Source organism: Nonomuraea sp. NPDC046570 (assembly GCF_040645915.1).
Taxonomy (GTDB): Bacteria; Actinomycetota; Actinomycetes; order Streptosporangiales; family Streptosporangiaceae; genus Nonomuraea.
In genome coordinates, this window is the sequence record NZ_JBEYZF010000007.1 from 225,144 (window position 1) to 337,378 (window position 112,235).

Consider the following 112,235-nt stretch of genomic DNA (forward strand, 5'->3'; position numbering starts at 1 on the left):
GTCGAAGGTCACCTGTGGGAGGGCCATACGGTCAGTCTCCCACCCGGCGGGGTCAGCTTCCGGCAGGCGGCTGGCCCTCGGGGCCGCCGAGGTCGTTCCACGACGGGTCCTCGACGACCTCGCACGGCTTGACCGGGCCCTGGATGAGGCGTCCGGAGAACTGCCAGAGCGCCCGCGGCTTCTCCGGGCCGGAGGTCTGGTCGTCGTTCTGGGTGATCTCCAGGACGAGCGTCTGCCCCGGCCCGATGTAGCGCGGCGTGATGATCACCGTGCCCTGGCTGGGACGGGCGGCCTTGAAGTGGACGGACTTCTCCCACTCGCCGACGTCCCCGGTCCTGGGGGGCAGCATGTCGCCCCGCTCGCCGCCGCAGCGGGTGCCCGGCTTGACGTAGGTCACGTCGGCGGTGACGCCGTACCCCTTCAGGTCCTTCTCGACCTGGTCCGGGTTCTTGAACTCGTTGATCTTCAGGGTGATCGAGCCGTCGCCGTTCGGGGTCAGCGCGTAGGCCGGGGCGGCGGTGCCGGTCAGCAGCGGTATGGCGATGGCCGCCGCCGCGGCGACCCCGGCCAGCCCCACTCCGGCGAGCAGGCGCCCCCGGGAGAAGCGGCGGCGCCCGGCCCGTGCGGCGATCTCGGTCTTCAGTTCCATCAGCAGGCGCTCCTCGAAGCTCATCCGATTCCTTCCATGACGAAGGGCACGTCCTGTAACGCGCGCCTGGCGCGGTGCAGCCTGACCCTGGCGGTGCCCTGCCTGATGCCCAGGGCGGCGGCGGCCTCGGTCACCGTGAGCTGGTCGAGTACTACCAGCTCCAGTACCGCGCGTTCGCCCTCGGGCAGTGCGGCCATGGCCTCGAAGGCCCGCCTGGCGGGATGCTCCGCGTCGATCCGCTCCTCCAACCTGGCGACGTCGTCGGAGTCGAGCAGCCGTCGGCCGCTCACCCGGTCGGCCAGCCTGGACTCCCGGAACGCGCGGCGCCGTTCGGCCGAGAGGGTGTTGCGCGCCACGCCGTACAGCCACGCGATCTCGCTGCCCAGCCCGGCCCGGTAGGTGTGAGCCGAGTCGAGGACCGCGACGAACACTTCGGCCACCAGGTCGGCGACCGTGTGCGGGTCGTCCACCCGGCGGGCGAGAAAGCGCGTGACCGCCTCGACGTGCCGCCGGTAGAAGGCCTCGAAGGCCACGGGATCCGTGGCGATCTCCGCCTGGTCACGACGCACAGGCCGTGCTCCCTTCGTCGGTTACATCCATGCTTGGACCGACCGACGACATGCGTTACTTGCAACGCTCCGTTGTACGGAGTACGTTCGCGACCATGGCAAGGGGAACATCTGAGGTCAGCGAGCCGATGTACTTCGTGCTCACCATCCTCCTCGACGGCCCGCTGCACGGACACGCGATCCTCAAGGGCATCGGCGAGCTGTCCGGCGGTCGCGTGCAGCCGTCGGTCGGCACGCTGTACGGCATCCTGGAGCGGCTCAGCGAGCGCGGGATGATCGCCGTGGACCGCGAGGAGACCGTCAACGGCCGTCCCCGCCGCTACTTCCGGATCACCGACAGCGGCCACTCGGTGGTGCTGGCCGAGGCCAGGCGCATGCAGGAGGTCGCCGCTCTGGTGATCGGCCGGGCGGCCCCGTCCGCATGAGCCCGCTCGAACGGCGGTACCGCAGGCTGCTGCTTGCCTACCCGCGTCCCTATCGCCAGGCGCACGGAGAGGAACTCCTCGACGTCCTGCTGGACTGCTCCGCCCCGGGCCGCACGGTGCCCGCGCTCAAGGAGGCGACCGGCCTGGTGGCGGGCGGTTTACGCCAGCGGCTGTCCGCCGCCACACGCGGCCCGGCCTGGGCCGACGGCCTGCACCTGGGCGTCACCGCCCTGTCGGTGCTGCACCTGGCCGCCTTGCTCCCCTACACCCGCGTCGTCCCCGTGTGGACGGCCCTGTCCGCGCTCGCCCTGCTCGCGGTCCTGCGCGGCCGGGTACGCCTCGCACTGCCGCTCATCCTGCTCACCGGCGCCAAGGCGGTGTCCCTCGCGTACGGCAGGCAGCTCTTCGAGCTCACCCTGCTCCCCGTCGACGCCGACCTGCTCACCGGGGAGGCGCTGTTCGAGATGACCGGCCCGGCCGCCGTCGCCACCGGTTACGCGCTGGCCCTGTCCGGGTTGCTCGCCTTGGCCGCGCACGGCGGCACGCCGCGCACCCGCTCATGGTGGTGGGTGGCCGCCGTGCCGCTCCTCGCGTGGGCGGGCCCCGAGTGGATGTCGGAGGAGAGCGGCTATCCGCTGAGCCTGAGCCGGATCGCGCTGGAGGTGGCCGTGCTCGGCCTGGCCGTGTGGGCGGGCCGACGGGCTCGCGACCTGCGCTGGGCGGTGGGCGCCGGCCTCTACCTGCTGGCCGCCTCCGCCACGCTGGCCCAGCACGCCGAACTCCTCACCCGGCAGCACCTGGCCTACTGGGGGCTGCTGGCGTTCCTCACCTTCGCGGCGGCCTTCGTGCCGCACGGGCTCAGGAGGCACGCCCTCGATTGACCATACTCCGTTGAACGGAGTATGGTCCGGGCCATGCTCAAGCGATCGACTCTGGCCGCGGCCGTACTCTCGCTGGCCGTGCTCACCGGATGCGCCGAGTCCGCCGGACAGGCCGCCCCAAGCGCCCCGGCGGACGACAAGAACCAGCAGCGACAGAAGCTGGAGGCCGTGAAGGCCGACTGCATGAAGCGCCTCGGCTTCAAGTACATCCCCTTCGTCATGCCGCCCTTTGGAGCCCTTGAAGGCGCGAAGGAGGTGGGCGCCGGGGACTACGAGGCGATGAAGACGATGCGCACGAAGTACGGTTTCGGCGTCTTCGCGATGATGGTCTACCCCAAGGAACTGGGCAGCCCGGCGGTCATGCCGGACAAACCCATCCACAACCCCAACATGGAGATCACCTCCAAGCTCTCCAAGTCCCAGCTGGCCGCCTACCGGGAGGCGGCGGACACCTGCGACATCGAGGCGATCAAGAAGATCACCGGCAAGACGGTGAGGTCGGTGATGGACCAGTACGAACAGGCCGACGCCAAGGCCACGCAGCTCGCGGCCCGGGAACTCGACGGGGACGCCCGGCTCGTGAGTGCGGCCGCCGCCATGGCCGACTGCCTCAAGGCCAAGGGCGAGCGGGTCACCGCGACCAACCCGGTGGCCATGGCCGATCGCGGCAGCGCGGTGTTCACCGCCCAGAAGAAGACCATCGCGCTCAACGACGACATACCCGACACCGGGCTGCGCGAGGGGCAGTTCTACGAGCCCGACCTCACGCCCGAGGAGGCCAGGCCGTACCTGGACAAGGAGATCAAGGCGGCGCTGGTGGACCTGGAGTGCGGCAGGGAGTTCTACGCCTCCTTCATGCCGCGGCAGACGGAGATCCGGCGCAAGGTCAGCGAGGAATTCGGGACCGGGATTTGACCATACTTCGAGCAGCGAAGTATTGTCCTCCGCATGCTCAAGCGATCATGCGTGACCGTGGCGGCGTTGCTCCTGACCGGATGCGGCACGACCACCACCCCGGTGGCCGAGGAAGCTCCGAAGAAGGCGGACATGAGCAAGCAACGACTCATGGAGTCCAGCATCGCCACCTGCATGAAACAGGCGGGATTCAAGTACGTCCCGAACGTGGGGCGGGATGAACAACCGTCGTCGACCGAGGCCGGACTGGCCGCGGGCGACTACGCGACCATGAAGGCCGACCGCGCGAAGTACGGCTTCCGCGTCTTCTCCGGGCTGGCCTACCCCGACGACCCGGGCTCCGGAGCGCTCGTCGCCGACTTCGGCGCCGACCCGAACTGGAAGATCACCCAGGCACTGTCCGACAAGCAGACCAAGGCCTACGAGAAGGCCACCGACCGCTGCCACGCCAAAGCCGCCAGGAAGGTGCTGGGCAAGGACGTCAAGGACTGGCGGGACCAGGCCAACCAGGCGGCGGAACTGGTCGACAAGCTCACCGCCCGCGAACTGGACGGCGACGCCAAGGTCATCGCCCTCGCCCAGACCATGGCCGGCTGCCTCAACGCCAAGGGGTACCGGATCCCGGCCGCCCGACCCTCGGCCGTGGCGGGGGCCATGGCCGCGACGTTCACGGCGGAGCGGGAAGCGCTCCTGGCGAAGCAGTACGGGGCCGAGACGGCCTCCAGCAAAGGGGTGACGCTCGTTCCCGACCTGCCCGCCGAGGAGGCCCAGGTCGTGCTCCGGCGGGAGATCAAGGCCGCGCTCGACGACCTGGAATGCGGCAAGGAGTTCTATCCCGTCTTCGCACCCCGGAAGCAGGACATCGAGCGACGGGTGAGCGAGGAGTTCGGCGGGGAGAGGAGGTACACACCGTGAGTCCCATCTTGACGATGCTTCGCCGGTCGAAGTACGTTTCTCGGCTATGAGCAGGGGATCTTCAGGGCTGAGCGAGCAGACCTACTTCGTACTCGCGGCGCTGCTCGACGGCCCGCTGCACGGACACGCCATCATCAAGCGGGTCGTGGACCTCTCCCAGGGCCGGATCACCCTGGCCGTGGGCACCCTCTACGGCGCCCTCGACCGGCTCGCCGCCAACGGCGTCATCGTCGTGGAGCGCGAGGAGGTCGTCAACGGCCGCAAGCGCCGCTACTTCAGGATCAGCGACGAGGGCGGGCAGCTCGTCCGGGCCGAGGCCGAGCGCATGCAGCAGGCCGCCTCCGTGGTGACCAGACGGGCGCTCGGGGCGACCTTCGGATGACCGAACTGGAGCGGCGCTACCGATGGCTGCTGCGCGCCTACCCCCCCGGCTACCGCGCCGACTACGAGGACGAACTCCTCGACGTCCTGCTGGCCACGGCGGGACCAGGTCAGGCACGGCCGCCGTTGCGGGAGGTCAGGGCGCTGCTGGTCGGCGGGATCAAGGCCCGCGTCATCGCGGCGGCACAGGGGCCCGCCTGGATGGACGGGCTGCATCTCACGGTCACGGTGCTGAGCGTGCTGCAGCTCGGCGTGCTCATCCCGTACGCGGGCACCATCCCGCTGTGGGTGGCGCTGTCCGCGCTCGCGCTTCTCGCCGTGCTGCGCGGCCGGATGTGGGCGGCGCTGCCACTCGTGGCGGCGACCGGGCTGAAGGTCGTCGGCGTGACCTACGGCGAGCCGTGGCTGGACGGGACCCTGCTGCCGGTCTTCCCCGACCGGCTCTGGCAGGCCCCCGCCCTGTACGGCACCGGCGGCCCGATCGCCCCGTCCATCTCCTACCTGGTGCTGTTCTTCTGTCTGGCGGTACTGGCCATCCGCGGGCGGCCATCACGACGGCGTTCGTGGTGGTGGCTGCTCGCGCTACCGCTGGTCGCGGGGGCGGACCCGGCCTGGCTCGACATCGCGGAGGGCACATCCTCCTCGATCACGCGAGTCGGGCTGGAAGCCGCCCTGCTGGCGGGGGCGGCCTACGCGGGTCACCTGACCGGTGACGCCCGCTGGGCCGTCGCCGCCGGCGTCTGCCTCGTCCCGGCCACGGCCGTGCTCGCCGAGAACGTCGAGCTGGCCTCACGGCAGGGGGTCGCCCACGCGGCCCTGCTGATCCTGCTGACCGCGACGGCCGCGGCCGTCCCGTTCCGCGCCAGGCGACGCATCCTGCTCTGACGCTCACCCGCCGTCCGTTCTCTTCGGCATGCCCTTTTGCAGATTGGGAGTCCCCTGATGAAGTCGCCGCGCAAGGTTCTCGCCGGCACGGTCGCCGGCGTGATCGCCGTCGCCGGCCTCGGCTGGGGCGTCAGCACCCGCCTCCGCTCGCCCGCCGACGAGGCGGCGCTGCGCAAAGCCCCCACCCCCTCACTGGTCACCGCGGCCGTCGAACGCCGCAAGCTGACCAGCAGCGTGGTGGTCAGCGGCACCCTGGAGTACGGCTCGCCGCGCCCGGTCGCCCTGGCCGGCGTGGTCGGCGGCACCGCCGAGGCGCAGCGCGCCACCCGCGCGCCCAGGGCCGGCAGGCTCCGCGAAGGGGCCGTGCTGATGGAGGTCAACGGCCGGCCGGTGTTCACGCTGAAGGGCTCGGTGCCGATGCACCGCACCATGGCCCCCGGCACCAAGGGCAAGGACGTCCTCCAACTGCAGCGGGCGCTGCGCAGGCTCGGCTTCGGCGGCGCCGTCACCGGCGTGTTCGACCAGACGACCGTCGCCGCCGTCCGGCGGTGGTACGACAAACGCGGCTACCAGGCACAGGAGCCCGACCTGACCGCCAGGCAGTCGCGCGACACGCTGCGCAAGGCGGTGCAGACGGCCGAGGAGACGCTGGCCCTTGAGGAGCGCACCCTCGAACAGGGGCTCGACGTCGCGCCGCTCAAGGTCAAGCTCGACAACGCCAGGGATGACCTCAAGGCGGCGGAGAGCGCGCTGGAGGAGGCCGAGGCGGTCGAGGTGCCGCCGGAGGACGCGCGGGCGCTGGAGGACCTGCGGCGGGCCGTACGGTCGGCGCAGGAGGAGCTGGCGAGTGCGGAGGCGGCGCTCGCCGCGGCCAAGCCCGAGGACGCCAAGGCCCCGCTGGAGCTGAAGGTCCGCAATGCGCGGGCCAACCTGTCGGGGGCGCAGGACGCGATCTCGGCCTTCCTCGAGGAAGCCAGGGTCAAGCGCGGCAAGAACCTGGAGGACCTGCGCAAGGCCGTGCGCACCGCGCAGGACACCGTGCTCACCGCCGACCAGGCGCTACGCCACGCCAAGCAGACCTCCCCGGTCAAGCTCAAGGTGAGCAACGCGAAGAAGGACGTGGCCGCCGCCAAGGCCCTGCTCGGCGAGTTCCTCCAGACGTACGGCACGACCATCCCGCCCGGCGAGATCGTCTTCCTCCCCCGGCTGCCCGCCCGCGTACAGAAGGTGAAGATCAAGGCGGGCGCCACGGTCGCCGACGAGGTCGCCACCGTGACCAGCTCGTCCTTCGTGGTGTCGGGCTCGGTCGAGGCGGCCGAGGCCGACCTGCTGCGCGCGGGGATGCCCGCGACGATCGAGACCACGGCGGGGAAGATCCACCCGGCCAGGCTCACCTCCGTCGGCGACGCCCTGCCCGGCTCCTCGGTGCCCTCGGGGTCCGAGGGGGTCCTGCTCACGCCCGTCTCGGACAAGGGGCTCAAGGGCATGGCGGGCGCGGCCGTCACCGTGAAGATCACCGTGGGGGCGACCAGCGGCGAGGTGCTGGTGGTGCCCGTGGCCGCCGTGGTGACCGCCGCCGACGGCAAGCCGCGGGTGAAGGTCGAGGTCGCTCCGGACAAGACCAAGGAGGTCGAGGTCCGCACCGGCCTGGCCGCCGACGGCGACGTCCAGGTGACCGGCGACCTGGAGGAAGGCGACAGGGTGGTGGTCGGCGGTGCCTGAGCCGGTCATCGCGCTGGAGGCGGTCTGCCGCCAGTTCCCCGCCGACCCGCCCGTCCACGCGCTGGCGAAGGTCGACCTGCGGGTCGAGCCGTCGGACTACCTGGCGATCGCCGGGCCCTCGGGATCCGGCAAGTCGACCCTGCTCAACATCCTCGGCCTGCTCGACACGCCCACGTCCGGCTCCTACCGGCTCGACGGCATCGAGACCACCACGCTCCGGGACGGCGGCCGGACCAAGCTGCGCGGCAGCCGTATCGGCTTCGTCTTCCAGTCCTTCCACCTGCTGTCCCACCGCAGCGTGGTGGAGAACGTCATGCTCGCCGAGGTCTACGGCCGGCACGAGCGCAGGACCCGCAAGGAGCGGGCGCTGCGGGCGCTGGACCAGGTCGGGATGAGCCACCGTGTCGACTTCCTGCCCGACCGGCTGTCCGGCGGCGAGCGGCAGCGCTGCGCCATCGCCCGCGCGCTCATGGGCACCCCCTCGCTGCTGCTGTGCGACGAGCCGACGGGCAACCTGGACAGCCGCAACACCGCCGCCGTCCTCGACCTGTTCGACGACCTGCGCGCGCAGGGCCTGACCATCGTGGTCATCACCCACGAGGACGAGGTGGGCGCCCGGGCTGACCGCCGCGTGCGGATCACCGACGGCCTCCTCACCGAGGAGTAACGCGTGCACCTCAGAGATCTCCTCAACGAGGCCCTGGCCGGCATGCTGGCCAGGCCGGTGAGATCGGCGCTCACCACGCTCGGCACCGTCCTCGGCATCACCACCCTGGTCATCACGCTCGGCATCGCCGCCACCGCGGGCAACCAGATCGTCGGCCGCTTCGACGAGCTCACCGCCACCTCCATCACGGTCGAGGTGCCCGAGACGAAGACTCCGCTGGTCGACTGGAACGCCTACACCGAGCTGACCAGGCTGCGCGGGGTCACCTCGGCGGCGGCCGTGGCCGAGAACAAGGCCAGCTCCAACCTGACCGTACGGTCCAACCGCATCGTCGACCCGACCCGGGTCACCGACCAGACCCTGACCGTGATCGCGGCCACTCCCGGCCTCCCCGAGGCGGCCAAGGGCCGGATGACGCAGGGCCGGTTCTTCGACGCGGGCCACGTGGAGCGCAAGGACCGGGTGGTCGTCCTCGGCGACCAGGCCGCCAAGCTGCTCGGCGTCACCCGCCTGGACGAGGCCCCCGCGGTCTTCATCGCCGGCCGCGCCTACACCGTGATCGGCGTCCTCGGCGAGCTGCGCCGCGACCGGAGCCTCGGCACCGCGGTCATCGTGCCGCCGAGCATCGGCAAGCTCTTCGGCCTGCGCGACGTGACCAGGGTGCTGATCAACACCAGCCTCGGCGCGGCCGAGCTGATCGCCGGGCAGGCGCCCACCGCCCTGAGCCCCGGCAACGGCGACATGCTGCAGGTCATCGCGCCGCCCAGCCCGACCAGGGCGCGCGACGGCGTACAGGACGACGTCAACGGGCTCTTCCTGATCCTCGGCCTGGTCTCCCTGGTCGTCGGCGCGGTCGGCATCGCCAACGTCACGCTCGTCACCGTCATGGAGCGCGTCGCCGAGATCGGCCTGCGCCGCTCGCTCGGCGCCGCCAGACGGCACATCGCCGCCCAGTTCCTCCTGGAGTCCACGCTGATCGGCCTGACCGGTGGGGTGATCGGCGCCTGTCTCGGCGTCGTCGCCGTCGTCGCCGTATCCGCGGCCAAGCAGTGGACCCCTGTCCTAGACGGCCAGCTCGCCCTCGCCGCCCCGGTCGCCGGTGCGGTGGTGGGCCTGCTGGCCGGTCTCTACCCGTCCCTCCGCGCCGCCCGGATGGAACCGGTCGACGCCCTGCGATGAAGGAGTGTCATGTCACGTTTAGTCACCATCCTGGCCGTCGCGTCAACGCTGACGCTCACCGCGTGTTCGGCCGACGCGCCTGTGGCCCCCTCCCCCTCGCCCGCCGCCAAGAGCAAGGACAACCGGCGTGCGCTGCAGAACGCCAAGGCCGCGTGCATGAAGAGCAAGGGCTTCAAGTACACCCCGTGGGTCCCGGAGTTCAAGCCGACCGCCGAGAGCCGGAAGTATGACCAGGGCGACTACGAGGCGATGAAGAAGAAGCGCTCGAAGTACGGCCTGACGGTGTTCTACCGCTACGTCTACACCGAAGCCGAGTCCGGCACGGGATCCGTGATCCCCGATCCCAATAACGAGTACACGATCGCGTTGTCCGAGGCCCAGAGCGTCGCCTACGAAAAGGCCAGCGACGCCTGCCACGTCAAGGCGGCCAAGCAGGTCCTCCATAGGGACATCAAGAACGTCGACGACCTCTACAAGCAGGCCGACGACATGTACAACGCCCGGGTGGGCCGCGAGCTCGACGGCGACCCGCAGCTCATCGACCTCGCCCAGACCTACGGCGACTGTCTCAAGGGCAAGGGCTACCGGGTTCCCTCGGTGCGGCCGAGCGCCCTGGACGTGCTGCTCTGGACCCAGTTCAACGACCAGATGATGGCCTTGGGCCGCGAGCAGCAGCCCGATGCCGAGCCCGGCGCGATGCCCATGCCCAGCCTCACCCCCGCCCAGGCCAGGCCGCTGCTGGACAAGGAGGTCAAGGCCGCGCTCGACGACCTGGAGTGCGGCAAGGCGTTCTTCCCCGTCTTCTACCCGAGGAAGTTCGCCCTCCAGGCGACCGTGTTCGGCGAGTGGGGGCAGTGAGGCGTCACCCGTTCCAGTAATGCTCCCCGGCCAGCAGCAGCGCGGCCGCGCCGACCAGGCCCGCGTCCTGCCCCAGGGCGGCGGGGACGACCGTGACGCGCCGCGCGAAGTCCATCCTGGCGTGCTCGCGCAGCGCCTCCTCCAGCGGCCCGAACAGCGGCTCGCCCGACTGGGAGAGCCCGCCGCCGACGGTGACGACGTCGAGGTCGCACAGGTTCGCCGCCGAGGCGATGGCGATCCCGAGCGCCCGGCCCGCCCGCCGCATCGCGGCCAGCGCGATCTCGTCCCCGGCCCTGGCGTCGGCCGCCAGCCGCCGCCCGGTCCCAGCACTCTCCTCGACGTACTGCTCCGCGGCTTCCCGAGCCTCGGCGTACGACCCAGCGGGTTCCCGGGCTTCCACGGACTCCCCGGATGCCCGGGCACGCTCCTGGGAGGCTCTGCCTGGTTCCCAGCCCTGTTCCAGGGCCCAGCGGGCCAGGGCGGGGCCTCGGGCGACGGCCTCCAGGCAGCCGTGGCCGCCGCAGCCGCACGGCGGCCCGTCCGGGTCGACGATGATGTGCCCGACGTGTCCCGCGTTGCCGGTGCCGCCGTCGACGAGCCGTCCGGCGAGGATCAGGCCGCCGCCGACGCCTGTCGACACGACCATGCCCAGCATGTTCGCGCTCCCCCAGCCCGCCCCGCGCCAGTGCTCGGCCGCCGCCAGGCAGATCGCGTCGTTGTGCACGCGTACCGGCACCCCGGGAACGAGCCCCGCCAGTGAGGCGCGCAGCGGGAACCCGCGCCAGCCGGGGATGTTGAGCGGGGAGACCACCCCCTCCGGCCAGGCCATCGGCCCGCCGCACCCGACGCCAACCCCCTCGACGCCCTCCGCCAGGGGTTCCACCAGCTTGGCCAGCGCCTTCCACAGTGTCCGCTCGTCCGCGCCCTGCGGTGTGGGCGCGCGGCGGGCCGACAGCACGTGCCCGTCGGCGGAAACGAGCCCGGCGGCCAGCTTCGTGCCGCCGACGTCGATCGCGAGTATCACGGGAGAAGCGTCACCGATCGGCGGGCGATCCGGAAGAGAAGACCAGCACCGAGGCGGTGAAACCGTGCACGTGGTTGTGCCCGCCCACCGGCCCCACCTCACCGGCGGCGAAGAACCCCGCCACCCCGATCGAGCCGAGCGTGTCCCGCAACGCCACCGCGTCGTGGTCGGGGGTGCCGAACATCGCCGACCCCCGGCCGTTGCACGAGAACAGCAGCGCGCCGTCGATCCTGCCCAGTTCCTCGCGGTGCGCGTCGAGCAGGTCGTACAGGTCCTCGTCCGCGGTCGCCGCGTCGCGGACCTGGAAGCGGACCGTCCTGCCGATGTCGACCACGTCGCCGATGGCCACGCCCTCGCGCTCCGGGTCGATGCCGATCACGCCCCTGATCAGGAAGTCGCCGCGCTCGTGCCGTTCGGCGTACTCGTTCATCACGATGCCGATCTGCAGGCCCGAGGCGACCAGTTCCCGGTCGTCCTCGTCGAGTTCGCTGACGATGTCCTCCAGGCGGGCGAGCGCGGGCTGTCCGGCGAGTTCCAGCAGCAGGTTCTCCTCCGAGCGGGTGACGACCATGGCCGGGCCGATCGGCCGGCAGCCCTGGCTGACCACCGTGGTGACGTTGACCGGGCCGCTGAGCAGGACGCCGATGGCGCCCTCGGTGTGCACGGCGCCGTCGGCGAACAGCCGGACCGAGCCGCGGCCCTGCAGGCCGTTGGCCAGGCCGCCGATCAGCGGCAGGTCGCCGAGGACCTCCACCGAGCGCTCCACGAACGCGTCGGCGGGGAAGGTGTAGGGGTCGGCCAGCAGGATCGCCACCCGGTCGTCGGGTTTGCGCTCGGGCAGGCCCATCACCACGAACCTGTCCTCGGCGGCGAGCGTGTCCAGCGCGAAGGTGGTCAGCCGGCCGCCGTCGAGGGTGGCCGCCCAGGCGCTCACCGCCGGGGAGAGCTCCACGCCCTGGCCGTCGCCGATCACGCCGGTCGCGCTGCAGCCGATCACCTTGGCACCGGGGGCCAGCGACATGGCGTGCCTGCCCGCCCGCGTCACGTCGTCCGGGTCTTCGCCGCAGATGAAGAAGCAGACCAGGTCGGCGCGTCCGCTGAGCCCGGCCAGCGCCTGCCGTACCGCCGTCTCCGCCGCCTGGACCAGGTCCGGGCCCACGGCGAGGCCGTCGGCGAAGCGACTCGTCATCAGGGCCACTCGTCTCGCCTCCCTTGCTTGTCGCCGGTGCCTTTGGCCCGATTCTCCCCACTCGTGGAACAAGCACGCGCGCGATTCGTCACGCAACAGTCAAATAACCGACGTAGTCTCGATCCCGTGCATCAGCCACGAATTCTCCGCGACTTGCGGGAGAGCGGTCACGTTCATCGCAGCGTGAAGGCCGAGGTCCGCGAGAACCTGCTGGCCAGGCTGCGAGCGGGCGAGCCTCGCTTCCCCGGCATCGTGGGCTTCGACGACTCGGTTCTACCCCATCTCGAACGCGCGCTGCTGGCCGGGCACGACCTGGTCCTGCTCGGTGAGCGAGGTCAGGGCAAGACCCGGCTCATCCGTACCGTCGCGGGCCTGCTCGACGAGTGGACCCCGGTCGTCGAGGGCTGCGAGATCAACGACCATCCGTACGCCCCGGTGTGCGCGCGCTGCCGCCGGCTGGCCGGTGAGCTGGGCGAGGAGCTGCCCGTCGGGTGGAAGCACCGCGAGGAGCGCTACGGCGAGAAGCTCGCCACGCCCGACACCTCGGTCGGCGACCTCATCGGCGACGTCGACCCGATCAAGATCGCGGAGGGGCGTACGCTGGGCGACCCCGAGACCGTCCACTACGGCCTGGTCCCGCGGACCAACCGGGGCGTCTTCTCCGTCAACGAGCTGCCCGACCTGGCCGAGCGGATCCAGGTGTCGCTGCTGAACGTGCTGGAGGAGCGCGACATCCAGGTGCGCGGCTACAACCTGCGCCTGCCGCTCGACATCCTGCTCATCGCCAGCGCCAACCCCGAGGACTACACCAACAGGGGCCGCATCATCACCCCGCTGAAGGACCGCTTCGGCGCGGAGATCCGCACCCACTACCCGCAGACGGTCGAGGACGAGCTGGCGCTGATCCGGCAGGAGGCCACCATCGAGTGGGCCGAGCTGGGCGCCGACCTGCCCGAGCACCTCGTCGAGGTGATCGCCAGGTTCACCCGGCTGGTCCGCGAGTCGACGGCGGTGGACGCCAGGTCGGGCGTGTCGGCCAGGTTCTCCATCGCCGCCGCCGAGACGGCCTCGGCCTCGGCCGTGCGCCGGGCCGCGATCAGCGGCGAGGAGCAGGCCGTGACCCGGGTCTGCGACCTGGCCACCGTCGTGCACAGCCTGCGCGGGAAGGTGGAGTTCGAGGTCAGCGAGGAGGGCAGGGAGACCGAGATCCTGGCCCACCTGCTGCGCCGGGCCACCGCCGAGACCTTCCGCGGCCGGCTGGGCGGCCTGGACCTCACGGCGCTGCTGGACAAGTTCTCCGCGGGCAGCCAGGTGGAGTCGGGCGAGCTGGTGCCCGCCGGAGAGCTCCTGCACCGGATCGGCCCCGTCGACGGGCTCGCGAAGATCATGTCCAAGCTGGGCATGGGCGCGGGCGACGAGTCGCCGGGCCACGCGGCCGCCGCGCTGGAGTTCGCCCTTGAGGGCCTCTACCTGATGCGCCGCCTGTCGAAGGACGATCTCGACGGAGTCACCGTCTACCGGACGTGAACCGCAGGGCGTTCTCGCGAGTCTACAGATCGGAAAGAATATCTGATTCGGGGGAGAACGCCCATGCGCTCATTTGTCGCCACCGCCGCGCTCGCCGTGTGCGCGACCGGCCTGATCGCCACACCCGCCTCAGCCGCCACGGTCGTGTACGGCTTCGCCTGGGCCGACGGCAAGGGCGCCCTGCGCGTCCTGCCGCGCACCGCCAAGCCGTACACCTCCCAGGGCTACAAACTCCACAAGATCACCGAGCTGCGCGGCGCCAAGGAGGTCAGGCTCGACTACACCGGGGCCGCCTACCGCCGGGTGACGACCGCCTGCGACCTGGTCGAGACCGAGGGCCGGGTGGCCGTCGACCGGAACGGCCTGGGCAAGACCGCCTGCCGGCCCGCCGACCTCACCACCTCCCTGCGGCGCGGCCCCGTCCTGGTCCGGATCTCCTACACCGGCGCCAAGGCCGCCACCGTCCACGAACTCCTCGGCGGCCAGGGCTCGCAGAAGACCGCGCGCGGCACGATCAAGCGGGTCAACGACACCACCATCACCTTCACCAGCGGGGGGAAGACGGTGAAGCTCGGCTACAGCCACACGATGGGCTTCAACCGGGTGACCGCCAGGTGCGGGGACGGCTGGCTGAGCGGCAGGCCGGTGAACGCCGACCGCGACGGCCTGGGCACCAAGCTCTGCGACCACAAGGCCTTCACCAAAGTGCTGAAGGGCGTCAGGTATCCCACGCTGGCCGTGGTCTACCACAGCCCGATTCGCGGCGAGGTCTTCGAGGTGACCGAAGTCTATGGCGACGCATAGCCGGGCATGTCGGGTTAGCGTGGGGCCGTGATGGCTTATCGGTATGGCGAGTATCAGGACGGCCCCGATCCGCTGGCTCCGCCGTACGACGTGCGGGCCGCCCTCGACGAGATGGGCGACGCCATCCTGTCCGGCTCCACCCCCGTCCACGCCCTGCGCGACCTGCTCAAGCGCGGCCTGCCGGGCGCCGAGCAGCGCAGGGGCCTGGACGACATGCTCCGCGAGGTACGGCGCCGCCGCCGCGAGCTGCGCGAGAGCGGCCGGCTCGACGGCACCCTGGAGCGCGCCAGGGCCCTGCTCGACAAGGCCATCGGCCAGGAGCGCGCCGAGCTGTTCCCGGACCCGTCCGACGAGGCCAGGCTGCGCGAGTCGGAGCTGGAGGGCCTGCCCGACGACACGGCGAGCGCGATCCAGGAGCTGAGCACCTACGAGTGGCGCTCCGCCGCCGCCCGGCGGACCTTCCAGGAACTGCGCGACCTGCTGCGCAGGGAGGTGCTGGACAGCCAGTTCAAGGGCATGCGGGACGCGCTGGCCAACCCCGACCCGGCCGCCATGGAGCGGGTCAGGCAGATGATGGCGGACCTGAACGACATGCTCGACAGGGACGCCCGCGGCGAGCACACCCAGGCCGACTTCGACGCCTTCATGGACCGGCACGGCGAGCTGTTCCCGGAGAACCCGCGCAACCTCGAAGAGCTCGTCGACATCCTGGCCCGCCGCGCCGCCGCCACCCAGCGCATGCTCGCCTCGCTCACCCCGCGCCAGCGCGAGGAGCTCAACAACCTGATCAACCAGACCCTCGACCAGGCCGCCCTGTCCGAGCAGATGCGCCGCCTCGGCGACGCCCTGCACGCCCGCCGCCCCGACCTGTCCTGGGGCACGCCCGAGCGGATGTCGGGCGAGCAGCCGATGGGCATGGGCGACGCGGTGACCGCGCTGGAGGAACTGGCCGACCTCACCGGCCTGGAGGCCGCGCTCCGGCAGGACTACCCGGGCGCGCGCATCGACGACATCGACGAGGCGGCCATCCGCCGCGCGCTCGGCCGCTCCGCGGTCGACGACCTCGAAGCGCTCCGGCGGATCGAGCGCGAACTGGAGGATCAGGGCTACCTGCTGCGCCGGCGCGGCAAGCTGGAGCTCACCCCCAAGGCGGTGCGGCGGCTCGGCGAGACCGCGCTGCGCCGCGTCTTCTCCTCCCTCGACGCGGGCCGCAGAGGCGACCACGACCAGCGGGACGCGGGCGCCGCGGGCGAGCTGACCGGCTCGTCCCGGCCATGGGCCTTCGGCGACGAGCAGCCCATCGACGTCGTACGCACCCTGGTCAACGGGGTACGGCGAAGCGCCCCCGGCAGGGGCCGCCAGGCCGTACGGCTGTCCGTGGACGACTTCGAGGTGGCCGAGACCGAGCGGCGCAGCGCGGCGGCGGTGTGCCTGCTGGTGGACCTGTCGTACTCGATGGCGTTGCGCGGCACCTGGGCCGCCGCCAAGCAGACCGCGCTCGCCCTGCAGGCGCTGGTGGCCTCCAAGTTCCCGCAGGACGCGGTGCAGATCGTCGGGTTCTCCAACTACGCGCGGGTGCTGCAGCCGGATGAGCTGGCCGGGCTCGACTGGGACATGGTGCAGGGCACCAACCTGCACCACGCGCTGCTGATCGCCGGCCGCCACCTCGACCGGCACCCCGACTTCGAGCCCGTGGTGCTGGTCGTCACCGACGGCGAGCCGACCGCGCACCTGATGCGCAGCGGGCGCTCGGCCTTCGAGTGGCCGCCGTCGCCGGAGACGCTTGAACTCACGCTGGCCGAGGTGGACAAGATGACCCGGCGCAGGGCCACCCTCAACGTGTTCATGCTGGCCGGGGACGACCGGCTGAAGGAGTTCGTGGACGAGGTCGCCAGGCGCAACGGCGGCCGGGTCTTCTCTCCCAGCCCCGACCGCCTCGGCGAGTACGTGGTCAGCGACTTCCTGCGCCTGCGCCGAGCCCGCTAGAGGACGGCGAGCGCCCGGTAGGCGGCCAGCCGCTCGTCGAACCCGTCCCCGAAGTCGCGATACGACCGGTAGACCACGCGCTCGGGGTCACCGCCCCGCGCCAGCAGCCCGGCCACCTCCCCGGGCTCGGGCAGCACCCCGCCGCCCAGGTAGCGCGGCGCGGCGAGCACCGTCCGCTCCCCCTGCTTCCCCGAGACGAACTCCCCGCGCCGCCAGCCGCTCTCCTCGTCCCACACCAGAGCGCTGCCGTCGCGCAGCCGGATCGTCGCGTCCCTGGGATCGAAAGGGTCGTCCCACCAGTCGACGACGGCGGGCACGACGGCCACCACCGCTCCGAGGTACCCGACGGGAAGCGACAACCATTCGGCCGTGTACGGATCCCACACAGCATGATCCCCTCGCTCTACGACATATGACATGAATGTAAACGAAAGGTCTCAACGAATGTAATGACCACAGAGCCGTCTTGGCGTATCGAGGGTCACGACCGCCTTCCGCTGGAACAACGCCGACGACGGGTAGTCGGGCAGCGGTGCCGTACCCACGGGCTCGAAACCCTCCCGCTGGTAGTACTTGTGCAGCCGCTCGTTCGTCCGCCACACGTCGATGCGCACCCAGTCCAGCCCCCGCCGCACGGCCTCGTTCGCCGCCCAGTCCAGGATCTCCGCACCGAGCCCCTGACCCGCGAAGTCCCGATGGACGACCAGCCGGTGCAGGTAGAGCGCGGGCGCGTCAGGCTCATGCCCGACCCACAACTCCCGGTACGGCCTGGCGGTGATCGTGACCGTCGCGACCGCCCGGCCCTGGTGCTCCACCAGCCAGGTGATCCCCTCGGTGAGGCCCGCCATCACCCGGGCGTCGCGCGACTCCAGGTCAGGCCACGGGCGCTGCCACTGGTCGGTGCGCATGTCGGCGAGCCAGGCGGCGGCGCCCTCGATCAGTTCGACGATCACGGAGAAGTCTCCGGGAACGGCTGGACGCATGCTGAACATCGTTCGGGTTCTCCATGGGTGACTTGTAGGCGCTCAGCCCAGGTCCCGAAACCCTGAGGGGATCTCCCCCAGGTGATAGATGAGCCTGTTGCGGTCGGCCGGGTAGACGGTCACGGTGAGCCGGATCGGACGGGTCCTGTCGTAGGCCGTCCGCCAGAGCACCTGCACCGAGACGCCCGCTCCGGTGACCCCGAAGAAGGCGCTCTCGTCGGCGTAGGACATCCGGGCGGTCAGCTCGTCGGTGTAGCCGACCTGCGGGTGCCCGAGTTCTTCGAGCAGCCGGATGGTGCCCTGTGTGACGTCTCCCGGCCGGATCAGGTCGGTGCCGTCGGCGATGTCCATCGGGTAGTAGGAGGTCTGGAGCGACCACGGGGTGCCGTCCACGTAGCGGAGCAGCCGACGGGTGACCACCTTGGAGCCGGTGGGGACGTTCAGCCGCGCGGCCACGTCGGCGCGCGCCTCCACGACGTCGACGTGCGGGCGGCCGACCTCCGGGCGGCGTCCGCGCAGCAGGACCGAGGACACGTAGGCGTCGCCGGGCAGGTCGGCAGCCCGCCTGCCCTCCTCGTCGGACAGCACCACGGGGAAGGTGTCGGGACGACGGCGGACGAACGTGCCCTCACCCTGCCGCTTCTCCAGCAGGCCCTGCTCCACGAGCTGCCTGATGGCCTCGCGCACGGTGTTGATCGAGTAGCCAGAGGTCTGCCTGAGTTCGAGCTCGGTCGGAATCTGGTCGCCGGGGCCCCACCGCCCATCCTCGATGGCTCTGCGCAGCCTGTCGGCCAGCTGCTGGTACTTGGGACCGGTCACCGGATCTGCTCCTCGTTGAGAGATACCAATGATAGGGATATTTCCAACATACCGATGTTTGGAACATCCTATTCATTGGTATGACTTGATTGACCCAACTGACAAGACCCAATAGTACGACCAGTAGGACGTCGGCGCACCCTGCCGATCAGGGAGAAACCGGGCCATCCCCGGACACTCCACCCGTGAGAACGGACGCGGCAACGAAGCCGCACGTCAGACCCCCAGACCGGCCCCACATCCCAGGGGAGGCCTCCATGTTCCAAGCTTTCATCGTGCTCGCGTTGGTCATCGCGGCCGGCGTGGCCGGAGCCTTCGTCGTGATGGTGCTCGGCATCCGTCACGAGGACACGCGCAACTCGGTCACCGGCCGCGCCCCCAACCCCGGCGCCGCCGGAACGCGGCGCATCCTCGGGCTCACCGTCGACCACACCGGCTGCCACTACGCCACGAACGAACGGCACACCGAGGCCAACTGCCCGGTGTGCCGTGAGAAGTCTGCGCCGTGAACGCGCGCCGCGGATCAGGCGGTGACGGTGCCCGCGTAGTAGTCCAGAGCCAGGTCGAAGCCGTCCCGGCAGTGGCGGTGCGAGCGGTAGCACGGCCGCCAGGCCGAACTCGCGCCCACCCCGGCCCTGGCGTCGGCCAGCGCCTCCGGCACCCGCTCCGGCCTGGGCAGCAGCCCGCCGCACAGGTAGCGCACGCCCGCCAGCTCGGAGTGCTCGCCAAGACCGCCGGAGACGAACCGGCCCAGCCGCCAGCCGCTCTCCTCGTCCCAGACCAGCGCGCCGTCGTCGCTCAGGCGCAGGGTGACGTCGCGGGGGTCACACGGACCCTCCCACCAGTCGGCCACCTCGGCGCCGAGCTGCTCGACCACGCGCTCGACATAGGAGAAAGGCTGTCGCAGCCACTCGTCGGTATACGGCTCGACGTGCCTGACGGCCACGACGGCACCTCCTTGTGCCTGGAAGTTCCAATTTTGACGGCGAAAGGTAACCCTACCTGGGCTGAACTTATTCCATTGCCAGAGCGTCTAGTCATTACGGACGATATTCACCAGGGAAGGGGGAAGCCGCTGTGATCGCGATGATTCTGCTCGTCGTTCTGATGGTCGTCGCCGTCGCCCTGTTCGAGCTGGTCATGACCTGCTCCCCCGCCCAGGAGGAGCAGGCCGAAGCGGCCGAGACGGCGAGCGCCGACTGAACACCAGGGTGTCAGCCTCCCGGTGAGATCACCGGGGGGCTAATGTCTCGGGCATGTCGAACCTGCTGCTCTGGTTGCACATCGCATTCGCGATCTTCGCCCTCGGTCCGCTCACCGCGGTGACGATGGCCGCGCCGCGCGCCATTCGCAACAAGAACGTGCCCGTAGTCGTCAATCTTCAGCGCATGACGCGCGTCTACAGCCTCGCCGCGCTGGGCGTGCTGATCTTCGGGGTGGCGCTCGGCGTCGCCGACGGCCAGGGCGTGCTCGGCAAGTGGTACATGACGGCCTCGATGACGCTGTTCATCGTCGCCCTCGTGCTGCTCGTCATGGTCGACCGCGACCTGCGCACCGCCGTCCGGGCCCTGTCGAGCGAGACCCCGGACGACGACGCGAAGGTGGAGATCGGGCGCATCGCCGCCCTGTCCGGCGTGATCGCGCTGATCTGGCTGGTGATCCTGTTCCTGATGATCTTCCCTAGCTGAGCGCCTGGGTGAGATCGGCGAGCAGGTCGTCGACGGTCTCGATGCCGACCGACAGGCGTACCAGGTCGGCGGGCACCTCCAGCGGCGAGCCCGCCGCGGAGGCGTGCGTCATGCGGCCGGGGTGCTCGATCAGGGACTCCACGCCGCCGAGCGACTCGCCCAGGGTGAACAGCCGCGCCTTGTCGCAGACCTCGACGGCCGCCGCCTCACCGCCGGCCACGCGGAACGACACCATGCCGCCGAACCGCTTCATCTGCTTGGCCGCCACCTCGTGCCCGGCGTGGCCGGGCAGCCCCGGGTAGAGCACCTCGGTCACCTTCGGGTGCGCGAGCAGCAGGTCGACCACGCGCTCGGCGTTGTCGCAGTGCCGGTCCATCCGCACACCGAGCGTCTTGAGCCCGCGCAGCGTCAGGAACGCGTCGAACGGCCCCGTCACCCCGCCCATCGCGTTCTGGTGGTAGGCGAGCTCCTCACCGATCCCCGCCTCCGCCGCCACCAGCGCACCGCCCACGACGTCGGAGTGCCCGCCGACGTACTTGGTGGTCGAGTGCACGACCACATCGGCGCCCAGCGCGATCGGCTGCTGCAGGTACGGCGACGCGAAGGTGTTGTCCACCACCAGCAGCGCCCCGCTGTCGTGCGCGATCTGCGCCAGCCCCGCGATGTCGGCGATGCCGAGCAGCGGATTCGTCGGCGTCTCCACCCAGATCAGCCGGGTCTTCTGGGTCATCGCCGCGGCCACCGCGCCCAGGCTGCCCAGCGGCACCGGGTCGTAGCGCAGCCCCCACCGCTCGTTGACCTTCGCGAACAGCCGGTAGGTGCCGCCGTAGGCGTCGTTGGGGATGATCACGTGGTCGTTCGGCTTGCAGAGCGCGCGCAGCACCGTGTCCTCGGCCGCCAGCCCCGAGGCGAAGGCCAGGCCGCGCACACCGCCCTCGACGGCCGCCAGCGCCGATTCCAGCGCCGTCCTGGTCGGGTTCGCCGACCGGCTGTACTCGTATCCCGACCGCAGGCCGCCCACGCCGTCCTGCTTGTAGGTGGACGTGGCATAGATGGGAGGCACGACCGCGCCGGTCAGCGGGTCAGGCTCCTGGCCTGCGTGGATGGCCAGAGTCTCGAAACCATTGCTCATGAACCCACGCTATCCCGGCCAACGGCCTCAAAGACGAATCGGCCCGTGCTCTCCGTTCCCCAACAGAGAGCACGGGCCGACCGGTGCGGCGGGCGCCGGGTCCCCCGACCCACGCCCGCGACGTCGGCACGCGCGCGTCCCATGCACACGCGGGCGCCGAGCCTGATCAGGCCGCGGTGGGCTCGTGCCGCTCGGTCCGGCGCGACAGCCGTACCACCTCGGCCCCGGGGACCTCGATGCGCGGCGCGTTGATGTGGCGGCCGCTCCCGCCGCCCTCGGCCTGCTCGCCGTTGATGCGCGAGAGCAGCACCGGGTCGGCGACGGCCAGCAGCACCCCGATGACCAGCCCGACGCCCAGAAGTACGAATCCGATGACGATCATGTCCCTTCCCCCTTCGATGAGTCGAGTCTCCGCGATCAGGGCGGGCCGCCACCTCGGTTGAAGGATTGGTCTGCAGCGGGATCACTCGGCCGAATGGCTGATATGGGCATTACGACTTCCGGCCTAGGCTCAGAGGCCGTGGGGGACACGCAGCGCTTCGTCTACTGGATCCGGCGGCTCAGCGAGATCGCGATGATCGGCTGGCTGGCCATGATGCTGGCCGTGGACCTGGCGATCGCGGTCGGCATCGGCGGCCCGCAGTTCCTCGTGCCGGTGTGCGGCGTGGTGGGCACCGCCGCAGTGATCCTGCGCAGGCGGTACCGCGTGCAGGGCTTCGCCGTCCTGCTGGCGCTGTCGTTCTGCACCTCGCTGCTGATCAGCGCCCTGCAGTACCCCGGCGTTCCCGGCACGGCCGAGACCGGGGCGCTGCTCCTGCTGACGATCGGCGTCCTGCGGCACGTCACGCCGATCCGCCGGGCCGCGCTGCTGACCGTCGTGGCCATGGTGGTGCTCATGGCCGAGGGGTCGGGCCGCGACGCCGGCAACTCGGGCCTGGCCTTCTCCTTCATCCTCTTCTTCGGCTGGGCGATGGCCACCGCCGTCGGCGCCTACCTGCGCTTCCAACAGGAACGCCGCACCGAGGCGGTCCATTCGGTACGGCGCGCCGAACGCCTCGAACTGGCCCGCGAGCTGCACGACCTGGTCGCCCACCACATCACCGGCATCGTCGTGCAGGCCCAGGCCGCCAAGACCGTCGCCGAGCTGAAGCCCGAGGCCGTCGTGCCCGCCCTCGACGCGATCGCCAACGCCGGCGCCGACGCGCTCACCTCGATGCGCCGCCTGGTCAGCGTGCTGCGCGCCGAGGACGAGGCGACCCGTACCCCCGGCACCTCGCTGGCCGACCTGCGCGTCCTGACCGAGCGCTTCGCCGCCAACGGCCCGAACGTGGCCTTCGAGATCGGCCAGGGCATCAGCGACGGCACGCTGCCGCCCGAGGTCATGACCACCCTGCACCGGGTGCTGCAGGAGTCGCTGACCAACGTGCGGCGGCACGCCCCCGGCACCGGCTGGGTCGAGGCCGACCTGCGGTTGCACACCGGCGGCGTACGGCTGCGGGTGCGCAACTACGGCTCGGCCCACGACCCCAGGATCTCCCGCCTCGGCGGCGGCTTCGGCCTGGTCGGCATGGCCGAGCGGGTCGAGGCCCTGGGCGGGCGCCTGCTCGCCGGGCCCACCCCCGAGGGGGCCTGGGAGGTCGTGGCGGAGTTCCCGCTCAGTGGTTGGCGAGGAAGGCCAGCAGGTCCTGGCGGGTGAGCAGGCCGGCCGGCTTGCCGTCCTCCAGCACCACGGCGGCGTCGGCCTTCTCCAGCGCCTCGACCGCGCGCGACACCGGCTCGCCGGCGCCGATCATCGGCAGCGGCTGCGACATGTGCTCGGCGATCGTGTCCTCCGAGGTCAGCCGCCCCCGGTAGAGGGCATCGAGCAGGTCGCGCTCCTGGATCGAGCCGATCACCTCGGCCGCCATGACCGGCGGCTCCTCCTTCATGACGGGAAGCTGGGAGACGGAGTACTCGCGCATGATGGCGATGGCGGTGCCGACCGACTCGTACGGGTGGGTGTGCACGAACTCCGGCATGCCGGGCCCCTTGCGCGACAGCACGTCCCGCACCAGGCCCTCCTCCGACGCCGTGGTCAGGAAGCCGTAGTCGGCCATCCACTCGTCGTTGAAGATCTTCGACAGGTAGCCCCGGCCGCCGTCGGGCAGCAGCACGACCACCACGTCGTCCGGCCCGGCCTGCGCGGCGACCTGCAGCGCGGCCACCACGGCCATCCCGCACGAGCCGCCGACCAGCAGCGCCTCCTCACGGGCCAGGCGCCGCGTCATGTTGAAGGAGTCCTTGTCCGACACCGCGATGATCTCGTCGCAGATCGTGGTGTCGTAGGTGGCCGGCCAGATGTCCTCCCCGACCCCCTCCACCAGGTACGGCCGGCCGCTGCCGCCCGAGTAGACCGAGCCCTCGGGGTCGGCCCCGATGACCTTGACCCGCCCCCCGGAGACCTCCTTGAGGTAGCGGCCGGTGCCGCTGATCGTGCCGCCGGTGCCGACCCCCGCGACGAAGTGCGTGATCCGCCCCTCGGTCTCCTCCCACAGCTCGGGTCCCGTGGAGAGGTAGTGCGACTCGGGGTTCTGCGGGTTGGAGTACTGGTCCGGCTTCCAGGCGTTCGGGATCTCCCGGGCCAGCCGGTCGGAGACGGAGTAGTAGGACTCGGGGTGGTCGGGCGAGACGGCGGTCGGGCAGACCACCACCTCGGCGCCGTAGGCCCGCAGCACCGAGACCTTGTCCTGGGCCACCTTGTCCGGCACCACGAAGACGCACCGGTAGCCCTTGCGCTGGGCCACGATCGCCAGGCCGACGCCGGTGTTGCCCGAGGTGGGCTCGACGATGACGCCGCCGGGCCGCAGCGCGCCCGAGGCCTCGGCGGCCTCGATCATGCGCACCGCGATGCGGTCCTTCACCGAGCCGCCCGGGTTGAAGTACTCGACTTTGGCGAGCACCTGGGCGGGCAGCCCTGCGGAGACCTTGTGCAACCGGACGAGTGGAGTGTTCCCCATGAGCTCGACCAGGGAATCGTATACGCGCACCGAGGTGTTCACCTTCTTTGCCGAAGCTTGATCAGCTTGCCGGAGGCCGAGGTCCCGAGGGGGTAGCCGGGACTCGGCTAGTTTTCCATCAAACGCTACCGTCGCGAGGAGACGAGAGGGGCCCGGTAGGTGTTCTGGACACCCGGGGTGGCGCGCGCGGCGCGCAGGATCGCGGCGGCGGCGGCCGTCGGAGGTGGCGGCCTCACCGCTCTGGGGGTGACGGCGTACGGCCTGCTGTTCGCCGAGAGCCTGGTCGCGCGGAAGATGATCGGCCGCCCGCACGGCCTGGAGGGACCGCCGTCGGAGGGCGTCTACGGCGCGTTCTCCGGCCCGCCGGTGTCGCTCGTCATGCTGGGCGACTCCCTGTCGGTGGGGCTGGGGATGACCGACCCCGCGAAGACGCCCGGGGTGCTCATCGCGTACGGCCTGGCGGCGGTCGCCGAGCGCCCGGTGCGGGTGAGCGTGGTCGGCAAGTCGGGGGCCCCGTCGGCAGAGCTGGCGCTCCAGGTCGACCGGGCGCTGAAGGCGAAGCCCGACGTGGCGGTCATCTTCGTCGGGGCCAACGACGTCACCACGCAGACGTCGCCGGCCACGGCGGTGCGCCATCTGGCCAAGGCGGTGCGGCGGCTGCGTGAGGCGGGCGCGGAGGTCATCGTGGGCACCTGCCCGGACCTGGGCACGGTGCGGCCCATCGGGCAGCCGCTGCGGTGGGTGACGCGGCGGTGGAGCCGCCAGCTCGCCGCCGCGCAGACGGTGGCGGTGGTCGAGGCGGGCGGCCGGACCGTGGCGTTCGCCGACCTGCTCGGGCCGGAATTCGCTACAAACCCGACAGAGATGTTCGGACCCGACCGTTTTCATCCATCTGACCGAGGTTACGCCCAAGCGGCTTACGCGGTGCTACCGTCTGTATGCGCTGCGTTGGGTTTGTGGCCTGAGCCACGACCCGTGCGCGGTGAAGGACTGCAACCGATTTACCTTGCGGCGGCTACGGCCGCGGAGGAACCCGGCGCCGAGGTCACCGCGACCAGGGTCGCGGGGCGGGCCACGGGTCCCCACGGCAGATGGGTGACGCTGTTCCGCCGGCGACTCGGGGAGATGCCTCACGACGCCTGACTCCGGTCACCCTCCGCGTCCGATCCGCCACTCCTCGCCCCTATTGGAGTGGAATGCGGCCTTACGCGAAACCGGCCCTCGCCCTCGCCGGGACCCTGGCCCTGGCCGGATGTTCCGGCAGCGACGCGGCCACGGCGGCGTTCCCGACGTGGCACAACGACCAGGTCAACGCGGTCAGCCGGACGGCGACCGCGAGCGGCGTCGCCGCCACCACCTCGATGAAGCCCGACGGCACTCTGGAGACGGTCGCCATCGACCTGGCCAGCGGCAGGAAGCTGTGGGGCACCCCGGCGACCATGGCCGGCCGGCTGCCGGGCATGGGCGTGTCCGCGCCCGCGATCGCCGACGGCGTCATCGCCTCCGTCGATCCCGCCAAGATGGGCCGCTGGAAGGCCATGCTGACCGCCCGCGACGCGCGCAGCGGGCGGGTCAGGTGGACGCGTCCCGTGCACTCCACCTTCGGCCCGCAGCGCTGCGGGCCCTACCTCTGCCTGTCCGAGCACACCGCCCTGGCCGCCGCCCGCGTCGTGGTGCTCGACCCGGCCACGGGCGGGCAGTTGTGGAAGCTGCCCGGCATCGCCGAGGTGCAGTGGTCCGACGCGAAGCGGGTGGTGCTGCTGCGCCTGGCCACCAACCCCGTGATCGAGTCCTACGAGTTGAAGACCGGCAAGCTGCACTGGCAGCAGCCGATCGAGCAGGCCCTCGGACCCGACATCGACCTGTCGGGCGGCTGGGCGTTCGGCGCGACCGGCGCGAACCTCATCGGCTACGTCGCCCCGTACACCAGCCCGCGGACGAAGCGGACCTCCGCCTTCGGGCTGTTCTCCGTCAAGCTGGACGACGGCACGATCAACTGGATGCGGCCCTCCGTGGTTCGCGTCTACCCCAGCGGCAGCCCCGGCTACGCGCCGATCGTCCGCCCGGTCGACCAGCAGGGCCTGTACGGCGGCTTCGCCAAGCTGGACGCCGACTCCGGCCGGGTCCTGGGGCAGATCACCGCCGCCCAGGTGCCCGGCTCCGGCTGGTGGCTGGCCTTCCCGGCCCGGATGGAGCGGCTCGGCTTCCTCAAGCACGACACCAAGGGCAGCGTCTACGACCTGGCCACCGGCCAGTCCGTCCCGGTCGAGGAGCAGCACGGCTGGTCCTTCTGCGTCACCGACCCCAAACCGCTGCCGCTGAAGGGCCAGGCGCCCGGCTTCTACTCGATCGCCTCCATCTGCGAGTACGACCTGTCCACGGGCAAGCGGGTGGCCGGTCAGGGCGCGCCGCCGTCGTGGTTCACCGGCAGCCAGGACGGGTGGCGGCTGTGGCGCGACGAGAAGGGCGGCCTGCACGGCGTCAACGACGGCGCCGCCACCGCACCCGGCATGTACGGCTGAGCCGTACCGGTCAGGCGCGCCGTACCTCGAACTGGAAGCAGCCGAACTCGACGGCCCGCACGTGCACCACGGCGACCTCCGGGTCGGCGAGCACCTCCTTCAGCGCGACCTCGGGGTCCGCGCCCGCCGCCAGGTAGTGGCCTTCGTGGATCCCCCCGGCCGCGTTGTAGGCGCGCAGGATCCGGTGCGCGGAGTGCGCGGCGGGCCAGCCGCCCGCGTGGCCCGCGCACGGCCCGGCGTGCACGAAGATCGGCCCCTGCTCGTCGTACGCCCCGGGGTCCACTCCGTTGGCCGCCGCCCAGCGGCGCAGCGGCGCGTACGACACCAGCGCGATCTCCTCCTCCGCCCGCGCCCTGGTGAGGCAGCAGCGCAACGGGCTGCCGCCCTCCCTGTCGGTCAGCAGGCGTGGCGGCCTGCCCGCGTCGTCGCGTTCCAGCAGGTCCCGTACCGTCTCGGGGGCTATGGCCCGGATCTCGATGTCCATGCGCACCATGTTCGTCCGGCCCGGCGGATCGCGCTGGCGGCAATCAGACCGCGCTTTTCCCGTCCGAAACAAAGTTCTGTTTTCTGGGGCCCGGGTCGTGGCATCTGGACTACCGCGGGGTAACCTCGCGAAAGAGTGCTGACACCAACCCAGGAGAGCCTGATGCCCGAGGCAGTCATCGTCGCAACCGCGCGCTCGCCCATCGGCCGCGCCTTCAAGGGGTCACTGAAGGACATCCGTCCCGACGACCTGACCGTCCAGATGATCCAGGCCGCGCTGGCCAAGGTGCCCCAGCTCGACCCCACCACGGTGGACGACCTGATGCTCGGCTGCGGCCTGCCCGGCGGCGAGCAGGGCTTCAACCTGGGACGCGTGGTCTCGGTGATGCTCGGTCTCGACAACGTGCCCGGCACCACGGTCACCCGCTACTGCTCCTCGTCCCTGCAGACCACCCGGATGGCCTTCCACGCCATCAAGGCCGGCGAGGGCGACGTGTTCATCTCCGCGGGCGTGGAGACCGTCTCCAGGTTCGTGAAGGGCAACTCCGACTCGCTGCCCGACACCATGAACCCCGCGTTCGAGGACGCCCGCGCCCGCACCCAGACCTTCACCGAGGGCGGCCACACCTGGCACGACCCGCGCGGCGACGGCGCCGTGCCGGACGTGTACATCGCGATGGGCCAGACCGCCGAGAACCTCGCCCAGCTCAAGGGCGTCACCCGCCAGGACCAGGACGAGTTCGGCGTGCGCTCGCAGAACCTCGCCGAGAAGGCGCTGGCCGACGGCTTCTGGCAGAAGGACATCACGCCGGTCACGCTGCCGGACGGCACCGTGGTGAGCAAGGACGACGGCCCCAGGGCGGGCACCACCTACGAGGCGGTCTCCCCGCTCAAGCCGGTCTTCCGCCCTGACGGCACGGTCACCGCCGGCAACTGCTGCCCGCTGAACGACGGCGCCGCCGCGGTCATCGTGATGAGCGACACCAAGGCCGCCGAACTCGGCATCACGCCGCTGGCCCGCATCGTGTCGACCGGCGTCACCGGCCTGTCGCCCGAGATCATGGGGCTCGGCCCGGTGGAGGCGTCCAAGCAGGCGCTGGCCCGCGCCGGGATGTCGATCGACGACGTGGACCTGGTCGAGATCAACGAGGCGTTCGCCGCGCAGGTCATCCCGTCCTACCGGGACCTGGGCATCGACCTGGACCGTCTCAACGTCAACGGCGGCGCGATCGCGGTCGGCCACCCGTTCGGTATGACCGGCGCCCGGATCACCTCCACCCTGATCAACAGCCTTCGCCACCACGACAGGACCATCGGCCTGGAGACCATGTGCGTCGGCGGCGGCCAGGGCATGGCCATGCTCCTCGAACGCCTCAGCTGATCACGAACCGCCGGGAGAGCGTGAGAACGCCCGGACCCGAGGGTCCGGGCGTAGGCGGTGGGCTAGATGTAGCCCATGCGGTTGCGGCGGTGCCGCTCGTGCTCGAGGACGATGGCGGCGGCGTAGCCATGAGTCAGCCCATGCTCGTCGGCGAGCCAGTTGGCCCGCTCGTCGCACCTGAGGAACGATGGGCCGTTGTCGATGGCTAGGAACCACTCTGGGAGTTCGCGCCCCGTAATAGTCGGGACCCTTGCGATCAGCTTTGTCTGCAACTCCGGTGAGTGGTTCAAGGACATGGGCACCTCCACGGATGGATTTTGCTCCTTTGCTCGACACTGCAACACCACACCGGGAATGGCAACCCCTCAGGCGACAGCTTTTGTCACCCGTCGTAGATCATTCGTCGCACAACGAGAAGGGCCCCGCCGTTCGGCGGGGCCCTTCCGGATGATTTTCCCGATCAGTCGTCGCCGGAGAAGTAGCTGATGAAGCGCAGCACCTCCAGGTAGATCCAGACCAGGCTCAGCGTGAGACCGAACGCGCACTGCCAGGCGAACTTGGCCGGCGCGCCCTGCTTGACGCCCTCTTCGACCGAGGCGAAGTCGAGCAGCAGGAAGAAGCAGCCAAGCAGGATCATCAGGGCGCTGAAGCCCCAGCCGAGCAGGTTGTCGCTGCGCAGACCGAGCCCACCCGGGACCCAGATGCTGACGAGCAGGTTGACCAGCACCAGGCCGACGGCGGCGATGGCGGCTGCCAAGACGAACTTGACCAGCTTCGGGGTGACCCGGATGATCCGCAACGAGTAGACGGTCAGCACTCCGGCGAAGGCGAAGGCCGTGCCGAGCACCGCCTGCAGGACGATGCCGTGGAAGAACGACTCGTACATGTAGCTGAGCGCGCCCACGAAAACGCCATAGAAGAGGGCGTAGCCGAGAATGAGCGGCGGGCTGGTGCTCTGCTTGAACGAGGCGATCAGACCCAGGACGACGCCGATGATGGCCGAGACGACCGCGACGCCCAGCGGCACCTGCAGCACCCAGGCGGCCGCGGCGGACACCACCAGCGTGCCCAGCGTCATGAAGCTGCGGACCACGACGTCGTCGATCGTCATCGTCCGCTCGGCGGGCGGCGCGTACGACGGCGAGTTGTACATGTCACGCAGTTGGTCCGGCGACGGGGGTGGCCCTGACCATCCCTGCTGCTGGTGGCCGTACGGGGCCCGGCTGAATACGGGGTTCTTGCTCTCCATCGCTGCCTCCACGCTGCGACCTGTGTGATCAGAGTATTGGATCTGGCGTCACACGGGATCGGTCACGCCGGGATCTATGTACATTCGAGACTTCCGCAGCGATGCCAACGAACGGCCGGTTCCCCAAGTTCCCGGGCTCCCGGCCCCCGGGCCCGGGAGGGGGCCGGAAGGGGGTCAGGGGGGCCATCCCGGAAATGCGGTACCGGAAAAGGGTGTCGCGGACATTTACCGGAGAAGAAAAGCGCAGGTCAGAGCCCTGAAATAGAAAGAAAGACTTCGGTGCCCCCGGCGGGATTCGAACCCGCACGTCAACCCTTTTAAGGGGTTTGCCTCTGCCATTGGGCTACGGGGGCGCCGCAATCATACGAAACGGACCATGCTTCCGAGGAGCACAACTTCGTATCAGGCGTCACAAGAGTGAGGTCTGTGGTGAAGTGTGAGGGCTCGGGAGACTCTGTCCAGGAACAGTAGGCCGTCCAGATGATCCAGTTGGTGCTGGATGCAGCGGGCCTCGAAGGCGTCGGCCTGGATCGTGACGGGGGCGCCGGTGCCCGGAAGGCTTCCGTGGACGACGATGCGGCCGGCGCGGGCGACCTCACCGGCCAGTCCGCCGACCGACACGCAGCTCTCCATGCCGCTCTCCCAGTGCGAGGCCTGGGCCAGCAGCGGATTGACCACCACCAGCTCTCCGGCGCTCGACCGGCTGCGGGGGTGCCGGCCCGCGTCGAAGGCTATCAGCCGCCAGCTCAGGCCGATCTGGGGCGCGGACAGGCCCGTCCGGGGGGCGGTCTCGCGCAGGGTGGCCAGCAGGTCGGCGGCGGCCTCGATCACGGCCGGGTCGGCGGGGTCCACGGGGTCGGCCGTGGTGGTGAGCACCGGGTGCGGCGCGATGAGCAGGTCGCGCGCCCTTCCCGTCACAGCAGCTCCGGTTCGCCGGGCCGGAAGGTGATCTCCGAGCCGAGCCCCGCCCCCACCTTGGCCAGGCTGCGCATCAGGTCGGCGACGTCCACCTGGGCCGGTAGGTCGACGTCGGCGATGAGTACGTAGAGGCGGTCGCTCAGCCGGGTGCTCAGGCCGGTGATGTTGCCCCCGACGGAGGCGAGCACGGCGCTGACGGCCGCGATGATGCCGGGCCGGTCGGGGCCGTGCACCGTGAGAACGTAGCCGAGGCCGGCGGGCCCGCGGCAGACGTCGTGCCGGGCGTCGACCGCCGCCGCGGTCACCACCAGCTCGGGAAGGCGGACCCGCCTGCCCAGTTCCTCGGCCGGCAGGTCGCCCGAGACCAGCAGCATCATCGCGACATGACCGCCCAGCAGGGTCATCGTCGAGTCCTGGACACTGGCGCCGCACTCGGCGAGCGATCCGGTCACATCGGCTATCAGGCCGGGCCGGTCGGCGCCCAGCACGGTCAAAGCGGAGAGTCCCATGCCTGGATCCCCTATCAGTAGGCTCCTGGGGCACCGAAACGCCCCGGCGGAAGCCGCCGGGGCGCGAGCCGTACCGTGACTATCGGCGGTTGCTGGCCACCGCGGCCCGGAAGCCGTCGCGCGGGTGTTCCATCTCGCCGAGGGAGATCGTCTCCCGCTTGAAGAACAGCGCCAGGGTCCAGTCCACGACGACGCGGACCTTGCGGTTCAGCGTCGGCACCCGCGACAGATGGTAGGTGCGGTGCATGAACCACGCAGGCAATCCGCGAAGCTTGACCCCGTAGACGTTGGCCACGCCCTGGTAGAGGCCCAGCCCGGCGACCGATCCGACGTACTTGTGGCGGTAGTCGACCAGTTCCTCCCCATGGAGTTGGTGGACGATGTTGTCGGCGAGCACCTTGGCCTGGCGGACCGCGTGCTGGGCGTTGGGCGCGCAGTACTGCCCGGGGTTGGTGACGTCGGGGACGCCCGCGACGTCGCCGGCCGAGTAGGCGTCGGCGGTGCCCGCCACGGTCAGCCTGGTGGTGGTCTTGATCCGGCCGCGCTCGTCGAGCGGCAGGTCGCCGGCGTTGGCGACGGGGCTCGGCTTGACGCCCGCGGTCCAGACGAGGGTCTCGGCGTCGAACTCCTCGCCGTCCGACAGCACGACGTGGCCGCCCACGCAGGACACCAGGCGGGTGTCGAGCCTGACGTCGATGTTGCGCTCGCGGAGCTGCTCCAGCGTCCACTGGCCCATCTCGGGGCCGACCTCGGGCAGCACCCGGTTGGTGGCCTCGACGAGCACCCAGCGCACGTCGGACGGCGTGATGTTGCGGTAGTAGCGGGTGGAGTCCTTGGCCATGTCCTCCAGCTCGGCCAGCGCCTCGACGCCCGCGAACCCGGCGCCGACGAAGACGAACGTGAGCGCCCGGCGGCGCACCTCGGGGTCCTGGGTCGACTCGGCGACGTCGAGCTGGTGCAGGACCCTGTTGCGCAGCGCGATGGCCTCGCCGACGGTCTTGAAGCCGATGCCGATGTCGGTGAGGCCGGGGATGGGCAGGGTTCTGGAGATCGACCCGGCTGCCATCACGATGATGTCGTAGGAGATCTTGCCGGGGTCGCCCTCGGCGGGCACGAAGTTGACGGTCTTGGCCACGTGGTCGACCTCGGTGACCACGCCGTTGAGGATCTCCGCCTGCGGCAGGACGCGGCGCAGCGGCACGACGACGTGGCGCGGCGACAGGTTGCCCGCCGCGGCCTCGGGCAGGAAGGGCTGGTAGGTCATGTAGGAGTTGGGGTCGATGAGGGTCATGCGCACGCGGCCGTCGCGCAGCTCCCTGCGGAGCTTGCGCTGGAGCCGCAGCGCCGTGTACATGCCGACGTATCCTCCGCCGACGATCAAGATGTGCTTCGACGTCCCGTTCACCTGAGGTCCCATCCCTCGATTGCTTGTGAAAGCATTCACAAGCTTACGCCTTCCGCTTTGCTTCGCGCCAACCCCCCTCCCTGTGTAACTCCCCACAATCTTCACAAACGGTTAAGCCGAAATGGGGGTATCAGGCCGGAAATTTAGCCGATCTTTCCGCTATCGCACGCCGCCGAGCTTGGCGGCCCTGGTGAAGACGTCGTCGAGCATCGCCGCGGTGACCCGGCCGGTGAAGGTGTTCTGCTGGCTGGGGTGGTAGCAGCCCATCAGGGTGACCCGCGTCTCGCCGTACGCCACGGGCACCTCCACGCCGTGCCCGAACGGCGGCCTGCTGCGCGGCAGCGCGTAGCCCGCGTCCTTCAGCGCCGGCCACACGGCCTGCCAGGCGAACCCACCCAGCGCCACGACCACCCGCGCGCTCGGGGCCGCCAGCGCGATCTCCCGGGCCAGCCAGGGGAAGCAGGCCGCCCGCTCCCCGGGCGTGGGCTTGTTCGCGGGCGGCGCGCACCGCACCGCCGCCATCACCCGGGCCCCGATCAGCCGCTGCCCGTCCCCGGCCCGCTCACTGGTCTCCTGTACGGCGAGCCCGGCCCGGTACAGCGAGGCGAACAGCCAGTCCCCGCTGCGGTCACCGGTGAAGATGCGCCCGGTCCTGTTGCCCCCGTGCGCGGCCGGAGCCAGGCCGACCAGGAGCACCCGCGGCTCCTCCGCCCCCCACCCGGGGACCGGCCTGCCCCAGTAGGTCTCCTCCGCGAAGGCCCTCCGCTTCACCGTCGCGACCTCCTCGCGCCACTCGACCAGCCGCGGGCAGGCCCGGCAGACCGACTGCCGCGCGGTGAGCTCACCCAGCGTCGGCGCGGCGCCCGCGAGCTCCCGCACCTCGGCCGGGTCGTGGGCCACGGGCGTGGCGGGTGTGGCGGGATCGTCGGGCCAGCCGCTGCCGGGAGGGACGTAGTTCATGACATCGATGGTGCCCGATGACAAACGAAAACCGGGCGGCGTCATGAGACGCCGCCCGGTTCCGGGGAGTCAGACCTGATCAGGCCTTGGCGTCCTCGGCGGGCGTGTCCTCGGTTGCGGGCTTGTCCTCAACCTTGGGGCAGTGGTCGCCGTAGGTGCGCAGGTCGCTGGAGGAAGCTCCGTTGGCCAGCGTCGCCTTGGCGTGGACACCATTGGTGCCCTTGGCCGGCAGGCTCCACGAGACCGTCTGGGTTCCCGCAGCGGCGAAGTCGACGGTGGCGTTGTGGCTGAAGCCACCCACCTCGCTCCAGAGCTGCACCACGACGCCCTTGGCGGCGCCGTCAGCGGTCACCGTGGCGGTGACCTTCATGGTCGCGCCGCTGCCGTTCTTGCAGGTGCTCTGGTCGGTTACGGCCTCGAGCGACACCTTGACCGACTTGGCGGGCGTCTCCTGCTTCTGGCACGCGGCGTAGGACTGCGACGCCGAGTCGTTGTTGTTCGGCCCGGTGACGTGGATCGAAACCGTGCCGCCCTTCGTGGCGTCGCCGCTCAGGGCCTGCTCGGGCAGCTCGACGAGCTTCCGGTCAGCGCCGCTGAAGTAGGTGTCGCCCTTGGCGACGGACTTGCCGTTGACCGACCAGACCCACTCGACGCGGCCACGGCCGGTCGCCGAGATGGTGGCGTTGGCGCCGACCGCACAGGTGTTGTGGTTGGTGCCGGTGGTCGGGGTCGAGACGGACACCCGGGTGGCCGGAGCCTCGGACTTGCACCACACCTTGTAGTAGGCGCGGTCGCCGGCCCAGTCGCCACGGGTGCCGACCTGGAGCTCGGCCCAGCCGCGGTGGCTCTCACGGGGAGAGAAGCCGAAGCCGACCTTGCGGGAGTTCCAGACCTTGATCCTGTCGCGCTCAACGACCTTGCCGTTGAGGACCCAGCGGTAGTAGACCCAGCGCGGGCTGCCGACCTTGATCACACCGTGGAAGTCGATCTTGTCACCAGGGGTGCAAGGACCGGCGTAGCTGTCAGGGTTCGCCCAGGCGTTGACACTGACCGACTTGTCGCCGGGACGACCGTAGTCGCCGTCCTTGTCGTGGTCCCTGCCACTGTCCTTGCCACAGTCGACCGAGAAGTAGCCCTTCTTGGAGGTCACCTTGCGCGGGCCGAGGACCTGGATGGCCTCCCACCCCTTGACCTCACCCTTGAAGGTGATCGACTGGCGGACGGTGAAGGACTTGGTGCCCTTGCCCGAGAGCTTGACCACCTTCACCTTGCTCTTGGACCCGTCGCCGTGGAGCCAGCGATAGGCGACCTCGGTCTTGCCCTTGAGCTTGACCTTGATCTTCGAGGAGAAGCTGATCTTTACCGGACAGGAGCCCGAGTAGTCACCGGGCGAGGCCTTCGGCGTCGTGAGCGACACCGAGGGCGAGAACCTGGGCTTGGGCTTCGCCGCGGTGGCCGTGGCGGCCTTCGCGGCGGTGGACGCGGTCGCCGCCTGGGACGGGGTGGCCATGAGACCCGTGACCATGGCGGCAAGCACGGCGGTGGAGGCGCCGAGCGCCGACCATCTCCGTACCAGTCCTGAGGACTTCATGTGAGAGTGCTCCATTCCGTGAGGGAAAAGACGCGCTCGGGAACGGTCGCCACGCCGGCACCATCTGTGCCGAACCGTATGGCAAAGCCCCCGTAAAGCTTCTTTACCTAATCACAGAACAGAATGCACTCTCAACACGCCCCTATGGGGCAAAATGTCCCAATTCGCGGAAATTTCATACCATCGACCAGGCGATTCCGTCGAGGATGTCGTGTTCACTCACCACGACCTGCGTAAACGTGTAACGCCTTACGATGCGGTCAAGAATCAACGCTCCAGCACCGATGACGTCAACGCGCCCCGGATGCATCACCGGCATCCGCTCCCGCTCACCATGGGTCATGGAAAGCAGCCGCCGCGTCACCTCGTGGACCTGCTCGGCGGAGATGACCGCGTGATGAATGCGCTCCGGATCGTAGGCGGGCAGATCCAGCGCGATCGCCGCCACCGTCGTCACCGACCCGGCCAGCCCGACCAGCGTGTGTGCCTCGCCCACCGGCACCGCCGCGCTCACCCGGTCGAGCGCCGCCTCGATGTCGGCCACCACCGCCTCCAGCGCCGGAACCGAAGGCGGGTCACCCGCGTCGCGCAGGTGGCGTTCGGTGAGCCGGACACAGCCGATGTCGACCGACAGCGCCCCGGTGACGTGCTCGGAGCCGAGCACGAACTCGGTGGAGCCGCCACCGATGTCGACGACCAGGAACGGCGGCAGCGGCCCCTCGGGCAGCATGGTCTCCGGCGAGAGCCGCAGCAGGCCCCTGGTCGCGCCGACGAAGGACAGCTCGGCCTCCTCCGCCCCCGTCACCACCTCGGGCTCGACGCCGAAGATCTCCCGGACGCCGTCGGCGAACTCCTGGCGGTTGGCCGCGTCACGGGTCGCGCTGGTGGCCACCACCCGCACCGCGCTCGCCCCGTGCCGGTCGATGAGGTCCCGGTAGCCGCGCATCGCGGCGAACGTGCGCTCCAGCGCCTCGGGCGCCAGCCTGCCCGTCCGGTCGACCCCCTCGCCCAGGCGCACGATCTCCATGCGCCGCTCCACCTCGGTCAACGTCTGACTGTCCGGCACGTCGGCGACCAGCAGGCGCACCGAGTTGGTGCCGCAGTCGATGGCCGCTACACGCATGGTCCCTCACTCCACCACTCGCCCAGCGCGTCGAGCGCCTGCCTGCCGAACGGGTTCGAGCCCGGCACCGCCAGCTCGTGCGCGACCAGCGCGTGCAGGCACTTCACCCGGTGCGGCATGCCTCCGGTGCTCTGCATGTCGCGCGGCAGCGGCGCCATGCCCTCCTCCTCGGCGGCCTTGTCCCGCCTGGCCACATAGTCCTCGTGGGCGGCCTGGTAGGCGGCGGCCAGCTCGGGGTCCTCGGCGAGCCGGTCCTGCATCTCCCGCATCAGCCCCGACCCTTCGAGCGTGCCCAGCGCCGAGTTCGCCCGGGGGCAGGTCAGGTAGTACAGCGTGGGGAAGGGCGTGCCGTCCTCCAGCCTCGGCGCGGTCTCCACCACGTCGGGCAGCCCGCACGGGCACCGGTGCGCCACGCCGCGCAGCCCCCTAGGCGGGCGGCCGAGCTGCCGCTCGACCGCGTCGATGTCAGCCCTGTCCATCGTTCTTCTTCTCCCCCGTGACGGCCTTCTGGCCCTTACCGGTGTCGGCGGCCTCGACGGACTCCCACAGCGTCTGGTACCACGGCGGCGCGGCGGGTGCCTGCTGCGGCTGCGCCTGCTGCCGCTTGGCCGCCTGCTCCTGGTCCATCACGATGTAGCACTTCTCCCCCACCTCGCAGTAGTGCAGCCTGCGCTTGAGCTCACGAGTGCGGTAGTCCGGATCCGCCAGTTGCCTGCGCCGGTCCTCCAGCTTGCGCTGGTTCTCCAGCTCGTGCTGCCTGGCGGCCTGCAACTGGGAGATCTGGCGGCGCTGCGAGATGTACTCGCGCACGGGATAGGCCAGGCTCATGGCGATCGCGCACACCACGACCGCGAGAATCGCGGCCCTGCCCGTCAGTTGCGGCCTCTTCGCCAAATGTCAGCCCTCCTGGTACGGCTTGCGCCGGAATATGGGGAGGCGCAAGCCGTACAAGAAGCTAGCGCTGGAAGCGCGGAAATGCCGTGCGACCCGCGTAGCGGGCGGCGTCGTCGAGCAGTTCCTCGATCCTGAGGAGCTGGTTGTACTTGGCCACGCGGTCCGAGCGGGCCGGGGCGCCGGTCTTGATCTGGCCGCAGTTGGTGGCCACGGCGAGGTCGGCGATCGTGGTGTCCTCGGTCTCGCCGGAGCGGTGGCTCATCATGCACCGGTAGCCGCTGCGGTGGGCCAGGTCGACCGCGTCGAGCGTCTCGGTCAGCGTGCCGATCTGGTTGACCTTCACCAGCAGCGCGTTGGCCGTGCCCTCGTCGATGCCGCGCTGCAGCCGCTCGGGGTTGGTGACGAACAGGTCGTCGCCGACGAGCTGGACCTTGTCGCCGAGCGCCTTGGTGATGGCGTTCCAGCCCGACCAGTCGCTCTCGTCCAGCGGGTCCTCGATGGAGACCAGCGGGTAGGAGGCGACCAGGTCCGCGTAGAAGGCGATGAGCTCCTGGGCGGACAGGCCCTTGCCGTCGATGGTGTAGACGCCGTCCTTGTGGAACTCGGAGGCGGCCACGTCGAGCGCCAGCGCGACGTCCTCGCCGGGCACGTACCCGGCCTTCTCGATGGCGACCAGGATCAGGTCGAGCGCGTCGCGGTTGGACGGCAGGTTGGGCGCGAAGCCGCCCTCGTCGCCCAGGCCGGTGGCGTAGCCCTTCTCCTTCAGCACGCCCTTGAGCGCGTGGTAGACCTCGGTGCCCATGCGCACGGCCTCGCGGAACGTCTCCGCCCCGATCGGCGCGATCATGAACTCCTGGATGTCCACGTTGGTGTCGGCGTGCGCGCCGCCGTTGAGGATGTTCATCATCGGCACCGGCAGCACGTGCGCGTTGGGGCCGCCCAGGTAGCGGAAGAGCGGCAGGTCGGCGCTGTCGGCGGCGGCCTTCGCCACGGCCAGCGAGACGCCGAGGATGGCGTTGGCGCCGAGCCTGGCCTTGTTGGCCGAGCCGTCCAGGTCGATCATGATCTGGTCGATGATGCGCTGCTCGTCGGCGTCGATGCCGAGAATCTCGTCGGCGATCTCGTCGGTGACGCCGAGGACGGCCTTCTCCACGCCCTTGCCGCCGTAGCGCTCGTCGCCGTCGCGCAGCTCCACGGCCTCGAACTGGCCGGTGGAGGCGCCGCTGGGGACCGCTGCGCGGCCGGTGCTGCTGTCGTCGAGAAGGACCTCGACCTCGACGGTCGGGTTGCCCCGGGAGTCGAGGATCTCGCGGGCGGAAACGGCCTCGATGGAAGCCACGTCAAGAGCTCCTAGAGTCGAAGGGCAGATGCTCCCCGAGCCTATCGACCCCTACTCCCTGGTACTGCTACCGGCTCACGAGTCGCGCGTTTCCCACGCCTCGACGCGGGCGCGGTAGGCGCGGGCGGCGGCGCGCAGTTCGGCCTCAGGGTCGAGACCGGCCGCCTGCGCGCGGCGTACCAGATCGAACAACTCCCTGGCCACGCCCTGGCCGACCGCGTGCGCCAGCCCCTCGGGCGCGCCCGAACTCTCGGCCCTGCGGACCAGTTGGGCGGCCAGCGACAGGGCGGGCTGCCCCATCGGCACGCCCTCGAACGGCGAGTCCTGCCCCTTGGCCGCCCGCTCGGCCGCCTTGATGGCGTCCCAGTTGGCGTTGACCTCCTCGGCGTTCTCCACCCGCACCGAGCCGAACACGTGCGGGTGCCGCCGCACCAGCTTCTCCACGATGCCCTCGGCCACGTCGTCGACGTCGAACCCCTCGGCCACCCGCGCGTGGAATACCACCTGGAGCAGCACGTCGCCGAGCTCCTCGCGGAGCGCCGCGTAGTCGCCCTGCTCGACCGTCTCCTGAACTTCGTAGGCCTCTTCCAGCAGGTACGGCACCAGCGTCTCGTGCGTCTGCTTGCGGTCCCACGGGCACTCGGTCCGCAGCCGCTCCATCACCGCGACCAGGTCGAGCACCCGGGCGCCCGGCAGGTCGTAGGAACCGGGCACGACCTCGATCACCGGCGGGTCCTCCAGCGCCATCGCCGCCATCCCGACGCCGCGCATGAACTCCTCGTCGTCGGCCCCGGCCAGCCAGACCACGGTGCCGCCGACCGCCTCACGGGCCAGCGCCCGATGGTCGGGCGTGACCACCGCCACCTCCACCCCGGCCTCGGCCAGGTACGGAAGCTGCGGGTGGTCCTCGGAGCCGGTCAGCACCCGCCCGGAGCGCAGCGCCTGCCAGGCGTGGTGGCTCAGCATGCCGGGGGCGACCCTGGGCGAGGTGGTGACGACGATGAGCGGCATCGGACCTACTGCTGCGGGGCCGCGGGCAGCGCGGGCGCCTTGCCGAAGCGGTTGTTGGCGACGAAGGTGCCCTGGTTGGCGTCGAAGGTGCCGTAGCGCGGGTTGTAGGTGACCTTGACGGTCGCCGCCTCGTCGAACAGCTTCTGCTGACCGGCCTGCTGGGCGGCCTGGTCGGTGCCGCCGCCGAACTGCTGCATCAGCTTGGTCACCGCGATCGAGGTGCGCAGCCAGTCCCGGACGAAGGCCGGGGGCACGCCCTGCTGCAGCATCTTCGGCTCCACCGTCGCCGCGCCGCCCTGGGCGTTGATGATCTGGTCGATCTCCCCTTCGGTCACCTTGGTGCCCGCCTTGTCGGCGATCTGGCTGAACTGCGAGATGTTGACCATCTGGAACAGGACGTACTGCACCGGCGGCATCGGCAGCTGATTCGCGGGGATCTTCGCCTTCTCCAGCGCGGCCTCGAACTCGTCCACGTTCTTGTTCAGCTCGCTCGCCGAGATGCGCTCACTACCGACGACGGCCGCGGCCCCCGCCTCCACAGGCGACGAACAGGCGGACAGGCCGACGGCCACCGCGAGCGCGGCCACAGCCACTCGAATCGACTTCACCTTGCATCCCTTCACGACAAACGTGGCTTACTTTACCCTCGCGGGCTCTAGGAACATGGCCTCGACCAGATCGCCGCACCATTTGAGCAGATCCAGGTCACGCAGCGGTTGCCCGCCCAGGGGTTTCGTCTTGGGCACCGGCACCAGCAGGGTCTCCGCCGCCTGCTTGTAGATCGCGTTGCGGTACAGGCGGTCGAGCCTGACCTGCTGCGACTCCTTGAGCCTGGCCGGGCCGAACTTGATGTTCTGGCCCTGCAGGGTGACGTCGGTGAGCCCGGCCTGGCGGGCCCTGAGCCGGAAGCGGGCCACCTCGAAGAGGTTCTCCACCTCGGTGGGCGGCCTGCCGTACCGGTCGGTGAGCTCCTCGCGCACCTCGCCGATGTGGAGGTCGGCGGAGATGGCCGCGATCCGCTTGTACGCCTCCAAGCGCAGCCGCTCGGAGGTGACGTAGTCGTGCGGGATGTGCGCGTTGATCGGCAGCTCCACCTTGACGTCCGCCTGCTCCTCGGCGACGGCCACCCCCGACAGCTTCGCCTTCTGCTCCTGTACGGCCTCGCCCATCAGCCGGACGTACAGGTCGAAGCCCACCCCGGCGATGAAGCCCGACTGCTCGGCGCCCAGGACGTTGCCCGCGCCGCGGATCTCCAGGTCCTTCATCGCCACGTACATGCCGGCGCCCATCTCGGTGTGCTGGGCGATCGTCGCCAGCCGCTCGTGCGCGGTCTCGGTGAGCGGCTTCTCCGGCGGATACAGGAAGTAGGCGTAGCCGCGCTCGCGCCCCCGGCCCACCCGGCCGCGAAGCTGGTGCAGCTGCGACAGGCCGTAGTTGTCGGCCCGGTCCACGATCAGCGTGTTCGCGTTGGGCACGTCCAGGCCCGACTCGACGATGGTCGTGCACACCAGCAGGTCGAAGTCGCGCTCCCAGAAGCCCACCATGATCTTTTCGAGCTGGTGCTCGTTCATCTGGCCGTGCGCGACCGCGATGCGCGCCTCGGGGATGAGCTCGCGCAGCCGCGCGGCGACCCGGTTGATCGAGGCCACCCGGTTGTGCACGAAGAAGATCTGCCCGTCCCGCATCAGCTCGCGCCTGATCGCCGCGGTGAGCTGCTTCTCGTCATACGGCCCGACGAAGGTGAGGATCGGGTGCCGCTCCTCTGGCGGGGTGAGGATGGTGGACATCTCGCGGATGCCGGTCAGGCCCATCTCCAGCGTGCGCGGGATCGGCGTGGCGGACATCGCCAGCACGTCGACCTGGGTGCGCAGGTGCTTCATGGCCTCCTTGTGCTCGACGCCGAACCGCTGCTCCTCGTCCACGATGATCAGGCCCAGGTCCTTGAACCTGACCTCGGGGCTGAGCAGCCGGTGCGTGCCGATGACCACGTCGACGCCGCCCCCGCGCAGCTCCTCCAGCGTGGACTTGACCTCGCCGTCGGTCTGGAAGCGGGAGACCGGCTTGACGTTGATCGGGAAGCTGGAGAAGCGCTCGGCGAACGTCGACAGGTGCTGCTGCACCAGTAGCGTCGTCGGCACCAGGACCGCGACCTGCTTGCCGTCCTGGACCGCCTTGAACGCGGCCCGCACGGCGATCTCGGTCTTGCCGTAGCCGACGTCGCCGCAGATCAGCCGGTCCATCGGCACCGCGCGCTCCATGTCGCGCTTGACCTCGTCGATGGCCTCAAGCTGGTCGCCGGTCTCGACGTAGGGGAAGGCGTCCTCCATCTCGCGCTGCCAGGGCGAGTCGGCGGCGAAGGCGTGTCCGGGGGAGGCCATCCGGGCGGAGTACAGGCGGATCAGCTCACCGGCGATCTCCTTGACCGCCTTCTTCGCCCGGGTCTTGGCCTTGGCCCAGTCGGCGCCGCCCATCCGGTTGAGCGTGGGGGCCTCGCCGCCGACGTAGCGGGTGACCTCGTCGAGCTGGTCGGTGGGGACGTAGAGGCGGTCGCCCTTGGCGTACTCGATCACCAGGTACTCGCGGGTGGCGCCCTGCACGGTGCGCTGGACCATCTCGACGTAGCGGCCCACGCCGTGCTGCTCGTGTACGACGTGGTCGCCGACCCTGAGCTGCAGCGGGTCGACCATGTTGCGCCGGCGGCTGGGCAGCTTGCGCATGTCCTTGGTCGAGGCCTTCTGGCCGACCAGGTCGAGGTGGGTGAGCACGGCGAGGTCGGGCGCGATGAAGCCGTGCTCGATCAGGCCGGTGGTGACCTGCACGACCCTGGGCTCGGGGCGGCGGTTCAGCGCGGCCTCCAGCCTGGCGGGCACGTCGACGCCCTTGAGCAGCTCGACCATGCGCTCGGCGGGGCCGTGGCCCTCGCTGAGCAGGACGACGGCCTTGCCCTCGCCGAGCCAGCCCTTGATGTCGGCCAGCGCCTTCTGCGTGTCGCCGCGGTAGGCCTCGCTGTCGGCGGCGTCGAGCTCGACGCCGGTGCCGAACGGCGCCATCGTCCACCACGGCTGGCCCAGCGCGTCGGCGTGGTCGCGGATCTCCTCCAGCGACCGGAACGCCGCCGCGTCCAGGTCGATCGGCGCCTCGCCGCCCGCGGCCGCGTTGATCCAGGAGGCCTCCAGGAACTCCTGCGAGGTACGCACCAGCTCCTCGGCCCTGCCCCTGATCCGCTCGGGGTCGCAGACGAACACCGCCGACCCGGCGGGCAGGTGGTCGACCAGCAGGTCCATCTCGCCGGCCAGCACGGGCGCGAACGCCTCCATGCCCTCGACCGGTATGCCTTCGGCGAGCTGCTCAAGGACCTCGGCCAGCGCCGGGTGCTCGACCGCCAGTTCGGCGGCGCGCTCGCGCACCTCGGGCGTCAGCAGCAGTTCGCGGCAGGGCGCGGCGAACAGGCCGCTCTCGGCCACTTCGAGCGAGCGCTGGTCGGCGACCTTGAACCAGCGGATCTCCTCGACCGTGTCGCCCCAGAACTCCAGCCGCAGCGGGTGCTCCTCGGTCGGCGGGAACACGTCCAGCAGGCCGCCGCGGACGGCCACCTCGCCGCGCTTCTCCACCATGTCGACCCGGGCGTAGCCGTTGTCGATCAGCCGGTCGACGACGTCCTGGAGTTCGGCGTCGTCGCCGGCGCGCAGCCGGATCGGGCGCCGGTCGCCGAGCCCCTTGACGATCGGCTGCAGCAGCGCGCGCACCGGGGCGACGATCACACTGAGCGGGCCGGCCGCCTCGTCGCCCTCGACCGGGTGCGCCAGGCGGCGCAGGACGGCCAACCGCTGTCCCACGGTGTCGCCGCGCGGGGAGAGCCGCTCGTGCGGCAGCGTCTCCCAGGCGGGGAAGACCGCGACGGAGGCGGGCTCGATGAGGCTGGTCAGCGCCGACGCCAGGTCCTCGGCCTCGCGGCCGGTCGCGGTCACGGCCAGTACGGCGCGCGGCCCGTGCGCCGACAGCGCGGCCACGCCGAACGGCCGCAGCGCCTGCGGCGCGATCAGCGACACGTCGCCGCCCTGACGCAGGGCGGTGTTCAGTTTCGGATCGGCGGCAACGAGGTCAAGCAGTCCGGAAAGACTCATCAGATACGCCCACAGCCCCACGACGGCAACACGATTACCCCCGGCCGAGTCTGGTCGCGGGGGTGTCGCCACCAGACTACTGGCCTCCTTCACTGTGCCGATCCCGGAAATCACTCACGAATGGCAGTTGATTGACTACTGTGAGCGACATGTCTGAGGTGCGGTCAGTCGCCCTGAGTGGCGATCTTTTTGGTCAGCGGATCCGCGAGCAGTGGACCGAGCAGCTCGGCCGGCGGCTGGATGTGCTGCACGCCGGGTGTGCCTACCAGGTGCCCGGCCTGGAGCGCGTCGAGACCAGGAACACGGGTGTCGACGAGGATCTGGCGCCGATCAGGGCCCGGCTGGAGACGCGCGCCGACCTGGACGCGTGGATGCTCGGCGACCTGCGTTCGGTGCCGCTCCCGCCCAGGTCGTTCGACGTGATCCACATCGCCTTCCTGCTGGAGCGGATCCAGCACACCGAGCTGGTCCTCGACCGCATGCTCAACGCCCTGCGTCCCGGCGGCCTGATGCTGGTGCGCATGCGCGACCGCGAGTCGGCCTACGGCGTGTGCGCCCGGATCACGCCTTCGTGGCTGCGCCGCCTGCTGTGGCCGCGCCTGGTCGCCGAGGGCGCGGTGGGCCCGCTGCCCGCGGTCTACGAGCCGATCACCTCACGCGACGGCATGCAGGCCTACTGCCTGATGCGCGGGCTTATGATCACCGATGACGAGAGCGCGACCAGCGGCCCGGCCAGAGGCAGGATCGGCGGCGCGGCCGTGACCCTGGTGGACCGGCTGACCCGCGGGCGTTTCCCGTCCGGCCACGACGAGGTGACGATGGTCATCAGAAAACCGCAGAACCATTTCGCCCGGCTGATCTGACCGGGTACGGTATATCCGACTAAGTCGATCGGAAATATGGAGCGATGACGGCGAACCACGAGTGGACCCCTGACGCCCGCGAGCTCGCCGACCTCGAGCTGCTGCTCTCCGGCGCCTTCCACCCGCTGACCGGCTTCCTCGGCCACGACGACCTGCACGCGGTCCACGAGCGCGGCACCCTGGCCGACGGCACGCCCTGGCCCGCGCCGGTCACGCTCCACCTGCCCGAGGAGCACGCCGCCCGCGCGGGCGACACGGTCACGCTGCTCGACCCCGAGGGCGCCGCGCTGGCCGTCCTGACCGTCACCGAGCGCGGTCTCGACGGCCTGGTCGCGGGTCCCGTCGAGGGCCTCGGCCCGGCCGAGCACGGCCCGTTCGCCAGGCTCCGGCTAGGGCCCGCCGACGTGCGCAAGGAGCTGGCCGACCGTCCCGCGCTCGCGGTCACCATGCGCGGGCCGCTCGACGACCTCACTCTGTCGGAGATCCTCGCCACGGCCGAGGAGCTGGAGGCGGTGACGGTCCTGCTCCCCCTGGCGTACGGCGAGACGGGGCCCTCGGTGGTCAGGGCCGCGCTCAAGGCCAGGGACAAACTGCCCGTCGGCACGATGGTGGTGTCCGTCCCGCTCGCCCCCCGCGAGGACCCGGCCATCGACCTGGAGCTGCGCGAGCACGTCGCCGACACCTACGGCGCCACCGAGCACCTGGCCGGTCCCGAGCCGATCACGCTGCCGGGCCCGCCGCACCGGCGCGGCCTGGTCGTCTTCTTCACCGGCCTGTCCGGCTCGGGCAAGTCGACGATCGCCCGCGCGCTGCGCGACTCGCTGCTGGAGCTGGGCACCCGCACGATCACCTACCTCGACGGCGACGTGGTGCGCCATCTGCTGTCCAAGGGCCTGACCTTCGCCAAGGCCGACCGCGACCTGAACATCAGGCGCATCGGCTTCGTCGCCGCCGAGGCCGCCCGGCACGGCGGTCTGGCCATCTGCGCCCCGATCGCGCCGTACGCGGCCACCCGCGAGGAGGTGCGCCACATGGTCGAGTCCGTGGGCGCCGACTTCCTGCTCGTGCACATCGCCACCCCGCTCGCGGAGTGCGAGCGCCGAGACCGCAAGGGCCTGTACGCCAAGGCCCGCGCCGGTCTCATCCCCGAGTTCACCGGCATCTCCGACCCCTACGAGGAGCCCGACGACGCCGACCTGGTGATCGACACCACGCACCTGTCGATCGAGGCGGCCACCTCCAGGGTCCTCGACACCCTCAGGAGCGGCGGATGGATACGCTGATCGATCTCCCCCTGGTCGCCGGATCCTTCTTCGTGGCGATCGTGGTGGGCCTGACCGGCATGGGCGGCGGCGCGCTGATGACGCCGATGATGATGCTGTTCTTCAATGTGCCGCCGCTGGCCGCCGTCTCCAGCGACCTGGTCGCCTCGGCGGTCATGAAGCCCATCGGCGGCGCGGTCCACCTGCGCCGGGGCACCGTCAACCTGCGCCTGGTCGGCTGGCTCTGCGCGGGTTCGGTGCCGGCCGCGTTCTGCGGCGTGTTCGTGGCGCGGGCCTTCGGCGAGGGCGAGGCCGTCCAGCAGGCCGTGAAGATCGCTCTGGGCGTGGCGCTGCTGCTGGCGGTCGCGGGCCTGGCCGCCAAGGCCGTCATCGGCGACAGGGGCGGCTCGGCGAGCGCCAAGGACATCGTCGTGCGCCCATTCCCGACCGTACTGGTCGGTACGGTAGGCGGTCTGGTCGTCGGCATCTCCTCGGTCGGGTCCGGGTCGTTGATCATCGTGGCGCTGCTCGGCCTCTACCCCGCGCTCAAGGCCAACGAGCTGGTCGGCACCGACCTCGTGCAGGCCGTCCCGCTGGTCGCCTCGGCCGCGCTCGGCCACCTGCTGTACGGCGACTTCCAGCTCGACCTCACGCTCTCCCTGCTGGCCGGCTCCATCCCGGGCGTCTACCTGGGCGCCAGGATCTCGGCCAAGGCGCCGGGCGGGATCATCAGGGCGCTGCTGGCGATCGTGCTGCTCGCCTCGGCGCTCAAGCTGCTCGGCGTCGGCAACGGCACGACCCTGTGGGTCCTGGCGGCGGCGACCCTGGCCGGCGCGACCGCCTGGCGGCTGCTGCCTAGGGCCGCGGCACGGCGGTCGCCCGAAAGTGCGGATCGCGAGCCAGCTCACTGAAGGCCCGGCCCGCCGCCGTGTCGGTGTCGAAGCGCGTGTCGCCCCTCGGCGCGCGCGGCGAGTCGAAGTAGACCAGCGCCTTGATCTGCGGGTAGTGCCTGATCTGCTTGCGCACCGAGAGGTAGAAGTCGCGCTTGGCCGCCCGGTCGAACACCCCCCACTCGGCGACCATGACCGGCTTGCCGGGGAAGCGCCACTGCATCCAGCGGTAGAAGCCGGGCCAGCGGGTGTTCTCCTTGCGCACCTTGTTGATCAGCCCGTCGAAGTCGCGGACCCGGTCGTCGACGTAGGGGTCCATCGCCACCCAGTCGACCACGTCGTCGCCCGGGTAGAGCTGCTCGAACCACGGCTCGGCGGCCCAGTTGGGCGCGCCCATGTAGGTCATCACCATCACCGCGTTCTTCACGCCCCGCTCGCGCAGCCGCAGCACCACGTGGCGGTACATCGCCGCGTAGTCGGCGGCCGTCATCCCCGATCTGGGCCCGGCCTTGACGTCGTTCTCCGGCTCGTGGTGCACGGTGAGGAAGAACCGCTCCGGAAAGGTCTGCCTGATGTGGTCGGCCAGGCGGTCGATCCGCTTGTCGAGCGCGCCCGCGGCGATCTCGGCCCAGGTCCTGTCGAAGGACGGCTTCCAGTTGATCAGCAGCAGCCTGGGCGCGGACGGGTCGCGGGCGAGCGCTACCTCCTTGGCGTTCGGGAAAAGCTCGGAGCCCCGGTGGTAGACGTGCATGATGTCGGCGGTACGGCGCATCCGCCGCTCGGCGTTCTGCAGGGCCTGCACCGGGCCGAGACCGGTGAAGATCTCCGGTGCGACGCCCCACCACGCCCCGCAGGCGGGGATGAGCTTGGCGGTCACCTGGCAGGCGGGTGATTCGGCGAGACCCAGCAGCCCGTCGACCTTGGCCGCTTCGGGGGCCTCGGCGCGGGGCGCGGCGGTGCCCGCGGCCTTGGAGCAGGCGGGCAGTCCGGTGAGCACGCCGAGCGCGAGAATCGCCACCGCCATTCGCCGGATTCTTACGCTCTTTGCGGCATAGTTCATCAATTCTCCCCGTCGATGCAAGGCCGTCCAACTCCCCTCGAACCCATTCTTTGACCGCCTGCTTGCCTGGCCCCCGCCACGGCAATCTCCCACCATGCCATCCCCGCAGCCTGCACGGTCTCGAACTCCATGACCTTTTCCCGCATTTCCCGGCGAGGGCTCGACGGATATTTCTGCTTAATTCGGACTATTGCTGGGTGATTGGTGGAGCCGTACCGGAGAAAATCTGTTGTATTCAGTCGGTGAAATCTCTGCCGCCCCTATAGTGGGCGAGCGCATCGCAGCGCCGGTCGGCCGTCGCCGATTACTCTGAGTCCCTTCACGGCTACCCGCAGCAGCACCGGCCCCAGGGAGATCCCACCTTCATGAGCCTGTCGCCGGATACTCCGATCCGCCGCTCCGGCACGGAGCTGGCCGAGCACGTCTCGCTGCTCCGGCGGCGCAGGGTGCTGTTCCTCGGCTGCCTGCTCCTCGGGCTCACCGCCGGGCTCGCGCTGATGCGGGTCACCCCACCGGCCTACACCGCGACCACCCAGGTGCTGGTCGCCTCCACGGGCGTGCAGGAGCAGCCCAACCAGGTCACCAACCGGCAGCGTGAGTCGCTCAACCTGGACACCGAGGCGCAGATCGCCCAGTCCGCCGTCGTCGCCGGCAAGGCCGCCGCGCTGCTGCGCACGGCCACGCCCGAACCGGCCGAGGTGTCGGTGCCGCCCAACTCCTCGGTGCTGTGGATCTCCGTCACCGCCGCCGACCCCGCCACCGCCGCCGCGCAGTCCACCGCCTACGCCAAGGCCTACCTCGACCATCGCGCCGAGACCGCGCGGACGGCCGTGACGGTCCAGCTCAGGGCGCTGCTCGCCAAGCTCAAGCAAGTCAACGCGTCCCTCGGCAAGGTGGTCGTGGAGATGGCCGCGCTGCGCAGGGGCAGCGCCGAGCACACCATGGCCGCCGAGCGGCAGAAGGTGCTGAGCCGCCAGGTCTACACCCTCACGATGAAGTTCGACGCGCTGAAGACCGTCGCGGTCACCCCGGGCTCGGTGATCAGCGAGGCCGCCGCGCCGGACGAGCCCAGCTCACCCAGCCTGCCGCTGTACCTCGGCAGCGGGCTCATGCTCGGCCTGCTGGCCGGGGCCGGAGCGGCCTACACGCGCGACCGGCTGGACCTCAGGCTGCGGAGCGCCGCCGACGTCGAGCGGCTGAGCGGGCTGCCGGTGCTGGCCGACCTGGCCGGCCCGCTCGACCGCCACACGCTGCACGACCTGGCCTCCTCCGTGACGGCGGCCTGCCCCGGCGAGCGGCTGCTGGTCAGGACCGTGCCCGCCGAGCTGGGCTGCTCGCCGGTGGCCGAGCCGCTGTCGGCGAGCGTGCGGCTGGCGGTGCTCGACGGGACCGACGTCGGGGACCTGGCCAGGGCCGACGCGGCCCTGCTGCTGGTCGGTCTGCGCCGGGCCACCGCGGCGGACGTGGCGGCGGCCGTACGGCACCTGCGCGGGCAAGGCGTGCCGGTCGTCGGCGTGGTCACCACCACCAACCCGCTGCCGCCCGCGCCCGAGCGCACCGTGCCGCCCGCCTACGGCAAGGCGGTGCTGGAGAAGCTGGTCTACCCGACCAACGGCGCCCCGAGGCCCATCGTGCCCGACGCGCCCGAGACGTTCCCCATGCCGCAGGTGTCCAAGGCCCCTGGCAAGCCGGCGTGACACGGGAGGGCAGGGCGGCCTGGCCGATCGGCGCGCTGCTGATCGGCTACCCGCTCTGGTGGGCCCTCGGCTTCGGCGGCCTCGCGGTGATCGTCGTGGCCGTGCCGATGACCGTCGTGCTGTGGCGGCGCAGGCCGATCAGGGTGCCGCACGGGTTCGGGCTGTGGCTGCTGCTGCTGGCCGGATACCTGCTGAGCGCGTTCATGCTGGCCGAGACCCCGGCCGGCACCTACGGCGAGCTCGGCGCGGGCCGCCTGGCCGGCTACGCCATGCGGCTGGCCCTCTACGTCTCGCTGCTGGTCATGGTCCTCTACCTGGGCAACCTGACCGAGCGGGAGTTGCCCCAGCTCAGGCTCGTCCGCATGCTCGGCGTGCTGTTCGTGACCACGGTGGCGGGCGGCCTGCTCGGCGTGTTCTTCCCGTCGTTCGCCTTCACCGCGCCGCTGGAGCGGGTGCTGCCCGACTGGATCGGCGGCAACTCCTTCGTGCAGAACCTCATCCACCCGACCGCCGCCCAGATGCAGAAGGTCCTCGGCCACGCCTCCCCGCGCCCCGAGGCGCCCTTCGAGTGGGCCAACGCGTGGGGCAGCAACCTGTCGATCCTGCTCATCTGGTTCGTCGTCGGCTGGTGGGTGTACGGCGACGCCCGGCGCAGGGCCGCCGCGGTGGTGCTGATCGCGCTGGCCGCCATCCCGGTCGTGTACTCGCTCAACCGCGGCCTCTGGATCGGCCTGGGCCTGGCCGCGGTGTACCTGATGGCGCGGGTCGCGGGCCGTACCCGGCTGACGATCTGCCTGGCCGGGGCGGCCGGCGCGCTCGCGTTCACGCTCAGCCCGCTGGCCGGTCTGGTCGGCCAGCGGATCGACAGCCCGCACAGCAACGACATCAGGGCGTTCACCGTGACGGCCACCGTCCAGGCGGCGACCGAGTCGCCGTTCATCGGCTTCGGCAACACCCGCAACGCCATGGGCAACCATCGCACGGTCACCACCGGCAAGACCCAGTGGTGCGGCGAGTGCGGCCATCCCCCGCTGGGCAGCGACGGGCAGCTGTGGCTGCTGGTCATCACCCAGGGCTTCGTCGGCGCGGTGCTGTACGTCGCGTTCTTCGCGGGGGCGGTGCGCCGCCACTGGGCCGACCGCAGCCCGATCGGGCTGGCGGGCGTGCTGGTGATGATCCTCGTGCTGTTCTACATGTTCGTCTACGACGGCCTGGTCACGCCGCTCAGCCTCTACCTCATCTCGTTCGCCCTGCTGTGGAGGAACCATGCCTAGAGACGCTCGTCTGCGTCTGCGCTATCTGGGCCAGACCGTCCGGCTGCTCTATCCGCGGCCGGTCACGCCGCGGGCCTACAGCCTGCTCCCGCACGCCGTGCTGCCGCGCAGGCTGGCGCCCAGGCGGTGGTGGCACGGCCTGCTCGGGCGCAAGATCATGCTCGGCGTGGAAGGGTCGGTGGAGAGCCATCTCAGCGAGGTGTTCGGCTCGCCGATCCGGGCCGTCCTGCACGTGCGCCCGGCCCGGCGGGGCAACCGCAAGCCGATCCTGGAGGCGCACGACGCCGCCGGGCTGGTCGCGTTCGTCAAGATCGGCGACACGGACCGGGCCCGCGAACTCGTCACCGCCGAGGCGGCGACCCTGCGGAAGCTCGCCGACCTGCCGCTGAAGACGGTCGTGCCGCCCGCCGTACTCCACCACGGGGTCTGGGACGACCTGGCGGTGCTGGCGCTGTCGCCGCTGCCCGTGCGCCGCCGGGCCCGCGTGCCCGCCGCGCTGCTGACCGACGCGATCAGCGAGATCGCCGCCACCGGCGGGCGCGACGGGCACGCCTGGCACGGCGACCTGGCGCCGTGGAACATGTCCGCCTCCGCCGACGGACGGCTGCTCGTCTGGGACTGGGAACGGTACGAGACCGGGGTGCCGCTCGGCTTCGACGCCCTGCACCACCTGTTCCAGCGCCTGCTGCGGCGGATGGACCCGCCGCTCGCCGCCCGCGCCTGCCTCTCCCAGGCGCTGCCCGCGCTGGCCCCGCTGGGCCTGTCGGCGGCGCAGGCGCGGACGACCGCCCTGCACTACCTCATCGCGATGGCCGACCGGCACGCCTCGGACGGCCACGAGCCGCTCGGCCCCGCGCGGCACTGGCTCAACCCGCTCGTCGATCACCAGGAGCTCCTCGCGTGAACGCCTTGAAGCACTCGATCCTGTCGGTCTCGCGCACCGCCGGGCGGCTGACCTGCGGCGGCCGGATGCTGCCGGGCTTCCTCATCGTGGGCGCGCAGCGCTGCGGCACCACCTCGCTGTACCGGGCGCTGGCCCAGCATCCGCTGCTCACCAAGTCCGTCCTGCACAAGGGCGTCCACTTCTTCGACGTCGGCTACGAGCGCGGCCTCGACTGGTACCGCGGCCACTTCCCGCTCAAGGTCGGCGCATCCCTGCTCAAGCGCCGGTACGGCACCGCGCCGCTGGCCTTCGAGTCCTCCCCCTACTACCTGTTCCACCCGCTGGCCCCCGAGCGCATCGCCCGCGACCTCCCCGGGGTGAAGCTGATCGTGCTCGTCCGCGACCCCGTCGAGCGGGCCTTCTCCGCGCACTCCCACGAGCTGGCCAGGGGCTTCGAGACCGAGTCGCACTTCGAGTACGCGGTCGAGCTGGAGGCCAGGCGGCTGGCCGGGGCCGAGGAGAGCCTGCGGTCCCAGCCGTACTCCGTCCACCACTCCCACCGCCACCACGCCTACCTGGCCAGGGGGCGGTACGCGGAGCAGCTCGACCGGCTGGAGCCGCTGTTCGGGCGCGACCGCATCCTGGTGGTGGACAGCCACCGGTTCTTCGCGGAGCCGGAGCGGGTGTACGACCGGGTGCTGGAGTTCCTGGGGGTGCCGCACCTGCAGGACCCGGTGTTCGAGCGCCACAACGGGAGGGCTCGTCCCAAGCCGATGCCGATCTCGGTCCGCCAGACGCTCACCGACCATTTCGAGGTGTACGACACGCAGCTCGTCCCCTGGCTGGGCGGCGACCCCTCATGGCGGCGGTGACCCCGCCGGCCGCTGGGCTTGGCCGGGTGGCTCGTGGGGGGCTGGCTGGGATCGCCGGGGCCGGGGTGACCGCTTCGGCGCAGTTCCTGCTGGTCGTGGTGGTGACCCGGGCGTTCAGCGCGGAGCAGGCGGGAGCGTTCTTCACCGCCACCGCGCTGGCGTTGATGGTCGCCGGGATCGCGAAACTGGACGCGGGCAACGGGCTGATCTACTTCATCGCCCGCGCCAGGACCTACGACTACCGGGGCGTGTCCGGGTATGTCAGGGCGGCGGTGGTGCCGGGCGTGGTCGTCTCCTCGGTGGCCGCGCTGCTGCTGTATCCGCGGCTCGGGCCGATGGTCCTGGTCCTGCCGTGCATGGTCTGCGCCGACATCCTGCTCGCGGCCACCCGGGGCTTCGGCTCGATGCGACCGACGGTGCTGCTCGACGGCCTCACCCTCCCGGTGGCCCAGCTCGCCCTGGTGACCCTCGTCGCCCTCGTCGCGGACGCTTCGTGGCTTCTTCCGCTGGCGTGGGGGATGCCGTATGTGCTCGTGCCGCCGCTGGTCCTGTTCTGGCTGCGTCGGCGGGTGCCGCGGACGCCGTACCTGCCGGGGACCGGGCGCGATCTGTGGCGGTACACCGCGCCGCGGTCGGTGGCGGCGGCGATTCAGGCCGTGTTCCAGCGGCTCGACATCGTGATCGTGGCCGTGCTCGCCGGGCCCGCGCAGGCGGCCGTGTACACCGCGGCGACCCGGTTCAAGGTGGTCGGGCAGCTCGCCAACCAGGGGTTGGCGCAGGCCGTACAGCCGCGGCTGGTGCGGGCGCTCGCCGACGGGGACCTGCCGCGGGCGCGGGAGCTGTACCAGGCGGCCACAGTCTGGCTCGTGGTCCTGACCTGGCCGGTCTGGGTGGTGTACGCGGCGCTGGCCCCGTGGCTGCTGGACCTCTTCGGCGCCGGGTACGACCGGGCGGCGCCCGTGGCGCTGGTGCTGGCGGGGACCATGATGCTGGCCACGGCGTGCGGCATGGTGGACGTCGTCCTCACCGCCGCCGGGCACACCACCGGCAGCCTGGCCAACCTGGTGGCGGCGGTCGGCTGCACCGTGCTGCTCGACCTGGCGCTCGTCCCCGGCCACGGCGCTCTGGGGGCGGCACTCGGCTGGGCGGGCGGCGTGATCGTCAAGAACCTGCTGCCCCTGTGGCAGCTCCACCGGCGTTACGGGCTGCACCCGTTCGGCAGGCACAGCGCCGCCGCGCTCAGATTCCGCTCATGGGCGACGGCATGACGGCCCCCCCTGTCCTGGTCACCGGGCTGCCCCGCAGCGGGACCAGTTGGACGGGCAGGATGCTGGCCGCCGGCGGCGACCTCGTGTACGTCAACGAGCCGCTGAACCCGGAGCACCCTCCAGGCCGCTGCCCCGGCGTGCTGCGGGCCTCGGTGACCCACAGATTCCAGTACATCTGCGATGACAACGCCGACCAGTGGCTGCCGGCGTTCCGGGACACGACGGCCCTGCGCTACCGGTTCCTGGCCGAACTGCGCCGCAACCGCTCGCCGTACGACCTGGCGCGGCTCGTCCGCTACGGCACGTCCTTCACCTACGGACGGCTCACCGGCCGCCGGGCGCTGCTGGACGACCCGTTCGCGGTGCTGTCAGCCGCCTGGTTCGCCAAGTCCCTCGGCTGCCGGGTGATCGCGCTGGTCCGCGACCCGGTGTCGTTCGTGGGCAGTTGGACGCGGCTCGGCTGGACCGTCTACTTCCACGAACTCCTGGAGCAGCCGCTGCTGCTGCGCGACCACCCGGAGATCGAGGAACTGCGCCCGCTGATCGGCTCCCAGGACCGCCTGGCCAAGGCCGCCGCCCTCTGGCGGGTGACCCACACGATCCTCGCCCGGCTCGACGGCGTCCACCTCGTCTCCTACGACGACCTGGCCGCCTCCCCGGTGCCGGAGTTCAGACGCCTGTACGACTACGCCGGGCTCACCTGGTCGCCGACGGCGGAACGCCGCATCGTGGGAGCCTGCTCCGCGGGGCCCGCCCGGGAGGGAGGGTTCTCCTGGTCGGGCCTGTCCCGCACCGCCTTCACGCCCATGGACTCCCGCCGGTCCCTGACCTCCTACCGCACCCGCCTGACCGCCCCCGAGATCGCCAGAGTCCGGGCCCTCACGGGTAGTGGCGCAGAAGACGGTGGGTCAGGGCGCGGGTGAGCAGGCGGGCGGCGAAGGGGAGGTCGTCGATCAGGTAGCGGCCGGCCAGCCTGCCGGGCTCGCCGAGCAGGCGGAACATCCACTCCAGGCCGGACGCCCGCATCCACTCGGGCGCGCGCCGTGCCGTGCCCGCCGCGAAGGCGATCGCCGAGCCGCAGCCGACGAACCAGGTGTCGGGGAGGTCGTCGCGCAGGCTCGCGATGAGCCGATCCTGCTTGGGGAAGCCCAGGCCGACGAAGGCGATGCGGGGCTCCGCCTCGATGACGGCCCGCCTGACCAGGTCGCGCCCCTCACGCGTCTCCGCGAAGTCGTACGGCGGCGCGTCGACACCGCACACCTCCAGCCCGGGGTGGTAGGCGCCGAGCTCGTCGGCCGCCTGTTCGGCCACGCCGGGTGGCCCGCCGAGCAGGTAGACGGGGAAGCCGTGGCGGGCGGCGGCCTTGCTGAGGGACCAGATGAGGTCAGCGCCGGTGACGCGTTCGGGAAGGGGCGTCCCCCGGAGCTTCGACGCCCAGACCAGGGGCATGCCGTCGGCCACGACCACTTCGGCCTGCCGCAGCAGCCGCCGGGAGACGGGGTCCTTGGCGACGGAGGCGCAGATGTCGATGTTCGGGGTGATGATGTGCCCGCCCCTGCCCGAGTTCAGTTCGGCGACCACATGGGCGATCACGTCCTGCTCGGTGAACGGATCGATGTCGACCCCCGCCAGCCGCACTCGCGGCGGGCGGGGGAAGGGCGCGGGGTTCGGGGTGGACGGGATCAAATTCCGTGGCCTCGGCTGTGCAGGAGGGCGAGGACGGCCGCTGCGGGGATGAGACCCAGGGCGACGGCCAGGGCGATGGGGGCGCGGGGTTCGCCGAGTCTGGCGGCGAAGGTGCGGGCCGCCCAGTGGCCGGCCTCGCGGCGGTGGCCGAGCGCCGCGTGGTGGAAGGCCAGCTGACCGTAGATCCGCGCCGCGCCGCGCGGATCCACGGCCAGTTCGGGGTGCCGGGCGAGCATCCATTCGAGCCCGGCGATGCGGTCGGCCCAGCGGGTGGCGTACTGGGAGGCGCCCCACGAGACGCGGACGAGCGGGCGGTCCACGTGGGCGATCGGGTGGCGTTTGGCCGCGCGCAGGGCCAGGTCCCAGTCCTCGTTCTGGCCCGCCGGGGCGCTCTCGTCGACCCACAGCGTGCCGCGCCGGAACAGGAAGGTCGAGGAGTGCACCATCACCATGCGGGAGCGGACCAGGTCAGCCTGGGTGACCGTGTCGGTGCCGGCCAGCCGGGGGACGCGGCGGGAGCCGTACTCGACCTCGATGGCGCAGCTCGCGAACTCGGCGCCGCCGGTGAGGGCCGCGGCCTGGGCGGTGAGCTTGCCGGGGAGCCACACGTCGTCGTCGTCGCAGAAGGCGACCAGGTCGGCGGCGGAGGCGGCGATGCCGGTGTTGCGGGCACCGGGGAGGCCGGGGGTGAGCGTGTTGGGCAGCACGCGGGCCCGCTGGTGGTCGGCGCCCGGCCTGCGGGGCGCGATCACGTCGGCCACCTGCTCGGCGACGGCCGCCGGGTCGCCGCCGTCGACGACGATGACCAGTTCGAGGGGGCCTGCGTAGTTCTGGGCGAGTACGGCGCGGGCCGCGGCTCGGAGTTGTTCGGGCCGGTCGCCCGTCGTGGGGATCACCACGGCGACGGAAGGCGTCATGCCGCCGCTCCGCGATAGCCGTATCGAGCCATGAGAGGGCCGGTGAGACCCGCGACCAGGGCGCGGCGGCCACGAGGTAGTCCTGAGCGCCAGGAGTCGTCACGGGCCAGCTCGACGGCACCGACGGTGAAGCGCATCGGATTCCCCGACGCGGTGTGCGCGATCCCCAGCCTGGCGGTGGCTCCCGTGAGGAAGCCGTCCGGCAGCGCACCCGTCGAGTGGGGGCCGGTCTGGTTGACGCCCAGAGTGGCGGTCAGGGTGTGCAGAGCGGGGCCGGGGGCGGCGAGGAGGTCCTCGTAGCGGATCCTGGTGACGGGGACGCCGCGCCGGGAGAGCAGGTCGAGGGCGAGGTTCTGGGCCGTCCAGTGGAGTGAGGTGCGGACGGGGCCCCAGCGGGTCATCGGGCGGCCGTCCTCGGGGCGTTCGACGGTCCGGTGCCAGGAGTGCGCGACCGCGCGCGGGTCCCTGACCACATGCACCACGTGCACGTCCACACCGCCCGCCGCCAGGCAGAACGCCAGGGAGGCGTGCTTGCTGGAGTCGATCACCACTTCGGCCCCGGCGACCTCGGCCGCCGCCTGGTAGACGCGGCTGTAGGCGGTGACGTACTCGTCGAGGTCGGGGTGGCCGAGGAACGGTATCCGGCGAGTACGGTCGACCCGCCGGCGCAGCGCGAGCACCCGCTCGGCCAGCCCCGCGGACCAGCCGCCGAACGCCCGCTCCCCCACCTCGCCCCAGAACGGGCACGCGGCGAACATCTCCCCGCACCCGCACGGCTCACCGCCCAGCACCCCCCGCCTCCACAGATGCACCACCTCGCCGAGCGGGACGACCCCCGGGATCTCGCCCAGAAGTCGCTCCAGCAGTGTCGTGCCGCTGCGGCCGAGCCCACCCAGGAAGATCACCCGGGCGGCGGGCGTACGGTCAGTCACGGGTGACCCCCACGTGGTGTGGATGCGGATCGTGGAGACGTTAGCGCGGAGAGTAATCGCGTGGTCACCAAACCCGCAAAGGATCTACCTAAGACCGCCAGGCGTCCGGGACTGCCCCCTCGTACCGGATCTCGCCCGCGCCGACGAACCGGGCGAGGTCGGCGACGGCCGCCGCCACGGCGGACGCCTCCCGCTCCCCCACGCCGGGCTCGGCGTACATCCCTTCGATCGTGAGCACGCCCGTGCGCCGGTCCAGCCGGGGTGCGATCCGCCCGATGAGCCGGTCGCCGTGCAGGATCGGCAGGATGTAGTAGCCGTACTGGCGCTTGGCCTTGGGCACGTACATCTCGGTGCGGAAGGCGAAGTTCCACAGCCGTTCGGTGCGCGCCCGATGGCAGATCAGGTTGTCGAAGGGGGAGAGCAGCGTGGTGCGCGGCTCCCACTGCCCGTTCGTGACGCGCTCCAGCGTGGGGAGCAGGTCGGCGTGCACGTACCACCGCTCGGTCGCGGGAGCCCCCTCGATCCCGGCCCGATGGACCCGCCCCTCGGCCTCCAGGCCGGCGAGCACCTCGGCGAGCCCCGGGTAGCGGCCTCGGATGAAGTGCTCCTCGATGTCGCCGGGACGCGCCACCCCCAGGGAGCGCAGCGCGTGCTCGGCCGCCCTGGCGACCACCTCGCGCTCGTCGAGCGGCTCGTACGCGGCCAGGGCTGGCAGGAAGCGCTCGGTCAAGTCCCATACCCGGGCCCTGCGGTGGCGTCCGGCGACCACCACGACGCCCTGGAAGCGCAGGATGTCGAGCATGCGCTCCACGCTGCGCCCGGTGGACCACCCGCTGGACTCCCACGGAACGACCGCCACGTCCTCGAACGCCTCGGCCGCCAGTGGCCCCTCGTCGCGGAGCCGGTCGAGGATGTGCGTCCTGAGCCGCTCGTTGACCTCCAGCCAGTCCCGTAACCGGTTCCCGTAGGCGCCGGCGGTCTTCGGGTAGCGGCGCATCATGAGCTGGTGCAGGGGGTAGTCCTCGGTCAGCACGATCGAGGCGGCATGCGCCCAGTACTCGAACAGGCGCCGCTCGTCCCAGCGCAGCGCGTCGAGCTCTCCCGCGTCGAACGCCCCGAGGCGGCTCCACAGCACCAGTTCATGGCTTCGGGCGACGACGTTGATCGGGTCCAGTTGCAGGCACCGCAGCCTCTGGAGCACCTGCCAGAGACCCTCGGGCCGCCGCCCGTCCAGCAGCTGGCTGGAGACGGCCAGCCTGCGGGCGTCCCGCTCGCTTATCGTCAGTGTGTTCGACATGGGGACTAGAGAACCCCCAAGCCGGTGGGCGCGCAACCGATACGGCGTAACGGGGGGACGACGCGCGCCCGAGTGGCGTCAACGGACGGGCGCGCGCACGGCGGCGGGCGGTAGCCGTACAGGAAGGGCGGAGCTACGCGCGGGCGTCGACGACCATCCCCGCGGCGACGGTGTTGTTGGTGGCCTCGTCGATCAGGACGAAGCCGCCGGTCAGGCGGTTTCGTGCGTAGTCGTCCACGAACAGCGGCTGGGTGACCCGCAGGGAGACCCGGCCGATCTCGTTGAGGCCCAGCCCGGTCGCGGACTCGTCGCGGTGCAGCGTGTTGACGTCGAGCCGGTACTGCAGGTCGCGGACCAGGGCGCGGGCGGTGCGGGTGGTGTGCTTGATGGTCAGTTTGGAGCGCGGCGTCAGCTTCACCCCGTCGGCCATCCAGCAGACCATCGCGTCGATCTCCTGGGCGGCCTGCGGCTGGTTGTTCGGCCGGCAGATCATGTCGCCGCGGGAGATGTCGATGTCGTCCTCCAGCCGGATCGTCACCGACATGGGCGGGAACGCCTCTTCGACGGGCCCGTCGAAGGTGTCGATCGCGGCGATCCTGGTGGTCAGGCCCGACGGCAGGTGCAGGACCTCGTCGCCCGGCTTGAGCACGCCGCCCGCGACCTGGCCCGCGTAGCCGCGGTAGTCGTGGAAGGCGTGGTCGGTGGCGCGCTGCGGCCGGATGACGTACTGCACGGGGAAGCGCACGTCGACCAGGTTGCGGTCGGAGGCGATGTGCACGTTCTCCAGGTGGTGCAGCAGCGAGGAGCCGTTGTACCAGGGCATGTTCTCCGAGCGGGAGACGACGTTGTCGCCGTTGAGCGCGGAGATCGGGATGAAGGTCAGGTCGGCGACGTTCAGCTTGGAGGCGAACGCGGTGAACTCCTCGCGGATCTCCTCGAAACGCTCCTCGGCGTAGTCGACCAGGTCCATCTTGTTGACCGCGAGCACCAGGTGCGGCACCCGCAGCAGCGAGGTCAGGAACGCGTGGCGGCGGGACTGCTCCAGCACGCCCTTGCGCGCGTCGATCAGGATGATCGCCAGGTCGGCGGTGGAGGCGCCGGTGACCATGTTGCGGGTGTACTGGATGTGGCCGGGGGTGTCGGCGATGATGAACTTGCGCCGCGGCGTGGCGAAGTAGCGGTAGGCCACGTCGATGGTGATGCCCTGCTCCCGCTCGGCGCGCAGGCCGTCGGTGAGCAGCGACAGGTCGGTGTACTCGGTGCCGCGGTCGCGGGAGGTGCGCTCGACGGCCTCGAGCTGGTCCTCGAAGATCGCCTTGGAGTCGAAGAGCAGGCGTCCGATGAGGGTCGACTTACCGTCGTCGACGGATCCGGCGGTGGCGAAACGAAGAATGTCCATTGTTAGAAGTAACCCTCACGCTTGCGGTCTTCCATGGCGGCTTCGGAAGCCCGGTCGTCGGCCCGGGTCGCGCCCCGCTCCGTGAGCCGCGTCGCCGCGATCTCCTCGATGATCTCCTCGACCGTCACGGCCGTGGACTGCACGGCGCCGGTGATGGTGAGGTCTCCGACGGTGCGGTAGCGGACGACAGCCTCGAAGGTCGGCTCGTCGTCGCCGCGGGTGATCCACTCGCTGTCGGCGAGCAGCATGCCGTCGCGCTCGAAGACCGTGCGGGTGTGCGCGAAGTAGATCGACGGGATCTCGATGCCCTCGCGGCGGATGTAGTCCCAGATGTCGAGCTCGGTCCAGTTGGACAGCGGGAACACCCGGATGTGCTCACCCTGCCGGATCCGCCCGTTGTAGATGTTCCACAGCTCGGGGCGCTGGTTCTTCGGATCCCACTGGCCGAAGTCGTCGCGGAAGGAGAAGACCCGCTCCTTGGCGCGGGCCTTCTCCTCGTCGCGGCGGGCGCCGCCGAAGACGGCGTCGTAGCGGTTCTCCTCGATGGCGTCGAGCAGGGTGGTCGTCTGGAGCCGGTTGCGGGAGGCTCGACGCCCCTTCTCCTCGGTGACCCGGCCCTGGTCGATGCTGTCCTGGACCGAGGCCACGACGAGCTTGGCGCCCAGCTCCGCCACCCTGCGGTCGCGGAACTCGATGACCTCGTCGAAGTTGTGGCCGGTGTCGACGTGCATGAGCGGGAACGGGATCGCGGCCGGCCAGAACGCCTTCTCCGCCACGCGGAGCATGACGATGGAGTCCTTGCCGCCGGAGAAGAGCAGACACGGGCGCTCGAACTCCGCCGCCACCTCACGCATGATGTGAATGGCCTCGGCCTCAAGGACGTCGAGCTGCGACGTCGTGTAGTCGCGCTGGAGCATGCGGGCTTCCTCCGGCATTAGCGGTGCAGGTCGCGGATCCCGGCGAGCAACGTTGGCGCCAGTTCCGGTAGGGAAACAAGGATATCCGGAAGTGAGGGGTCCTTCTGGTTGTAGGCCAGCTCGGAGCCGTCGATTCGGCTCGCGTGGGCCCCCGCCGCCTGTGCCACGGCCACCGGAGCGGCGGAATCCCACTCGTACTGGCCGCCGGCGTGCACATACGCCTCGACCTCGCCGGTGAGCACCGCGGAGATCTTCGCCCCCGCCGAGCCGATCGGCACCAGGTCCGCGCCCACCAGGTAGGCGAGGTTCTGCACGAAGGCCGGAGGCCGCGAGCGGCTGACCGCGATCCGGATCCGGCCCTTCTCCGCGGTCGCCAGCTTCGGCGGCGCGGCCGTCGTGAGAGTACGGCCCTGCGCGGGCAGCGCCACCGCGCCGGCGACGAGCTCACCCCGCTCCCAGAGCGCCACGTGCACCGCCCAGTCGGCGCGCCCCTCCTCGGCGAACTCGCGGGTGCCGTCGAGCGGATCGACGATCCACACCCGGTCCGCCGTCTGCCTGCGCGGGTCGAGGCGTTCCTGCTGGGTCGCCTCCTCCGACAGCACGCAGTCGCTCGGCCGCAGCCGCGCCAGCGCCTCCATCAGGTACAGGTGCGCGGCCTGGTCACCCTGGGCGCGCAGCTCCGGCGGCTCACCGAAGCCCACCCGCTCGCGCAGCTCCAGCAACCGCTCGCCCGCCTGGGTGGCCAGATCGGCCGCCAAGGCGTGGTCGTCGCGAATCGTCATCAATATGCTCCTTGCCCGCGGGCGACGGCCGACCAAGTCTTCCACAGGATCTGCAGGTCCAGCATGAGGGACCAGTTCTCCACGTAACGCAGGTCCAGGCGGACCGATTCCTCCCACGACAGATCCGACCTGCCGCTGACCTGCCAGAGCCCGGTCAGCCCCGGGCGTACCAGGAGCCGGCGGCGCACGTCGTCGCCGTAACGGGCCACCTCCTCCGGCAGCGGGGGCCGGGGACCCACCAGGGACATGTCCCCGAGCAGGACGTTGACGAGCTGCGGCAGCTCGTCGAGCGAGTGCCGCCGCATGAGCGCGCCCAGCGGGGTCACCCGCGGGTCCTTGCGCACCTTGAACAGCAGGCCGTCGGCGTCGCTGGACAGCTCCACCTTCAGCCGCTCGGCGTCCTGCCGCATCGTCCTGAACTTCACGATCGTGAACAGCCTGCCGTCCCTGCCCACCCGCGTCTGCCGGAAGAACGCGGGACCCGGACTCGATGTTCGCACGGCGAAGGCCAGCCCTGCCAGCAGCGGCGCGAGCGTGACCAGCAGGAATCCGGCGATGAGCCGGTCGAAGACGTTCTTCACCAGTTGCCTGACGCCGGTCAGCTCGGGGTGCTCCACATGCAGCAGCGGCAGTCCGGCCGCGGGCCTGATCGTGGTGCGCGGTCCCGCGACCTCCATCAGGGCGGGGGCCACGACCAGCTCGGTGTGCGTCCGCTCCAGGCGCCAGGCCAGGCGGCGCAGGGCCAGGCCGTCCATCTCGGGGCAGGCGAGCACGGCCACCGTGTCGGCGCCGAGCTGGCTCACCACCAGCGGCACGTCGGAGAAGCCGCCCGCCACGGGGACTCCGCCGACCACACCGCCGGGCGTGTCGTCCGGCAGGCAGGCGGCCACGATCTCCATGCCGTGGTAGCGCTCCCGGCGGAACCGGTCGACCAGCTCGGCGACGCCCGCCCGGTGGCCGACCGCGACGACCCGGCGCATGCACCGGCCGCCTGCCCGGCGGGCGTGCAGGGAGCGGCGCAGGCCGTACCTGAAGAGCAGGGTCAGCAGGGTGGTGAGGGGGAGGGCGACGATGACGTAGCCGCGGGCGACGTCGGTCTTGGTGAGGTAGGAGCAGATGGCGGTCGCGGCGGTCAGTGCCAGGCCGCACCGGACGATCCGGCGGAACTCCTCGGAGCCGACGCCGATCAGGCGGGGCTCGTAGGCCTTGTTCAGCGCCACCGCGCCCACCCAGAGCAGCGGGAGCGCGGCGCTGAGCAGGGCGTACGGCGTGACGTAGGGGGTCAGCTCGCCGAACCTGGCGGAGAAGGCCAGCGCGGCGCTCGCCGCGGCGCAGCCCAGGTCGCTCACGAGCGCCTGCAGGCGGTAGGAGCGCACCCAGCCCGGCATGCGAGAGCGGGCCCGCCAGGGTCCGGCCTCCACGACGGTCACCAGCCGCTCCACGCAGCGCCTCCCCCCGTGACTGATCAACAGACAGTCATGGAATGGTAGCCGCGCGCTACGGTACGCCCAGTGCGAACGTCCCTATGTGGTGATCAGCGAGGAGGGCCCGAAATGTTCAGGTCGACGCTGTGGAAGGCGTTCTGGGTAGCCTCCAGACCCTTCTCCATCAGCGACTCGACCACGTCGGCGGCGCGGTCGACCAGGAAGGCCAGATCCTTGCGCTCGGCGGTGCCGAAGTCCTTGAGCACGTAGGCCGCGGGGTCCATGCGGCCGGGCGGGCGGCCGATGCCGAAGCGTACGCGCAGGTAGTCGCGGGTGCCGAGGACCTTGGTGATCGACTTGAGCCCGTTGTGCCCGTTGTCGCCGCCGCCCAGCTTGGCCCTGAGCGCGCCGTACGGGATGTCCAGTTCGTCGTGGACGACGATGAGGCGGTCGGGGGTGATCTTGTAGAAGTCGGCCAGCGCCTTCACCGGGCCGCCCGACAGGTTCATGAACGACAGCGGCTTGGCCAGCACCGCGCCCCGGGTCTCCAGCACCTCGGCGCGGCTCCGGTGCGCCTTGAAGCGCCCGCCCGCCCTGGCGGCCAGCTCGTCCAGCACCATGAAACCGGCGTTGTGCCGGTGGCCTGCGTACTCGGCGCCGGGATTGCCCAGCCCGGCGATCAACCAGCGGTCCATACGCCTTTCCCACTCCTCCGGATGAACAGGAACGGGGCAGCCGCCCGGCTACCCCGTCCATGGTCGTGCGGTGACGCCTTACTCGGCGGCCTCGGTGCTCTCGCCCGCGGCGGCCTCGCCCTCGGCGGCCTCGCCCTCCTCCTCGGCGACCTCGACCTGCTTGGCGCTGACCTGCAGCACCAGCAGCTCGGGGTCGGCGGCCAGGACGGCGCCCTTGGGCAGTTTCAGGTCGCCGGCGGTGATCGAGGTGCCGACCTCCATGCCCTCGACGTCGACCTCGACACCGGTCGGGATGTGGGTGGCCTCGGCCTCGACGGCGATCGAGACGAGCTGCTGGTCGAGCAGGCCCTCGGAGTTGACGTCGCCGACGGTGGTGACCGGGATCTCGACCGTGACCTTCTCGCCGCGCTTGACCAGGAGCAGGTCGAGGTGCTCGATGAAGCCCCTGATCGGGTCGCGCTGCACGCCCTTCGGCAGGGCCAGCTCGTCGACGCCGTCACCCTTGAGGTGGATCAGCACGTTGGCCGTGCGCAGCGCGAGGAGGACCTCGTGGCCGGGCAGGGTGAGGTGCTTGGGGTCGATGCCGTGGCCGTACAGAACGGCGGGCACCTTGTCCTGGCGGCGGATCTTGCGCGCGGCGCCCTTGCCGAACTCGCTGCGCGGCTCGGCGGCGATACGGACTTCAGACATGACATCTCCTAGGGATGCTGGAAGATCTTGGGATGTGCGCTCCCCCTCACCCGCCCTAGCGGAAGGCGTTACGAACGCAACCTCACTAGGTTACCCGGTCAGGAGTCGCCCTCGAACATGCTCGTCACCGAGCCGTCGCTGAACACCTCGGTGATGGCCCGCGCGATCAGCGGCGCGATCGACAGCACGGTCAGCTTGTCGAAGCGCTGCTCCTCGGGCAGCGGCAGGGTGTTGGTGACGATGACCTCGGAGATGTTGGAGTTCTTCAGCCGGTCGACCGCGGGGTCGGAGAAGACCGCGTGCGTCGCGGCCACGATCACGTCGGAGGCGCCCTGCTCGAACAGCGCGTCGGCGGCCTTGCAGATCGTCCCGGCGGTGTCGATCATGTCGTCGATCAGCACACAGGTACGGCCGCGCACCCGGCCGACGACCTCGCTCACCTTCACCGAGTTGGCCACGTCGAGGTCGCGCCGCTTGTGGATGAAGGCCATCGGCGTGCCCAGCGTGTCCGCCCAGCGCTCCGACAGCCGCACGCGGCCCGTGTCGGGCGAGACGATCGTGGTGTTGGCGAGGTCGAGCTTGTTCTTGAGGTAGTTCTCCAGGACCGGCATGGCGAACAGGTGGTCGACCGGGCCGTCGAAGAAGCCCTGGATCTGCGAGGTGTGCAGGTCGATCGACATCAGCCGGTCGGCGCCCGCGGTCTTGAACAGGTCGGCCATCAGCCTGGCGGTGATCGGCTCGCGCCCGCGGCCCTTCTTGTCCTGCCGGGCGTAGCCGAAGAACGGCATGACCACGGTGATGCGCTTGGCGGAGGCCCGCTTCAGCGCGTCGACCATGATGAGCTGCTCCATGATCCACTTGTTGATCGGGCCGGTGTGGCTCTGGATCACGAAGGCGTCGCAGCCGCGGACGGATTCGAGGTAGCGGGCGTAGATCTCGCCGTTGGCGAAGTCGATCAGTTTGGTCGGCGTCAGGGAGACCCCGAGGTTCTCCGCCACCTCCTGGGCCAGCTCCGGATAGGCCCGGCCGGAGAAGAACATCAGCTCTTTCTCGCCCGGCTGCTTGATGCTGGTCACGTGCCACTCTCCCGCTGTTCTTGCTCGGCCAGCGCCCTTTCGGCCGCCGCAGCCGACTTCGTGCCCGCGCGCCTGCGCAAGACCCATTTCTCGATGTTGCGCTGCCGCGCCCTGGCCACGCCGATCGCCCCTGGCGGAACGTCGTCGATGATCGCCGATCCGGCGGCCGTGTAGGCTCCGTCACCGACTGTCACCGGAGCGACCAGCATGGTGTCACACCCCACGAAGGCGCCATCGCCCACGGTGGTGTGATGCTTGTTGACGCCGTCGTAGTTGACGAAGATGGCCGACGCGCCGATGTTGGCGTTCCTGCCGATCGTCGCGTCGCCGACATAGGTCAGGTGCGGCACCTTGGCGCCCTCACCGACGTTGGCGTTCTTCATCTCGACGAACGTTCCGGCCTTCGCGCCGCGCGCGAGGACCGTACCGGGCCGGAGGTAGGCGAAGGGGCCCACGGACACCTGGGGGCCGATGACCGCGCCGTCGCAGACCGCGTTGCGCACCACCGCGCCCGCGCCGACCTCGGTGTCGGTGAGCGTGCTGGCCGGCCCCACCTCGGCACCCGACTCGACGCGGGTACGGCCGTGCAGTTGCGTGCCGGGGTGGATCACCGCGTCGGCCTCGACCGTGACGCCGACGTCGATCCAGGTGCTCGACGGGTCGACGATCGTCACACCGGCGCGCATGTGGGCCTCCAGGACGCGCCGGTTGAGCACCCCGCGCGCGAAGGAGAGCTGGACGCGGTCGTTGACGCCCTCGACCTCGACGTAGTCGGCCGCGAGGTGCGCGCCGACCCGGTGGCCGTCCTCGCGCAGGATCGACAGCACGTCGGTGAGGTACTCCTCGCCCTGGACGTTGTCGGTGGAGACCCGCTTGACCGCGTCGGCCAGGAGCAGGCCGTCGAAGGCGTAGACGCCGGAGTTCATCTCGTTGATGGCCCGCTGCTCCGGGGTGGCGTCCTTCTCCTCGACGATGCCGAGGACGGCGCCGCCTCCGTCGCGGACGATCCGCCCGTAGCCGGTCGGGTCGGGCACCTCGGCGGTCAGTACGGTGACCGCGTTGCCCTGCCGTTCGTGGCCGGCGAGCAGTTCGCCGAGCGTCTGGGCGCGCAGCAGCGGCGTGTCGCCGTAGGTGACGAGGACCGTCCCGGCGATCGGGCCGACCTCCTCCAGGACCGTGCGGACGGCGTGGCCGGTGCCGCGCTGTTCGGTCTGGACGATGGAGCGCGCGTCGGGGCTGGTCTCGGCGAGGTGGCCGCCGACGCGTTCGCGGGCGTGCCCGATGACGACGATGAGCCGTTCGGGCGAAAGGTCTCTGGCGGCGGCGAGCATGTGGTCGACCAGGGCGCGGCCGCACAGCTCGTGAAGAACTTTGGGGGTCTGGCTCTTCATCCGGGTGCCCTCGCCTGCGGCGAGGACGATGACGGCGGCCGGGCGCGGCACACTCACGGACTGAGGCTCCCTGTGGCTGGACGGTTCAGGGTTCAGGTACGGCTACCGCACCGAAACCCCCCCGACACCGTGAGGATACCTTCCCTTTCGGACCCCGCTCCTAGCCGGGTCCGAGCTCACCACCAGCTCCGGCGCCAGGGCTCGAACCTGGACAACGGACTCCAAAGGACCGCGAGCTGCCAATTACTCAACGCCGGAAAAACGGACATCCTGCCGGGCGCCCGCGGCACCTAGCCTACCGGCGTTCGATCCCTCGCGCTGATCCGGAATCGAAGTGAGCCGCCACGAGAGATCTACCGAACCCATAACAGACCCTCTCGAGGCCCGCAAGCCACGAACCACACGCACGACACGACACGCCGCGTCAGCTTCACGACATTAACCGTTGAGACATTCCTAACTTACGATGGCGTAGGTTACGGTTGCGTAGCCCGGACATACTTCCCCATACATGTCGTGAGAGGTAGCCCATGACCGTTCTCGCCGAGCGACCCGCACCAGGCCCGAAGCCCGATGTGGAGCCGGAGCCGAAGAGCCGGGCCGAGATCATCACCTTCGGCCTCGTCATCAGCCTGCCCCTGATCGCGGTCGCCACCGCCGTACCGTTCGCCTGGGGCTGGGGACTCGGCTGGACCGACATCGCCATCGCCTTCGTCTTCTATGTGGTCTCGGGTCTCGGCGTCACGGTCGGCCTGCACCGGTACTTCACGCACGGCTCGTTCAAGGCCGGGCGCGCCATGAAGATCGCGCTGGGCATCGCCGGCAGCCTCTCGCTGGAGATGTCGGTGCTCGACTGGGTGGCCACCCACCGCAAGCACCACAAGTTCTCCGACAAGGACGGTGACCCGCACTCTCCGTGGCGCTTCGGGCCGGGGTTCAAGTCGATGTCCAAGGGCCTGCTGTACGCGCACATGGGCTGGCTGTTCGAGAGCGAGCGGACCAACAGGGAGAAGTACGCCCCGGATCTGGTCAAGGATCCCGACATCGTCAAGCTGCACAAGTGGTTCCCCATGCTGGCGCTGACCTCGCTGGTGCTTCCCGCCATCCTGGGCGGGCTGCTCACCTGGTCCTGGCAGGGTGCGGTGACCGCCTTCTTCTGGGGCACGCTGATCCGCATCGGCCTGCTGCACCACGTCACCTGGTCGATCAACTCGATCTGCCACGTCTTCGGCGACGAGGCTTTCGAGGTCCGCGACAAGTCGCGCAACGTGTGGTGGCTGGCCATCCCGTCCTTCGGCGAGTCGTGGCACAACCTGCACCACTCCGACCCGACCTGCGCCCGGCACGGCGCGCTCAAGGGGCAGATCGACCTGAGCGCGGGTCTCATCCGGATCTTCGAGAAGCTCGGTTGGGTTCACGACGTGCGCTGGCCGACCCCGGAGCGGCTGGCGGCGAAGCGCATTGGCCAGCATTGATACCACGGTGCCCGGTAATCAGCCGGGCACCGTCATGATGGAGCCTGTGACCGAACCCCGATCCCGCAAGCGCATGACCGGAAAAGAGCGAAGAGAACAGCTGATACAGATCAGCCGCGCGTTGTTCGCCGAGAAGGGGTTCGACGGGACCTCGATCGAGGAGATCGCCGCCACGGCGCAGGTCTCCAAGCCGGTGGTGTACGAACACTTCGGCGGCAAGGAGGGCGTCTACGCGGTGGTGGTCGACCGCGAGATGCAGAAGCTGCTCGGCATGATCACCGAGGCGCTGGCCGCCTCGCACTCGCTGATCAAGCTGGAGCGGGCCGCGCTGGCCCTGCTCCGCTACATCGAGGAGAGCAGCGAGGGCTTCCGCATCCTGGTGCGCGACTCGCACGCCGCCTCGGGCACCGGCACGTTCGCCAGCCTGATCAGCGAGATCGCCAGACAGGTCGAGGACGTGATGGCCGACGAGTTCGCCGGGCGCGGCTACGACCCGAAACTGGCCCCGATGTACGCGCAGATGCTCGTCGGCATGGTCGCGCTGACCGGGCAGTGGTGGCTCGACGTGCGCAAGCCCGGCCGCGAGGAGGTCGCGGCGCACCTGGTCAACCTGGCCTGGAACGGGCTGACCGGCCTGAACCCCACGCCCGGCATCACCGCGGCGACCCGGACGCACCCCGCCGCGACCAGGCCGCTGCCGCCCCGCCCCTCCGACAAGGAGCTGCGCGAGCTGGAGCGGGCCCGCGAGAAGGAGCTCAAGGAAGCGGAGAAGGCGCGGGCCCGCGAGCTCAAAGAGGCGGAGAAGGCCCGGGAGCGGGAGCTGAAGGAGCGCGAGCGGCAGGTGCGCGAGGCGGAGAAGGTGCGTGAGCGGGAGGAGCGACTCCGCCAGCGCGAGGCCAAGCTCGCCGAACGAGCCGCGAAACTGGCCGATCAGGACCAGTCAGAATAAGTCGTTGAGATGAAATTAACGTTCCGTTCAACCTGAGTGGGCATATTAGCCAATATGTCCGCCGAGCTCCTGCATCCTGGAAACAACGATCTGCCCCTGCCTCAGGAGCGGTTCCTCAACCGTGAGGAAAGCTGGCTCCAGTTCAACGAACGGGTTTTGGCGCTGGCCGAGGACTCCTCGCTGCCACTTCTCGAGCGGGTACGGTTCCTGGCGATCTTCGCGAGCAATCTCGACGAGTTCTTCCGGGTGCGGGTGGCGGGTCTGAAGCGGCGGATGGCGACCGGTCTGCTGCTGCGTACCAAGAGCGGGCTGAAGCCGCGCGAGGAGCTGGCGCGGATCGCGACCATCGCCGACGGCCTGGCCAGGCGGCACGCCGCCGCCTTCCACGAGCGGCTCGTCCCGCAGCTCGCGGCGGAGGGCATCGAGATCGTCCGGTGGGACGAGCTGGGCCGCGAGGAGCGCACCGAGCTGCGCAAGCTGTTCAGAGAGCGAATCCGTCCCGTCCTGACGCCACTGGCCGTCGACCCCGCCCACCCTTTTCCGTATATTTCCGGCCTCAGCCTCAATCTGGCGGTGGTCGTGCGCAATCCGGTGACCGACCACACCGTGTTCGCCAGGGTGAAGGTGCCCAGCCAGCTTCCCCGGTTCGTGACCGCCTCCAAGGACAGGTTCGTCCCGCTGGAGGACGTGATCGCCGCCCACCTCGGGCAGCTTTTCAAGGGCATGGAGATCGTCCAGCACCACGTGTTCCGGGTGACCCGCAACGAGGACCTGGACGTGGACGAGGACGTCACCGAGAATCTGATGCAGGCCCTGGAGCGGGAACTGCTCAAGCGCCGGTTCGGCCCTCCCGTCAGGCTGGAGGTCGAGGACACGATCACGCCCGAGGTGCTGGAGCTGCTGGTCGAGGAGCTCGACGTGGCGCCGCACGAGATCTACCGGCTGGCCGGGCCACTGGACCTGACCGGTCTGCACGCGATCGCCGACCTGGACCGGGGCGAACTGAGCTACCGGCCGTTCGTGCCGGCCGAGGCTGTACACGCCGACGACGACGTCTTCTCGGTGCTGCGTGAGCGGGACGTGCTGCTGCACCATCCGTACGACTCCTTCGCCACCAGCGTGCAGCGGTTCATCGAGGAGGCGGCGGCCGACCCCCGGGTGCTGGCGATCAAGCAGACGCTCTACCGGACCAGCGGCGAGTCGCCCATCGTGGACGCGCTGGTCGACGCGGCCGAGGCGGGCAAGCAGGTCGTGGTGGTGGTCGAGATCAAGGCGCGCTTCGACGAGCACGCGAACATCTCCTGGGCGCGCAAGCTGGAGCAGGCGGGCTGCCACGTCGTCTACGGCGTGGTCGGCCTGAAGACGCACTGCAAACTCGCCCTGGTGGTACGGCAGGAGCCGTCCGGCGAGCTGCGCCGCTACTGCCACATCGGCACCGGCAACTACAACCCCAAGACCGCCAGGGTCTACGAGGACTTCGGCCTGCTGACCGCCGACCCGCTGGTCGGTGAGGACGTCACGGACCTGTTCATCCACCTGACCGGCTACTCCAACCACTCGGCCTACCGCCGCCTGCTGGTCGCCCCGCACTCGCTGCGCGGCGGGCTGCTGGCCAGGGTCGAGCGGGAGATCGCCCACCAGCGGGCGGGCCGCCCGGCGCGGATCCGGATCAAGACGAACTCCCTGGTGGACGAGCCGCTGATCGACGCCCTCTACCGGGCCTCGCGCGCGGGCGTGCCGGTCGACCTGTGGGTGCGCGGCATCTGCATCCTGCGTCCCGGCGTCCCCGGCCTGTCGGAGAACATCCGGGTGCGCTCGATCCTGGGCCGCTTCCTGGAGCACTCGCGCGTCTACGAGTTCGGCCTCGGCCGGCGACCCGAGACCTGGATCGGCAGCGCGGACCTGATGCGCCGCAACCTGGACCGCCGGGTGGAGTCGCTGGTCAAGGTCACCGGGCAGCAGCACAGGGCGTACCTGATCCAGCTGATGGACCGCGCGATGGCCGACACGACCGGGAGCTGGTGGCTGAACTCCGACGGCACCTGGACCCGCCACCCGGGCGAGGACCTGCACACCCATCTGATCGCCACCCGCCGCTGGAGGACCGTTGACGACTGAGCCGCTGCGCGCCGCGGGTGCCGTGGTCTGGCGTGGCCCCGAGGAGCGCCCCGAAGTGGCGCTCGTGCACCGCCCCCGCTACGACGACTGGTCCTTCCCGAAAGGCAAGCCGCACAGCGGCGAGCACCTGATCGCCACGGCGGTGCGGGAGGTGGCCGAGGAGACCGGCCTCGGCGTGCTGCTGGGCCGGGCGCTGCCGCCGGTCCACTACCGCAAGGGTGACCGGGTCAAGCGTGTCGAATACTGGGTGGCGCGGGCGCTGGGCGGCGAGTTCGCGCCCAGCGACGAGGTCGACGAGCTGGAGTGGCTGCCGCCCGACGAGGCCAGGCGCCGCCTGACCTACGACTGGGACGCCGCCCTGCTCCGCTCCCTGGCCTCCGCCCCCCTCACCACCCAGCCCTTAGTCCTGGTACGGCACGGCAACGCCGGATCCCGGGAAGCCTGGACCGGCGCCGACGACCTCCGCCCCCTCGACCCCGAGGGCGTGGCGCAGGCCCGGACCCTGGCCCAGGTGCTGCCCGCCTACCGCCCCGCCCTGCTGGTCAGCTCCCCCAGCAAGCGCTGCGTGCAGACGCTCCTGCCGTACTCCGCCGACATCACCCTCGAACCGCTGCTGAGTGAACACGAGCACGATCCGGCCGATACCGCCGCGCTGGTCCGCGAGCTGACCCTGCCCGCCGTGGTGTGCTCGCACGGCCCGGTGCTGCCGGGGCTGATCGCCGACCTGAGCGGCGCGAGCGTGCACCTGCGCAAGGGCACGTTCGCGGTGCTGCACCGGTCCGGCGGGCGGGTCGTCCGCGTGGAGCGGTACAGCCTCTAGAGCAGTTCGCCGACCGCTTCGACCGTCTCGGCCCAGACCCGGGGGAACTCGGCGTGCGCGCGCTCCGCCGCACTCCTTTCGACGCCGATCAGCACGCCGTAGGTGAAGGTGTCCTCTCCCGCCCGCCGCGCGGCCTCCGCCTCCTCGACCAGGGTCTCCTGCGCGACGACCCCGTCCTGGTGCAGCCCGAGCACCTCCTGCACGGCCTCGGCGCGCCTGGCCAGCCTCGCCATGTCCTTGCCGAGCGCCGGTTCGAGCGCCTCGGCGGTGTAGCGCGCCCGCTTGGCCGCCTTGCGCACGTCGTGCATGGCGATCTCGCGCTGGTCGTGGTCGCGGATGGCCTGGGCGGTGTCGTAGGCCTTGACCACCCGCTGCCAGTTGCGCGCGGCGATGGCGGCGAGCTCCTGGGGCGCCTCCCTGTCCGCCGCCTTGCCCAGGTGCGGTTCGGCGACCAGGGCGTCGAGGGCGTTCAGCAGCGCGTAGTAGCGTTCGCCGCCGAGCGCCTCCCTGATCCGGCCGTACGCCTCCTGCTCGCGCCGGGTCAGGTCGTCGCCCAGCCGTACCTGGATCGGGCCCCAGATCAGCGCGGGGGCGAGGTCCTTGAGCCGCCCGGCGAACCTGGCCCTGATCACTTCGAGGTCGCGGGCCTCGCCGAGCAGCGTGCCGAGCCACTTGAGCTCGTCCTGCAGCGCCTCGGTCTCCGGGACGATCTTGCGGAACGCCTTGAGCGCGCTGCGCAGCCGGCGGGCGGCGACGCGCATCTGGTGGACGGCGTCCTCCTCGGCCCTGCGGGTGCGCGGGTCCTGCGCGAGCAGCGCGCCGACCTGCCCGCTCAGGTAGCCGACGACGACCTCGCCCGCGCTGCCGCTCACGGTCCGCGCTCCCGCCGCGGGCGGCAGGTCGAGCAGCTTCCCGAGCTTGCTCGCACTCTCCGACGGTACGGCTCCCGCCTTCCGCAGCCGCTTCCCCACCTTGGCCAGCAGTTTCTCGTCGCCGTCGAGCAGTTCGGCCTCGACCTCGCGCCAGCGCTCCACGCGGGGCCGCTCACCGAACACCGTGCCCTTGACCCGGTCGTCGGCGACCTCCAGCAGTCGGGTCTCGCCCTCCCGCAGGATCGTCACGGTCCGGCGGGTGTCCAGCTCGGCGACCGCGACCAAGGGGGCGCCCCTGGTGTAGGCCTGAACGAGCTCGGCGAGCTCGGACGGCACGACCTTGGTGCTGCGGGTGAGCGGAATCTGGATCTCCTGGCGCACGCCCTTGGCCTTCGGCAGCTTCAGGTGCCAGCCGGGGTCGTCGCCGCCGCGCCTGCGGCGCAGGGTGACGCCCCTGGCGGCCAGGCGCAGGTCGGCGGTGTCGTAGTAGAGCGCGACGAGCTGGTGGCTCTTGGGGCCGACGACCTCGGCCAGGCCACTCAGGTCGGGCACGGCGTAGTCCGGCGCGACGTCGAACTTGTCCTCGATCTCGATGCCCACAGCACCTCACAAGCGTTCGATTTCGGACAATCATCCCACCGCGCGGCGGACATCACACGACTTGCAGGAGCTCGATTCTGTTGCCCACCGGATCATCGACGTAGATCCTCCGATATCCGGGCAGCAATCCGTCGGGGATCGCGTCCGGCACTCTGGCGGCCAGCTCGTCGAGATCGTCCACGAGGAGTGCCGGGTGCGCCTTGCGCGCCGGTCTGAAGTCCTCCTCGATCCCGAGGTGAATCTCCAGGCCGGGGCCGCCGAACCAGACGCCGCCCCGCCCGGCCAGCTCCGGCGGCTTGGGGATCTCGGTGAGCCCGAGCACCCCCGCGTAGAACTCCCTCAGCCGTGCCTCGCTGCCCGGCGGGGCGGCGAGCAGGACGTGGTGCAGGCCGACGATCATTTCTGCGCCACCACGAAGATCCGGCGGAACGGGAAGGCCGTGCCGTACGGCCTGCGTGGGTAGGCCTCGTCCAGCAGGACGGCCAGGTCGGCCTTGAAGCGGGTCCGCTCGTCCTCCTCCAGGCGGTCGAGGATGGGGCGCAGGGCGGTGCCGGAGATCCACTTGAGCACGGCGTCCTCCCCCGGCAGGACGTGCACGTAGGTCGTCTCCCAGGTGTCGACCACGCACCCCGCCGCGCTGAGCTGGTCGAGGTAGGCGACGGGTTCGGCGACCGGCCACGGGCGGTCGAAGTCGCCCAGCCGGTCGGCCCATGTCGTCCGGCAGAGCTGCCTGACCAGCGTGTGGCTGGGGGCGTCGAAGTTGCCGGGCACCTGGAAGGCGAGCGTGCCGCCGTCGGCGAGCAGGTCGGCCCAGCGGTCGAGCAACTGCCGGTGCTCGGGCACCCACTGCAGTACCGCGTTGGAGACCAGCACGTCGATCGGCCGGTCCGGGTGCCAGAGCATGACGTCGGAGACGGAGAAGGTCACCCGGGTGTCGAGTTCCCGGGCCTTGGCGATCATGGCGGGCGAGGAGTCGAAGCCCTCGATCGTCGCCTTGGGCCAGCGGCCGGCCAGTCCGGCGGTGAGTTCGCCGGTGCCGCAGCCGGCGTCCACGACGTACTCGGGGCTGTCGGCTCGTATCCTGGCGATCAGGTCGAAGAAGGGCCGGGAACGCTCGTCGGCATACACTCCGTAGATCTCAGGGTTCCAGATATCTCTTGACATAGAGATAATTGATATCGAGGGAGTTATCTCGATGTCAAGATAGTAGACTTTGTCCCATGACGAATGGCTCTGAGGACGAGGTCGACCGGCTGGTCGCGGCGTGGCGGCAGGAGCGGCCCGACCTCGACGTCGAGCCGCTGGAGGTGTTGAGCCGCGTCTCCCGGCTGGCCAAGCACCTCGACCGGGCACGGCGGGCCGCTTTCGCCGAGGTCGGGCTCGAACCATGGGAGTTCGACGTGCTCACCGCCCTGCGGCGGTCCGGCAAGCCGTACGAGCTGAGCCCCGGCACCCTGCTCAAGGCGACGCTGGTCACCTCGGGCACCATGACCAACCGCATCGACCGGCTGGCCCAGGCCGACCTGGTGCGCCGCCGCCCCGACCCCGAGGACCGGCGCGGCGTGCTGGTGTCCCTCACCGAGGAGGGCAGGAAGCGGGTCGACGCCGCCTTCGCCGACCTGCTGCGGCGCGAACGGGAGCTGCTGGCCGGGCTGGGTGAGCAGGACCAGCGGGTGCTGGCCGGACTGCTGCGCACGCTGCTCACCCCGTTCGACAGCTAGCGGCTCACTCGCCGAGCCGCTCGGCGACCTCCAGCCACTCCGCCTCGGCCGCGTCCTTCTCCGCCAGCACGTCCCTGAGCTTGCCGTCCAGCGAGCCCAGCTTCTCGTAGTCGCTGGCCGCCTCGGCCATCTGCGTGTGCAGCTTCGCCTCCTGGCCCGCCAGCTTGTCCATCTGGCGCTCCAGGCGGTTGAGCTCCTTGCGCAGCTCCCGCTCCTCCTTGGCCGACAGCCCCGCCTGGACCTCCGGCTCCGCCGACCGCTCCTTATCCGACTTATCCGACTTGTCGAGGGCAACCCGCGCGGTCACGGCCGTGCCCGCCGCCCGTCGCGCCAGGTACTCGTCGACACCGCCCGGCAGCATCGACAGCCGCCCGTCGCCCAGCAGCGCCACACACCGGTCGGCCACCCGCTCCAGGAAGTAGCGGTCGTGGCTGACCAGGAGCAGCGTGCCCGGCCACCCGTCGAGCAGGTCCTCCAGCTCGTTCAGCGTCTCGATGTCGAGGTCGTTGGTCGGCTCGTCGAGCAGCAGCACGTTCGGGTCGTCCATCAGCAGCCTGAGCAGTTGCAGCCGCCGCCGCTCGCCGCCCGACAGGTCGCCGATCACCTTCCACTGCGCCTCGCCCTTGAAACCGAGCCGCTCCAGCAACTGCGAGGCCGTCCACTCCCGCTTGCCCACCTGGATGTACTTGCGGACCGCCTCGACCGTCTCCAGCACTCGGCGGGACGGGTCGAGCTCGGCCAGCTCCTGCGACAGGTGCGCCAGCCGTACCGTCCGGCCTCGGACCACGCGGCCCGAGTCGGGCTTGACCTGGTCGGCCAGCAGGCGCAGCACCGACGACTTGCCCGAGCCGTTGACGCCGATCAGCCCGATGCGGTCGCCGGGGCCGAACTGCCATGTGCACCGGTCGAGGACCAGCGGGCCCGCCTCCGGGCCGCCCGCGTGCAGCGTCACGTCCTCCAGGTCGTAGACCGTCTTGCCCAGCCGCGCGGTGGCGAACTTGACCAGCTCGACGCTCTCCCTCGGCGGCGGCTCGTCGGCGATCAGCGCCTGCGCGGCGTCGATACGGAACTTCGGCTTGGACGTACGCGCGGGCGGGCCGCGGCGCAGCCAGGCGATCTCCTTGCGCATCAGGTTCTGCCGCCGGTCCTCGGCCGCCTGCGCGATGCGCGCCCGCTCCGCCTTCGCCAGTACGTAGGCGGCATATCCGCCTTCGTAGCGTTCTACCCGGCCGTCGACGACCTCCCAGGTACGCGTCGACACCGCGTCCAGGAACCACCGGTCGTGGGTGATGACCAGCAGCGCGCTCTTGCGCCCCGCCAGGTGTCCCGCCAGCCAGGCGATCGCCTCGATGTCCAGGTGGTTGGTGGGCTCGTCGAGCATGATCAGGTCGTGCTCGTCGATGAGCAGCCTGGCCAGTGCCGTACGCCGCCGCTCGCCACCCGACAGGTCGCCGGACTTCGCGCGCAGGTCCAGATCGCCGATGAGGCTGGCCAGGATCTCCCTGACCGCCTGGTCACCCGCCCACTCGTGCTCGGCCCGGTCCCCGAGCACGAGCTCCTCGACGGTCCTTTCGGGGTCGAGCTCGTCATGCTGCGACAGCACACCGACCCGCAGGCCCCTGGTGTGCGTGACACGGCCGCTGTCGGGCTTCAAAGCCCCCGCGACGACCGACAGCAGGGTGGTCTTGCCACCACCGTTACGCCCGACCACGCCGACACGCTCACCGGCCTCGATGCCGAGCGAGACATCCCTAAGCAGCGGCTTCGGCCCGTAGGCATGAGAAACAGACTCAAGATTGACCAGGTTCATCGTCCCCCAAGGCTATCCACTCCCCCCACCTCACACGTCCACCCTTTCCTTACCAGCCCGACCTCCGCGCCGAGCCGCTCGTAGTCCTCATCAACCGTTCGGCGCATGCCGTCGTGATGGCAGCGGCTTTGTCGGGGGGGGTCAGATGATGGTGGCGCCCGGAACTGAGCCGTGGGCGGTGAGAGCGGAGCGGCAGACGCCCGCGCCGGTCAGGGCGACCGCCAGGTCACGGGCGTGCGCCTCGTCGGCGGCCAGGAACGCGCAGGTCGGGCCGGAGCCCGAGACGAGCGCCCCCAGAGCGCCGTGCTCACGGCCCGACTCAAGGGTGCGGGCGAGCTGCCTGCGGAGCATGAGCGCGGCGGGCTGCAGATCGTTGATCAGCTCGGCACCGAGTGCACGGGCGTCCCCGTTCCGGAGCGCCTCCATCAGCGCGTCGTTCACCTGCGGCCAGGCCACCTGCTCCCCAAGTGCCTCACGCAGGCGATCACACTCGGCGTACACCTTGGCCGTCGACAACCCCGCGTCCGCGATCGCGAAGACCCAGTGGAAACGCGCCCCCGTCGCCACCTCGGTCAGTTGCTCACCCCGCCCGGTACCGATCGCCGTCCCGCCGAGCAGCGCGAACGGCACGTCGCTACCGAGAGCACCCGCGATCTTCATGAGATCCCCGGCAGGCAGCCCGAGCCCCCACAGCTCGTTGCAGGCGACCAGCGCCCCCGCCGCATCCGCGCTACCACCGGCCATCCCACCCGCGACCGGGATGGCCTTACGGATGACAAGGTGCACGCCCTGGGCACGCCCGGCATGCTTGGCGAGGGCCCGAGCCGCCTGAACCGCCAGATTGCCGTCATCAACCGGAACCTGATCGGCCGACTCCCCCAGAACCTGCACGCTGACGTCTTCAGCCTCCTGCGCGACGACCTCATCGAAGATCGAAACGGCATGGAAGACATTCACCAGATCGTGGTAGCCGTCATCACGCAACGGCCCGACGGAAAGCTGAACGTTGACCTTGGCAGGCACCCGGACGGTCACGGAATTCATGGCTCTTCTATCACTCTCATCGCCGGCACGGTCAAGGCCCCGATGCTACCGGCCCCCACCCCACACCACCCCAACCTACGGCGCGCTCCGCGACGATCCCCTCCTTCGGCGGAGCCCGAGACCACCTGCGAGAGCGGGTGTCAGCTGGGGCGTACGGCTCCTCGGTAGAGCGGGCGGTAGTACGGGGAGTTGAGGAAGGAGGTCTTCTTGACGACGTCGCCGGTTTTGGGGGCGTGGATCATTACGCCGCCGCTCAGGTAGAGGCCGACGTGGGTGGGGTCGCCGGTGCCGCCGCCGAAGAAGACGAGGTCGCCTTTGCGTAGGTCGGAGAGTCGTATTCGGCGGCCCTGTTTGAACTGGGAGCCGGTGTAGTGGCCGAGTCTTATGCCTGCTCTGGACCAGGCGTAGAGGGTGAGACCTGAGCAGTCGAAGCCGACCATGGCGGCGCCTCTGCCTATGCCTGTGGTCGGTCCGACGCTGGAGCCTCCACCCCAGGAGAAGGGAGTCCCGAGCCATGCCATGGCGGCTGCGGCCGCGAGATCGCCCTTGCTCTTCCTGCCTCTGGACGCCTTCCTGATGGAGGAAGCCTTCTTGGTGGAGGAAGTCTTGCCGGTGGTAGTCATCCCAGGCGGAGCAGTCCTGCTGGACGAGGGAGCGAGGACGGGGCTGCGGGATGTCGTGGCGGGTGGATTCTCAGAGGAGGCATCGCCATTGGCGAAAGGCTGGCCCGCGTGCTCCCCGGCTGGACATTCCTGCAAGGGTGGCCGGGTTTCGACGGGTCGTCCGCTGAGCCAGGCGTCGAGGAGGTCGTACAAGGCATCAGGTAGGGCGATCTCCTCCACGCACGGGCGGGTGGAGGGCGCAGGCTGGGTGGGGAGCGCGCTGAGTGTGGCGAGGAAACCGGCGGTGAGCCACATCAGGCACCACCCAGAGCCGACCAAGGACAGAGCGCACGCACGGGAAGACCTCCTGAGCCGTAGACAGCGAGAGGCCCAGAATCACGCGAACGATCGTGGCGCCACGGAGCCGAACGGAGTTCTGTGGAGGAAAGCGCAAAGCGGCCAAGAGCCCTGTGGACAACCACCTGAGGAAGAGGATGCAGGAGGGCGAGGTAGCGCGGAACGGTCAGGTGGGGAGGAGGCGGCGGGGGCCGGGGCCGTGGGTGCCCAGGGTGTCGCGGGGGTTGGCCAGGGCGCAGTGGTCGAGGGAGAGGCAGCCGCAGCCGATGCAGTCCGTGAGGCTGTCCCGCAGCTTCTCCAGTTGTGAGATCCGCGTGTTCAGCTCCGCCTGCCAGCACAGCGAAACCCGAGCCCAGTCCTCCCGGGTGGGCGTCCGCCCTTCCGGCAGCAACGCCAGCACGTCCCGAATCATCGCCAGCGGAATCCCCACCCGCTGCGAGACCCGCACAAAGGCCACCCTCCGCAGCGTGTCCCGCCCGTACCGCCGCTGGTTCCCGGCAGTACGGCGACTGTGGATGAGCCCTTCCCGCTCATAGAACCGCAGAGCGGAAGCAGGCACCCCGCTCCGCTGCGCCAGTTCCCCCACCGTGAGCTCGAAGGCCTTCCAAGAAACCTGCGTCATTCCACCAACTTATGCTCAGCAATACGAGTAAAGGCCAGAATGTCCAACTGCTCCCCTCGCGCCGACGGATCCACCCCGGCGGCCCGCAACGCCCGCTCAGCCAGCGCCGGAGACCCCGCCCACGATCCCAACGCCGCCCGCAGGGTCTTGCGCCGCTGCGCGAAGGCCGCGTCGATCACCGCGAAGACCTCTTCGCGCGAGGCCGTGGTGGACGGCGGCTCGCGGCGGCTGAACGCGACCAGCCCCGAGTCCACGTTGGGCACCGGCCAGAACACGCTACGCCCCACGGGCCCGGCCCTGCGCACCGAGGCGTACCAGGCGGCCTTGACGGACGGCACGCCGTACACCTTGGAGCCCGGACCGGCGGCGAGCCGGTCGGCGACCTCGGACTGCACCATGACCAGGCCCTTGCGCAGCGTGGGCAGCACCTCCAGCAGGTGCAGCACCACGGGCACGGACACGTTGTACGGCAGGTTGGCCACCAGGGCGGTCGGCTGCTGCCCGGCCAGGTCGCCGGGGCCGATCCTGAGCGCGTCCGCGCCGACGACGCTCAACCGGGAGGCCAGCGAGGGGGCCTTGTCGGCCACGGTCAGCGGGAGCTGCCCGGCCAGGACGGGGTCGATCTCCACGGCCACCACCTGCCGCACTTCGGGCAGCAGGGCCAGGGTGAGCGAGCCGAGTCCGGGGCCGACCTCGATCACCACGTCGTCGGGCGCGAGGTCGGCGACGCGGACGATGCGCCGGACCGTACCGCCGTCGATGACGAAGTTCTGGCCGAACTTCTTGGTCGGACGGAGATCCAACCTGTCCGCCAAATTACGTATTTCTACGGGCCCCAACAGGCTCATACTGAACTCCCCCATGTCATCCACCAAGTCTCCCGCATCGAAGAACCAGAGATGGCGGCCGGGCCGTGATGCGGGGAGGATGGCGTGAACGAGGAAGGGACTGCCCTCATGGAGCCAACGGGCACCGCGCCGCTCCGCCCCAGGGACGCGCGCGAGATAGGCCCGTACCGCCTGCTCGGGCGGCTCGGCGAGGGCGGCATGGGCACGGTCTTCCTGGCCGCCTCCCCGGCTGGGCGTTCGGTGGCGGTCAAGGTGGTGAAGGCGGAGTTCGCGAACCAGCCGGGGTTCGCGGCGAGGTTCCACGCCGAGGTGGACAACGCGCGGCGGGTGGCCTCGTTCTGCACGGCTCAGGTGCTGGACAACGGCAACGGCGCCGACGGCCGGCCGTACATGGTGACCGAGTACATTCCGGGCACGCCGCTGTCGGAGCAGATCATCAGGTACGGCGCGCTGGAGCCCGCCGCGCTGCACGGGGTGGCGCTCGGGGTGGCCGCGGCGCTGGCCGCGATCCACGTGGCGGGGCTGGTGCACCGCGATCTCAAGCCCGCCAACGTGATCCTGTCGCTGTCGGGCCCCCGGGTGATCGACTTCGGGATCGCCCGCGCGCTGGACCGGGAGAGCAACTTCACCCTCTCGGGCGAGCTGCTGGGCAGTCCGGGCTGGTGGGCGCCGGAGCAGGTGCGCGGCCAGCGGGTCACCCCGGCCGCCGACATCTTCGCCTGGGGCTGCCTGGTCGCCTACGCGGGCAACGGCCGCCACCCGTTCGGCCGCGGCGACGCGATCACCATGGCCACCCGGGTGCTCAACGCGCCCCCCGACCTGGGCGCGCTGCCCGCCCCACTCAACGACCTGGTACGGCGCGCCACCTCGATGGACCCGCTCCAGCGCCCCACCGCCCAGGACCTGCTGATCGCCCTGGTCGGCGGCGCCCTCCCCGAACCCACCCTGGTCACCCCCACCGAACCGCCCACGCTGGCCGCCACGGAGCTGCTCAACGACACCGAACTGCTCAAGGAGTGGGTCCCGCCGCCGAACCTGGTCCCCGCCGCGCCACCGGAGAGGCCGAAGCCGCGCGGCCGGCGCTGGCTGCTGGCCGCCGCGGTCGCCGCGGTCGCGCTGCTGGTCACGATCGGCGTGCTGGTGCTGGCGAGCCCCAAAGGACAGCTACCGCAGGCCACCTCGAAACCGACGGCACCCACGGACGTCGGCCGCCGCTTCGACCTGGGCGAGTTCGACGGCCCCCAGTTCGTCATCACCGGCAGGCCCTCCTGCGGCCTGTCCGACGTCAACGGAGCCCGACCGGCGGCGGGCCGGTTCTGCCTGGTCCGCTGGAGCCTGGTGAACCCGGGCGGGCAGCAGCGCGCGGTCGGCATCTCGGCGGTCACGCTGGCCGACGACCGCGACGGCAGGCACGAGCTGTCCGCCGCCTCGACCGAGCTGCCCGCGACGCTTCCGGCGGGCACCCGGCTCGACGGCGTGTTCGTCTTCGACCTGGAACCCCAGCGCCTCCCCGCCCACCTGGAGCTCGTCCAGGGCGCGACGACGATCGAGGTACGGCTTTGATCCGCCCGCTACTCGCCGCGCTGGCGCTGCTCGGCAGCCTGCTGACCGCGCCGCACGCGGCCGCCGCCACCGCCTGCTCCACCCCGTCGGACTTCGACGGCGACGGCCTGGACGACGTCGCGATCGGCGACCCGTTCTCCGGCGGCGGCACGGTACACCTGCTCTCGGCGGGCCGGACGGTCGCGATGACGGCCCCCGCGCGGCAGGCGGGCGACGGGTTCGGCTGGTCGGTGACGCTGGCCAAGGTCGACGGCGACGCCTGCGCGGACGTGGTCGTGGGCGCGCCGTTCACGGACGTCGACGGGCTGTCCGACGCGGGCGCGGTCTACGTCCTGTACGGCGGAGGCGCGAAACCCCCACGCAGGATCGTCTCCCCCAGGCCACAGCGGGACGCGCACCTCGGCTGGTCACTCGCCGCGCGCGGGGACCTGCTGGCGGTCGGCGCGCCGTATGAGGACGCGCCCCTGCACGACGCGGGAGCCGTCTACGTGGCGAAGGGCGAGGGGGCGTTGCGCGGGATCAGCGCGGAGTCGCCGGGTGTGCAGGGGAACGGCGAGGTGGACGACCTGTTCGGCTGGTCGCTGACGTTCGCGGGCGGGCGGCGGCTGGTGGTGGGCGTGCCGTACGAGAACGACGACGGGGCGGGGCGGCAGGTCGGCACGGGGCAGGTGGACTCGGGCTCGGTGGTGGTGCTGGACGACGTCCTCGCCCCCACCCTCACCAGCGTGAAGTGGGACGCCCCGGGCGAGAAGGCCGACGGCCACCGGTACGGCTTCGCGGTGGCCTACGCCGACGGCGCGGGGCTGGCGGTGAGCGCTCCGCAGGCCCGCTACGTGCACCTGTTCGACGCGGACCTCAAGGCGGTGCGGATCGCCAGGTTCGAGCAGGGCGACGGCCCGGCGGGCGTGTCGCTGGCGGTGTCGGCGGACGGCCGGGTGGCGGTGGGGCTGCCGTACGCGGGGCAGGAGCGGACCGGCGCGGTCCAGGTGATCTCCATCCCGGCGGGCGGGCAGGACCGGCGGATCGCGCCCGACCGGCAGCCGGGGGCGCGGTTCGGCTGGTCGCTGGCGTTCACCGGCAACCGCGTGGTGGCCGGGTCCCCCGACGCCGGGAACACGGGGACGATCACCACGGTGGGCCGCAACGAGTCGACGGTCGTGCCGATCTCACCCGGCGAGGGCCTCGACTTCGGCACGTCTATGGCGGGCTAGGTGAACAGCCGGGCACCGCAGTGCGGCCACTGGTCCTGCCAGCGTCCCTGGACCCGCTGGTAGAGGAGCTGCGCCCGGTAGGTCTGCTCCTCGGCGGGCCACACGTCCGGTGTCCTGGCGCCGCCGACGGCCACCCACATCGGCAGGCTGATCTGGTACATCCCGTAGTAGGGCCCGGCCGGGTTGAGCGCGGCCGGGTTCCCGCGCGACTCGCAGTCCGCGAGCCCCGCCCAGTTCAGCCCGGCCACGGCGGCCGTGACGGGCTGGTGACGCGGCGGCGGGACCGGATCGGCCGGTACGACGGTGATGACGACGCCGTCGCCCGGATAGCTGCGCAGCGGCGGGCGCACCCGAGCTCCCCGGCCCACCGGAACGCGCTCCTCCCGCAGCACGTCACGGACCGTGACGGCGGTGGTCCGGGCGATCCGCCGCCGCCCACCGGCCACGATCGAGACCGTGCGCTCGGTGAGCGCGGCGACCGCCGTCCCCACGGGCGCGGCCACCGGCAGCGCGCCCCCGGGGTGGTCGGCGCCGGGCTCGCCGGGCTCCCTGGCCAGGGCGGTGACGAGCCCGGCGATCAGCAGCGCGGCGGTGCCGTACCCGAGGGCGGCCTGGGGCGAGCGCCAGGTGACGCGCGGGCGCGGGCGGCGCCTTCGTCCCCTCCGAGAGTTCACGGCCGCCGACGCTAGCGGCGGCGGCCCGCCCCGCTCAGCGACATGGGGAAACGATGGCTCACCACGCGCCGAACGCGGCCTCGCCGTTGGCGCTGACGGCCGCGCACAGCTCGTCGGGGTGGACGTCCTTGACCTCGGCCAGGCAGCGCACGATCAGCGGGATCAGGTAAGGCGCGTTGGGCATCCCCCGGTACGGCACCGGCGGTAGGTAGGGCGCGTCGGTCTCGACGAGGACGAGCTCCAGGGGCGCGACCCGGGCGGCCTCCCGCAGGTAGCCGGCGTTCTTGTAGGTGACCGGGCCGGAGAAGGACATGTAGTAGCCGGCCTCGACGCACTTCTTGGCCATCTCGGCGTCGCCGGAGAAGCTGTGGAAGACCACCACGTCGGGCGCGCCCTGCGCGGCCAGCGTCTTCAGCACGTCGTCGTGGGCGTCGCGGTCATGGATGACCAGCGCCTTGCCGGTGCGCTTGGCGATCTCGATGTGCGCCGCGAAGCTCGCGTGCTGGTCGTCCTTGGTCGCCCAGTCACGGTAGTAGTCGAGGCCGGTCTCGCCGACCGCCCTGACATTGCTCTCCCCGGCCAGCTCCTCGATCTCGGCGAGCACCTCGGGGGTGGCGGCGTGCGACTCGTTGGGATGGATGGCGACGCCCGCGTAGATCCCGTCGTGCACCCTGGCCGCGTCGGCGTTCCAGTGCGAGGAGGGCAGGTCGTAGCCGACCGTGAGCAGCCGGGTCACGCCGACCGCCCTGGCCTCGCCCAGGATGGACTCGACCGACGCGGCGGCGGCCTGCGCGGCCTGGGCGACCGGGTCGCCGGAGGACGCCTGCCGGTTCCCGACCATGATGTCGAGGTGACAGTGGCTGTCGAACACCTCGGCGGACAGCGGTTCTGGCGCGGCGGGAAGCTTACTCACGCACCAACGGTACCGGGGAGAATCGAGGGCATGCGCTTCGCCATCCTGGGCACGACCCGCGCGACCCGCGCGGACGGCCGCGACGTACCGCTCGGCGGCCCCGCCCGGCGCGCGCTGCTGGCACTGTTACTGGCCCGCGCGGGCGAGGTGGTCCCGGCGAGCGGCCTGATCGACGGCCTGTACGGCGAGCACCCGCCCGGCGACGCCGCCCACGCCCTGCAGTCCCAGGTGTCCAGGCTGCGCGCCGCGCTCCGGCCCGAGGCGACGATCGAGCTGCTCCCCGCCGGATACCGCCTCACCGTCGACCCCGCCGACGTCGACGCCCACCGCTTCCTCCGGCTGGCCGACGAGGGCCGCGCGGCGCTCGACGGCGACGACCCGGCGCTCGCCGCCGACCTGCTGCGGCAGGCGCTGGCGCTGTGGCGCGGCCCCGCGATGGCCGACGCGGGCGGCCCGGACGCGGTCCGCCTGGAGGAGCGCGGGCTGGCCGCCCTGGAGGACCGCTTCGAGGCCGACCTGCGCCGCGGCCACACCGGCATCACCGCGGAGCTCAGCGAGGCGGTCGGCCGTCACGCGCTGCGCGAGCGGCTGCGCGGCCTGCTGATGCGCGCCCTGCACGCCGAGGGCAGGCAGGCCGAGGCGCTGGTGCTGTACGAGCAGACCAGGCGGCTGCTGGCCGACGAGCTCGGCGCCGACCCGTCCGCGGAGCTGGCCGCGATCCACCGGGCGCTGCTGCGCGGCGAGCGGACGCCGGGCCCGGTCGCCCCGCCCGCCCAGCTCACCAGCTTCGTCGGCCGGGAGGACGACGTGGCCGGGGTGCGCGCGCTGCTCGCCGAAGCCCGGCTGATCACCCTGCTCGGCCCCGGCGGCGCGGGCAAGACCCGGCTGTCGATCGAGGTCGCGGCGGGCGGCCAGGACACCTGTTTCGCCGAACTCGCCGCGCTCCGCGCCGGCGCCGAGCTGCCGCAGGCGCTGCTCGGCGCGCTCGGCCTGCGCGAGAGCGGGCTGCTGGCCCCGGCGGGCGGCACCACCCCGGCCGACCGGCTGGTCGCGGCCCTCGCCGAACGCTCCCTGCTGCTCGTCCTCGACAACTGCGAGCACCTGGTCGGCCCGGTCGCCGCCCTGGCCGAGCGGCTGCTCGCGAGCTGCCCCGGCCTGCGCGTGCTGGCCACCAGCAGGGAGCCGCTGGGCATCACCGGCGAGCACCTGTGGCCGGTCAGCTCGCTCACGCCCGAGGCGGCGGCCCGCCTGTTCACCGACCGCGCCGCCGCCGTACGGCCGGGCTTCGGCGCGGCCGAGGGTGCCGTGCGGCGGGTCTGCGTGGCGCTCGACGGGCTGCCGCTGGCGATCGAGCTGGCCGCGGCGCGGACGCGCACCCACGAGGTGGCCGAGCTGGCCGACCGGCTGGACGACCGCTTCCGGCTGCTGTCCCGCGGCAGCCGTACGGCGCAGGCCAGGCACCAGACGCTGCGCGCGGTCGTGGCCTGGAGCTGGGATCTGCTGACCGAACCCGAGCGGGTGATGGCCAGGCGGCTCACCGTGTTCAGCGGCGCGGTGAGCGCGGGCGACGCGGGCGCGGTCTGCGGCCTGCCCGACCCCGACGAGTTGCTCGACTCGCTGGCCGACAAGTCCCTGCTGGAGGCGTCGGGCGGGCGCTACCGGATGCTGCAGACGATCCACGCCTTCTGCGCCGAACAGCTCGCCGAGGCGGGCGAGGAGCAGGCCGTACGGCAGGCGCACGCCCGCCACTTCCTCGACCTGGCCGAGCGCGCGGACCCGCACCTGCGCCGGGCCGGGCAGCTCGACTGGCTGGAGACCCTGGCCGCCGTGCACGACGACCTCATGGGCGCGCTGCGCTGGTCCGCCGAGAGCGGCCGGGCGGCGCAGGGCGTGCGGCTGGTGGCCGCGCTCTCGTCCTACCTGTGGGTGCGCGGCGTGCGCGCCTCGGCCACCGGCCACGCGATCGTCCTGCTCGACCTGCTCGGCGCCGACCCCGACCCGGCGTTGGGCGACGACTATGTGCTCTGCGCGCTCGCCGCGGCGAGCGACCCGGCGGCCTGGAGTCGCCACCGCGCCGCCGCCGAGGCGATGGCGCAGGCGCCGGACCGGCCGCGGCGCCATCCGCTGGTCACCATCCTCTGGCCGATGGTCACCGCCGGAGACGCCGACCCCCGCCTGGCACTGGCCATCATCGAGCGTGGCCGGGAGAGCGCCGACCCGTGGGAGCGGGCGATCGTGCACGCCGTGTGGGGCTACCCGAACCTGGCCACCGGTGACTTCGGCGCGGCCGAGCACGAGTTCACTCTCGCCCTGGAGGGCTTCAGGGCGCTCGGTGACGGCTGGGGCGCCGCGCTGGCCCTGGACGCGCTGTCCTGGCTGGCGGGCATGCGCGGCGACGGCGCCGAGGCCCGGGTGCTGATCGACGAGGCGCTGGAGCTGACCGGGCGGCTTGGCGCGCTGGAGGACCTGTCCGACCTGCTCTGCAACCGGGGCGACCACCGGCTCGGCGACGACCTCGACGGCGCGTGCGCCGACTACGAGCAGGCCGAGGCGGCGGCCCGCCGCTCCGGCTCGGCCACCTGCCTGGCCGCCGCGCTGCGCGGGCGCGGCGACGTCGCGCGGCTCCACGGCGACCTGGCCGGGGCCCGCCGCCTGTACGAGCAGGCGCTCGATCGGTTCGACCCGCAGTGGGTGCGCAGCGTGGGCAGCAGGTGCCGCGCGCTGATCGGGCTGGGCCTGATCGCCGAGGCGGAAGGCGACCTGGTGACCGCCGGGGAACTGCACCTGCGGGCGGCCGAGGCCGCCGTGAACACCGGCGCGCTGCCGGAGGCGGCCGGGGCGATCGAGGCGCTGGCCGGGATCGAGCTGGCCCGGGGTACGCTCGCCGCCGCGGCGAAGCTGCTCGGCGGGGCGGCCGTGCTGCGCGGCCTCACGCTGGCGAGCGAGGTCGGCGCGGCCGTCCGCGCCGCCCTGGGCGAGTCCGCCTACGCCGCCGCCCACGACGAAGGCGAGCGGCTCTCGTACGAGGAGGTGCTACGCCTGGCCGGCCTGTCCGAGGAGGTGATCAGCCGCTCGCCCATCATGACGGTGAGGCTGTGGTGAGCCCGCGGTGAGGGCATCCCGCCAGGCTCTGCGTCATGAACATTCTGATCTCCGGCGCGAGCGTCGCCGGTCCCGCCCTGGCGTACTGGCTGAACCGGTACGGCTACGCCACCACGATCGTCGAACGGGCTCCGGCCCTGCGCGACGGCGGCTACGCCGTCGACTTCCGCGGCGACGCCCACCTGACCGTGCTGCGCCGGATGGGCCTGCTGGAGGAGATCCAGCGGGCCAGGACCAACATGGGCGCGACGTCGTACGTCAACGAGGCCGGGAAGAAGCTCTCCAGCATGCCCGCCGACCTGTTCGCGGGCGACGTCGAGATCCTCCGCGGCGACCTGGCCGCCATCCTGTACCGGGCGACGAAGTCCCGGACCGAGTATCTCTTCGACGACTCGATCGCCGCCCTGGCCGAGGACGACCAGGGGATCCGGGTCACCTTCGAGCGGGCCGCGCCGCGCCGCTTCGATCTGGTGCTCGGCGCCGACGGGCTGCACTCCAACGTCAGAGCGCTCACCTTCGGCCCGGAGTCGGAGTACGTGACCGGGCTCGGCCTGCACTGCGCGATCTTCACCACCGACAACCACCTCGGCCTCGACCACAGCGGGCGGATCTACTCCACGCCCGGCAAGATCGTGTCGGTCTACAGCGCGCGGGGCAACAGCGAGGCGAAGGCGATGTTCTACTTCCCGTCTCCGGCCGTGTCCTACGACCGGCACGACACCGAGGGGCAGCGGAAGATCCTCGCCGAGGCGTACGCCGGGATCGGCTGGGAGACGCCGCGGCTGCTGGAGCGGATGTGGGAGGCGTCCGACTTCTACTTCGACTCGGTCGGCCAGGTGCGCATGGACCGCTGGTCGCGCGGCCGGGTGGCGCTGGTCGGCGACGCCGCGTACTGCGCCTCACCGCTGTCCGGCATGGGCACCGGACTGGCCGTGGTCGGCGCGTACGTGCTGGCCGGGGAGCTGAAGGCGGCCGGCGGCGACCACCGGATCGCCTTCCCCCGCTACGAGGAGCGGATGTGGGAGTACGCGCGCGGCTGCCAGAAGTCGGGCGAGGGCGTGAGCAAGTGGATGGTGCCGGAGAACCGGTTCATGAGCTGGTTCGTCAACCAGCAGTACAAGCTCATGCCCTACATGCCCGGCAAGGGGATGATCGCCAGGTCGGTACGGAAGACGGCCGAGGCCGTCTCCCTGCCGAACTACTAGCTCTCCAGGCGCGGGAAGAGGTTGTCGCCCTTCACGATACGCGCACCGGCCGGGAGGCGGCCCCAGGAGCTCGCCTCCGCGATCCGCTGGTCGGACAGCGCGCCCAGGTGCTCCTCGGCGCCGAGCGAGGCCCACAGCTTCTCGCTGGTGGCCGGCATGACCGGGTTGAGCAGCACCGCGACGGCGCGCAGCGACTCGGCGGCGGTGTAGAGGATGGTCGCCAGCTTCGCCTGACCCTCGGGCGAGGTGTCCTTGGCGACCTTCCACGGCTCCTGCTCGCTGAGGTAGCCATTGACCAGCTTCACGAAGTCGAAGACGGCGGCCAGGCCGCCCGCGAAGTCGAGGTCGTCGCCGATCGCCTTGTCGGCCCTGGCCACGGTGTCGGCCAGCGCGTCCGCGATGGCCTGCTCGGTGGTCGCCGCCTCGGGCAGGGCGCCGTCGAAGTACTTGCCGACCATGGCCGCCACCCGGGAGGCCAGGTTGCCGAAGTCGTTGGCCAGCTCCGAGGTGTAGCGGGCGGAGAAGTCCTCCCAGGAGAAGGAGCCGTCCTGCCCGAACGGGATCGCCCGCAGGAAGTAGTAGCGGTAGGCGTCGACGCCGAAGTGCTCGGTGAGCTGCTGCGGCGAGATGCCGGTCAGGTTGGACTTGCTCATCTTCTCGCCGCCGACCATCAGCCAGCCGTTGGCGAAGATCCGGCCGGGCAGCGGCAGGCCGTTGGCCATGAGCATGGCCGGCCAGATGACCGCGTGGAAGCGCAGGATGTCCTTGCCGACGAGGTGGACGTTGGCGGGCCAGGTGCCGTCGAACTTGGCCTGGTCGGCGCCGTAGCCCACGGCGGTGGCGTAGTTGAGCAGGGCGTCGACCCACACGTAGATGACGTGCTTGTCGTCCCACGGGATCGGGATGCCCCAGTCGAAGGTGGAGCGGGAGATCGACAGGTCCTGCAGGCCCTGGCGGACGAACTGGAGGACCTCGTTGCGCGCGGAGGCGGGCTGGATGAAGTCGGGGTGCTCGTCGTAGAAGTCGAGCAGGCGCTGGCCGTACTCGGAGAGTTTGAAGAAGTAGTTGTCCTCCTGCAGCCACTCGACGGGGCGCTTGTGGATCGGGCACAGTTTCGCGCCGTCCTCGCCGTCGAGCAGCTCGCCGGGGGTCTTGAACTCCTCGCAGCCCACGCAGTAGGGGCCCTCGTAGCCGCCCTTGTAGATCTCGCCCTTGTCGTAGAGGTCCTGGACGAACTCCTGGACCCGCTCGGTGTGGCGCTTCTCGGTGGTGCGGATGAAGTCGTCGTTGGCGATCTCCAGGTGCCGCCAGAGCGGCTTCCACGACTCCTCGACGAGCTTGTCGCACCACTCCTGCGGCGAGACGCCGTGCGCCTCGGCGGTACGCATGATCTTCTGGCCGTGCTCGTCGGTGCCGGTGAGATACCACACCCGCTCGCCGCGCTGACGGTGCCAGCGCGTGAGCACGTCACCCGCGACGGTCGTGTAGGCGTGGCCGAGATGGGGAGCGTCGTTGACGTAGTAGATCGGCGTCGAGACGTAGAAGGCCGACTCCCCGGATGTGTTCGCCATGCCCGGAATCCTATCGGCCGGTCAGCGGTGCCTTCGGCCGTATCAGGCGTTCGTCTCCTCGCGGCTGACCGCCTCGGCCGCCTCCTCCGCCGCCTTGGCCGCCACGTCGACCGGCGTCTCCTTGGTACGGCGGATGCCCAGGATGCTGATGAACAGCGCCGCGAAGATGGTCTGGAAGCTCATGATGAGCGCGGTCGCGGAGGGCACGACGATACGCAGCGACTCGCGCGGGTCAAGCTCGCCGAAGCTGCGCACTTGCCAGTGGACCAGCGACATGACCAGGCCGACCAGACCGGCCAGGGCCAGCAGGCCGCCGACGACCAGGCCCTTCTCCAGGGTGAAGATGTCGATGAGCCTGCGGATGCGTGGCGACTCCGGCAGGAAGCCCTCCTCGGCCGCGTACACCTTGGTGAACAGGGCGAACAGCACGGCCTGGAAGCCCAGCACGACCGCCGCCGAGGCGCCCACCAGGGTGTCCACGTCGAAGGCCAGCTCGCCGATCTCCACCGGGCCGAACGTCAGCGCGGTGCCGACGACGAGGCCGAGCACCATCAGCACGATGCCGGGGATGAAGAACAGCCAGCGCGGGCTGTAGAGCATCAGGAAGCGCAGATGGCGCCAGCCGTCGCGCCAGGAGCGCAGGTGCGGCGGGCGGGACCGGCCATCGGGCGACAGCGTGGTCGGCACCTCGCGCACGTCCAGGCCGGACAGTGTCGAGCGGACCACCATCTCGCTGGCGAACTCCATGCCGCCGGTCTGCAGGCCGAGGCGCAGGATCGAGTCCCGCCTGAAGCCGCGCAGGCCGCAGTGGAAGTCGCCGATCGCGCTCGGGAAGAACAGGCGGCCGATGAAGGAGAGCACCGGGTTGCCCAGGTAACGGTGCAGCGGCGGCATGGCGCCGGGCGCGATCCCGCCCTTGAAGCGGTTGCCCATGACCAGCTCGGCCCCGTCGCGGAGCTGCTCGACGAACGGCAGCAGCGCGGTGAAGTCGTAGGAGTCGTCGGCGTCGCCCATGATGATGTACTTGCCGCGCGCGGCCCTGATGCCGCCCATCAGCGCGTTGCCGTAGCCCTTCGCGTCGACGTGCACCACACGGGCGCCGGCGTCACGGGCGAGCTGCTGGGAGCCGTCCGTGCTGCCGTTGTCGGCGATCAGGACCTCGCCCTCGATGCCGTGCTCCTCCATGCACGCCACAGCCTTGCGTACACAGACTTCCACGGTCTCTGCCTCGTTGAGGCAGGGCATGACCACCGTCAGTTCCACGTCTCAACCCTTCGGTCACGACACTTCCAGCCAACCATCATGCCCTGTGCCCCGGACTGGTCGGGTCAAGTCCCCCAAACGGCTGGCATTCTTTAGAACATGGTGAGCGTTGCGGAGATGACCAAGGTGGACGGCACCTCCCCTGGCGTGAAAGCTCGGGTCGTGGGTTCTCTGCGTCGACATCGCGTGTTCGCCGCCGCCTTCGCCGTGGGCGCGTTGCTGCGGGTCATCACCATGCTGGGGTACGGCCCGGCGATGTGGTTCAACGACTCCTACGAGTACGTCTCGGTGGCGTTGCATCCCAGGCCGCACGCGATCAGGCCGGACGGTTACAGCTTCTGGCTGACGCTGCTCAAGCCCTTCCACAGTTTTACCCTGGTGGTGTTCACCCAGCACCTGATGGGCCTGACCACGGCCGTGCTGGTCTACGTGCTGCTGCGCAGGAAGTTCGGGCTGCCCGCCTGGGGGGCCACGCTGGCCGCCGCGCCGGTCCTGTTCGACGCCTACCAGATCCAGCTTGAGCAGCTGGTGATGTCGGACGCGATGTTCACCCTGCTGGTCGTGGGCGTCATCACGATCGTGCTGTGGAACCGGCGGATGTCGTGGAAGCTGGGCATCGTCGTCGGCCTGCTGCTCGCGCTCACCGCGCTGACCCGCTCGATCGGCCTGCCCATCCTGGCGCTGGTCGTGGTTTACCTGCTGGTCAAGCGCACCGGCTGGAAGCCGATCGCAGCCGTGGTGACGGCGTGCGCGATCCCAGTGCTGTCTTATATGGCATGGTTTGCCACGAATTTTGGTAACTTTGCGATGACGAACAGTGACGGCCTGATCCTGTACATGCGGGTGTCCGTCTTCGCCGACTGCGCCAAGATGAAGATCGACCCGCGCAAGGAGCTCGACCTGGCGCTGATGTGCATCACCGACCCCGTCGAGAAGCGGGAGAACTACTCCCAGTGGTTCCTCTGGGGCGAGGGCCGGGGCGAGACGCTGCACACCTGGGGCGGCAAGAAGTTCGACGAGTTCAAGAACACCACGGCCAGCCAGTTCGCCAAGCGGGCGATCATCTCCCAGCCGGGCGACTACCTGGGCGTGGTGGCGCGCGACTTCCTCCGCGCCTTCCACTGGGACCGGCCGGTCTTCCCCGACGCCAGGACCTACGACCTGTACGAGTTCAAGCCCTACTACGACCTGGACGAGAACGGCCAGATCAAGCGCCTGCCCAGGTGGCCGACGCTGGAGGGCCGCGCCGACACCGACGCCTTCGCCTACGAGCAGGGTCCGGCCGAGACCCGCATCGTGCACCCGTGGGCCGACATCATGAGCGCCTACCAGAACGTCTTCTACCTGCGCGGCATCATGCTCGGCGGCATCCTGCTGATCGGCCTGTACGGCGTCGCCGTGCGCTGGCGCAAGCTCGGCGGCCCGGTGGTCCTGCCGTGGCTGGGCGCGGTGGGGCTGATCCTGGCGCCCGCGGCGACGGCCGAGTTCGACTACCGCTACCTGCTGCCCGCCGTACCGCTGGCGTGCATGGCGGCCGGGATCGCGCTCAGGCACGGAATCAGGCGGGGCGGGATCACACCCACCTCCTCATCAGCATCCGAGCCCACCACTGTGCGTGCGTGATCGTCTCGGCGCTCAGCACCGGTGACAGCCACCAGAAGTTGATCAGCACGATCAGCGTCAGCGCCCCCACCACGGCCGCGCCCACGGCCCGCCGGACCGGGGGCGCGTCCTGCCGGCCCAGGATCAGCCCGGCCATCAGCACCACCGCCAGCACCATGAACGGCACCACGGGGATCATGTAGAACAGGTACATCGTGCGGTTGTCGGCCAGCGCGAAGTAGAACCAGGGCAGCCACCCCACCCCGTAGGCGAGCAGTACCGCCCCGGCCCGCCAGTCCCGGGTGGCGACGTACCAGGCGATGGTGCCGAGCAGTGCGAGCGCCGCGGCGTACCAGAGCACGGGCGTGCCGACCCCGAGCACGGCCTGCGAGCACTCCGGGGCCCCGCAGGCGGACGCGGGCAGGTCCTTGACGTAGTGGAAGGAGACCGGCCGCTGCAGCAGCGGCCACTCCCACGGCTCGGACTGGTAGGGATGCGGCGAGGCCAGGCCGACATGGAAGCCGAGGACCTGTTTCTGGTAGTTGACCCACGACCGCAGCGAGTCCACGACGAAGAAGACCGGCCCCGCGGAGGTGGCCTGCGCCCAGCCGCGCCCCCAGCCGAGCGGCGTGGCGAACCAGCCCGCCCAGCTCACCAGGTACACGGCCACCGGCGCCGCCGCCAGCGCACCGAGCGCGGCGGGCAGATCCCGCACCCACGTCCCCCGGAACGGCTGCCGCACCCCGAGCGCCCGCCTCGCCCCCAGGTCCCACATCAGGGACATGAGCGCGAACGCGGCCAGGAAGAACACCCCCGACCACTTGACCGCGACCGCCGCCCCGAGGCACACCCCGGCGGCGATCCGCCACGGCCGCACGCCGAGCCACGGCCCGAAGCCGGACACGGAGGAGGTCTGGTACCAGTCGACGAGCCGTTCCCTGGCCCTGTCCCGGTCGACGACCAGGCAGGCGAAGCCGGCCAGCACCCAGAACATCAGGAAGATGTCCAGCAGCGAGGTGCGCGACAGCACGAAGTGCAGCCCGTCCAGCGCGAGCAGCAGCCCGGCCAGGCAGCCGAGCAGCGTCGAGCGGGTCATCCGGCGGGCCACCCTGGCCAGGATCAGCACCGACAGCACGCCCACCAGGGCGGCGGCGAAGCGCCAGCCGAACGGGTTCATCCCGAACAGCCACTCGCCGCCCGCGATCATCCACTTGCCCAGCGGCGGGTGGGCGACATAGGAGGCGCAGTCGTCGCCGGGCGGGCAGGTCGTCTTCCAGAAGTCGAGGTCGCCGGCTATCAGCATCCGGTCGGCGATGGGGTTGTCGGTGTCGCCGAGCGTCTGGCGCTCCACGCCGTGGGTGAGCAGCGAGAAGGCGTCCTTGATGTAGAACGTTTCGTCGAAGACGACCGCGTGGGGCTCGCCGAGCCGGAAGAAACGCAGGAACGCCGCGAATGCCGTGACCAGCAGGGGGCCGAGCCACCCCCACAGCCTGTCGTCCGGCATGGGAGGAACCAAGCCGGAAACCCCCGATTTGTTCACGAGCGCACTTTATGGGGTGGGCGTTCTTCTGTGAACCGCGTCGTAGAGGTCACGCTTGGGTATGCCGGCCGCCTTGGCCACCTCCACGATGGCCGCCTTGCGCGGCTCACCGTCCGCCGCCCGGCGGTCCACCTCGGCGACCAGTTCGTCCAGGTCGGGCTCGCCCGCCTCGGCCACGTGCCCGGCGACCACGACGGTGATCTCGCCCTTCACGCCCTTGGCCGCCCACTCGGCCAGCTCGCCGAGACCGCCGCGGCGTACCTCCTCGTAGGTCTTGGTCAGCTCGCGGCAGACGGCGGCGGGCCGGTCCGCGCCGAAGGCGTCGGCCATCGCCGCCAGCGCGGTGGCCAGCCGGTGCGGCGCCTCGAAGAAGACCATCGTGCGCTCTTCGACGGCCAGCGCGCCCAGCCGCCTGGCGCGGTCGCCCGGCTTGCGGGGCGGGAAGCCCTCGAAGCAGAAGCGGTCGCTCGGCAGCCCCGACACGGCCAGCGCGGTGGTGACCGCGCTCGGCCCCGGCAACGCGGTCACCGTGACGCCCGCCTCCACGGCCAGATGGGTCAGGCGGTAGCCCGGGTCGGAGACGCCCGGCATGCCCGCGTCGGTGATGATCAGCACCGTGCGGCCGTCCTTCAACGCCTCCAGCAGCTCCACGGCACGGGCCGCCTCGTTCTGGTCGTAATAGGAGACCACCCGCCCGCCGATCTCGGCGCCGATATCGTTCGCCAGCCTGCGCAGGCGCCGGGTATCCTCGGCGGCGACCACATCGGCGCTCTCCAGCGCCGCGCGCAACCGAGGCGAGACGTCGCCCGCCTGCCCGATGGGCGCGCCCGCCAGCACCAACCTGCCCTGTTCTGTCACCCGGCCATTGTCCTCCCTCTTGACCGGGCACCCTAAATAGGCCGTGTTTTTCAGGTAAGCACCCGCATGGGGCCCGTACGATGTCCGGATGGCCGTGACCGATTTCCCGTACAAGGCCTTCCACGAGCAGCAGGAGGGCGAGCCTCCGGTGCCGACGGCACGATCCGTCCGCGACCGGCTGGTGCCCCCCATGCCGGGCAGTGTCCTGTGGGGATGGGTCGGCCCGCTGCTGGTGGCCGCGTTCGGCGCGGTGCTGCGTTTCTGGAACCTCGGCTCACCCAAGGCCGTCATCTTCGACGAGACCTACTACGCCAAGGACGCCTTCTCCCTGCTGACCTGGGGAGTCGAGCGGACCACGATCAAGGACGCGGACAAGCTGCTGCTCGGCGGCAAGACCGGCGTCTGGCAGTCGTGCGCCGCCGACGCGCTCGACAAGTGCGCCTCCTACGTCGTGCACCCGCCGCTCGGCAAGTGGATGATCGCGGCCGGCGAGTGGCTGTTCGGCATGACCCCGTTCGGCTGGCGCTTCGCCTCCGCCCTCTTCGGCACGCTGTCCATCCTGGTCATCGCCAGGCTCGCCAGGCGGATGACCCGCTCGACCATCCTGGGCTGCTTCGCCGGCCTGCTGCTCGCGCTCGACGGCCTGGCGTTCGTGCTCTCGCGCACCTCGCTGCTGGACGTCTTCCTGATGTTCTGGGTGCTGGCCGGCTTCGCCTGCCTGGTCGTCGACCGGGACAAGGCCAGGAGCCGGCTGGTCGACTGGTACGAGACCTCGCCGCTGACCGAGCAGGGCCCCTCGCTTGGCCTGCGGCCATGGCGGATCGCCGCCGGGGTCTGCCTCGGGGCGGCCTGCGCGGTCAAGTGGTCGGGCATCTTCTTCCTGATCGCGTTCGCGGTCATGTCGCTGCTGTGGGACGCGGGCGCGCGCAAGGCCGTGGGGATGCGGTCGCCGTACCTCGGCATGATGAACAGGGACCTGCCCAAGGGGATGCTGGCGCTCGCCGTCGCGCCCATGCTGACCTATGTGGCGAGCTGGACCGGCTGGTTCGCCAGCGCGTACGGCTACGGCCGCAACTGGGCCCAGGCCACCGCCGACGGCCCGCTGCGCTTCGTCACCGAGTCGGCGGCCTCCTGGTTCGACTACCACCTGCAGGTCCTGCGCTTCCACAGCGGCCTGACCAGCACCCACCCCTACCAGTCCGAGCCGTGGGAGTGGCCGCTGCTGCTGCGGCCGGTCGCCTTCCACTACGAGGGCCACCAGAACGTCTGCGGGCCCGGCGTCCGGGACTGCTCGCAGGCGGTGCTGGGCGTCGGCACCCCGGTCATCTGGTACGGCGCGGCGGTCGCCCTGATCGCGCTGATCGCCTGGTACGTCTCCTCCCGCGACTGGCGAGCCGGCGCCGTCCTGCTGGCCTACGCCGTGGGCTGGCTGCCCTGGTTCTACTGGGCCATCGCCGACAACCGGACCATGTTCCTGTTCTACGCGATCCCCATGGTGCCGTTCATGGTGCTGGCGATCACCCTGATGGCCGGGCTGATCATCGGACCCGCCCATGCCACCCCCCAGCGCCGGATGGTCGGCGCGGCCGTCACCGGCGCGTTCGCGCTGCTCGCGCTCATCAACTTCGGCTGGCTGTACCCCGTCCTGGCGGGCGAGGTGATCCCCTATGTGGACTGGAAGGCGCGCATGCTCCTGGACAGGCGCTGGATCTGAACATCCCGATCACACGCCGCTTAGCTGCGCATTCGTAGGGTAGGCACCGTGCAAGACCCAATACGCACAGGTTTCGGTCATCGTCAGGGCTGGGGTCCATACGGCAGACTTCGGGGCATGCCTGCACCGGACGTGGCCGCGCTCCTGATCGAACTGGAGCGCTCCGATCCTGGCCTCGCCGACGAGGCCAGAACCGCCGTGGAGTGGCTGACCGGCGGCGAGCCGCTGGAAACGGTCACTCAGCTCGACGTGTGCGAATTCCTCTGGTACACCCTGCCGGTCAAGGTTCAGGGCGACCACCTCCGGCTGGCGAAGGCCCTCGGGCGCCTGCTCCAGCTCGGCGGAATGGAACGATACGCCGCGTTCTGCGTCTCCCCCACCACCAGCCAGATCCTGCGCACCTACGCCCGCGACGGCGAGGACGCGGGCGGCGCCGCCTACCAGGAGGCGCTCGAAGCCACCGGCGTCCTCCCACCCGACGTCCCCGACCTGCGCTGGAGTATGATCATGGGCCCTGAGGAGCTGGGCGCGCACGTCGCCTGCTCCGCGGCCCTGGAACTGGCCATCGTCTCCGGCTCGCCGCCCGACCCCGTGGCACTGACCCGGCGCTGGCTCACCGAGCCGCGCACCGAGCTGGGCGGCGACAGCTGGCTGCACCGCGTGCACGGCGAGCGCCTCAACCGCTGGGTGCTCGGCCGCGGCCCCGCGCGGCGCGAACTGGCCCAGCCCTTCGAGGTACGGCTGCACGCGCCCGTCCCCGCCCGCCCGCTGCCCGCCCTGCAGGGCCTGCTCGCGCTGGCCGCCTCCGAGGGCGGCGTGCCCCTGCGGCTGCCACCCTCGCCGGAGGCGATCGCCCGGCGCGAACTGGCCGAGCACGAACTGGGAGCGCTCTATCGGGACGGCAGCCGGCTGCTGCTCACCGATGCCGGGCGGCGGCTGTTCGGCTCGCGTGAGCTGCTCTGGGAGTCGGTCACCTCGCTGCTGCTGGCGCGGGGCGAGCACGAGTTCGAGGCGTCGGCGCGGGAGGCCGCGCTGATGCTGCTGGCCGACGGCGACACCCTGCGCGTGCAGGCGCTGTCGGTCAGGGTGTCACAGGTGATCGGCGGCGAGGGCTGGCATCCGGTGACCGGTCTGGAGGACGTCACGCGCACACTCACCGCGCTGGTCCACCGCCTGTCAGCGCTCGACCTGCTCGCCCTGGACGACCACGACCCGGTACGGCTGTCGCCAACGGGCCAGGCGGCGGCGCTGGCGGCGCTGCGCGCTCACGCCCTGCGGCCTCGGCAGTACGTCAGCCTGAGTTAGGCCTAGGTCCGGAAATTTCGGGAAGTGGGGGCGGGTGTCCGACCCCCACTCCGCCTTAGAAAACCCCCGGCCCGACGCCACCCCCCGGCCCGACGCCAACCCCCAGCCGGACGCCGACGCCCGGCGGAAGTCCGGCGCCCAGCCGGATGACGACGATCGGGCGGGGTCGGAGCGGCTGCCGTTCGGGCGGCCCGGGCGTCCGCTGACCGGCAACCCGTTCGTGTTCGGGTTCGTCGGCGCGCTCGGCGTGCTCACCGCCTGGCTGCTGGTCCAGGCCATCTCCACGGCCAGCTCCATGCTGCTGCTCATCCTCGTCTCGCTCTTCCTCGCGCTCGGCCTGAACCCGGCGGTGGAGGCCCTGCAGCGCCGCAACCTGTCCCGCCCCTGGGCGATCACGGCGGTGTTCGCCGGGGTGATCCTGGTCTTCGTCGGCACCGGCGTCGCCCTGGTCCCGCCGCTCACCGAGCAGACCGCCGAGTTCGTCCAGCGCATCCCCGCCTACGTCCAGCAGCTCCAGAACAACCCCACCGTCCGCGACCTCGACCAGCGCTACCAGCTCCTGGAGCGCCTGGTGCAGTACGTCGGCAGCGGCGCGTTCGGCTCGCAGATGTTCGGCGGCATCCTCGGCCTCGGCCAGGTCGTCATCGGCGCGATCTTCAACGCGCTCACCGTGCTGGTGCTGACGCTGTACTTCCTCGGCTCGATGCGGTCCATGCGGCAGACCGGCTACCGGCTGATCCCCCGTACCCGGCGCGAGCGGGCCCAGCTTCTCGGGGACGCGATCGTCCAGCGGATCGGCGGCTACGTCGCGGGCAATCTGATCATCTCGCTGATCGCCGGGTTGAGCACGTTCTTCTTCCTGTCCATGCTGCGCGTGCCGTACGCGCTGGCGCTGGCGCTGATCGTGGCGTTGACCGATCTCATCCCGATGGTGGGGGCGTTCATCGGCGCGGTCATCGCCTCGGCGGTCGGGTTCTTCGTCTCGCCCGCCGTGGGTCTCGGGTGCGTGGTGTTCTTCGTCGTCTACCAGCAGGTCGAGAACTACCTGATCGCGCCGCGGGTGATGAAGAGCTCCGTCGACGTGCCGCCGATCGCGACGATCATCGGCGCGCTCATCGGCGGCGCGCTGCTCGGCGTGATCGGCGCGCTGCTGGCCATCCCGCTGGCCGCGGCGATCCTGCTCATCGTGCGCGAGGTGGTCTTCCCCCGGCAGGACGGGGCCTGAGCGCCCGTCTCACTCTCAGGAGGGAGCGGGCCTCGCCCGCAAGGAGCTGCGCCGGATGGCGGGCGGCGGCGCCTTCGCCACCGTCAGCGCCTCGCTCGGCATGGCTGGGATCGTCGCGCTCGTCGCCCAGTTCGGCATCGACATCGTGGTCGGCTTCCTGTCCGCCGACCACGCCGCGATGAGCGGGTACTTCGACCGGGTCCAGGCCGTGCCGGGGGTCTCGATCGTGGTGTACGACGCGGTCCCGCTGCTGTTCTTCGTCGCCCAGCTCGCTCTGATCGTTCAGCTCGCCGTACAGCGCCGGGTGAAGGTGTGGACGCCGTTCCTGGTGCTGGCCGACCTGATGATCCCGTTCGCCGCCCCGCCCACGCGCTCGTCTGACCACGTGCTCCCGCCCCCGCCGCCCGGCCAGCAGACCGGGCGGCTTCCGGCATATCACTGTTTGCTTGGCGAGAGGGCTTTCGCGGGTTTCAATCCGTTTATGGAGATGGACGCTGGAGACACTCAGTCGTTCAGGGAGACCCGGCTGCCCCCGCCCCCGCCCATCCCCGCCACCCGAGACCAGCTGACCGCGCTGCGCGCGACGGTGGCCAGGCTGGAGGAGGAGCTCGAGGTGCGCGGCCGGGAGATCGACACCCTCCAGGCGGCCGAGACCCGCAGGAACAAGCCGTGGTGGCGGGACACGACCACGCTGGTGTCGGTGGGCGCGCTCGCGCTGACCGTGCTGACCGTGTTCCTCTCCCGCGTCGACGCGGGCAGGACGGACGACGCCGCCAAGCGCGACCGGCTGACCAACATGATCCAGCGGATCACCGGGCTGCAGCGCGAGAACGCCGAGCTCCAGACCAAGTACCCGGCCAACTGGCAGACGGTCGCGAGCGTGCTCAACACCGACAGGGTGATCCTCACCCGCCAGGCCGGGGAGCTCATCAAGCAGATCCCGGACCTGGTCAACGCGACCGAGTACTACGCCGTGGGCCTGGAACTGTCACGCTCCGGCGAGACGGCACTCGGCCGCGAGATGCTGGACGAGGCCGTCAAACGCGCCCGCAACTACCTGGAGTACACCGCAGCCGTACGGCAGCAGGCCGAGATCCGTTACGGGCTGGACGACCTGGCGGCGGGCCGGGCGCTGATGGCCAGGGCGGGCAAGGTGTTCGAGGAGAAGCAGGAGTTCGCCGCCGGCACGAGCGCGTTCCTCCGGGCGAGTCACGCGGTGGACAACGAGGTGCGCTGGGCGCTGCTCGAACAGGCCGTCAGACAGTGCGTCCAGGCCCGCGAACACGCCGCCACCGCCAGGAGGCAGCTCTCACGACTGACCAACCCCGACTCCTACACCCAACTGGTGACCAACATGGAGAAGTCCGTCGCCAAAGCCTGCGATTGACATGCCCTACCCCCATATGATCACCACTCATGATCATGCGCAGCCTGGCCACCGTCGCAGGCTCTCCATCCTCCTCATCCCCGGTACGGCCACCGCCTCCGCCTACCCCGTCAAGGGCGCCCCCGAGCTGACCCACAACGCGCTGTACAAGACCGCCAAGGTCCCCGCGGCCAAGTGCGAACTGACCAAGGGCACCTCCAAGGCATCGACCACGAAGTACCTCACCAAGGTCGTCGGCTGCCTGAACGCCTCGTGGAGCAAGACCGTCAAGGACTTCGTCCCCGCCCGCGTCGACATCAAGTCCAAGCACGAGAACGGCCCCTGCGGCACCGGCATGGACATCGCCGGATCCTTCGCCACCTCCTGCCGCGAGACCATCCAGATCCAGCTCGCCGCCGACTGGATCAAGGCCAAGGACGACCTGGCCATCCTCGTCGAGGTCACCCGGGCGTACAGCGGGCTGATCCAGGGGCAGACCGGCATCAGCGAGGCCTGGTGGGCGATGCCGAACGACGCCGACGAAGCACAGTTGGACGAGCAGACCCACCGCTTCTACCTCCAGGCCGACTGCCTGGGCGCCGTCTCCATGAAGTCCCTGGGCCGCACCTCCAAGAACTGGAAGCCCGCCCTCACCGCCGAGACCCCTGGCGAATACAGCAGATTCAAGTGGCACGGCAAGCCCGCCAACCGCCTCCACTGGTTCACCCAGGGCTACAAGGCCGGCCGCCCCGGCGCCTGCAACACCTGGAAGGCCCCCTCCTCCAAGGTCGCCTGACGTTCCCGAGGCGGGCGGTGTTCGTCCTTACGGCCAGGGATCACCCCATGCCGTGTTTCGAGCGGCCCGGTAGGCGGCGCCGTGTCGTCATCCTCGAAGCCCAACTCCGCCGCCTTGAGCCTGCGGTGAAGCCCGGTACGGGGCAGCCGAGCCGAGAAGTGACACCAGTCCCCCGCCGTGACCGGGCAAGGACCAGCGTGCGGACAGGGCGCCGCGATGCGCAGTCCGAGACCGATCAGCCGGTCGCGGGCGGCGAGGACGCGGGCGTATCCCTCCGGTGTGCCCGGCTCGACGACGACGACCGTCGCGGCGCGTTCGGCCGACCACCGGACGACCGCCTCCTGGGCGGCCGACGGCATCTCTCCCAACACGTAGGAGAGCGTGACGAGATCCGCCGGTGGTGTGTCGAGGTCGGCTCAGCGGGAAGAGCGATCATCGTCTCCCCCGGACTCAGGCGGCGCGGAGCGGCCGCCAGGCGGCCACGGCGACGACGGTCATGGCGGCGGCGGCCACCCAGAACGGCGTGTTGATCGACGCGGCTTGCGCGATCAGACCGCCGAGCAGCGATCCGGCCGCGGCGCCGCTCACTTGAGTGAGCGCGTAGACGCTGCCGACCCGCCCCCGGAGCTCGTCCGGCACCGCCGTCTGGAACTGGGTGGCCACGATGATCCCCCAGTTCACGCTGTGCACGCCGAAGACGATGAGGATCGCCGCCGCGACCAGCGGCTCCGTCGTGGCCGCGAGTACGGCGTGCGTGATGATCTCGACGATCAGCCCACCGCGCAGCAGCGCCCTGGCCCCGAATCGTTTCCCCAGTCGCGGGGCGAGAAAGCTGCCCGCCAGCCCGCCGACGCCAAACGTGGTGAGCAGCATGCCGTACCCGACCTCGGTCAGCCCCAACCGCTGCCGCGCGTAGAGCGCGAAGATCGCGAACGCGGCGCAGAAGGCGACGTTGGCCACGCCCATGCTCACCGCGAGCGTGCGCAGCAGCCGGTGCCGCCACAGCCAGCGGATCCCGGCCGCGACGTCCTCCCGTACGCTGCCGCCCGCCGGCGGCTTGGCCGGGGTGATGCGGACGGCCGAGGTCAGCGCCGCCGCGACGAGGAAGGTCAGGGCGTCGGCCGCGAACGGGAGAGCCGCGCCGACGGCGAACAGCCAGCCGCCCAGCGGTTTGGCCAGGATCTGGTTGCCCAGGATGCTCGTGGCCACCATCCGGGAGTTGGCCGAGGTCAGTTGCCCGGGTGCGACGGTGGCGGGCACCATCGCGGAGAAAGCCGTGTCGGCGACGGTCTCACCGGCACCGAGCAGGAAGAACACGAGGTAGATGAGCGGTACGGAGGCGGTCGAGGTGGCGACCGCGACGGCCAGGACGGCCAGGGCCAGACCGCGCAGCACGTTGACGACGACGACGAGGCGGCGGCGGTCGAGCCGGTCCACGTAGACGCCACTGATCAGGGCGATGATCAGCCAGGGCAGTTGCTGGGTGAAGGCGGCTCCGGCGACGAGCGCCGGCTCACTGGTGAGGGAGGCGACGAGCAGGGGTCCCGCCACCATGGTGATGCCGTCGCCGACGTTGGACACCGCCGAGGCGGTCCACAGCTTGGAGAAGTCCGCGCCTAGACGGGCGGACTTGAGGGCACGCAAAACAGAGCTCCTCAGTGAAAGAAACGGTCATGAAGTCGGAGACCGCTTCGAGGCGAGGAGCGCCTGCCCGCTGTTTAGCTGCTGCGGCGCTCTCGCGTCGAACCGGTGGCCGTGACCTTGCTCTGCTGCATGAGTACCTCCGGGGAGTGACCAATATCACGGGCAGGCTAGTCCACCGTTCCGCCCGCGCACCACTCGATTCCGGCCCGACCGGTGAGCGCGCACAGGCGTGGGTGGCGGCGGCGCGGCTCACCCCGCCGGAGTGATACAGGCGCGATACACAGCCAAGCGGCGGCCGATGCGCCACCTCCACAGAGCGGACATCCGTACAGCCCATGGTGGCTGACATGCGCCGTTCCTGGCGTGACGGACCACCTGTGGAGGTGCCATTCCCATGCGCTTCGCCCGCCGTGACCTCCCCCGCGCACCACTGCGAGCCCGCGTCGCCGCCGTGGTCGCCGTCGTAGCCGTCGCCTGCGTGTCCGGTTGCCTCGGCTCAGCCCGCGGTGCCGACCGGCCCGCACCACCCCGACCGGTCATCAACCTGTCACTGCCGTGGCCCAGCGAAGGACAGGCCGCCATCGAAGTGGCCGGTCTGGGCAGCCTCGGCACGAGCGGCACGATGGAACCGGTGCCCATCGCCAGCGTCACCAAAGTCATGACGGCCTACGTGATCCTGAACAGTCATCCGCTCCAGCCCGGAGCGCCGGGCCCGCTCATCGAGGTCGACGCGGCCGCCGCACGGGAGTCACTGTCGCAGCGGGAGTCCACCGCGCCCGTCCGAGCGGGACAGAGGCTGTCGCAGCGCGAGTTGCTGGACCTGATGATGGTCCCCTCCGGCAACAACGTCGCCCGGCTGCTCGCCCGATGGGACGCCGGATCAGAGGAGGCGTTCGTGAGGAAGATGAACGCCGCCGCCGCCGACCTCGGCATGGCCGACACCGTCTACACCGGAGCCAGCGGCAACGAGGACTCCACCGTGAGTACGGCGACCGACCAGTTGACGCTGGCCCGGCAGGCGATGAAGAACAAGGTGTTCCGCCAGATCGTCGCCACGACCCAGACGACGGTGCCAGGCGATTCGCGCGTGATCCCCAACACCAACACCCTGCTGGACAAGCCTGGCGTGATCGGCATCGAGACCGGGTCAGGCACGGCGGCGGGCGGCAACCTGATGTGGGCCGCCAAGGCCCGAGTGGGCGGTAAAACGCGCCTGGTGCTCGGCGTGGTCCTCGCCCAGAGCGCCAACACCGACCCGACGACAGGCAAGCATGCGGCGCTGGATGCCAGCGACAAGCTGATCACCTCCGTGCAGCAGTCGCTGGCCTCCTCACGAATTTCCGTTGGATAGTCGCAGCATCAGACCGGTTCACCGGTGCGCTGATTCGGTGGTCAGCCGAACCGCCTCGACGCGCTGGACGAGGTTCGTGATCAGCGAGGTGATCTCCGGCCACAGGGCGCGCGGCAAGTCGTGGCCCATGCCGTCGAACACCACCAATTCAGCCCCAGGGACGGCAGCCGCGGTGGCCCGCCCACCGCTGACGTCGCACATCGGGTCGTCGGCCCCATGGATCACCAGGGTGGGCACGTCCAGCGACCGAAGCCGCTCCGTCCTGTCCCCCGAGGCGAGGGACGCCACCGCCTGACGGGCGATACCGAGCGGATCATGCGCCCGGTCGTAGGAGCGCCCGGCACGATCGGCGGCCGCGGCCTCGTCGGTCTCGAACTCAGGTGACCCGAGCGCCCGGACGGCCCTCACCATCTGGTCGATCACGTCCTGGCGGCTCACGGGCGGCGGCCCCGCCAGCGTACGCAGCGCCTCGGGCTTCGCCTGGCCTACGGCGAGGTCACCCGTGGTGGACATCATCGACGTCAACGACCGGACCCGGCCGGGATGCTCGATCGCCATCGTCTGCGCTATCGCACCGCCCATCGAGAGGCCGACGATGTGGGCGCTGTCCAGCCCGAGCACGTCGAGCAGCCCTACCGCGTCGGCCGCCATGTCGGACAGGGTGTAGGACGCCGAGGACCAGTCTCCGGCCAGCGCCGCCTGCACGTCGGGCGTCGGTGCGTCGGGGAAGTGCGACGACAGGCCGATGTCGCGGTTGTCGAAGCGGATCGCCTGCACGCCATTCGCGACCAACTCGGCGCAGAACCCCTCCGGCCAGCCGAGCATCTGCACGGCCATACCCATGATCAGCAGAACGGGCGGCGCTTGGGGGTCACCGAAGCGCTCGTATGCCACCTCGATACCCGACGGACCGACATTCACAGCCTTCTCTTCGCCCACCGTCACATCACTCCTCGCTTGAAAGACGACAGGAACATACATGAATTGCACGCGACAGCAAATGGGAAACTCGCGAAAATTTCCAAAATAGAGACATATACTGAGTACGGGACGGGGGACGGGAAATACGCTGGCCTCTGAATGTTGCCGCCTCGGCGCGAAGCGGCGCGGCGCGTGTGGAACACCTGGCCCGCATCGCTCATGACGGCCCACCGGTTCTTCCGGGCGGGCCGTTTCGGCTGCTTGGGTCGGTGCGGACGTGGCGGCGGCCAGGCTCGTCAGGCGACATGGTCACGATCCGCGCGCGACCAGCAGTGACACAGTTCGCTCTGTGACGAGTTCTCTCTTGTCCGCTTGGGTTTTTGGCGCTCACCGCCATGTTCCGGAAAGTCCACCGTTGCGGAGACCGCGCTTCAAATCCCGAAGGGCCTATCAGGATTTAAACCGCAAATCGCATTATTGATGCGTGCCGACCATACTCCTGCGGCGAAGGGGAAATAACCGGAATCGAAGGTGTGCCGCGGCATATCGACTCGCCATCGTGAGCCAAGGTTGCGGCACAGCCGTCGTGAACCGCTGATGACCGGGCACCGCACTCACCGGGGCGAGACCGCACATCCGGCACCGCTCAGAGCCCGCTCCGAGGAGATGGGCGCCCAGAAGTACCCGCCTGAACACACCACGCTCCTCGACCCGCAGGCGTACAGAAGGTTCCGCCATGAAATGATCGCGGGCCATGGAGATCATCGACAGCGGCCGGTTCGAACCCGCGGCGGACGGATCCGCCCACTACGCGGAGCACCTGCAGGTGCCCGCGCTCAGCTTCGGGACGTATTCCCTCCCGGCCGGCTCGGTGGACGGGCAGTCACCGCACAACGAAGACGAGATCTACGTTGTGACGAGCGGGCGCGGCTCCTTCACCTCAGGCGGCCGCACCATTGAGGTCGGCCCCGGCACCACGCTCTTCGTCCCGGCCCGCGAGGAGCACCGGTTCCACGACATCACCGAGGACCTGGTGGCGTTGGTGTTCTTCGCCCCCGCATACACCGGAATCCCCCAGTCCTAGCTCCCACCAGCCGGGTCCGGAGACAGGCGCTGCCGAGACCACATGACAGCAGCCGAGCCCAGCCAAACCAGGCCCGGAGACCCCCGAAGCGACAAGATCCCGCCTGATCTCGGTGATCAGACGGGATCCCGCCAACTTCAGGTGGAGGTGAGGGATTCGAACCCCTGCCCCCTTCATCACGACATCAGGCTCTTGGGAACGGCCATCACATACGGTAACCTTCCCCTCTGCGCCGTCTGACATTCCGAAGTCAGCCGTGGGTCGTCTTGGTCGCCATGTCGAGCACGAGCCGCGCTGTGGTGTCCAGGAGTTCCGGATCGGGCGGGCGGCCAACGACGAGCGCCTGGTAGTAGATCGGGCCGAGCAGGACGTTCAGCAGGACATCGGTGGTCTGTCTATCCACCGGGCGGCCGGTGTGGCGCTCTAGCACGGTGCGCAGTCCTGCCAGGTCTCGCTCCTGCTGCTCACGGAGGAATCCCTCTCGCAGCGCCTGGGCGGTGCTCTGGTTGGTCTGGGCGTGGCCGAGGAGCGCCTGCAGGACCTGGCCCGCCGGTTCCTGGAGGAAGCCGCTGATGCGCCGCAACTGCAGTTTCAGCTCTCCCTCGGCGGTGGCGGTGCCCAGGTGCCAGGCCAGGCCGTCCTGAGCGTCGCCGATCAGAGTGTCCAGGAGGATGTCGACCTTGGATTTCCACCAGCGGTAAAGGGTCTGCTTGGCGACCCCGGCCCGGGTGGCGATGCTCTCGATGGTCACACCGTCGAACCCGCGTTCCACCAGCAGGTCATCGGCGGCGTTGAGCACCGCGAGCCGGATGCTCTCGCTGCGTTTGGGGCCTGTCCGGCTCACCACTGTCGACTGGTCCGAGGTGGGCGCGGAGTTACGCTCGGCGGAGATGGTCATCCTCCTCTCAGTTTCTTCTGGCAGCCCCGATTCTGGCACGGGTCAAGGCGCATCGCCGCGCCCGGTCTTGGTGCCGATCAGGCTGAGCAGCACAGCGAGGGCCAGCACAGCGACCGCCGCGCTGAAGATCTCTCCTGCCGAGCGCAGGCTGGACGCGCGGATCAGCACGCCCACGCCGATGGCAGGCACCGCGAGCATCGTGTAGAGGATGGCGAAGAAGGTCGACACCGACGCGCCGCGATATCGGGGAGCGCCGCGGGAGGTGATGGTCGCGATGCCCTGCCCGAGGGCGACGCCGGTCGCCAGCCCGTTCACCGCAGCGCCGATCAGCAGCGGGATGAGCCAGGTCGTGGCCAGGGCGACGGCGATCAGCCCGGCGGCGACGATCAGGCCCACACAGGCGGCGGGCAAGGCGACGGCGGCGTTGAGGACGCGGAGCAGTAGCTGCCCCAGGGCCGTGCACGCGAACGCGATGAAGACCACCAACCCGGTGAGCGTGTGGCTCGACTGGTGCAGCAGCGTGCCAAGGAACAGGCCGGTCACCGCGGTCAGGACTCCCAGGACGGCGAAGCCCGCTCCCGCGGCCATGGCCGTACGCAGGAACACCGCTCGGATCTCGCCCGGGATGTGCAGCGGCTGCAACCGCAGGGTGAAGCCGGAGCGGTGTACGGCGCTCTCCTGGACGGTCGCCACGCCCAGCAGACCCAGCACCGCCAGGGCGCCGAGGACAGCCCATGGAGTGCGCAGCGGCTCGGGTACCAGGTCGGCCAGGATCCCGGCGAGCAGCGTGCCGCAGGCCAGACCGCCCATGTTGGCGAACAGCGCCACGGTGGCGGGACGGACCCGCGCGTTCGGCCCGATCAGCTCGGTGAGGGCGGCGGTGGCGGCGCCGGTGACCAGCGCCGCCGACAACCCCGACACCATGCGGGCGACGAGCAGTACCGCGACGTTCTGGGTGACCAGGAAGATCGCGGCCGCGGCCACCGACAGCACGGTTGCGGTCACCAGGGTGGGCCGTCGGCCGATCTGGTCCGACAGCCGTCCGAACAACAACAGCCCGGCCACGACCCCGATGGCGTACACGGCGAACACCACCGTGACGGTGAACGGAGAGAACCCGAAAGCCTCCCCGTAGAGGGGATACAACGGTGTCGGCGCGGTCGTGCCCGCCATTGTGATCCAGAAGGCGAAGGCCACCGCCGTCACGGCCAGGCCAGGGTGGCGCCTGCGCGCCGTGGCATCGCCCGCGGCGATGCCCATGGTGGAGTTCTGCATGAACCGTCCTCTTCGGAAATCGCTGACTCGAAGAGTAGACTCAACGTTGAGTCTAGTCAAGATCCAGCGAAACCACCCTCACAAAGAGTGACCTTCCGGTAGCGACGCCGAGTGGCAGGCCATCAAGCCGCTGATGCCCTGGCCCCGCTGGCTGGACGGCAACGGCGGACGCCCCGAGGAGTACTGCCGCCGCCAGATCGTCGACTCGATCCGCTACGTAGTCGACAACGGCTGCAAGTGGCGCAACCTGCCCGGCGACTTCCCGCCCTGGCGCACCGTCCACGCGATCTTCACCCGGTGGTGGCAGGACGGCGACCTGCTCGCCGTCCACAACGACCTGCGCGAACAGATCCGCCAGGCCGCAGGACGCGAAGCCGAGCCCAGCGCGGGGATCGTGGAACTCCCAGTCACTACGAGCGGCCGAGACCGTGGGCGCCGACACCCGCGGCTATGACGCGGGACCGCGACGGCGCCCGGCCAGTGCTGGAGCGCCTGCGGGACTGGCACGAGGGGGTCACGCTGATCTGGGCCGACGGCGGCTACGCGGGCAAGCTCGTGACCTGGGCGAAGGAGAAGCTCCAGTTCACGCTGGAGATCGTCAAACGTAGCGACGATGTCAGCGGCTTCGTCGTCCTCCCCGGCAGGTGGATGGTGGAGCGCGTTCACGAGTGAGGGAGATTCGATAGGGGTCAGAGATCGCTTCCCGCCAGTCGAATGATCGTTTCCCAGATTCGCGATGGTGTGCAGCGCGCCGCTGAGCCGTTGAACCTGTACCGATCAAACGGACCTGGCCAGGTGAGTGAGTACCTCTTCGGCGGCGTCCAGGTGGGGTCGCGCACGACGTAGCGGGTGATGCCCCAGCGACGTTGATGGGTTGCCATAGCGGCGGCGATCTCGTACGGGGTACCACACCTACGTCGCAGCGGGCACCTGATCAACCCCGGTGGTGAGGCGTGTAGCGATGTGAGCGGCGACAGATTCGGTGTGGTTAGTGATGTCTATGAGTTGGACCAGGGCTTCGCGGGCTGGTGGTGGTGATGTCCCCGGCCTGCCGCGCCTTGTTCGATGGGGTCGAGTTGCCGGTCGAAGTCGGCGCTGTGCCAGCGGACCTCGTGCCGGTGCCCGTCGGGCAGTGTCCGGCCTATGTGTCCTATGCCATAGATCATTATGCTTGTGACATCGAAGCTTGAGCGTCACCAAAGGTTGGGACGAGGTAACGCGGGATGCACGCAGAAGGCCGTATCGAGCAGGCCAGGCTGGCCTATGAGCGGGCTGTCTTCGCCGGTGACCACGGCGTGTTGTCTGAGGCAGAGCGAGAGTTGGACAAGGTCGAGGCTGATCTCGCGCTGGCTCGGGGTCGGATCTTGCATGCGCGGTTTCTGGAGGAACGTCGCGAGGATTCCCATGAGCTGGCCTTGATGGAGCGTGCGGCACACCTCTACCGGAGGCTCGGTGATGTAGCCGGAGAAGCCGAGGCGCTGTTCTGGGTGGGGTGCGTCCACCAAGTCATCCGGGGCGATGCTGATGCCGCGATCCCTCTGTTTGAGCAGTCTCTTGAGTTAGCGCTACAAGTCGGCGATCTGGGGATCCAATCCGAGGTGCTTCGTCACCTAGGCATCGCCGATCATTCCGCGGGCCGGTTGGATAGTGCACGGGAGAAGTTGGAGGAGTCGGTACGGCTGCGCCAGCGGATTGAGCTTTGGGCAGGAGTTGCAGCCGATCAGGTCGGCCTGATTTACATCGCTGCGGCACAGGGCCGCCGGGACGACGCGCTGGCGCTGGCAGAGGAAGCGTATGCAACCGCGGAGGCCTGCGGTGCCGCGCGCATCATGCGCCAGATTGATGAGGCAAGAGCGCAGCTTCAGACCCCTGGTAACCGATCTGAACGAGGCCCTGCAGAGGACACGTAGGGGTTTCACCCTCGCCTTGGTCGGCGTCGTTCGCTGGATTCGGGGTGGTCTTCGTGCATCTGGGCTTCGAGGTCGGTGATGGGGAGTCCCTGGCCGAGGTCTTGTCAGAAGGGGAAGGCCGCGATCAGCGTGATCGCCTCGTGGAGGTCGTCGGCCATGACGGTGGCTTGGCCCTCAGAGGAGGCATACAGCACAGGCCGCTCCTCATCGTCAGGATGACCGCAGAGGAAATAGGTACCGCCACCGCCGCATCCGGCGATGGGGCCAAGGGGGCCGCGGGGAGGCACAGTTCCTCTACGGAGTCGCGGCGGTCGCGGCCCCCAAACCAGGACGAACCCGATTCGGAAAGCCCCGAAACGACGAGATCCCGCCTGATCGCGATGATCAGACGGGATCCCGTCAACTGTCCTGCAGCCGTTTCAAGAACG

107 protein-coding genes, 2 tRNA genes and 1 pseudogene (1 of these 110 only partly in view) are annotated in these 112,235 nt (G+C 70.6%); 49 read left to right on the top strand and 61 right to left on the bottom strand.

The genetic code is table 11. The annotated features are described in order from the left end of the window. The 3 genes in view from ilvA to ABZ911_RS14600 are tightly spaced (at most 25 nt apart) and all read right to left on the bottom strand, a layout consistent with a single transcriptional unit that may run on beyond the window. A protein-coding gene (ilvA, locus tag ABZ911_RS14590) for a threonine ammonia-lyase (protein WP_358055129.1) crosses the window boundary here: on the bottom strand, positions 1–27 show its start. The gene continues 1,188 nt to the left of window position 1, outside the view; the window shows 27 of its 1,215 coding nt (coding positions 1–27); it begins with the start codon at positions 25–27; the stop codon falls past the left edge of the window. 25 nt (positions 28–52) lie between these two features. Then, entirely contained in the window at positions 53–673 is a 621-nt protein-coding gene (locus ABZ911_RS14595) for a hypothetical protein (RefSeq protein WP_358055131.1), read from the bottom strand. Continuing rightward, positions 670–1,218, bottom strand: a complete 549-nt coding sequence (locus ABZ911_RS14600) for a sigma-70 family RNA polymerase sigma factor (protein ID WP_358055133.1) — start codon at positions 1,216–1,218, stop codon at positions 670–672. Before ABZ911_RS14600 ends, ABZ911_RS14595 begins: the two co-directional genes overlap by 4 nt. 95 nt (positions 1,219–1,313) lie before the next feature. Here ABZ911_RS14600 and ABZ911_RS14605 point away from each other — a divergent pair, with 95 nt between their 5' ends. Genes ABZ911_RS14605 through ABZ911_RS14650 form a run of 10 tightly spaced genes read left to right on the top strand, consistent with a single transcriptional unit; the run spans position 1,314 to position 10,046 of the window. Beyond that, positions 1,314–1,643, top strand: coding sequence for a PadR family transcriptional regulator (locus tag ABZ911_RS14605; protein WP_358055135.1), 330 nt, complete (start codon positions 1,314–1,316; stop codon positions 1,641–1,643). Continuing rightward, positions 1,640–2,524 (top strand): hypothetical protein, encoded by an 885-nt coding sequence (locus tag ABZ911_RS14610; RefSeq protein ID WP_358055137.1) that lies wholly within the window; start codon positions 1,640–1,642, stop codon positions 2,522–2,524. Before ABZ911_RS14605 ends, ABZ911_RS14610 begins: the two co-directional genes overlap by 4 nt. A 33-nt stretch (positions 2,525–2,557) precedes the next feature. Next, positions 2,558–3,439, top strand: a complete 882-nt coding sequence (locus ABZ911_RS14615; protein ID WP_358055139.1) for a hypothetical protein — start codon at positions 2,558–2,560, stop codon at positions 3,437–3,439. 33 nt (positions 3,440–3,472) lie between these two features. Beyond that, positions 3,473–4,354 carry a hypothetical protein gene (locus ABZ911_RS14620; protein WP_358055141.1) on the top strand — a complete coding sequence of 294 codons (882 nt, stop codon included), beginning with the start codon at positions 3,473–3,475 and terminating at the stop codon, positions 4,352–4,354. Between the two features lie 46 nt (positions 4,355–4,400). Further along, positions 4,401–4,736 carry a PadR family transcriptional regulator gene (locus ABZ911_RS14625; RefSeq protein ID WP_358055143.1) on the top strand — a complete coding sequence of 112 codons (336 nt, stop codon included), beginning with the start codon at positions 4,401–4,403 and terminating at the stop codon, positions 4,734–4,736. Beyond that, positions 4,733–5,620 (top strand): hypothetical protein, encoded by an 888-nt coding sequence (locus tag ABZ911_RS14630; protein WP_358055145.1) that lies wholly within the window; start codon positions 4,733–4,735, stop codon positions 5,618–5,620. Before ABZ911_RS14625 ends, ABZ911_RS14630 begins: the two co-directional genes overlap by 4 nt. Positions 5,621–5,677: 57 nt before the next feature. Continuing rightward, positions 5,678–7,342 (top strand): peptidoglycan-binding domain-containing protein, encoded by a 1,665-nt coding sequence (locus ABZ911_RS14635; RefSeq protein WP_358055147.1) that lies wholly within the window; start codon positions 5,678–5,680, stop codon positions 7,340–7,342. Beyond that, entirely contained in the window at positions 7,335–8,009 is a 675-nt protein-coding gene (locus tag ABZ911_RS14640; RefSeq protein ID WP_358055149.1) for an ABC transporter ATP-binding protein, read from the top strand. The genes ABZ911_RS14635 and ABZ911_RS14640 overlap by 8 nt, the downstream gene beginning before the upstream one ends. Before the next feature lie 3 nt (positions 8,010–8,012). Next, complete coding sequence (locus ABZ911_RS14645) at positions 8,013–9,188, top strand: ABC transporter permease (RefSeq protein WP_358055151.1); 1,176 nt, start codon at positions 8,013–8,015, stop codon at positions 9,186–9,188. 9 nt (positions 9,189–9,197) lie between these two features. Beyond that, entirely contained in the window at positions 9,198–10,046 is an 849-nt protein-coding gene (locus ABZ911_RS14650; RefSeq protein ID WP_358055153.1) for a hypothetical protein, read from the top strand. A gap of 4 nt (positions 10,047–10,050) precedes the next feature. On the opposite strand, the gene ABZ911_RS14655 is transcribed toward ABZ911_RS14650, so the two are convergent. Both ABZ911_RS14655 and ABZ911_RS14660 read right to left on the bottom strand, forming a co-directional pair. After that, positions 10,051–11,070, bottom strand: coding sequence for an ROK family protein (locus ABZ911_RS14655; protein ID WP_358055155.1), 1,020 nt, complete (start codon positions 11,068–11,070; stop codon positions 10,051–10,053). Between the two features lie 10 nt (positions 11,071–11,080). Continuing rightward, on the bottom strand, positions 11,081–12,259 hold the full coding sequence (locus ABZ911_RS14660; protein WP_358055157.1) for an FIST N-terminal domain-containing protein: 1,179 nt from the start codon (positions 12,257–12,259) through the stop codon (positions 11,081–11,083). Between the two features lie 126 nt (positions 12,260–12,385). On the opposite strand from ABZ911_RS14660, the gene ABZ911_RS14665 reads away from it, so the two are divergent. The 3 genes from ABZ911_RS14665 to ABZ911_RS14675 all read left to right on the top strand — a co-directional run bounded on the left by ABZ911_RS14665 (position 12,386) and on the right by ABZ911_RS14675 (position 16,576). Further along, positions 12,386–13,786, top strand: a complete 1,401-nt coding sequence (locus ABZ911_RS14665) for a sigma 54-interacting transcriptional regulator (RefSeq protein WP_358055159.1) — start codon at positions 12,386–12,388, stop codon at positions 13,784–13,786. A gap of 63 nt (positions 13,787–13,849) precedes the next feature. Then, complete coding sequence (locus ABZ911_RS14670; RefSeq protein WP_358055161.1) at positions 13,850–14,590, top strand: hypothetical protein; 741 nt, start codon at positions 13,850–13,852, stop codon at positions 14,588–14,590. A 30-nt stretch (positions 14,591–14,620) separates the two neighbouring features. Continuing rightward, positions 14,621–16,576 (top strand): hypothetical protein, encoded by a 1,956-nt coding sequence (locus ABZ911_RS14675; RefSeq protein WP_358055163.1) that lies wholly within the window; start codon positions 14,621–14,623, stop codon positions 16,574–16,576. Here ABZ911_RS14675 and ABZ911_RS14680 read toward each other — a convergent pair. The 3 genes from ABZ911_RS14680 to ABZ911_RS14690 are packed head-to-tail and all read right to left on the bottom strand — an operon-like array spanning position 16,573 to position 18,378. Further along, positions 16,573–16,962 carry a DUF6292 family protein gene (locus ABZ911_RS14680; protein ID WP_358055165.1) on the bottom strand — a complete coding sequence of 130 codons (390 nt, stop codon included), beginning with the start codon at positions 16,960–16,962 and terminating at the stop codon, positions 16,573–16,575. The genes ABZ911_RS14675 and ABZ911_RS14680 overlap by 4 nt on opposite strands. Before the next feature lie 51 nt (positions 16,963–17,013). Then, entirely contained in the window at positions 17,014–17,559 is a 546-nt protein-coding gene (locus ABZ911_RS14685) for a GNAT family N-acetyltransferase (protein WP_358055167.1), read from the bottom strand. 42 nt (positions 17,560–17,601) lie between these two features. Further along, complete coding sequence (locus tag ABZ911_RS14690) at positions 17,602–18,378, bottom strand: GntR family transcriptional regulator (protein ID WP_358055169.1); 777 nt, start codon at positions 18,376–18,378, stop codon at positions 17,602–17,604. A 257-nt stretch (positions 18,379–18,635) separates the two neighbouring features. Here ABZ911_RS14690 and ABZ911_RS14695 point away from each other — a divergent pair, with 257 nt between their 5' ends. After that, positions 18,636–18,887, top strand: a complete 252-nt coding sequence (locus ABZ911_RS14695) for a hypothetical protein (protein WP_358055171.1) — start codon at positions 18,636–18,638, stop codon at positions 18,885–18,887. Positions 18,888–18,901: 14 nt separating this feature from the next. Here ABZ911_RS14695 and ABZ911_RS14700 read toward each other — a convergent pair whose 3' ends face one another. After that, positions 18,902–19,324 (bottom strand): DUF6292 family protein, encoded by a 423-nt coding sequence (locus ABZ911_RS14700; protein WP_358055173.1) that lies wholly within the window; start codon positions 19,322–19,324, stop codon positions 18,902–18,904. A gap of 131 nt (positions 19,325–19,455) precedes the next feature. Between ABZ911_RS14700 and ABZ911_RS14705 the strand changes: the two genes are divergently transcribed. Further along, positions 19,456–19,581 (top strand): hypothetical protein, encoded by a 126-nt coding sequence (locus ABZ911_RS14705; RefSeq protein ID WP_358055175.1) that lies wholly within the window; start codon positions 19,456–19,458, stop codon positions 19,579–19,581. 53 nt (positions 19,582–19,634) lie between these two features. Beyond that, positions 19,635–20,066: a DUF2269 family protein gene (locus ABZ911_RS14710; RefSeq protein ID WP_358055177.1), complete on the top strand. Its 432-nt coding sequence runs from the start codon at positions 19,635–19,637 to the stop codon at positions 20,064–20,066. Here the strand turns inward: ABZ911_RS14710 and ABZ911_RS14715 are convergent. After that, positions 20,059–21,198: a cystathionine gamma-synthase gene (locus tag ABZ911_RS14715; protein ID WP_358055179.1), complete on the bottom strand. Its 1,140-nt coding sequence runs from the start codon at positions 21,196–21,198 to the stop codon at positions 20,059–20,061. The genes ABZ911_RS14710 and ABZ911_RS14715 overlap by 8 nt on opposite strands. Positions 21,199–21,364: 166 nt before the next feature. Continuing rightward, on the bottom strand, positions 21,365–21,580 hold the full coding sequence (locus tag ABZ911_RS14720; RefSeq protein ID WP_358055181.1) for a hypothetical protein: 216 nt from the start codon (positions 21,578–21,580) through the stop codon (positions 21,365–21,367). Between the two features lie 138 nt (positions 21,581–21,718). On the opposite strand from ABZ911_RS14720, the gene ABZ911_RS14725 reads away from it, so the two are divergent. Beyond that, positions 21,719–22,894: a histidine kinase gene (locus tag ABZ911_RS14725; RefSeq protein WP_358055183.1), complete on the top strand. Its 1,176-nt coding sequence runs from the start codon at positions 21,719–21,721 to the stop codon at positions 22,892–22,894. Here ABZ911_RS14725 and ABZ911_RS14730 read toward each other — a convergent pair. After that, positions 22,854–24,224, bottom strand: a complete 1,371-nt coding sequence (locus ABZ911_RS14730) for a cystathionine beta-synthase (protein ID WP_358055185.1) — start codon at positions 24,222–24,224, stop codon at positions 22,854–22,856. The two genes, ABZ911_RS14725 and ABZ911_RS14730, sit on opposite strands and share 41 nt — an antisense overlap. A gap of 129 nt (positions 24,225–24,353) precedes the next feature. Between ABZ911_RS14730 and ABZ911_RS14735 the strand changes: the two genes are divergently transcribed. Both ABZ911_RS14735 and ABZ911_RS14740 read left to right on the top strand, forming a co-directional pair. Further along, on the top strand, positions 24,354–25,337 hold the full coding sequence (locus tag ABZ911_RS14735) for an SGNH/GDSL hydrolase family protein (RefSeq protein ID WP_358055187.1): 984 nt from the start codon (positions 24,354–24,356) through the stop codon (positions 25,335–25,337). A gap of 53 nt (positions 25,338–25,390) precedes the next feature. Continuing rightward, positions 25,391–26,716, top strand: a complete 1,326-nt coding sequence (locus tag ABZ911_RS14740; protein ID WP_358055189.1) for a PQQ-binding-like beta-propeller repeat protein — start codon at positions 25,391–25,393, stop codon at positions 26,714–26,716. Between the two features lie 10 nt (positions 26,717–26,726). Here the strand turns inward: ABZ911_RS14740 and ABZ911_RS14745 are convergent, their stop codons facing one another. Then, on the bottom strand, positions 26,727–27,200 hold the full coding sequence (locus ABZ911_RS14745) for a DUF1203 domain-containing protein (RefSeq protein ID WP_358055191.1): 474 nt from the start codon (positions 27,198–27,200) through the stop codon (positions 26,727–26,729). A 162-nt stretch (positions 27,201–27,362) separates the two neighbouring features. Between ABZ911_RS14745 and ABZ911_RS14750 the strand changes: the two genes are divergently transcribed. Next, positions 27,363–28,580 carry an acetyl-CoA C-acetyltransferase gene (locus ABZ911_RS14750; RefSeq protein WP_358055193.1) on the top strand — a complete coding sequence of 406 codons (1,218 nt, stop codon included), beginning with the start codon at positions 27,363–27,365 and terminating at the stop codon, positions 28,578–28,580. Between the two features lie 62 nt (positions 28,581–28,642). Here ABZ911_RS14750 and ABZ911_RS14755 read toward each other — a convergent pair whose 3' ends face one another. From ABZ911_RS14755 to mfd, 15 genes are all read right to left on the bottom strand, one after another. Continuing rightward, positions 28,643–28,876, bottom strand: coding sequence for a DUF4287 domain-containing protein (locus tag ABZ911_RS14755; protein WP_358055369.1), 234 nt, complete (start codon positions 28,874–28,876; stop codon positions 28,643–28,645). Between the two features lie 164 nt (positions 28,877–29,040). Further along, the gene (locus ABZ911_RS14760; RefSeq protein ID WP_358055195.1) at positions 29,041–29,829 is read right to left on the bottom strand and encodes a Bax inhibitor-1/YccA family protein; all 789 of its coding nucleotides are present in this window, start codon (positions 29,827–29,829) and stop codon (positions 29,041–29,043) included. Positions 29,830–30,109: 280 nt separating this feature from the next. Next, positions 30,110–30,182 (bottom strand) — tRNA-Leu (locus ABZ911_RS14765). A 49-nt stretch (positions 30,183–30,231) separates the two neighbouring features. Continuing rightward, positions 30,232–30,747 (bottom strand): peptide deformylase, encoded by a 516-nt coding sequence (locus ABZ911_RS14770; protein WP_358055197.1) that lies wholly within the window; start codon positions 30,745–30,747, stop codon positions 30,232–30,234. Then, positions 30,744–31,256: an ACT domain-containing protein gene (locus ABZ911_RS14775; RefSeq protein ID WP_358055199.1), complete on the bottom strand. Its 513-nt coding sequence runs from the start codon at positions 31,254–31,256 to the stop codon at positions 30,744–30,746. Before ABZ911_RS14775 ends, ABZ911_RS14770 begins: the two co-directional genes overlap by 4 nt. 79 nt (positions 31,257–31,335) lie before the next feature. After that, positions 31,336–32,661, bottom strand: coding sequence for an NAD(P)/FAD-dependent oxidoreductase (locus ABZ911_RS14780; protein ID WP_358055201.1), 1,326 nt, complete (start codon positions 32,659–32,661; stop codon positions 31,336–31,338). 159 nt (positions 32,662–32,820) lie between these two features. After that, entirely contained in the window at positions 32,821–33,621 is an 801-nt protein-coding gene (locus tag ABZ911_RS14785; protein ID WP_358055203.1) for a uracil-DNA glycosylase, read from the bottom strand. 79 nt (positions 33,622–33,700) lie between these two features. Next, a complete protein-coding gene (locus tag ABZ911_RS14790; protein ID WP_358055205.1) occupies positions 33,701–35,212 on the bottom strand; it encodes a hypothetical protein in 1,512 nt (503 codons plus the stop codon). Between the two features lie 175 nt (positions 35,213–35,387). After that, positions 35,388–36,335 carry a Ppx/GppA phosphatase family protein gene (locus ABZ911_RS14795; protein ID WP_358055207.1) on the bottom strand — a complete coding sequence of 316 codons (948 nt, stop codon included), beginning with the start codon at positions 36,333–36,335 and terminating at the stop codon, positions 35,388–35,390. Continuing rightward, positions 36,326–36,814 carry a DUF501 domain-containing protein gene (locus tag ABZ911_RS14800; RefSeq protein ID WP_358055209.1) on the bottom strand — a complete coding sequence of 163 codons (489 nt, stop codon included), beginning with the start codon at positions 36,812–36,814 and terminating at the stop codon, positions 36,326–36,328. Before ABZ911_RS14800 ends, ABZ911_RS14795 begins: the two co-directional genes overlap by 10 nt. Then, a complete protein-coding gene (locus ABZ911_RS14805) occupies positions 36,801–37,229 on the bottom strand; it encodes a septum formation initiator family protein (RefSeq protein ID WP_358055211.1) in 429 nt (142 codons plus the stop codon). Before ABZ911_RS14805 ends, ABZ911_RS14800 begins: the two co-directional genes overlap by 14 nt. 61 nt (positions 37,230–37,290) lie before the next feature. Continuing rightward, the gene (gene eno, locus ABZ911_RS14810; RefSeq protein WP_358055213.1) at positions 37,291–38,568 is read right to left on the bottom strand and encodes a phosphopyruvate hydratase; all 1,278 of its coding nucleotides are present in this window, start codon (positions 38,566–38,568) and stop codon (positions 37,291–37,293) included. 75 nt (positions 38,569–38,643) lie between these two features. Then, the gene (locus ABZ911_RS14815) at positions 38,644–39,579 is read right to left on the bottom strand and encodes a MazG family protein (RefSeq protein ID WP_358055214.1); all 936 of its coding nucleotides are present in this window, start codon (positions 39,577–39,579) and stop codon (positions 38,644–38,646) included. 5 nt (positions 39,580–39,584) lie between these two features. Further along, positions 39,585–40,187, bottom strand: a complete 603-nt coding sequence (locus ABZ911_RS14820) for a SurA N-terminal domain-containing protein (RefSeq protein WP_358055216.1) — start codon at positions 40,185–40,187, stop codon at positions 39,585–39,587. A 27-nt stretch (positions 40,188–40,214) separates the two neighbouring features. After that, positions 40,215–43,703 (bottom strand): transcription-repair coupling factor, encoded by a 3,489-nt coding sequence (mfd, locus tag ABZ911_RS14825; RefSeq protein ID WP_358055218.1) that lies wholly within the window; start codon positions 43,701–43,703, stop codon positions 40,215–40,217. A 149-nt stretch (positions 43,704–43,852) separates the two neighbouring features. Between mfd and ABZ911_RS14830 the strand changes: the two genes are divergently transcribed. Genes ABZ911_RS14830 through ABZ911_RS14840 form a run of 3 tightly spaced genes read left to right on the top strand, consistent with a single transcriptional unit; the run spans position 43,853 to position 46,739 of the window. Continuing rightward, a complete protein-coding gene (locus ABZ911_RS14830; RefSeq protein WP_358055220.1) occupies positions 43,853–44,566 on the top strand; it encodes a methyltransferase domain-containing protein in 714 nt (237 codons plus the stop codon). Positions 44,567–44,610: 44 nt separating this feature from the next. After that, entirely contained in the window at positions 44,611–45,849 is a 1,239-nt protein-coding gene (gene cysC, locus ABZ911_RS14835) for an adenylyl-sulfate kinase (RefSeq protein ID WP_358055222.1), read from the top strand. Next, positions 45,837–46,739, top strand: coding sequence for a sulfite exporter TauE/SafE family protein (locus ABZ911_RS14840; RefSeq protein ID WP_358055224.1), 903 nt, complete (start codon positions 45,837–45,839; stop codon positions 46,737–46,739). Before cysC ends, ABZ911_RS14840 begins: the two co-directional genes overlap by 13 nt. Here the strand turns inward: ABZ911_RS14840 and ABZ911_RS14845 are convergent. Continuing rightward, positions 46,684–47,742: a glycosyl hydrolase gene (locus ABZ911_RS14845; protein WP_358055226.1), complete on the bottom strand. Its 1,059-nt coding sequence runs from the start codon at positions 47,740–47,742 to the stop codon at positions 46,684–46,686. The two genes, ABZ911_RS14840 and ABZ911_RS14845, sit on opposite strands and share 56 nt — an antisense overlap. Positions 47,743–48,143: 401 nt before the next feature. Here ABZ911_RS14845 and ABZ911_RS14850 point away from each other — a divergent pair, with 401 nt between their 5' ends. From ABZ911_RS14850 to ABZ911_RS14875, 6 genes are read left to right on the top strand one after another with little or no spacing between them, the layout of a single operon-like run. Then, a complete protein-coding gene (locus ABZ911_RS14850; protein WP_358055228.1) occupies positions 48,144–49,475 on the top strand; it encodes a Wzz/FepE/Etk N-terminal domain-containing protein in 1,332 nt (443 codons plus the stop codon). Beyond that, complete coding sequence (locus ABZ911_RS14855) at positions 49,472–50,749, top strand: hypothetical protein (protein ID WP_358055230.1); 1,278 nt, start codon at positions 49,472–49,474, stop codon at positions 50,747–50,749. Before ABZ911_RS14850 ends, ABZ911_RS14855 begins: the two co-directional genes overlap by 4 nt. After that, positions 50,742–51,653: a hypothetical protein gene (locus ABZ911_RS14860; RefSeq protein WP_358055232.1), complete on the top strand. Its 912-nt coding sequence runs from the start codon at positions 50,742–50,744 to the stop codon at positions 51,651–51,653. The genes ABZ911_RS14855 and ABZ911_RS14860 overlap by 8 nt, the downstream gene beginning before the upstream one ends. Beyond that, complete coding sequence (locus tag ABZ911_RS14865) at positions 51,650–52,504, top strand: sulfotransferase (RefSeq protein ID WP_358055234.1); 855 nt, start codon at positions 51,650–51,652, stop codon at positions 52,502–52,504. Before ABZ911_RS14860 ends, ABZ911_RS14865 begins: the two co-directional genes overlap by 4 nt. Before the next feature lie 26 nt (positions 52,505–52,530). Continuing rightward, entirely contained in the window at positions 52,531–53,772 is a 1,242-nt protein-coding gene (locus tag ABZ911_RS14870) for a polysaccharide biosynthesis C-terminal domain-containing protein (RefSeq protein WP_358055236.1), read from the top strand. After that, complete coding sequence (locus ABZ911_RS14875; RefSeq protein WP_358055238.1) at positions 53,769–54,695, top strand: sulfotransferase; 927 nt, start codon at positions 53,769–53,771, stop codon at positions 54,693–54,695. The genes ABZ911_RS14870 and ABZ911_RS14875 overlap by 4 nt, the downstream gene beginning before the upstream one ends. On the opposite strand, the gene ABZ911_RS14880 is transcribed toward ABZ911_RS14875, so the two are convergent. From ABZ911_RS14880 to ABZ911_RS14940, 13 genes are all read right to left on the bottom strand, one after another. Then, on the bottom strand, positions 54,652–55,458 hold the full coding sequence (locus ABZ911_RS14880; RefSeq protein WP_358055240.1) for a WecB/TagA/CpsF family glycosyltransferase: 807 nt from the start codon (positions 55,456–55,458) through the stop codon (positions 54,652–54,654). The two genes, ABZ911_RS14875 and ABZ911_RS14880, sit on opposite strands and share 44 nt — an antisense overlap. Continuing rightward, positions 55,455–56,375: a glycosyltransferase gene (locus ABZ911_RS14885; RefSeq protein ID WP_358055242.1), complete on the bottom strand. Its 921-nt coding sequence runs from the start codon at positions 56,373–56,375 to the stop codon at positions 55,455–55,457. The genes ABZ911_RS14880 and ABZ911_RS14885 overlap by 4 nt, the downstream gene beginning before the upstream one ends. Then, positions 56,372–57,307 (bottom strand): sulfotransferase, encoded by a 936-nt coding sequence (locus tag ABZ911_RS14890; protein ID WP_358055244.1) that lies wholly within the window; start codon positions 57,305–57,307, stop codon positions 56,372–56,374. Before ABZ911_RS14890 ends, ABZ911_RS14885 begins: the two co-directional genes overlap by 4 nt. 88 nt (positions 57,308–57,395) lie before the next feature. After that, positions 57,396–58,604: a crosslink repair DNA glycosylase YcaQ family protein gene (locus tag ABZ911_RS14895; RefSeq protein WP_358055246.1), complete on the bottom strand. Its 1,209-nt coding sequence runs from the start codon at positions 58,602–58,604 to the stop codon at positions 57,396–57,398. Between the two features lie 133 nt (positions 58,605–58,737). Then, positions 58,738–60,003 (bottom strand): sulfate adenylyltransferase subunit CysN, encoded by a 1,266-nt coding sequence (gene cysN / locus ABZ911_RS14900; protein ID WP_358055248.1) that lies wholly within the window; start codon positions 60,001–60,003, stop codon positions 58,738–58,740. Positions 60,004–60,005: 2 nt separating this feature from the next. Continuing rightward, positions 60,006–60,920 (bottom strand): sulfate adenylyltransferase subunit CysD, encoded by a 915-nt coding sequence (gene cysD / locus ABZ911_RS14905; RefSeq protein WP_358055250.1) that lies wholly within the window; start codon positions 60,918–60,920, stop codon positions 60,006–60,008. A 17-nt stretch (positions 60,921–60,937) separates the two neighbouring features. Further along, entirely contained in the window at positions 60,938–61,702 is a 765-nt protein-coding gene (locus tag ABZ911_RS14910; RefSeq protein ID WP_358055252.1) for a 3'(2'),5'-bisphosphate nucleotidase CysQ, read from the bottom strand. Then, positions 61,702–63,090: a sugar transferase gene (locus ABZ911_RS14915; protein WP_358055371.1), complete on the bottom strand. Its 1,389-nt coding sequence runs from the start codon at positions 63,088–63,090 to the stop codon at positions 61,702–61,704. Before ABZ911_RS14915 ends, ABZ911_RS14910 begins: the two co-directional genes overlap by 1 nt. 146 nt (positions 63,091–63,236) lie before the next feature. Further along, on the bottom strand, positions 63,237–63,821 hold the full coding sequence (pth, locus tag ABZ911_RS14920; protein WP_358055254.1) for an aminoacyl-tRNA hydrolase: 585 nt from the start codon (positions 63,819–63,821) through the stop codon (positions 63,237–63,239). 78 nt (positions 63,822–63,899) lie between these two features. Then, complete coding sequence (locus tag ABZ911_RS14925; protein WP_358055256.1) at positions 63,900–64,511, bottom strand: 50S ribosomal protein L25/general stress protein Ctc; 612 nt, start codon at positions 64,509–64,511, stop codon at positions 63,900–63,902. Between the two features lie 98 nt (positions 64,512–64,609). Then, positions 64,610–65,587 (bottom strand): ribose-phosphate diphosphokinase, encoded by a 978-nt coding sequence (locus ABZ911_RS14930; RefSeq protein WP_358055258.1) that lies wholly within the window; start codon positions 65,585–65,587, stop codon positions 64,610–64,612. Further along, positions 65,584–67,035 (bottom strand): bifunctional UDP-N-acetylglucosamine diphosphorylase/glucosamine-1-phosphate N-acetyltransferase GlmU, encoded by a 1,452-nt coding sequence (gene glmU / locus ABZ911_RS14935; RefSeq protein ID WP_358055260.1) that lies wholly within the window; start codon positions 67,033–67,035, stop codon positions 65,584–65,586. Before glmU ends, ABZ911_RS14930 begins: the two co-directional genes overlap by 4 nt. A gap of 129 nt (positions 67,036–67,164) precedes the next feature. Next, a tRNA-Gln gene (locus ABZ911_RS14940) sits at positions 67,165–67,236 on the bottom strand. 272 nt (positions 67,237–67,508) lie between these two features. Here ABZ911_RS14940 and ABZ911_RS14945 point away from each other — a divergent pair. The 4 genes from ABZ911_RS14945 to ABZ911_RS14960 all read left to right on the top strand — a co-directional run bounded on the left by ABZ911_RS14945 (position 67,509) and on the right by ABZ911_RS14960 (position 72,340). Beyond that, a complete protein-coding gene (locus ABZ911_RS14945; RefSeq protein ID WP_358055262.1) occupies positions 67,509–68,453 on the top strand; it encodes an acyl-CoA desaturase in 945 nt (314 codons plus the stop codon). Between the two features lie 73 nt (positions 68,454–68,526). Beyond that, complete coding sequence (locus tag ABZ911_RS14950) at positions 68,527–69,402, top strand: TetR/AcrR family transcriptional regulator (RefSeq protein WP_358055373.1); 876 nt, start codon at positions 68,527–68,529, stop codon at positions 69,400–69,402. A 54-nt stretch (positions 69,403–69,456) separates the two neighbouring features. Beyond that, positions 69,457–71,520 (top strand): RNA degradosome polyphosphate kinase, encoded by a 2,064-nt coding sequence (locus tag ABZ911_RS14955; protein ID WP_358055264.1) that lies wholly within the window; start codon positions 69,457–69,459, stop codon positions 71,518–71,520. Beyond that, complete coding sequence (locus tag ABZ911_RS14960; protein ID WP_358055266.1) at positions 71,510–72,340, top strand: NUDIX hydrolase; 831 nt, start codon at positions 71,510–71,512, stop codon at positions 72,338–72,340. Before ABZ911_RS14955 ends, ABZ911_RS14960 begins: the two co-directional genes overlap by 11 nt. On the opposite strand, the gene ABZ911_RS14965 is transcribed toward ABZ911_RS14960, so the two are convergent. Genes ABZ911_RS14965 through ABZ911_RS14975 form a run of 3 tightly spaced genes read right to left on the bottom strand, consistent with a single transcriptional unit; the run spans position 72,337 to position 74,940 of the window. Continuing rightward, positions 72,337–73,812 carry a CYTH and CHAD domain-containing protein gene (locus ABZ911_RS14965; RefSeq protein ID WP_358055268.1) on the bottom strand — a complete coding sequence of 492 codons (1,476 nt, stop codon included), beginning with the start codon at positions 73,810–73,812 and terminating at the stop codon, positions 72,337–72,339. The genes ABZ911_RS14960 and ABZ911_RS14965 overlap by 4 nt on opposite strands. Positions 73,813–73,864: 52 nt before the next feature. Further along, the gene (locus ABZ911_RS14970) at positions 73,865–74,212 is read right to left on the bottom strand and encodes a glyoxalase (protein WP_358055271.1); all 348 of its coding nucleotides are present in this window, start codon (positions 74,210–74,212) and stop codon (positions 73,865–73,867) included. Further along, entirely contained in the window at positions 74,209–74,940 is a 732-nt protein-coding gene (locus tag ABZ911_RS14975; RefSeq protein WP_358055273.1) for a trans-aconitate 2-methyltransferase, read from the bottom strand. Before ABZ911_RS14975 ends, ABZ911_RS14970 begins: the two co-directional genes overlap by 4 nt. Positions 74,941–75,032: 92 nt before the next feature. Between ABZ911_RS14975 and ABZ911_RS14980 the strand changes: the two genes are divergently transcribed. Further along, a complete protein-coding gene (locus ABZ911_RS14980) occupies positions 75,033–75,533 on the top strand; it encodes a MarR family transcriptional regulator (protein ID WP_358055275.1) in 501 nt (166 codons plus the stop codon). A 4-nt stretch (positions 75,534–75,537) separates the two neighbouring features. On the opposite strand, the gene ABZ911_RS14985 is transcribed toward ABZ911_RS14980, so the two are convergent. The 5 genes from ABZ911_RS14985 to rsmA all read right to left on the bottom strand — a co-directional run bounded on the left by ABZ911_RS14985 (position 75,538) and on the right by rsmA (position 80,831). After that, the gene (locus tag ABZ911_RS14985) at positions 75,538–77,343 is read right to left on the bottom strand and encodes an ABC-F family ATP-binding cassette domain-containing protein (protein ID WP_358055277.1); all 1,806 of its coding nucleotides are present in this window, start codon (positions 77,341–77,343) and stop codon (positions 75,538–75,540) included. Positions 77,344–77,484: 141 nt separating this feature from the next. Next, positions 77,485–78,387: a 4-(cytidine 5'-diphospho)-2-C-methyl-D-erythritol kinase gene (locus tag ABZ911_RS14990; protein WP_358055279.1), complete on the bottom strand. Its 903-nt coding sequence runs from the start codon at positions 78,385–78,387 to the stop codon at positions 77,485–77,487. Positions 78,388–78,527: 140 nt separating this feature from the next. Then, positions 78,528–79,304 (bottom strand): NlpC/P60 family protein, encoded by a 777-nt coding sequence (locus ABZ911_RS14995; protein WP_358055282.1) that lies wholly within the window; start codon positions 79,302–79,304, stop codon positions 78,528–78,530. A 208-nt stretch (positions 79,305–79,512) separates the two neighbouring features. Further along, entirely contained in the window at positions 79,513–79,968 is a 456-nt protein-coding gene (gene soxR / locus ABZ911_RS15000; protein WP_358055284.1) for a redox-sensitive transcriptional activator SoxR, read from the bottom strand. Further along, positions 79,965–80,831: a 16S rRNA (adenine(1518)-N(6)/adenine(1519)-N(6))-dimethyltransferase RsmA gene (gene rsmA, locus ABZ911_RS15005; protein WP_358055286.1), complete on the bottom strand. Its 867-nt coding sequence runs from the start codon at positions 80,829–80,831 to the stop codon at positions 79,965–79,967. The genes soxR and rsmA overlap by 4 nt, the downstream gene beginning before the upstream one ends. Positions 80,832–80,924: 93 nt before the next feature. Between rsmA and ABZ911_RS15010 the strand changes: the two genes are divergently transcribed. Continuing rightward, complete coding sequence (locus ABZ911_RS15010) at positions 80,925–82,379, top strand: serine/threonine-protein kinase (protein ID WP_358055288.1); 1,455 nt, start codon at positions 80,925–80,927, stop codon at positions 82,377–82,379. After that, on the top strand, positions 82,376–83,590 hold the full coding sequence (locus tag ABZ911_RS15015) for a hypothetical protein (RefSeq protein WP_358055290.1): 1,215 nt from the start codon (positions 82,376–82,378) through the stop codon (positions 83,588–83,590). Before ABZ911_RS15010 ends, ABZ911_RS15015 begins: the two co-directional genes overlap by 4 nt. Here ABZ911_RS15015 and ABZ911_RS15020 read toward each other — a convergent pair. After that, positions 83,587–84,264, bottom strand: a complete 678-nt coding sequence (locus tag ABZ911_RS15020; RefSeq protein WP_358055292.1) for a transglycosylase family protein — start codon at positions 84,262–84,264, stop codon at positions 83,587–83,589. The two genes, ABZ911_RS15015 and ABZ911_RS15020, sit on opposite strands and share 4 nt — an antisense overlap. Positions 84,265–84,322: 58 nt before the next feature. Continuing rightward, the gene (locus ABZ911_RS15025) at positions 84,323–85,177 is read right to left on the bottom strand and encodes a TatD family hydrolase (RefSeq protein ID WP_358055294.1); all 855 of its coding nucleotides are present in this window, start codon (positions 85,175–85,177) and stop codon (positions 84,323–84,325) included. A 30-nt stretch (positions 85,178–85,207) separates the two neighbouring features. On the opposite strand from ABZ911_RS15025, the gene ABZ911_RS15030 reads away from it, so the two are divergent. Then, positions 85,208–88,279 (top strand): BTAD domain-containing putative transcriptional regulator, encoded by a 3,072-nt coding sequence (locus ABZ911_RS15030; protein WP_358055296.1) that lies wholly within the window; start codon positions 85,208–85,210, stop codon positions 88,277–88,279. A 35-nt stretch (positions 88,280–88,314) separates the two neighbouring features. Then, on the top strand, positions 88,315–89,484 hold the full coding sequence (locus tag ABZ911_RS15035) for an FAD-dependent monooxygenase (protein WP_358055298.1): 1,170 nt from the start codon (positions 88,315–88,317) through the stop codon (positions 89,482–89,484). On the opposite strand, the gene metG is transcribed toward ABZ911_RS15035, so the two are convergent. Continuing rightward, entirely contained in the window at positions 89,481–91,055 is a 1,575-nt protein-coding gene (metG, locus tag ABZ911_RS15040) for a methionine--tRNA ligase (protein ID WP_358055300.1), read from the bottom strand. The genes ABZ911_RS15035 and metG overlap by 4 nt on opposite strands. 42 nt (positions 91,056–91,097) lie before the next feature. Continuing rightward, a complete protein-coding gene (locus ABZ911_RS15045) occupies positions 91,098–92,318 on the bottom strand; it encodes a glycosyltransferase (RefSeq protein ID WP_358055302.1) in 1,221 nt (406 codons plus the stop codon). Between the two features lie 99 nt (positions 92,319–92,417). Between ABZ911_RS15045 and ABZ911_RS15050 the strand changes: the two genes are divergently transcribed. Beyond that, positions 92,418–93,941 (top strand): hypothetical protein, encoded by a 1,524-nt coding sequence (locus ABZ911_RS15050; protein ID WP_358055304.1) that lies wholly within the window; start codon positions 92,418–92,420, stop codon positions 93,939–93,941. On the opposite strand, the gene ABZ911_RS15055 is transcribed toward ABZ911_RS15050, so the two are convergent. Further along, on the bottom strand, positions 93,892–95,424 hold the full coding sequence (locus ABZ911_RS15055; protein WP_358055307.1) for a phospholipid carrier-dependent glycosyltransferase: 1,533 nt from the start codon (positions 95,422–95,424) through the stop codon (positions 93,892–93,894). The genes ABZ911_RS15050 and ABZ911_RS15055 overlap by 50 nt on opposite strands. A gap of 45 nt (positions 95,425–95,469) precedes the next feature. After that, positions 95,470–96,318 (bottom strand): 16S rRNA (cytidine(1402)-2'-O)-methyltransferase, encoded by an 849-nt coding sequence (rsmI, locus tag ABZ911_RS15060; RefSeq protein WP_358055309.1) that lies wholly within the window; start codon positions 96,316–96,318, stop codon positions 95,470–95,472. A gap of 88 nt (positions 96,319–96,406) precedes the next feature. Here rsmI and ABZ911_RS15065 point away from each other — a divergent pair, with 88 nt between their 5' ends. From ABZ911_RS15065 to ABZ911_RS15085, 5 genes are all read left to right on the top strand, one after another. Continuing rightward, positions 96,407–98,032, top strand: coding sequence for a phospholipid carrier-dependent glycosyltransferase (locus tag ABZ911_RS15065; RefSeq protein ID WP_358055312.1), 1,626 nt, complete (start codon positions 96,407–96,409; stop codon positions 98,030–98,032). 117 nt (positions 98,033–98,149) lie between these two features. Beyond that, positions 98,150–99,337 (top strand): hypothetical protein, encoded by a 1,188-nt coding sequence (locus ABZ911_RS15070; protein WP_358055314.1) that lies wholly within the window; start codon positions 98,150–98,152, stop codon positions 99,335–99,337. A 34-nt stretch (positions 99,338–99,371) separates the two neighbouring features. Beyond that, positions 99,372–100,562, top strand: coding sequence for an AI-2E family transporter (locus ABZ911_RS15075; protein WP_358055316.1), 1,191 nt, complete (start codon positions 99,372–99,374; stop codon positions 100,560–100,562). Positions 100,563–100,617: 55 nt separating this feature from the next. After that, a complete protein-coding gene (locus ABZ911_RS15080; protein WP_358055318.1) occupies positions 100,618–101,949 on the top strand; it encodes a hypothetical protein in 1,332 nt (443 codons plus the stop codon). A gap of 16 nt (positions 101,950–101,965) precedes the next feature. After that, the gene (locus ABZ911_RS15085) at positions 101,966–102,724 is read left to right on the top strand and encodes a hypothetical protein (protein WP_358055320.1); all 759 of its coding nucleotides are present in this window, start codon (positions 101,966–101,968) and stop codon (positions 102,722–102,724) included. Here the strand turns inward: ABZ911_RS15085 and ABZ911_RS15090 are convergent. Continuing rightward, complete coding sequence (locus ABZ911_RS15090) at positions 102,661–103,095, bottom strand: small ribosomal subunit Rsm22 family protein (protein ID WP_358055321.1); 435 nt, start codon at positions 103,093–103,095, stop codon at positions 102,661–102,663. The genes ABZ911_RS15085 and ABZ911_RS15090 overlap by 64 nt on opposite strands. Before the next feature lie 79 nt (positions 103,096–103,174). After that, a complete protein-coding gene (locus tag ABZ911_RS15095) occupies positions 103,175–104,368 on the bottom strand; it encodes an MFS transporter (protein ID WP_358055322.1) in 1,194 nt (397 codons plus the stop codon). 394 nt (positions 104,369–104,762) lie between these two features. On the opposite strand from ABZ911_RS15095, the gene ABZ911_RS15100 reads away from it, so the two are divergent. Next, the gene (locus ABZ911_RS15100) at positions 104,763–105,719 is read left to right on the top strand and encodes a hypothetical protein (RefSeq protein WP_358055323.1); all 957 of its coding nucleotides are present in this window, start codon (positions 104,763–104,765) and stop codon (positions 105,717–105,719) included. Positions 105,720–105,737: 18 nt separating this feature from the next. On the opposite strand, the gene ABZ911_RS15105 is transcribed toward ABZ911_RS15100, so the two are convergent. Then, positions 105,738–106,640 carry an alpha/beta hydrolase gene (locus ABZ911_RS15105; protein ID WP_358055325.1) on the bottom strand — a complete coding sequence of 301 codons (903 nt, stop codon included), beginning with the start codon at positions 106,638–106,640 and terminating at the stop codon, positions 105,738–105,740. Positions 106,641–107,394: 754 nt separating this feature from the next. On the opposite strand from ABZ911_RS15105, the gene ABZ911_RS15110 reads away from it, so the two are divergent. Continuing rightward, complete coding sequence (locus ABZ911_RS15110) at positions 107,395–107,724, top strand: cupin domain-containing protein (RefSeq protein WP_358055328.1); 330 nt, start codon at positions 107,395–107,397, stop codon at positions 107,722–107,724. Positions 107,725–107,974: 250 nt separating this feature from the next. On the opposite strand, the gene ABZ911_RS15115 is transcribed toward ABZ911_RS15110, so the two are convergent. Both ABZ911_RS15115 and ABZ911_RS15120 read right to left on the bottom strand, forming a co-directional pair. Then, positions 107,975–108,622, bottom strand: a complete 648-nt coding sequence (locus tag ABZ911_RS15115) for a TetR/AcrR family transcriptional regulator (RefSeq protein WP_358055330.1) — start codon at positions 108,620–108,622, stop codon at positions 107,975–107,977. A gap of 42 nt (positions 108,623–108,664) precedes the next feature. Continuing rightward, positions 108,665–109,897, bottom strand: coding sequence for an MFS transporter (locus ABZ911_RS15120; RefSeq protein WP_358055332.1), 1,233 nt, complete (start codon positions 109,895–109,897; stop codon positions 108,665–108,667). Positions 109,898–110,009: 112 nt separating this feature from the next. On the opposite strand from ABZ911_RS15120, the pseudogene ABZ911_RS15125 reads away from it, so the two are divergent. The 3 genes and pseudogenes from ABZ911_RS15125 to ABZ911_RS15135 form a co-directional block, all read left to right on the top strand. Beyond that, a pseudogene (locus ABZ911_RS15125) lies at positions 110,010–110,351 on the top strand (transposase); the annotation flags it as partial. Next, the gene (locus ABZ911_RS15130) at positions 110,348–110,569 is read left to right on the top strand and encodes a transposase (protein WP_358055334.1); all 222 of its coding nucleotides are present in this window, start codon (positions 110,348–110,350) and stop codon (positions 110,567–110,569) included. The pseudogene ABZ911_RS15125 and the gene ABZ911_RS15130, both read left to right, overlap by 4 nt. 551 nt (positions 110,570–111,120) lie before the next feature. Next, a complete protein-coding gene (locus tag ABZ911_RS15135; protein WP_358055337.1) occupies positions 111,121–111,807 on the top strand; it encodes a tetratricopeptide repeat protein in 687 nt (228 codons plus the stop codon). Positions 111,808–112,235: the final 428 nt, after the last annotated feature.

What these genes read in the sequence shown, in the direction of transcription:
- ABZ911_RS15085 (WP_358055320.1), top strand. Translation starts at nt 101,966, where the DNA reads ATGATCACCACTCATGATCATGCGCAGCCTGGCCACCGTCGCAGGCTC.
- ABZ911_RS15030 (WP_358055296.1), top strand. Translation starts at nt 85,208, where the DNA reads ATGCGCTTCGCCATCCTGGGCACGACCCGCGCGACCCGCGCGGACGGC.
- ABZ911_RS14990 (WP_358055279.1), bottom strand. Translation starts at nt 78,387, where the DNA reads ATGAATTCCGTGACCGTCCGGGTGCCTGCCAAGGTCAACGTTCAGCTT.
- ABZ911_RS15010 (WP_358055288.1), top strand. Translation starts at nt 80,925, where the DNA reads ATGGAGCCAACGGGCACCGCGCCGCTCCGCCCCAGGGACGCGCGCGAG.
- ABZ911_RS14815 (WP_358055214.1), bottom strand. Translation starts at nt 39,579, where the DNA reads ATGCCGCTCATCGTCGTCACCACCTCGCCCAGGGTCGCCCCCGGCATG.
- ABZ911_RS14915 (WP_358055371.1), bottom strand. Translation starts at nt 63,090, where the DNA reads ATGCCGGGCTGGGTGCGCTCCTACCGCCTGCAGGCGCTCGTGAGCGAC.
- ABZ911_RS15070 (WP_358055314.1), top strand. Translation starts at nt 98,150, where the DNA reads ATGCCTGCACCGGACGTGGCCGCGCTCCTGATCGAACTGGAGCGCTCC.
- ABZ911_RS14605 (WP_358055135.1), top strand. Translation starts at nt 1,314, where the DNA reads ATGGCAAGGGGAACATCTGAGGTCAGCGAGCCGATGTACTTCGTGCTC.
- ABZ911_RS14895 (WP_358055246.1), bottom strand. Translation starts at nt 58,604, where the DNA reads ATGTCGAACACACTGACGATAAGCGAGCGGGACGCCCGCAGGCTGGCC.
- ABZ911_RS14850 (WP_358055228.1), top strand. Translation starts at nt 48,144, where the DNA reads ATGAGCCTGTCGCCGGATACTCCGATCCGCCGCTCCGGCACGGAGCTG.
- pth (WP_358055254.1), bottom strand. Translation starts at nt 63,821, where the DNA reads ATGGACCGCTGGTTGATCGCCGGGCTGGGCAATCCCGGCGCCGAGTAC.
- rsmA (WP_358055286.1), bottom strand. Translation starts at nt 80,831, where the DNA reads ATGGGGGAGTTCAGTATGAGCCTGTTGGGGCCCGTAGAAATACGTAAT.
- ABZ911_RS14670 (WP_358055161.1), top strand. Translation starts at nt 13,850, where the DNA reads ATGCGCTCATTTGTCGCCACCGCCGCGCTCGCCGTGTGCGCGACCGGC.
- ABZ911_RS14985 (WP_358055277.1), bottom strand. Translation starts at nt 77,343, where the DNA reads ATGAACCTGGTCAATCTTGAGTCTGTTTCTCATGCCTACGGGCCGAAG.
- ABZ911_RS15065 (WP_358055312.1), top strand. Translation starts at nt 96,407, where the DNA reads ATGGCCGTGACCGATTTCCCGTACAAGGCCTTCCACGAGCAGCAGGAG.
- ABZ911_RS15120 (WP_358055332.1), bottom strand. Translation starts at nt 109,897, where the DNA reads ATGCAGAACTCCACCATGGGCATCGCCGCGGGCGATGCCACGGCGCGC.
- ABZ911_RS15055 (WP_358055307.1), bottom strand. Translation starts at nt 95,424, where the DNA reads ATGCCGGACGACAGGCTGTGGGGGTGGCTCGGCCCCCTGCTGGTCACG.
- ABZ911_RS14950 (WP_358055373.1), top strand. Translation starts at nt 68,527, where the DNA reads ATGACCGGAAAAGAGCGAAGAGAACAGCTGATACAGATCAGCCGCGCG.
- ABZ911_RS15050 (WP_358055304.1), top strand. Translation starts at nt 92,418, where the DNA reads ATGGTGAGCGTTGCGGAGATGACCAAGGTGGACGGCACCTCCCCTGGC.
- ABZ911_RS14875 (WP_358055238.1), top strand. Translation starts at nt 53,769, where the DNA reads ATGACGGCCCCCCCTGTCCTGGTCACCGGGCTGCCCCGCAGCGGGACC.
- ABZ911_RS14710 (WP_358055177.1), top strand. Translation starts at nt 19,635, where the DNA reads ATGTCGAACCTGCTGCTCTGGTTGCACATCGCATTCGCGATCTTCGCC.
- ABZ911_RS14925 (WP_358055256.1), bottom strand. Translation starts at nt 64,511, where the DNA reads ATGTCTGAAGTCCGTATCGCCGCCGAGCCGCGCAGCGAGTTCGGCAAG.
- ABZ911_RS14630 (WP_358055145.1), top strand. Translation starts at nt 4,733, where the DNA reads ATGACCGAACTGGAGCGGCGCTACCGATGGCTGCTGCGCGCCTACCCC.
- mfd (WP_358055218.1), bottom strand. Translation starts at nt 43,703, where the DNA reads ATGAGTCTTTCCGGACTGCTTGACCTCGTTGCCGCCGATCCGAAACTG.
- cysC (WP_358055222.1), top strand. Translation starts at nt 44,611, where the DNA reads ATGACGGCGAACCACGAGTGGACCCCTGACGCCCGCGAGCTCGCCGAC.
- ABZ911_RS14635 (WP_358055147.1), top strand. Translation starts at nt 5,678, where the DNA reads ATGAAGTCGCCGCGCAAGGTTCTCGCCGGCACGGTCGCCGGCGTGATC.
- ABZ911_RS15035 (WP_358055298.1), top strand. Translation starts at nt 88,315, where the DNA reads ATGAACATTCTGATCTCCGGCGCGAGCGTCGCCGGTCCCGCCCTGGCG.
- ABZ911_RS14795 (WP_358055207.1), bottom strand. Translation starts at nt 36,335, where the DNA reads ATGCGTGTAGCGGCCATCGACTGCGGCACCAACTCGGTGCGCCTGCTG.
- ABZ911_RS14755 (WP_358055369.1), bottom strand. Translation starts at nt 28,876, where the DNA reads ATGTCCTTGAACCACTCACCGGAGTTGCAGACAAAGCTGATCGCAAGG.
- ABZ911_RS15080 (WP_358055318.1), top strand. Translation starts at nt 100,618, where the DNA reads ATGGCGGGCGGCGGCGCCTTCGCCACCGTCAGCGCCTCGCTCGGCATG.
- ABZ911_RS14625 (WP_358055143.1), top strand. Translation starts at nt 4,401, where the DNA reads ATGAGCAGGGGATCTTCAGGGCTGAGCGAGCAGACCTACTTCGTACTC.
- ABZ911_RS14885 (WP_358055242.1), bottom strand. Translation starts at nt 56,375, where the DNA reads ATGACGCCTTCCGTCGCCGTGGTGATCCCCACGACGGGCGACCGGCCC.
- ABZ911_RS15100 (WP_358055323.1), top strand. Translation starts at nt 104,763, where the DNA reads ATGCGCTTCGCCCGCCGTGACCTCCCCCGCGCACCACTGCGAGCCCGC.
- ABZ911_RS15115 (WP_358055330.1), bottom strand. Translation starts at nt 108,622, where the DNA reads ATGACCATCTCCGCCGAGCGTAACTCCGCGCCCACCTCGGACCAGTCG.
- ABZ911_RS15130 (WP_358055334.1), top strand. Translation starts at nt 110,348, where the DNA reads ATGACGCGGGACCGCGACGGCGCCCGGCCAGTGCTGGAGCGCCTGCGG.
- ABZ911_RS14595 (WP_358055131.1), bottom strand. Translation starts at nt 673, where the DNA reads ATGAGCTTCGAGGAGCGCCTGCTGATGGAACTGAAGACCGAGATCGCC.
- ABZ911_RS14995 (WP_358055282.1), bottom strand. Translation starts at nt 79,304, where the DNA reads ATGTGGCTCACCGCCGGTTTCCTCGCCACACTCAGCGCGCTCCCCACC.
- ABZ911_RS14660 (WP_358055157.1), bottom strand. Translation starts at nt 12,259, where the DNA reads ATGACGAGTCGCTTCGCCGACGGCCTCGCCGTGGGCCCGGACCTGGTC.
- ABZ911_RS14760 (WP_358055195.1), bottom strand. Translation starts at nt 29,829, where the DNA reads ATGGAGAGCAAGAACCCCGTATTCAGCCGGGCCCCGTACGGCCACCAG.
- ABZ911_RS14945 (WP_358055262.1), top strand. Translation starts at nt 67,509, where the DNA reads ATGACCGTTCTCGCCGAGCGACCCGCACCAGGCCCGAAGCCCGATGTG.
- ABZ911_RS14715 (WP_358055179.1), bottom strand. Translation starts at nt 21,198, where the DNA reads ATGAGCAATGGTTTCGAGACTCTGGCCATCCACGCAGGCCAGGAGCCT.
- ABZ911_RS14845 (WP_358055226.1), bottom strand. Translation starts at nt 47,742, where the DNA reads ATGGCGGTGGCGATTCTCGCGCTCGGCGTGCTCACCGGACTGCCCGCC.
- ABZ911_RS14620 (WP_358055141.1), top strand. Translation starts at nt 3,473, where the DNA reads ATGCTCAAGCGATCATGCGTGACCGTGGCGGCGTTGCTCCTGACCGGA.
- ABZ911_RS14910 (WP_358055252.1), bottom strand. Translation starts at nt 61,702, where the DNA reads ATGACGATTCGCGACGACCACGCCTTGGCGGCCGATCTGGCCACCCAG.
- ABZ911_RS14830 (WP_358055220.1), top strand. Translation starts at nt 43,853, where the DNA reads ATGTCTGAGGTGCGGTCAGTCGCCCTGAGTGGCGATCTTTTTGGTCAG.
- ABZ911_RS14740 (WP_358055189.1), top strand. Translation starts at nt 25,391, where the DNA reads ATGCGGCCTTACGCGAAACCGGCCCTCGCCCTCGCCGGGACCCTGGCC.
- ABZ911_RS14800 (WP_358055209.1), bottom strand. Translation starts at nt 36,814, where the DNA reads ATGGACAGGGCTGACATCGACGCGGTCGAGCGGCAGCTCGGCCGCCCG.
- metG (WP_358055300.1), bottom strand. Translation starts at nt 91,055, where the DNA reads ATGGCGAACACATCCGGGGAGTCGGCCTTCTACGTCTCGACGCCGATC.
- cysD (WP_358055250.1), bottom strand. Translation starts at nt 60,920, where the DNA reads ATGCTCCAGCGCGACTACACGACGTCGCAGCTCGACGTCCTTGAGGCC.
- ABZ911_RS14775 (WP_358055199.1), bottom strand. Translation starts at nt 31,256, where the DNA reads ATGGGACTCTCCGCTTTGACCGTGCTGGGCGCCGACCGGCCCGGCCTG.
- ABZ911_RS14610 (WP_358055137.1), top strand. Translation starts at nt 1,640, where the DNA reads ATGAGCCCGCTCGAACGGCGGTACCGCAGGCTGCTGCTTGCCTACCCG.
- ABZ911_RS14955 (WP_358055264.1), top strand. Translation starts at nt 69,457, where the DNA reads ATGTCCGCCGAGCTCCTGCATCCTGGAAACAACGATCTGCCCCTGCCT.
- ABZ911_RS14720 (WP_358055181.1), bottom strand. Translation starts at nt 21,580, where the DNA reads ATGATCGTCATCGGATTCGTACTTCTGGGCGTCGGGCTGGTCATCGGG.
- ABZ911_RS14615 (WP_358055139.1), top strand. Translation starts at nt 2,558, where the DNA reads ATGCTCAAGCGATCGACTCTGGCCGCGGCCGTACTCTCGCTGGCCGTG.
- ABZ911_RS14860 (WP_358055232.1), top strand. Translation starts at nt 50,742, where the DNA reads ATGCCTAGAGACGCTCGTCTGCGTCTGCGCTATCTGGGCCAGACCGTC.
- ABZ911_RS15135 (WP_358055337.1), top strand. Translation starts at nt 111,121, where the DNA reads ATGCACGCAGAAGGCCGTATCGAGCAGGCCAGGCTGGCCTATGAGCGG.
- ABZ911_RS14750 (WP_358055193.1), top strand. Translation starts at nt 27,363, where the DNA reads ATGCCCGAGGCAGTCATCGTCGCAACCGCGCGCTCGCCCATCGGCCGC.
- ABZ911_RS14675 (WP_358055163.1), top strand. Translation starts at nt 14,621, where the DNA reads ATGGCTTATCGGTATGGCGAGTATCAGGACGGCCCCGATCCGCTGGCT.
- ABZ911_RS14840 (WP_358055224.1), top strand. Translation starts at nt 45,837, where the DNA reads ATGGATACGCTGATCGATCTCCCCCTGGTCGCCGGATCCTTCTTCGTG.
- ABZ911_RS14980 (WP_358055275.1), top strand. Translation starts at nt 75,033, where the DNA reads ATGACGAATGGCTCTGAGGACGAGGTCGACCGGCTGGTCGCGGCGTGG.
- ABZ911_RS14785 (WP_358055203.1), bottom strand. Translation starts at nt 33,621, where the DNA reads ATGAACTACGTCCCTCCCGGCAGCGGCTGGCCCGACGATCCCGCCACA.
- ABZ911_RS14650 (WP_358055153.1), top strand. Translation starts at nt 9,198, where the DNA reads ATGTCACGTTTAGTCACCATCCTGGCCGTCGCGTCAACGCTGACGCTC.
- ABZ911_RS14685 (WP_358055167.1), bottom strand. Translation starts at nt 17,559, where the DNA reads ATGCGTCCAGCCGTTCCCGGAGACTTCTCCGTGATCGTCGAACTGATC.
- ABZ911_RS15110 (WP_358055328.1), top strand. Translation starts at nt 107,395, where the DNA reads ATGGAGATCATCGACAGCGGCCGGTTCGAACCCGCGGCGGACGGATCC.
- ABZ911_RS14695 (WP_358055171.1), top strand. Translation starts at nt 18,636, where the DNA reads ATGTTCCAAGCTTTCATCGTGCTCGCGTTGGTCATCGCGGCCGGCGTG.
- ABZ911_RS14790 (WP_358055205.1), bottom strand. Translation starts at nt 35,212, where the DNA reads ATGAAGTCCTCAGGACTGGTACGGAGATGGTCGGCGCTCGGCGCCTCC.
- soxR (WP_358055284.1), bottom strand. Translation starts at nt 79,968, where the DNA reads ATGACGCAGGTTTCTTGGAAGGCCTTCGAGCTCACGGTGGGGGAACTG.
- cysN (WP_358055248.1), bottom strand. Translation starts at nt 60,003, where the DNA reads ATGGACATTCTTCGTTTCGCCACCGCCGGATCCGTCGACGACGGTAAG.
- ABZ911_RS14970 (WP_358055271.1), bottom strand. Translation starts at nt 74,212, where the DNA reads ATGATCGTCGGCCTGCACCACGTCCTGCTCGCCGCCCCGCCGGGCAGC.
- ABZ911_RS14745 (WP_358055191.1), bottom strand. Translation starts at nt 27,200, where the DNA reads ATGGACATCGAGATCCGGGCCATAGCCCCCGAGACGGTACGGGACCTG.